80 protein-coding genes, 1 tRNA gene and 2 pseudogenes (1 of these 83 cut by a window edge) are annotated in these 115,343 nt (G+C 52.8%); 37 read left to right on the top strand and 46 right to left on the bottom strand.

Features of this window, described 5'->3' with window-relative positions:
* The 7 genes from SYN7336_RS32485 to SYN7336_RS32480 all read left to right on the top strand — a co-directional run.
* Positions 1-1,077, top strand: the 3' portion of a protein-coding gene (locus SYN7336_RS32485; protein ID WP_017327859.1) for a hypothetical protein. The gene continues 453 nt to the left of window position 1, outside the view; only the last 1,077 of its 1,530 coding nucleotides appear in the window; its start codon lies off the left edge, out of view; the stop codon is at positions 1,075-1,077.
* Between the two features lie 397 nt (positions 1,078-1,474).
* Positions 1,475-2,458, top strand: a complete 984-nt coding sequence (locus SYN7336_RS20720; protein ID WP_017327858.1) for a sigma-70 family RNA polymerase sigma factor — start codon at positions 1,475-1,477, stop codon at positions 2,456-2,458.
* Positions 2,459-2,719: 261 nt separating this feature from the next.
* The gene (locus tag SYN7336_RS20715; protein WP_017327857.1) at positions 2,720-4,543 is read left to right on the top strand and encodes an ABC transporter ATP-binding protein; all 1,824 of its coding nucleotides are present in this window, start codon (positions 2,720-2,722) and stop codon (positions 4,541-4,543) included.
* A gap of 178 nt (positions 4,544-4,721) precedes the next feature.
* Positions 4,722-5,360: a pentapeptide repeat-containing protein gene (locus SYN7336_RS28355; protein WP_017327856.1), complete on the top strand. Its 639-nt coding sequence runs from the start codon at positions 4,722-4,724 to the stop codon at positions 5,358-5,360.
* 188 nt (positions 5,361-5,548) lie between these two features.
* A complete protein-coding gene (gene deoC, locus SYN7336_RS20705; protein ID WP_026101192.1) occupies positions 5,549-6,235 on the top strand; it encodes a deoxyribose-phosphate aldolase in 687 nt (228 codons plus the stop codon).
* Between the two features lie 137 nt (positions 6,236-6,372).
* On the top strand, positions 6,373-6,780 hold the full coding sequence (locus tag SYN7336_RS20700; RefSeq protein WP_017327854.1) for a pentapeptide repeat-containing protein: 408 nt from the start codon (positions 6,373-6,375) through the stop codon (positions 6,778-6,780).
* A gap of 181 nt (positions 6,781-6,961) precedes the next feature.
* Positions 6,962-7,132: a hypothetical protein gene (locus SYN7336_RS32480; protein ID WP_017327853.1), complete on the top strand. Its 171-nt coding sequence runs from the start codon at positions 6,962-6,964 to the stop codon at positions 7,130-7,132.
* Here SYN7336_RS32480 and SYN7336_RS20690 read toward each other — a convergent pair.
* Together SYN7336_RS20690 and SYN7336_RS32785 are read right to left on the bottom strand one after the other, a co-directional pair.
* Complete coding sequence (locus SYN7336_RS20690) at positions 7,125-8,090, bottom strand: NAD(P)H-dependent glycerol-3-phosphate dehydrogenase (protein WP_227498552.1); 966 nt, start codon at positions 8,088-8,090, stop codon at positions 7,125-7,127. The two genes, SYN7336_RS32480 and SYN7336_RS20690, sit on opposite strands and share 8 nt — an antisense overlap.
* Positions 8,087-8,215, bottom strand: a complete 129-nt coding sequence (locus SYN7336_RS32785) for a hypothetical protein (protein ID WP_017327851.1) — start codon at positions 8,213-8,215, stop codon at positions 8,087-8,089. Before SYN7336_RS32785 ends, SYN7336_RS20690 begins: the two co-directional genes overlap by 4 nt.
* Positions 8,216-8,365: 150 nt before the next feature.
* Between SYN7336_RS32785 and SYN7336_RS20680 the strand changes: the two genes are divergently transcribed.
* Positions 8,366-9,442: an ABC transporter ATP-binding protein gene (locus SYN7336_RS20680; protein WP_017327850.1), complete on the top strand. Its 1,077-nt coding sequence runs from the start codon at positions 8,366-8,368 to the stop codon at positions 9,440-9,442.
* 249 nt (positions 9,443-9,691) lie between these two features.
* On the top strand, positions 9,692-10,843 hold the full coding sequence (locus tag SYN7336_RS20675; protein ID WP_017327849.1) for an alanine--glyoxylate aminotransferase family protein: 1,152 nt from the start codon (positions 9,692-9,694) through the stop codon (positions 10,841-10,843).
* Between the two features lie 95 nt (positions 10,844-10,938).
* Here the strand turns inward: SYN7336_RS20675 and SYN7336_RS20670 are convergent, their stop codons facing one another.
* The 3 genes from SYN7336_RS20670 to SYN7336_RS31290 form a co-directional block, all read right to left on the bottom strand.
* Complete coding sequence (locus SYN7336_RS20670; RefSeq protein WP_017327848.1) at positions 10,939-11,937, bottom strand: hypothetical protein; 999 nt, start codon at positions 11,935-11,937, stop codon at positions 10,939-10,941.
* A gap of 123 nt (positions 11,938-12,060) precedes the next feature.
* Positions 12,061-13,041, bottom strand: a complete 981-nt coding sequence (locus SYN7336_RS28350) for a FecR family protein (RefSeq protein ID WP_017327847.1) — start codon at positions 13,039-13,041, stop codon at positions 12,061-12,063.
* Between the two features lie 204 nt (positions 13,042-13,245).
* On the bottom strand, positions 13,246-13,416 hold the full coding sequence (locus SYN7336_RS31290) for a hypothetical protein (RefSeq protein ID WP_017327846.1): 171 nt from the start codon (positions 13,414-13,416) through the stop codon (positions 13,246-13,248).
* 164 nt (positions 13,417-13,580) lie between these two features.
* Between SYN7336_RS31290 and SYN7336_RS20655 the strand changes: the two genes are divergently transcribed.
* Positions 13,581-14,396 carry an SDR family oxidoreductase gene (locus SYN7336_RS20655; protein ID WP_017327845.1) on the top strand — a complete coding sequence of 272 codons (816 nt, stop codon included), beginning with the start codon at positions 13,581-13,583 and terminating at the stop codon, positions 14,394-14,396.
* 55 nt (positions 14,397-14,451) lie between these two features.
* Here SYN7336_RS20655 and SYN7336_RS20650 read toward each other — a convergent pair.
* Positions 14,452-14,536 (bottom strand) — tRNA-Leu (locus SYN7336_RS20650).
* 102 nt (positions 14,537-14,638) lie between these two features.
* Entirely contained in the window at positions 14,639-15,595 is a 957-nt protein-coding gene (locus tag SYN7336_RS20645; protein ID WP_017327844.1) for a M23 family metallopeptidase, read from the bottom strand.
* A 229-nt stretch (positions 15,596-15,824) separates the two neighbouring features.
* Between SYN7336_RS20645 and SYN7336_RS20640 the strand changes: the two genes are divergently transcribed.
* Both SYN7336_RS20640 and SYN7336_RS27065 read left to right on the top strand, forming a co-directional pair.
* Positions 15,825-16,946 (top strand): histidine kinase, encoded by a 1,122-nt coding sequence (locus tag SYN7336_RS20640; RefSeq protein WP_017327843.1) that lies wholly within the window; start codon positions 15,825-15,827, stop codon positions 16,944-16,946.
* A gap of 203 nt (positions 16,947-17,149) precedes the next feature.
* Positions 17,150-18,598 (top strand): BamA/TamA family outer membrane protein, encoded by a 1,449-nt coding sequence (locus SYN7336_RS27065; RefSeq protein ID WP_017327842.1) that lies wholly within the window; start codon positions 17,150-17,152, stop codon positions 18,596-18,598.
* Positions 18,599-18,643: 45 nt separating this feature from the next.
* On the opposite strand, the gene SYN7336_RS20630 is transcribed toward SYN7336_RS27065, so the two are convergent.
* Positions 18,644-19,300 carry a hypothetical protein gene (locus tag SYN7336_RS20630; protein WP_017327841.1) on the bottom strand — a complete coding sequence of 219 codons (657 nt, stop codon included), beginning with the start codon at positions 19,298-19,300 and terminating at the stop codon, positions 18,644-18,646.
* A gap of 44 nt (positions 19,301-19,344) precedes the next feature.
* On the opposite strand from SYN7336_RS20630, the gene SYN7336_RS20625 reads away from it, so the two are divergent.
* The 3 genes from SYN7336_RS20625 to SYN7336_RS20615 all read left to right on the top strand — a co-directional run bounded on the left by SYN7336_RS20625 (position 19,345) and on the right by SYN7336_RS20615 (position 24,303).
* Positions 19,345-19,869 (top strand): adenine phosphoribosyltransferase, encoded by a 525-nt coding sequence (locus SYN7336_RS20625; protein WP_017327840.1) that lies wholly within the window; start codon positions 19,345-19,347, stop codon positions 19,867-19,869.
* A gap of 778 nt (positions 19,870-20,647) precedes the next feature.
* Positions 20,648-21,022, top strand: coding sequence for a hypothetical protein (locus SYN7336_RS31285; protein WP_156820256.1), 375 nt, complete (start codon positions 20,648-20,650; stop codon positions 21,020-21,022).
* Between the two features lie 455 nt (positions 21,023-21,477).
* A complete protein-coding gene (locus tag SYN7336_RS20615) occupies positions 21,478-24,303 on the top strand; it encodes a filamentous hemagglutinin N-terminal domain-containing protein (RefSeq protein ID WP_162139130.1) in 2,826 nt (941 codons plus the stop codon).
* Here the strand turns inward: SYN7336_RS20615 and SYN7336_RS20610 are convergent.
* The 5 genes from SYN7336_RS20610 to SYN7336_RS27060 all read right to left on the bottom strand — a co-directional run bounded on the left by SYN7336_RS20610 (position 24,300) and on the right by SYN7336_RS27060 (position 32,375).
* Entirely contained in the window at positions 24,300-25,082 is a 783-nt protein-coding gene (locus tag SYN7336_RS20610) for a hypothetical protein (protein ID WP_017327837.1), read from the bottom strand. The two genes, SYN7336_RS20615 and SYN7336_RS20610, sit on opposite strands and share 4 nt — an antisense overlap.
* Positions 25,075-27,696 (bottom strand): CHASE2 domain-containing protein, encoded by a 2,622-nt coding sequence (locus tag SYN7336_RS20605; RefSeq protein ID WP_017327836.1) that lies wholly within the window; start codon positions 27,694-27,696, stop codon positions 25,075-25,077. The genes SYN7336_RS20610 and SYN7336_RS20605 overlap by 8 nt, the downstream gene beginning before the upstream one ends.
* Positions 27,693-29,102: a DUF1822 family protein gene (locus SYN7336_RS20600; RefSeq protein ID WP_038026146.1), complete on the bottom strand. Its 1,410-nt coding sequence runs from the start codon at positions 29,100-29,102 to the stop codon at positions 27,693-27,695. Before SYN7336_RS20600 ends, SYN7336_RS20605 begins: the two co-directional genes overlap by 4 nt.
* Positions 29,099-30,556 (bottom strand): hypothetical protein, encoded by a 1,458-nt coding sequence (locus SYN7336_RS20595; RefSeq protein WP_017327834.1) that lies wholly within the window; start codon positions 30,554-30,556, stop codon positions 29,099-29,101. The genes SYN7336_RS20600 and SYN7336_RS20595 overlap by 4 nt, the downstream gene beginning before the upstream one ends.
* A 406-nt stretch (positions 30,557-30,962) precedes the next feature.
* Positions 30,963-32,375: a cell wall metabolism sensor histidine kinase WalK gene (locus SYN7336_RS27060; protein WP_051039855.1), complete on the bottom strand. Its 1,413-nt coding sequence runs from the start codon at positions 32,373-32,375 to the stop codon at positions 30,963-30,965.
* A gap of 486 nt (positions 32,376-32,861) precedes the next feature.
* Between SYN7336_RS27060 and SYN7336_RS20580 the strand changes: the two genes are divergently transcribed.
* Complete coding sequence (locus SYN7336_RS20580; RefSeq protein WP_017327831.1) at positions 32,862-35,042, top strand: hypothetical protein; 2,181 nt, start codon at positions 32,862-32,864, stop codon at positions 35,040-35,042.
* Between the two features lie 10 nt (positions 35,043-35,052).
* On the opposite strand, the gene SYN7336_RS20575 is transcribed toward SYN7336_RS20580, so the two are convergent.
* Positions 35,053-35,460: a hypothetical protein gene (locus SYN7336_RS20575; protein WP_017327830.1), complete on the bottom strand. Its 408-nt coding sequence runs from the start codon at positions 35,458-35,460 to the stop codon at positions 35,053-35,055.
* A gap of 220 nt (positions 35,461-35,680) precedes the next feature.
* Here SYN7336_RS20575 and argJ point away from each other — a divergent pair, with 220 nt between their 5' ends.
* Entirely contained in the window at positions 35,681-36,910 is a 1,230-nt protein-coding gene (argJ, locus tag SYN7336_RS20570) for a bifunctional glutamate N-acetyltransferase/amino-acid acetyltransferase ArgJ (RefSeq protein WP_026101189.1), read from the top strand.
* Here the strand turns inward: argJ and SYN7336_RS20565 are convergent.
* Positions 36,888-37,199: a hypothetical protein gene (locus SYN7336_RS20565; RefSeq protein ID WP_017327828.1), complete on the bottom strand. Its 312-nt coding sequence runs from the start codon at positions 37,197-37,199 to the stop codon at positions 36,888-36,890. The two genes, argJ and SYN7336_RS20565, sit on opposite strands and share 23 nt — an antisense overlap.
* A gap of 78 nt (positions 37,200-37,277) precedes the next feature.
* Between SYN7336_RS20565 and SYN7336_RS20560 the strand changes: the two genes are divergently transcribed.
* A complete protein-coding gene (locus tag SYN7336_RS20560; protein ID WP_017327827.1) occupies positions 37,278-38,681 on the top strand; it encodes a TldD/PmbA family protein in 1,404 nt (467 codons plus the stop codon).
* 41 nt (positions 38,682-38,722) lie between these two features.
* Here SYN7336_RS20560 and SYN7336_RS20555 read toward each other — a convergent pair whose 3' ends face one another.
* Positions 38,723-38,908 carry a hypothetical protein gene (locus SYN7336_RS20555; RefSeq protein ID WP_017327826.1) on the bottom strand — a complete coding sequence of 62 codons (186 nt, stop codon included), beginning with the start codon at positions 38,906-38,908 and terminating at the stop codon, positions 38,723-38,725.
* A gap of 146 nt (positions 38,909-39,054) precedes the next feature.
* Here SYN7336_RS20555 and SYN7336_RS20550 point away from each other — a divergent pair, with 146 nt between their 5' ends.
* From SYN7336_RS20550 to SYN7336_RS27055, 3 genes are all read left to right on the top strand, one after another.
* Positions 39,055-39,354 carry a ferredoxin gene (locus SYN7336_RS20550; protein WP_017327825.1) on the top strand — a complete coding sequence of 100 codons (300 nt, stop codon included), beginning with the start codon at positions 39,055-39,057 and terminating at the stop codon, positions 39,352-39,354.
* 412 nt (positions 39,355-39,766) lie between these two features.
* A complete protein-coding gene (gene gltB, locus SYN7336_RS20545) occupies positions 39,767-44,350 on the top strand; it encodes a glutamate synthase large subunit (protein WP_017327824.1) in 4,584 nt (1,527 codons plus the stop codon).
* 175 nt (positions 44,351-44,525) lie between these two features.
* Positions 44,526-45,269 (top strand): hypothetical protein, encoded by a 744-nt coding sequence (locus tag SYN7336_RS27055; protein WP_038026145.1) that lies wholly within the window; start codon positions 44,526-44,528, stop codon positions 45,267-45,269.
* On the opposite strand, the gene SYN7336_RS20535 is transcribed toward SYN7336_RS27055, so the two are convergent.
* A complete protein-coding gene (locus tag SYN7336_RS20535) occupies positions 45,266-46,630 on the bottom strand; it encodes a histidine phosphatase family protein (protein ID WP_017327822.1) in 1,365 nt (454 codons plus the stop codon). The two genes, SYN7336_RS27055 and SYN7336_RS20535, sit on opposite strands and share 4 nt — an antisense overlap.
* Before the next feature lie 341 nt (positions 46,631-46,971).
* Here SYN7336_RS20535 and SYN7336_RS27050 point away from each other — a divergent pair, with 341 nt between their 5' ends.
* Positions 46,972-47,922 carry a calcium/sodium antiporter gene (locus tag SYN7336_RS27050; protein WP_017327819.1) on the top strand — a complete coding sequence of 317 codons (951 nt, stop codon included), beginning with the start codon at positions 46,972-46,974 and terminating at the stop codon, positions 47,920-47,922.
* Here the strand turns inward: SYN7336_RS27050 and panB are convergent.
* The 5 genes from panB to SYN7336_RS20495 all read right to left on the bottom strand — a co-directional run bounded on the left by panB (position 47,919) and on the right by SYN7336_RS20495 (position 53,127).
* A complete protein-coding gene (gene panB / locus SYN7336_RS20515) occupies positions 47,919-48,716 on the bottom strand; it encodes a 3-methyl-2-oxobutanoate hydroxymethyltransferase (RefSeq protein WP_017327818.1) in 798 nt (265 codons plus the stop codon). The two genes, SYN7336_RS27050 and panB, sit on opposite strands and share 4 nt — an antisense overlap.
* Before the next feature lie 145 nt (positions 48,717-48,861).
* Positions 48,862-50,691 carry a hypothetical protein gene (locus SYN7336_RS20510; protein ID WP_156820254.1) on the bottom strand — a complete coding sequence of 610 codons (1,830 nt, stop codon included), beginning with the start codon at positions 50,689-50,691 and terminating at the stop codon, positions 48,862-48,864.
* Positions 50,692-50,882: 191 nt separating this feature from the next.
* Positions 50,883-51,878, bottom strand: coding sequence for a prepilin-type N-terminal cleavage/methylation domain-containing protein (locus SYN7336_RS20505; RefSeq protein ID WP_017327816.1), 996 nt, complete (start codon positions 51,876-51,878; stop codon positions 50,883-50,885).
* Between the two features lie 60 nt (positions 51,879-51,938).
* Positions 51,939-52,424 carry a type II secretion system protein gene (locus tag SYN7336_RS20500; RefSeq protein ID WP_156820252.1) on the bottom strand — a complete coding sequence of 162 codons (486 nt, stop codon included), beginning with the start codon at positions 52,422-52,424 and terminating at the stop codon, positions 51,939-51,941.
* A gap of 184 nt (positions 52,425-52,608) precedes the next feature.
* Positions 52,609-53,127, bottom strand: coding sequence for a Tfp pilus assembly protein FimT/FimU (locus SYN7336_RS20495; protein WP_156820251.1), 519 nt, complete (start codon positions 53,125-53,127; stop codon positions 52,609-52,611).
* Between the two features lie 530 nt (positions 53,128-53,657).
* On the opposite strand from SYN7336_RS20495, the gene SYN7336_RS20490 reads away from it, so the two are divergent.
* On the top strand, positions 53,658-55,238 hold the full coding sequence (locus tag SYN7336_RS20490; RefSeq protein WP_227498551.1) for a SagB/ThcOx family dehydrogenase: 1,581 nt from the start codon (positions 53,658-53,660) through the stop codon (positions 55,236-55,238).
* Between the two features lie 12 nt (positions 55,239-55,250).
* Here the strand turns inward: SYN7336_RS20490 and SYN7336_RS20485 are convergent, their stop codons facing one another.
* Together SYN7336_RS20485 and SYN7336_RS20480 are read right to left on the bottom strand one after the other, a co-directional pair.
* Complete coding sequence (locus SYN7336_RS20485; protein ID WP_017327812.1) at positions 55,251-55,460, bottom strand: hypothetical protein; 210 nt, start codon at positions 55,458-55,460, stop codon at positions 55,251-55,253.
* Positions 55,461-55,691: 231 nt separating this feature from the next.
* Positions 55,692-56,900 (bottom strand): transaldolase, encoded by a 1,209-nt coding sequence (locus SYN7336_RS20480; RefSeq protein ID WP_017327811.1) that lies wholly within the window; start codon positions 56,898-56,900, stop codon positions 55,692-55,694.
* A 335-nt stretch (positions 56,901-57,235) separates the two neighbouring features.
* Here SYN7336_RS20480 and SYN7336_RS20475 point away from each other — a divergent pair, with 335 nt between their 5' ends.
* Entirely contained in the window at positions 57,236-58,672 is a 1,437-nt protein-coding gene (locus SYN7336_RS20475) for a hypothetical protein (RefSeq protein WP_017327810.1), read from the top strand.
* Positions 58,673-58,688: 16 nt separating this feature from the next.
* Here SYN7336_RS20475 and trpD read toward each other — a convergent pair whose 3' ends face one another.
* Positions 58,689-59,729: an anthranilate phosphoribosyltransferase gene (gene trpD / locus SYN7336_RS20470; protein WP_017327809.1), complete on the bottom strand. Its 1,041-nt coding sequence runs from the start codon at positions 59,727-59,729 to the stop codon at positions 58,689-58,691.
* A 232-nt stretch (positions 59,730-59,961) separates the two neighbouring features.
* Between trpD and psbD the strand changes: the two genes are divergently transcribed.
* Positions 59,962-61,020, top strand: coding sequence for a photosystem II D2 protein (photosystem q(a) protein) (gene psbD / locus SYN7336_RS20465; RefSeq protein ID WP_017326114.1), 1,059 nt, complete (start codon positions 59,962-59,964; stop codon positions 61,018-61,020).
* A gap of 345 nt (positions 61,021-61,365) precedes the next feature.
* On the opposite strand, the gene SYN7336_RS20460 is transcribed toward psbD, so the two are convergent.
* The 8 genes from SYN7336_RS20460 to SYN7336_RS20420 form a co-directional block, all read right to left on the bottom strand.
* Complete coding sequence (locus tag SYN7336_RS20460; RefSeq protein WP_017327808.1) at positions 61,366-62,064, bottom strand: MBL fold metallo-hydrolase; 699 nt, start codon at positions 62,062-62,064, stop codon at positions 61,366-61,368.
* A 75-nt stretch (positions 62,065-62,139) separates the two neighbouring features.
* Complete coding sequence (locus tag SYN7336_RS20455; protein ID WP_026101187.1) at positions 62,140-62,607, bottom strand: YeeE/YedE family protein; 468 nt, start codon at positions 62,605-62,607, stop codon at positions 62,140-62,142.
* Positions 62,608-62,636: 29 nt separating this feature from the next.
* Positions 62,637-63,059: a YeeE/YedE family protein gene (locus tag SYN7336_RS20450; protein ID WP_017327806.1), complete on the bottom strand. Its 423-nt coding sequence runs from the start codon at positions 63,057-63,059 to the stop codon at positions 62,637-62,639.
* A gap of 83 nt (positions 63,060-63,142) precedes the next feature.
* On the bottom strand, positions 63,143-64,279 hold the full coding sequence (locus SYN7336_RS20445) for a site-2 protease family protein (RefSeq protein ID WP_017327805.1): 1,137 nt from the start codon (positions 64,277-64,279) through the stop codon (positions 63,143-63,145).
* A gap of 787 nt (positions 64,280-65,066) precedes the next feature.
* Positions 65,067-66,581: a uroporphyrinogen-III C-methyltransferase gene (gene cobA, locus SYN7336_RS20435; RefSeq protein ID WP_017327803.1), complete on the bottom strand. Its 1,515-nt coding sequence runs from the start codon at positions 66,579-66,581 to the stop codon at positions 65,067-65,069.
* 3 nt (positions 66,582-66,584) lie between these two features.
* Entirely contained in the window at positions 66,585-66,863 is a 279-nt protein-coding gene (locus SYN7336_RS20430; protein WP_017327802.1) for a hypothetical protein, read from the bottom strand.
* Between the two features lie 70 nt (positions 66,864-66,933).
* Entirely contained in the window at positions 66,934-68,106 is a 1,173-nt protein-coding gene (locus SYN7336_RS20425) for an anhydro-N-acetylmuramic acid kinase (protein WP_202951209.1), read from the bottom strand.
* Between the two features lie 189 nt (positions 68,107-68,295).
* Positions 68,296-71,010, bottom strand: a complete 2,715-nt coding sequence (locus tag SYN7336_RS20420) for a calcium-binding protein (RefSeq protein ID WP_083885834.1) — start codon at positions 71,008-71,010, stop codon at positions 68,296-68,298.
* Positions 71,011-72,173: 1,163 nt separating this feature from the next.
* Here SYN7336_RS20420 and SYN7336_RS28345 point away from each other — a divergent pair.
* Positions 72,174-73,691: a calcium-binding protein gene (locus SYN7336_RS28345; RefSeq protein ID WP_017327799.1), complete on the top strand. Its 1,518-nt coding sequence runs from the start codon at positions 72,174-72,176 to the stop codon at positions 73,689-73,691.
* A gap of 827 nt (positions 73,692-74,518) precedes the next feature.
* A complete protein-coding gene (locus SYN7336_RS31275) occupies positions 74,519-77,032 on the top strand; it encodes a calcium-binding protein (RefSeq protein ID WP_017327798.1) in 2,514 nt (837 codons plus the stop codon).
* Between the two features lie 62 nt (positions 77,033-77,094).
* Here SYN7336_RS31275 and SYN7336_RS20405 read toward each other — a convergent pair whose 3' ends face one another.
* The 6 genes from SYN7336_RS20405 to SYN7336_RS29285 all read right to left on the bottom strand — a co-directional run bounded on the left by SYN7336_RS20405 (position 77,095) and on the right by SYN7336_RS29285 (position 88,189).
* Positions 77,095-77,646: a hypothetical protein gene (locus SYN7336_RS20405; protein WP_017327797.1), complete on the bottom strand. Its 552-nt coding sequence runs from the start codon at positions 77,644-77,646 to the stop codon at positions 77,095-77,097.
* 546 nt (positions 77,647-78,192) lie between these two features.
* On the bottom strand, positions 78,193-84,546 hold the full coding sequence (locus tag SYN7336_RS28340; protein WP_017327796.1) for an FkbM family methyltransferase: 6,354 nt from the start codon (positions 84,544-84,546) through the stop codon (positions 78,193-78,195).
* A gap of 508 nt (positions 84,547-85,054) precedes the next feature.
* Complete coding sequence (locus SYN7336_RS32475; RefSeq protein ID WP_017327795.1) at positions 85,055-86,023, bottom strand: hypothetical protein; 969 nt, start codon at positions 86,021-86,023, stop codon at positions 85,055-85,057.
* Positions 86,024-86,546: 523 nt separating this feature from the next.
* On the bottom strand, positions 86,547-86,894 hold the full coding sequence (locus SYN7336_RS20385; RefSeq protein ID WP_017327794.1) for a hypothetical protein: 348 nt from the start codon (positions 86,892-86,894) through the stop codon (positions 86,547-86,549).
* 231 nt (positions 86,895-87,125) lie between these two features.
* Complete coding sequence (locus SYN7336_RS20380) at positions 87,126-87,473, bottom strand: hypothetical protein (protein WP_017327793.1); 348 nt, start codon at positions 87,471-87,473, stop codon at positions 87,126-87,128.
* 461 nt (positions 87,474-87,934) lie between these two features.
* Entirely contained in the window at positions 87,935-88,189 is a 255-nt protein-coding gene (locus tag SYN7336_RS29285; RefSeq protein WP_156820250.1) for a HetP family heterocyst commitment protein, read from the bottom strand.
* Between the two features lie 794 nt (positions 88,190-88,983).
* On the opposite strand from SYN7336_RS29285, the gene SYN7336_RS20375 reads away from it, so the two are divergent.
* From SYN7336_RS20375 to SYN7336_RS20350, 6 genes are all read left to right on the top strand, one after another.
* Complete coding sequence (locus SYN7336_RS20375) at positions 88,984-89,763, top strand: peptidylprolyl isomerase (protein WP_017327792.1); 780 nt, start codon at positions 88,984-88,986, stop codon at positions 89,761-89,763.
* A gap of 36 nt (positions 89,764-89,799) precedes the next feature.
* Entirely contained in the window at positions 89,800-92,820 is a 3,021-nt protein-coding gene (locus SYN7336_RS20370; RefSeq protein ID WP_017327791.1) for a peptidase domain-containing ABC transporter, read from the top strand.
* Positions 92,821-92,932: 112 nt separating this feature from the next.
* Complete coding sequence (locus tag SYN7336_RS27030) at positions 92,933-94,693, top strand: HlyD family type I secretion periplasmic adaptor subunit (protein ID WP_017327790.1); 1,761 nt, start codon at positions 92,933-92,935, stop codon at positions 94,691-94,693.
* A gap of 863 nt (positions 94,694-95,556) precedes the next feature.
* A complete protein-coding gene (locus SYN7336_RS20360; RefSeq protein ID WP_202951124.1) occupies positions 95,557-98,685 on the top strand; it encodes an ABC transporter transmembrane domain-containing protein in 3,129 nt (1,042 codons plus the stop codon).
* Between the two features lie 637 nt (positions 98,686-99,322).
* The gene (locus SYN7336_RS20355; protein WP_017327788.1) at positions 99,323-100,735 is read left to right on the top strand and encodes an HlyD family type I secretion periplasmic adaptor subunit; all 1,413 of its coding nucleotides are present in this window, start codon (positions 99,323-99,325) and stop codon (positions 100,733-100,735) included.
* 213 nt (positions 100,736-100,948) lie between these two features.
* Entirely contained in the window at positions 100,949-101,347 is a 399-nt protein-coding gene (locus SYN7336_RS20350) for a HetP family heterocyst commitment protein (RefSeq protein WP_017327787.1), read from the top strand.
* A gap of 132 nt (positions 101,348-101,479) precedes the next feature.
* Here SYN7336_RS20350 and SYN7336_RS20345 read toward each other — a convergent pair whose 3' ends face one another.
* Together SYN7336_RS20345 and SYN7336_RS28335 are read right to left on the bottom strand one after the other, a co-directional pair.
* A complete protein-coding gene (locus SYN7336_RS20345) occupies positions 101,480-102,211 on the bottom strand; it encodes a peptidylprolyl isomerase (protein ID WP_017327786.1) in 732 nt (243 codons plus the stop codon).
* A gap of 478 nt (positions 102,212-102,689) precedes the next feature.
* Positions 102,690-103,628: a toll/interleukin-1 receptor domain-containing protein gene (locus SYN7336_RS28335; RefSeq protein ID WP_017327785.1), complete on the bottom strand. Its 939-nt coding sequence runs from the start codon at positions 103,626-103,628 to the stop codon at positions 102,690-102,692.
* Between the two features lie 605 nt (positions 103,629-104,233).
* Between SYN7336_RS28335 and istA (SYN7336_RS27020) the strand changes: the two are divergent.
* Both istA (SYN7336_RS27020) and SYN7336_RS31270 read left to right on the top strand, forming a co-directional pair.
* A pseudogene (gene istA / locus SYN7336_RS27020) lies at positions 104,234-105,304 on the top strand (IS21 family transposase); the annotation flags it as partial.
* Positions 105,305-105,312: 8 nt separating this feature from the next.
* Positions 105,313-105,471: pseudogene (locus SYN7336_RS31270) on the top strand (ATP-binding protein); the annotation flags it as partial.
* Positions 105,472-106,224: 753 nt separating this feature from the next.
* Here SYN7336_RS31270 and SYN7336_RS20320 read toward each other — a convergent pair.
* The 4 genes from SYN7336_RS20320 to SYN7336_RS33125 form a co-directional block, all read right to left on the bottom strand.
* Complete coding sequence (locus SYN7336_RS20320; RefSeq protein ID WP_017327782.1) at positions 106,225-107,835, bottom strand: glycosyltransferase family 39 protein; 1,611 nt, start codon at positions 107,833-107,835, stop codon at positions 106,225-106,227.
* Between the two features lie 133 nt (positions 107,836-107,968).
* Positions 107,969-108,997: a glycosyltransferase gene (locus SYN7336_RS27015; protein WP_051039853.1), complete on the bottom strand. Its 1,029-nt coding sequence runs from the start codon at positions 108,995-108,997 to the stop codon at positions 107,969-107,971.
* A gap of 629 nt (positions 108,998-109,626) precedes the next feature.
* A complete protein-coding gene (locus SYN7336_RS27010; protein WP_017327780.1) occupies positions 109,627-111,135 on the bottom strand; it encodes an arylsulfatase in 1,509 nt (502 codons plus the stop codon).
* 442 nt (positions 111,136-111,577) lie between these two features.
* Positions 111,578-112,015, bottom strand: a complete 438-nt coding sequence (locus SYN7336_RS33125; RefSeq protein WP_017327779.1) for a group II intron maturase-specific domain-containing protein — start codon at positions 112,013-112,015, stop codon at positions 111,578-111,580.
* 449 nt (positions 112,016-112,464) lie between these two features.
* On the opposite strand from SYN7336_RS33125, the gene istA (SYN7336_RS20300) reads away from it, so the two are divergent.
* Positions 112,465-113,895 (top strand): IS21 family transposase, encoded by a 1,431-nt coding sequence (gene istA, locus SYN7336_RS20300; protein ID WP_017326740.1) that lies wholly within the window; start codon positions 112,465-112,467, stop codon positions 113,893-113,895.
* A complete protein-coding gene (gene istB / locus SYN7336_RS20295; RefSeq protein ID WP_017326741.1) occupies positions 113,892-114,680 on the top strand; it encodes an IS21-like element helper ATPase IstB in 789 nt (262 codons plus the stop codon). The genes istA (SYN7336_RS20300) and istB overlap by 4 nt, the downstream gene beginning before the upstream one ends.
* Positions 114,681-114,775: 95 nt before the next feature.
* Here the strand turns inward: istB and SYN7336_RS20290 are convergent, their stop codons facing one another.
* Positions 114,776-115,264, bottom strand: coding sequence for an Ig-like domain-containing protein (locus SYN7336_RS20290; RefSeq protein ID WP_017327778.1), 489 nt, complete (start codon positions 115,262-115,264; stop codon positions 114,776-114,778).
* Between the last annotated feature and the right edge of the window lie 79 nt (positions 115,265-115,343).

The raw sequence follows: 115,343 nt of genomic DNA, 5'->3' as shown, positions 1-115,343 counted from the left end.
GAAAGTTTTAAAAACTCCGATGCCTACGCCCAAGTCACCTTTCACGTCTTGGCCAAAACCCCCGAATATGCTCCCCAGCCAGATTTGCCAGTCTTAACCTACAGTCGTCCCGTCAAAGCCTACGGAGCTGAACCGATCCTGTTGGATTTTTGGCTGGCCAATGCCCCTATTCGCGAATCACTCCTGCCCAATGCACCGAAAGACTGGCGCGTCCGCTACACCCTCAACGATGCCAGCGCGATATTGGCTGAATGGGAGCCGATTTACCTCGAAGGACTTAAGCCCGGTCAAAATGTCGTGGTGGTCGAGCTGGTGGATGGCCGAGGGCAGTCTATCCGCAATCTGTTCAACAGCGCAGCCCGTATTGTCACTTACCAGCCAGGGGGCTCAGATACCCTCTCCCGTCTGGTGCGGGGAGATCTAAAAGCCACAGATGCCCTAGCCATTGTCGGTGCCGTTCCCGAACCGACGCCGACTCCCACACCGACTCCCACACCGACACCGACACCGACTCCTACGCCGACTCCGACGCCGACTCCCACGCCGACCCCGACTCCCACGCCGACTCCCACGCCGACCCCCAGGCCAACCCCGACGCCGACGCCCAAGCCGACGCCCACACCGACCTCGACCCCCAAAACAACTCCTACCGTCCCGCCAACTCCCCCATCAACGCCAACACCAATCTCCACCCCTACCCCCGAAGCTGAATCCGTAGCCCCACCGATCGCCGAGCCTGAAGTTACACCCTTATCCAAAAGGATTAGCAGTTGGATCGAGCGCTTTCAAGGCGATCGGCAAGCAGTGACACCACCCGAACCCTCGCCAACCCCTAAAGCAGCGCCGACGCCAACGCCAACCCCCAGGCCCACTCCAACCCCGACACCCAGACCCACTCCAACGCCAACCTCCAGACCGACGCCAACCCCGACACCCAGACCCACTCCAACGCCAATGCCAGAACCGACCCCAGCCGCCGATCGCAGCATTGGGACTCAGACAACACCGGCCCCAGCGCCTCGCCGCCGTCTGGAGCCACTGCGCCTAGTGCCTCCTGGGGTGAGAGACGCCTCCTAAGAGCGATCGCCAGCGATGCGATCGCTCATCTGCACTTTTTCTCCCCAAACCGGGGAGAAAGTTTTGTTGCGAAGCTCGATCGGAGGGTCCCCCTCCGGCTAAAGAAGTTGTCTTTGGGACGATTTTACAAAGATTTTAGATTCTTAAGTTTCGCTGTAAACCATGCTCAGCATGAGTTTTCCAGAATGTTGCGAAGGTTCTCCAGAACCTCTATACAGGGGTGTAGATCGTTGTTTTTCGATGGTAGACACTACCTGTAGTAGGTGACCTCAACTGCGGATCTTAACTTTTATTACACAAAATTCTGAAAAAGTACTAGCAAAAAGCTTAGAAAAGGCTTTACGAAATAAACAAAGATTGTTATTAATAAGGTGCCATACCCACTTAGAGCAGTCTTATGGAAAGCACAGTCCAACACCAAGATGCTGTAGGCCGCTTCCTCAAAACCATTGGTCGCTATAGACTATTGGCTCCCGATGAAGAGCTGCTATTGGCCCATCAAGTCCAGCGGGCGATCGCGCTAGAAGAGCAGCGCAAACCCGGTGCGACTCACGAGCAGTGGGCCATTGATATGAATCTGGAGTTGGCCGATCTGCAACGGCAGTTGGAAGAGGGCAAGATTGCCAAACGGCGCATGGTGGAATGTAACCTGCGTTTGGTGGTGTCCATCGCTAAGCGGTATCGCAATCGCGGCCTCCCTTTCCTCGATCTGATCCAGGAAGGCACGATTGGTCTGACGCGGGCAGTGGAGAAATTTGACCCCACTCGCGGCTATAAGTTTTCCACCTATGCCACTTGGTGGATTCGCCAGAGCGTCAATCGCGGCATTCAGAATAAAGGGCGCATGATCCGCCTGCCCGCTCACATGTACGAGAAAGTCTCGAAAGTCAAGCGCAAGTACCGGGAACTCTCTGCCACATCCGGCATCCGTCCCCCCGTTAACGATGTCTTCGACTCCCTCGAAATTGGCGATAACTATCGCGATCTGATCACTCGCCACATGTCCGAAATGCGATCGCTCAATTTGGTCGTAGGAGATGAAGATGGGACCGAATTGCAGCATTTCATTCAAGATGAAGATAGCGATCCGGTGGACTACCTGAACCAGGTGGCCCATCGCGAGGAAGTTCACATGCTAGTGGAGCATCTGGGCGAGCGCGAGCGGGAGGTGATTGTGGCTCGCTACGGCTTAGATGGCAGTAACGGGCTGACCCTGCGCGAGATTGGCGAGCATATCGGTCTATCGCGAGAGCGGGTTCGGCAAATCGAGCGACGAGCGCTGCGCAAGCTGAAACGACTGCAAACAGAGCTCTCTAGCGTCAATCGCCAAGCCCTTTCGACTCCTGCCGTGAGTCTGCCCGCACCGACAAACGAGGACTGACAAGGCGATCGCCGCTTCGATGGGTCGAGACCCAACCGAGCTGAGGCTGTGCTCGATCCTTCACCCCTAGACTGCTTGAAATCTCGTCTCAGCAATCCAGACAGTGTGAATTTTAGAGGATTGAGCGTAAAGTCAGATAAGAATGGTATGACTAGACCGGGTTGACGTTCAGACTTAAATCTCTGCTGCTGTCTCGATAAGTTGTGGAGCCAGCCAATCGGCAGCAGCTTGCCCTCTCCACAATGTCGATCGAGCCACAGCATGAACTCCATCCAACGCGTGCTGTCCTTCTTTGCTCCCTATACGCTGGCAACCATTGCCATTTCATTGGGGGGCTTGTTATTCGCGTTCATCAATTTGCTCAGACCCTATCTATTAGGTCTGTTTGCCAACCTGCTCGCGCAGTCCGAGCCCATTCCAGGATATTTAGAACCCGGCATTCAGCTCCTATCTCCCCTCCTGGAGGGATGGGAGCCCCGACATCTGGCGATCGCCACGGTCTGCCTGCTATTTTTTAGTCTCAATTTAATCTCGCCGTTTGAGGATCTGTTTTCCCACTTACCCAAGCGAATGGTGGCCTTGCATATGGTTTCGCAACTGAACCAAGCCGCCTATCGCAAGGTGCTAACCCTCCCCCTGAGCTATTTCGAAAGCCATAACAGTGGCTTGTTGGTCTCGCGCTTGGAGCGGGCAATTTCTAAACTGCAATTGCTCTACATCAGCCTGGTGCAAAGTGGCATTTTAGTGGTCTCCACCCTCACTATTGCGATCGCCATGTTCTTTATTATCGACGTGCGATTGGGCTGGGTTTTCACCTTATCGATCGCGCTGTGTGCCACTATCATCTTCAAGCTATTTACCTTTTTACAGCCTTATGTGGCGTTTAGCGAACGCTTGCTCGACCGCAGTATGAGCCGTCTGGCCGAGGTGGTGCTGAATATCAAAACTGTGAAAGCATTTACTCAAGAGGTGCGGGAATACAAGCGGGGACAACACTGGCTCGATCGCTACGAGCGCTTTATGGCTCGCAAAACATTCGTGCGACTGTTTGCCACTGAAACCGTCATGTGGATGTTTCTCAATTTATCCTTGAGTGCGATCGTCGGCCTGAGTGCCTATCTGGCGATCCAAAACGAGATTTCTGTGGGAGGCATGATTACTGCCATTACCATTGCCCAAATTGTGCGGGCAGATGTGAGTCGCCTGCAAGAACCGACAGAACTCTTAACCACTAGCGTGAGCGCAATCGTCTGGTTGCACGAATTTCTCCACTTACCCCTCAAAGAACCCTCCAACCGCAGCCAAACTCGCCTCCCTAGAACTCCCGGACGCCTCTCCCTCCATCACATCTACTTTCGCTACCGACCCGAGCTTCCCCCCACCTTGATCGATCTCTCCCTCGACGTTCCCCCCTATGCCACTGTGGCTTTAGTGGGGCCGTCGGGCTCGGGCAAATCCACCTTGACCAAGCTGCTCTATCGATTTGCAGACCCTACCCGAGGAAGGATTCTATGGGATGGAAAAGATATTCGGCAGTTCCATTTGCAGCTCTATCGATCGCGCTTGGCCATGGTGCCGCAGGAAGTGGAGGTATTCAACGGGACAGTCATGCACAATCTCCTCTACGGTCGCCCCAAGTTCTCCCCAGAACAAGCGGTCGCAGCCGCTAAATTGGCCCGCGCCCACGACTTCATTGTGGAATTGCCTCGGGGCTATCACACCAATGTGGGTGAACGGGGAGTGCGTCTGTCGGGAGGACAGCGGCAGCGGTTAGGCATTGCTCGCGCCATTTTGATGCGACCGGCGGTGCTAATTTTGGATGAAGCCACCTCCAATCTCGATTCGGAATCGGAGCACCTGATTCAGCAGGCATTGCGCAATTTGCTAGGCACTTGCACCGTCATCGTCATTGCCCATCGCCTCTCTACCATCCGCGAAGCCGACATCATTGTGGTGATGGAAGGGGGGAGGATTGTGGAACGGGGTACCCACCAGGAACTGATGCGCTCGAATTTAGGGCTCTACCAACGCCTGCACAAATTGCAGATGGCCGAGAAGCGGTTAGCCAATCCGCAACACAGGTAACAATCGCACTACATTTACACTACATATTGAGTACAATCGAGATTTTACACTACATATTGAGTACAATCGAGATTGAAGGGTAGCCAATCCACTATATACGTGGTTTCAGACTCGGACTCTGCCGATCTGAATCCTGCGGGGTCACCCAGATGATTCTGCGTTTGCAGCAGGGGGTAATGTGTTTGTGCCATTGCGGTATGACTGGGGTGCAGCGATCGCAATCGCGGCGATCGCGACAGGGGCAGCCGTTCGTGCTGGAGAGTTCGATGCCATCCGTCAATTGCAGGTTACCGGCCAGTGCCAGACCTGTCAGCTCCAGCAAGCCAACTTTCAGGGGGCCGATTTGAGTTACGTCAAGTTAACCGGTGCCGATCTGCGCGGAGCCAAGTTTTATGGAGGCGGCCCGCTTCCAGCCAGTTTGGAGGGCAGCGATCTAGAAGGGGCCGATCTGAGGGATGCCGATTTGCGGTTGGTCAATTTGCGCGGCACCAATCTACAGGCTGCCAACTTGCGGAGGGCAAACTTGTTTGCGGCCGATCTGCGGGGTACCCAGTTGGCGGGAGCTGATTTGCGCGGAGCGAATTTATCGCAGGCGTTGGTGTTTGCCGAAGACTCTTCGGAGGTTGTATCGGAGATCGCGCCCTCTCGCCCGAGGGCGATCGTGGCGTCTAACGATGTGGGCGGCTGGCAACTGCAAACATCTCTGGAACGCGCTCCCACTTTACAGGTCTCGCTGCAAGGGGCAGTTTACAACGCATTCACTCAGTTTCCCGCAGGGTTCGATCCCGTCGCTGCAGGAATGCGCCTAGAACCTTAGTGGAGATCCTGCCAGAACTGTCACTTAGAGCATTTTCCAGGTTGGTGGTATACCTTCTGTACCGAAGGAAATTGGAGATTCTAGGTTTGAAAATTAGAGCGTACGTTGTCCACCTGAAAATTGCTCTATCCCAATACTCCGGTCGATCTTCGTTACAGTAATCGGTGTATCTGCGCTCCCTAACTGCCGTGCCCGATCGCCCCTCCGAGATCGATCTCGCCCCCTACATCGATCACTCTTTGCTCGATCCGATCGCCCCCCCCGAACGCATCGACGACCTCTGCCGACAGGCGGACCGATTTGGCTTTGCCAGCGTCTGCATTCTGCCCTGCCACGTCTCGCGAGCCGTCGAACTCCTGCACAACTGTCGACCTAAAGTCTCCACTGTGATTAGTTTTCCATTGGGGGCTTCCACCACCGCCGTTAAACTCTACGAAGCTCTAGAGGCTAAAGAGGCCGGGGCGCAGGAATTGGATGTGGTTCTGAACTTGGGCTGGCTCAAAGCGGGCAAGAGCGATCGCGTTCACGCTGAAATCGCTCGCATTGTCGAGGAGACGGGGCTGACCGTTAAAGCCATTTTGGAAATGACCGTGCTGACGGAGGCGGAAAAGCGCTTGGCAGCGGAGTTGTGTGCGGATGCTGGGGTGGCCTATTTAAAAACATCGACGGGCTGGCGCGGCGGAGCCACGCTGGCAGATGTAGCTCTGTTGCAGGAGGTGACGGGGGGGCAGGTGGGCATTAAGGCGTCGGGGGGCATTAAGACGGTGGAGGGGGCGATCGCATTGATTGAAGCTGGGGCCACGAGATTGGGCACGTCGCGAGGGGTGCAGTTAATGCAACAGTGGCGGGATCGAGCCTCGAAAGGGGCTGATTAGCCCGATCGAACAAATCCCATCTCCTCGTCAGCCCCAGAACTGGAGAAGGGACCGCTTGGTGATTTAATAAAGAGCAGTGCTGGGCCTTATCCAGCCGGTCTCTGACAATATATTAAATGCCTTTTGGGAGGGTCCGAATGGCCGCGGTTAGCAGCGTTGAAGAATTGCTCGAACAATATGCCTCAGGCGAACGAGACTTTCGCAACTCCAACTTGCGTGGAGCCAGTCTGTATAAGGCCAAGCTGTGGTTTGTGAACCTGCGCGGCTCCGATTTGACTGAAGCTGACCTGCGCGGTGCCGATCTGCGGCGGGCCAATATGATTGAAACCACCCTCCAGAATGCCGATCTGCGAGGCTCTAGCCTGCGCCGATCCAGTTTTGAACGGGCTGATTTAAGCGGGGCCAACCTAGAGCGGGCGGACTTGACCTCTGGGGCTAAGTTCATGGAAGCGAAGCTCGATGGCGCTAGCCTAGCCGGTGCAACCTACGACTCCTACACCAAATTCCCCGCTGGCTTCGATCCGCTAGCCGCTGGCTGCTGTTAGGTCTGAGTTCGATGACTCTGCATGGCCCTCACCCCCGGCCCCTCTCCCCTCGCGAAGCGTGGCGTCAGCCGTAAGTTTGGGAGAGGGGAGAAACAGCCGAAAATCCTTACGGGGCCTTGTTCCCCTGCCCCCAAAGTTGGGGGTAGGGGTTAGGGGAAGGGGGCCACAGGCATCTAGACAAATGGCCAATGTTTCGGAATATGAATTTCGCCAGCAGCATCAGAGTTGGTGGAAGGGGCTAGGGGATGGGGGCCAGACACTTGTCGAACTGATGTTGTTAGGCGATCGCCAGGACGCGATAGTGCGAGTCAGCTTGCGGGTCGATCGACAGGCAGCCGATCGGCTCAGCTAGAGACTTCCGATGTTAGTTCTCGGTCCATCAGTGCTTCGACTGCTGCAACTGGAGTATCGAGCCCCTGCAGCAGTCGGTTGACTTGACGGACAATCGGAACGGGAATGCCCTCGCGATGGGCAATTTCCAGCATTACCGGGGTCGTGTTGACCCCCTCCGCAGTCCCTGCTACGAGATCGAGAGCCTCTGCCAGCGATCGCCCCTCGGCCAAGTAATATCCCACCTGATAATTGCGACTGAGCAGCCCGCTGCAAGTGGCCAGTAAATCCCCTAACCCCGACAAACCGCTAAAGGTTTCTGCCCGAGCGCCAAAATGCAGGCCAATGCGCAGCATTTCGGCCAACCCTCGGGTAACCAGAGCTGCTTTGGCATTGGCCCCTAAGTCCAGACCGTCGCAGACACCGACGGCGATCGCCATAATATTTTTGAGGCTGCCCCCCAGTTCGGTGCCAATCGGATCGGTATTGGTGTAAATCCGAAAGCGATCGGAGGCCAAGGCCACCTGTACGGTAGCTGCCGCCAATTCGGAATCGCTCGCCACTACGGTAGCTGCAGGTAAACCGCGATCGATTTCTTGCGATAAATTCGGCCCCGACAATACGACGGCGGGATGTTCGGGAAATGCTTGCTGCCAGAGTTGCGAGGGCGTCTGCAACGTTGCTGCATCCAGCCCTTTGGTGGCACTGACCAGAATGCAGTCGGGGGCAAGCTGCCCCTGCTGTAGCTGTTCGATAACGCTGGAAACTCCCTGCATGGAGATCGCCGATAGGACAATCCCAGCCTCGCCCGCCACCTCAGCTAGGGATCGCTCCCCCCGCCGCGACCACAAGCGCACATCAGCCCCGTTAGAGCGAGCGAGTCCGGCCAAGGTCGTGCCCCAAGCTCCCGCTCCAAGAATGGCGATCGCCTGCGGGCGAACGGGCTTTCCCTCTCCTAGCACTTGTGGGCAGACGCTCAATCCCAACTCTCCTTGGCACTAGCACCCCAGTCTCTTTCAGTCACCCCCATCTCGCCCGCATGGAAGGCAATGGCGATGGTCATCACTTTACTCCAGCTCAGGTTACTCACCCAGATATCGGCCATTTTTCTCGGCTGCAATCGCCGTCGAACTGACGTTAGATCGGGCTCCCTACCTGCCAGAGTTATTGGTATTTGTTTGCAATTAGTGTGGGTATGCTTGAGAATGGATTGAGTATTCTTAACAGCTCGCTCGGTCGAGTCCAATTCCACTGCATGGCACCAGTTCTTATCATTGACGGCATTTGGAAGCACTATTTCCGAGGTCGGGATGTTTTACAGGATCTTTCGTTACAGCTAGAAGAAGGCGAGTTGTTGGGCTTGCTGGGTATCTCTGGCAGTGGCAAGACTACATTGTTGCGATTAATTGCTGGTTTTGAACGGCCCAATCGGGGACAGATTTTGATTCGCGATCGCGTTGTGGCCAGTCCCCACGATTGGGTTCCCCCCGAGCAGCGACAGGTGGGGGTGGTGTTTCAAGACTACGCCCTCTTTCCCCATCTAACCCTGAAGGAAAATGTCGCGTTTGGCCTGAAAAAATCTGCTGCGGCCAAATCGCTCTCAAAAGAGGTCGCTCGGCAGCAGGTGAAAGAGGCGATCGCGCTAGTGGGGTTGCAAGATTTTCAAGACCGATATCCAGCCGAGCTATCGGGGGGACAGCAGCAGCGGGTGGCTCTGGCGCGAGCCTTGGCCCCACAACCGCAACTTATTTTGTTAGATGAACCCTTTAGCAATCTAGATGCCGGTATTCGCTATCGCCTGAGACTGCAAGTGCGCGAGATTTTGTCTCGGGCCAATATTGCTGGGGTCTTTGTCACCCACGATCAGGAGGAGGCTCTCTCCATTTCCGATCGCGTAGCGGTGTTGCATAAAGGTCGGCTAGAACAATGCGATCGCCCCGAGACTATTTATCGCGCTCCCCGCACTCGCTTTGTGGCAGAGTTTGTGACCCAAGCCAATTTCCTCACAGCCAGTCGAACGGATGGGGGCTGGCAAACCGAGATTGGACTGTTGGGCGAGAACGAGGCTTCAGATCGCCCTGAGGATCGGGTTGAAGTGATGGTGCGGCAGGAGGACTGCAGCCTAGTGCCGGATGAGGCCAGCGAGGTCTACGTACGCGGGCGTCAGTTTCTGGGACACGAAGCGATTTACTGCTTGCAACTGCCGTCCGGTCGCGAGATGCACGTACGCCAACTGGACGAACTTCAGCCCATTCCCACAGGTGCCCGCATTCGTTTGGAGCTCAAGCCCGACTTTGCCCCCCAATGTTTTCCGGCCAACTCTGACATTTGAACCCACAATAATTACGATTGATTGAATTCGCCAGCGGCACCCATGCCAGTAGCAGGGGCAAAGGACAGGACTTTCTCGCAATGTAGAGCCATCGAACTCAGGTTCGATACAGGCTCTCGCGGTTCAGTGTGTATTGAATATTACAAAACCCAGCATTGCCGACATGAATGTGGGATAATTCAGCCTGGGTTTGTCTGGAGCAGCCTACCCCTCCAAACACCTCAACCTGCCGTATTTCTGCTGATTGAAATGACAGCCACCCTCGCCATCAACAACCGCCACCAGCTCTCTCTCGATCCCCTCAAAATGCCCGAGCGGCTGCTGTTGGGGCCGGGGCCGTCGAATGCCGATCCGGCGGTGTTGAATGCCATGACCACCCGGCAGGTCAGTCACCTAGATCCCGAGTTTTTAGCTCGAATGTCAGAAATTCAATCGCTGCTGCGCTACGTCTGGCAGACCGAAAATCAATTGACGATTCCGATTAGCGGCACCGGCAGTGCTGCGATGGAAGCCACCTTGGCTAATTCAGTCGAACCGGGCGATCGGGTGTTGGTAGGAGTCAACGGCTATTTCGGCCTGCGCTTGGTGGATATGGCGGGTCGCTACGGGGCAGAGGTGCAGACCATCCAACGCCCTTGGGGCGAAACGTTTACGCTGGCCGAGATTCGTCAGGGGCTGGAGCAACACCGTCCGGCGATTTTGGCGCTGGTGCATGCAGAAACCTCTACGGGGGCCTGTCAGTCGCTAGACGGGGTGGGGGACCTGTGTCGCGAGTTCGATTGTCTGTTACTGGTCGATACCGTCACCAGCATGGGGGGCGTGCCCCTTTACATTGACGATTGGGGCATCGATCTCGCCTATAGTTGCAGCCAAAAATGCCTCAGTTGCCCTCCCGGTATTTCCCCCTTTACGATGGGGCCCAGGGCGATCGAGAAGTTGAATCGGCGCTCTAGCCAAGTGGCCAACTGGTATTTGGATATGTCGCTGGTGAGCAAGTATTGGGGCAACGATCGCACCTACCACCACACCGCCCCCATTTCCATGACCTACGCACTGCGAGAAGGGTTGCGCCTGATTGCCGATGAAGGCTTGGCAGCCCGTTGGAAGCGCCACCGAGACACGGCAGAATATCTCTGGTCTGGTTTGACTGAGATTGGCTTGGATTGTTATGTCGAGCGTCAGGATCGGCTGCCCACCCTAACAACAGTTCGCATTCCCGACGGGGTGGATGGCAAGGCTGTTTTCCTCAAGCTGTTGAATGAGGACAATATCGAGATTGGCAATGGCTTGGGAGATTTGACCGGTCGTGTGTGGCGAATTGGTTTGATGGGCGCAAACAGCAGCCGCGAGAATGTGGATCGGGTGCTGGAGGCGTTGCCCAGGGCAATCGCCGCAGTTTAGCTCCCTTCGATTCCAATCGCTGTCATCCTTCTGCTGGCCGAGCTGACCTACAGCATTCGGGCCAGCTTGGCTTTGCAACTTGAAATGCCAGCCCCTTAACGCCTTCCCCCCACTGGCAGACTGGTGGTCAAGCCCAGTCCGTAGGAGAACTCGTCGTAATCGCGATCGTTGTCGGTGGAAAGGTTGTTGGTAAAGGACGCGAACCCGCGCACCGTCAGGGCGGAATTGATGGCGTATCTCACCTCGCCTCGCACTTGGTTATTGAGATCGGTGCGGGGGACATCCTCGAAGCTACTGAGCAGTATCCGGTAGTTGAAGCGTCCTTGCAGGCGGCTGGACAAGGGATACAACAGCGATACGTTCATGCTATTGCCGAGGCGATCGAGATCGTTCTCACTGGTCAGGCTGCCATCCAATTGGTAGAAATAGCGTATAAATAAGTCGTTATCGAAAAAGAAGCGAAAGCTGCCAATCTGAAATCGTGCCGTCAAGCTGCGAAAATCGTCATTGTCAAACGAGAAAAACTGTTGGCCGATCAGCTCCACGCGGGTAAACGCAAAGGGTGCAAAATCCCAGTTCACTCCAATCGAGCCGCTGATAAAGCCAAACTCCAGATCGTTGCGATCGGCATAAAAGCCATTGCCGCCGCTGAGGCTGGCGATCAACTGTGCGTTTTGCGCGATCGATGGCGAGGCGACAAACGTGACGCTAGGCAAGAATACTAGATCGGCATCGGGGTCTGGCTCGAAAGCAGCATTGGTGGAGCCGCGCACCTCCATATCCACAAACAATCGAAACGGACTCGGTCCAGACGGTTCCTCGGCTACGGGCTGCAGCGGGATTGGTCCCAGATCGGGCTCTTCTTCCAATGCCTCTAGCAACAGCTGCAGGCCGCGATCGCCCGTCGCGATCGCTTCCGACTCCCGCTCGCCATTCTCACTTTCTTCCTCTTCAGTCTCGATCGCTGTTGGAGGCGATTGAGCCCAGGCGATGGGGTGAATTCCCACAGTAAGGGCGAGTCCCCACCCCAGTCCAACCACCCAGGAGCGGATGAGCTGACTGGAGTGCATCTCGAACTGATTGAACTGGGGCATAGCGCACCTCGAACGAGCAAACGGTATTGAACGAATTGAGCAGGTGTGAGGAGGTGAGAAATCGTTAAGACTATCCCGAACAGTTCCAAGCGAGGCTGGCAGACGAGCACCCGCAATGACCACTTATGGTGCAGAAAGCCCATTCACTGAATCTAACTGCCCGTTATCGATTGGCCCGTTATCGATGGGTCCGTTATCGATGGGTCCGTTATCGATGGGTCCGTTATCGATAGGTCCGGGATCGATAGGTCCGGGATCGATAGGTCCGGGATCGATTGGCCCAGGATCGATGATTGGTGGAATAGAGGGTACGCTGTTGGTTTCGAAGAGGAACTCGTTTAACTGTTCTCGATTGTCGAAGGGGTCGGGACCGAGCGATCGGAAAAATTCTTCTCTAGCGTCCTCCGGCGCATTGACCGAGACCACCTGCTGACATTCCTGCTCTACTGCCGACGATGGAAACGCACCCGAGCACAGATCGGCTAAGAGCGGTGCATTGTCAATCACGAAGAGCGGATCGAATCGAGCCAAACTGACTAATTCTCCATCAATCACTAGGGCCACATGTCCTGGAGGCAGTCGGCCAATTTCTGCTCCGGCCAAGTTGAGCAGGATGAGGGGTCTGGCATTGAAGTTAAAAAACACATCGATGGTGCTGCCATCTCGATTGCGCGAAATCGTTAGGAAAAAGCTGCCTTGCACCGCAGCGACTGCTGCAGGCGTACTCAAGCGCCCTCCTCCCGCCCCTGGCGGCGTCACAACTGCCGCGACGCCCTCTTCTAATAAAAATTGCCGTCCGCCCGCTTGAAATTGAAACAGCGAATTTTGACCGACCCGCACCAATGAATCGTCATTAAAAATGAGTTGTGCCTGCGAAGCGACTCCTGTGGCTAGGCGATCGCGCTCCACCAACTGGTCGTCAATTTGAGCCTCTCTAGGAGAAGTCCCTTGCAATTCCACCGTGACCTGATTGGCAATCCGATCGACACGAGCTTGCGTTAGGGCTTCTTGGGCATTTGCAGAGATGGATACCAGAGGTAGGCAGGCAGCTAGCGCGATCGCCGCCCCTAAATTTATCCTCAAACCGTCGAGCCGCTTGTCCATGCCATCACTCCCACCAGCCCCCCAACACCCGGGAGTCTTGAGGGCAAGATTTTGTCGAGGTTCGATACGTACATTTGCTTACTGTGCTATCTGCAGACCTTATCCTGCGGAATCCACTGAAGTGCAAAGCGTACCAGAACATATTTAGTCACTATACCGAACGGGGAAGTGTCGTGACTCGAGCTCAATCTTTAGTAACGACCTTCAGTAACGGCGGCGGCGGATCGAAGTGGACTTTTTCCGCATGCGACGAATGCCGGACGCAATTTGGTCGTACCAGCGGCGTACCACAAAATTGACCTCCATGCGAATGGGGTCGCGGGTGAAGTAGAGATAGAGTGTAAAGCCGATGTAAAGCAGAAATAGAAAAGTCATCCAACCGCGTTCCCGATCGAGTGAAGGGTGTCTAGTGTGCCACGTATCTATAGTGTGTCACGAATCTTTAGACTGTCACGGATCTATCCCGCGCAGCCCCACCGACTGCTCTTCTAGCTCTCAATCCTGCAGAATGGTAAGAGATTGCATTGGCACGAGAGCTCATGTCCAAAGTTGTGATGGTTACGGGCGCGTCGGCTGGCATTGGACAAGCAACTGCTGCCGCATTTGCCCGGAGGGGATATCGACTGGCGATCGCCGCCCGCACTGCCGCCCCCCTCAAGGAAGTGGCGATCGCCCTCGAAAAAGACTTCAATGCCGAGGTGCTAGCCATCCCCACTGATGTCACCGACCCAGAACAAGTTCGGCAGCTCGTGGAGGCTACGCGCGATCGCTACGGGGCAATCGACATTTTGGTCAACAATGCCGGAATTTGCGCCAGCGGCCCGTTTGCAGAAATGTCGCTGGAGCAATTACAGCAGTTAATGGAGGTTAATTTCTGGGGCTACGTCCACACCATTCAAGCTGTCTTGCCCCACATGCTGCAGCAGAACAACGGTCAAATCGTCAACGTGGGCTCGTTCGGCGGCAAAATGCCTCTCCCTCGCATGGCAGCCTACTGCGCCAGTAAATATGCCGTAACGGGGCTGACAGAAACACTGCGATTGGAGCTCGAACCCCAAGGAATTCAAATCATCGGCGTGCATCCAGGGGTGGTGAATACGAGCTTCTTAGAGCGGGCCATCTTTGTCGGGGACGCGGCCAGCAGCAATGGCGGCAGTGCTCGCCAGCAAATGGAAGCGACGCTCGATAGCATGGTGGCCCAACAACCGGAAGAGATTGCCGAGGCGATCGTCCGTGCCAGTACGACCGGCCAAAAAGATGTGGTGGTCGGTCCCCTGCAGGTCGCCACCGCCGCCTATCAACTCTTGCCGGGAATTGTCGGTCCGTTAATGAGCCGCTTGCCGCGCAACCGATGACAGATCGGCGATCGCCAACCCGAACGATCGACTTGCAGCGAGATATCGATGGAGATGCGGAACCCGGGACTTGAACCCGGAAGTCCGAAAAGGACACTAGAACCTGAATCTAGCGCGTCTACCAATTCCGCCAGTTCCGCCCGACGCTTTTCAAACATGCCGGATTGCCCGTTCTGCTGTCAAGCCAATCGATAAATCGATCGCCGATCGGCGCTAAAACCGTTCCCCATCCCAGCGAGAGGTCATTCAATTTTTCCATAGCGCCAGGGCACCGGATCGACAGCCACGTTATGGACGTACAAGCCCCAGTGCAAGTGAGGGCCCGTACTCGCCCCAGTCGAACCCACCTGACCGATGGGCGTGCCAGCAGTCACCCTTTCCCCTTCGCTGACGCTGATGCGATTTAAGTGCAAAAAAATACTGACCACCCCCTGCCCGTGATCGATGCCCACGGTATTGCCGTGGATCGCAAACCCCTCTGCCTCGCGCCCAACTAGAGCAATGCGACCGGCCGCAGGCGCGTAGACCGGTGTCCCCGTGGCTGCTGCATAATCGACCCCGCGATGGTAATAGTCGCGGGCAAAGACGCCATTGTAGTAGCGCCGCACCCCGTAAATGCTGCTCACTGCCCCTTGGGTGGGTCGCAAAAACGACCCCTGCCAAAGCTGCTCGGGCGAGACAATCGCCTTAAAGGCACTGACCGCATCCCATTCCAATTGAGTGGCCTGCAAACCCCCTTCGCGCACGGTAATCGACTGGGTGGGAAACTGGCGATCGCGCAGGAGTGTCGATAGTTGCTGCTGCTGTCCCGCGACTGTCACTACAATGTTGCGGGCACCGGGCCGATCGAGGGGAGAAGTGGGAACGAGCGCTCGATAGGTCGTCAGTCCGCGCTCGTCTGCAGCCACAGCGACAAACACAGGAAACTGGCGATCGCCCATCGCCACTTGAGGAACCTCGCCGCCTGTAGGAATTTGAATGCGCACGGTCAGCGTATCGCCCAATTGAGGAGAAAGAGGAGTAACAGTAGCCGCGATCGAATTGGCCGCGATAGGCGTATTGGGAGTGGCAGCAATCTCGGCGGACAAGACAGCAGGATCGCGAGCCAGAACTGCTGGCTCTATCCCGAACGCCGCCCATCCTCCAGCACTCGCCAGACAGATAGAGACCCCCCACCCCAACCAGGCTTGACCATTCATGACTGCCACCTGCGATCGCCATCCACAAAGCTCTATGACGATACTGTAGCCGAGGAGGAGGCCGACGCCGAGGTGTTGCGAAACATGACAGCCACAGGAACCTTCGACCGACAGGTTTGTAAGCTTGTCGTAAACTGGAAGAAAATCTTAAGAAAACTTGAGATATCCAAGTAGAATGACTTGAGACCGATTGAGATGATTGCAAGTTTTTGAGCTTAAACCCAGCGTTATGGCGGTTTCGGAAGACTATTCGACAGCACTAACCCTGCGACTCTTGGTGTTTGTAGACCGCCGTGCCGGTGCCCGAGAGTTGATTCAGCGCATTCGGCAGCAACTGGAGCATTTGTCCGGTGACTATCCCACTCAGATTGAATTGGTGGAGGTAGGAGAGCGTCCCTATTTAGTCGAGCATTACAAGCTCGTGGCTACCCCCGCTCTGGTCAAAACCCATCCTACTCCTGCCCAGGTCTTGGCAGGCAAAGATTTAGCTTCGCAGTTAGAGGTTTGGTGGCCCCGCTGGCAAGGGCAACTGCAGCTTTTAGATGAAGATCGCGATGCCGAAGAGCGAGGGGAAGTTCTGGAGCAGACAGCGGAGTTGTTACAACTCTCTGAAGAAGTCTTCAAGTTGCGGCAGCAGCAAGTGGAATTAAAAGAGCAATTGCTGTTTAAAGATCGCATCTTGGCGATGTTGGCCCACGACCTGCGCAACCCACTGTCAGCCGCGTCAATGGCGATCGAAACTCTAGAACAGAACCAAGGCAAACTCACCCCCGAGTTGAGCGAGCAGTTATTCGGTCACGCCCGCACTCAAACTCGGGTGATGGAGAGCATGATTGCCGATCTTTTGGAGGCGGCGCGGGGGACATCCTCCGAATTGAGTTTGTCCACGGCTGAATTGCCATTTGCCGACCTCTGTCGAGAGGCGATCGAGGAAGTTGCCCAGCGAGCTGCAGCCAAGAAACTGACCCTCAAAACCGATATTCCAGATGTATTGCCCACCGTCCACGCCGATCGCGACAAAATTCGGCAAGTGTTGATGAATCTCTTGGACAACGCGATTAAATACACTCCCGAGAACGGCACCATCTGCTTGGCGGCCTTACACCGCACCAGCCAAAAAGTCGAAGTGAGTGTCACCGATACAGGACCGGGAATCCCGGCGGAGGCTCGAGAACGAGTCTTTAGCGATATGGTCCGTCTCGCGCGCGATCGCAACAGCGAAGGCTACGGCATCGGTCTTTTCCTCTGTCGCCGCATCATCCGCTCCCATTACGGTCGCATTTGGGTCAATTCGGAACCGGGGGAAGGCAGCAGCTTTCACTTCACCCTGCCGGTTTATCGAGTGCAGTAGGCGATCGCAGTCGTCGAGCACGATTGTATCGGGTCTTCCTCAAGCATCGAACGGAGCTTGCCCTCCCGCACGAGTGCGAGCCATCCCAGCCACATGCGTATAGGATGCTTCGTATGAATGCTGCTCGGAATTGTTCGGGCTGAGGGGATTGTGTGCCATTGGGCATGCTAGAGCCTAGGGTGAGGGTCACAAGGAGCAATCGCATGCAAATCGTGGATAAGTCAGTGTTGCTGGCGGGTTGGGGGGCAGCGATCGCGGCCCTGATGTTCGGCCCCGAACTGGCGGGAACAGCCGCTTGGGGACAACCCTCTACCGATTGGATTGGGAATTCTGGGCTTGGCAATTCTGGCGAGGCGATCGCCGACCCCCCTGCCATCTATGCCGAGCAGATGCCAGAAAATCACAGCAGCGTTCTACTGAGTGAAGCGGGCGGCGAGGGCGAAGGAACTGGCGCAGAGGTTTCGCCCCAGTCTGGCAATGGCTCGATCCCGCAGTCAGATCGCGGCGATCGCCTCCAATTTGGTTTTGGCAGCGACGATCCTCGGGGGTTTGGGTACGGCTTTGGCTCGCGTCTGGTGGAACCGACTGCTCTGTTTGGAGGAACCCGCATTCAGACCGTTTCAGCAGAAGCACTACGAGACCTGTTTTTCCCCGTTAGAGGATATGTCCAGCAGGGGTTGGGACCCAATCAAAGACTCTTGCTGGAGTTGCTAGGGGATCTCGATCTCAATGCTGTGGCTGCCGATTTGGTTTACTCCATTTCTCCAGCAGGCTTGCCAGGGACTTTTTCCCTCAATCTGCAAAGTCAGAGTAATTTAGCGGGGGCGTTTGAAAATGGGGATACGAATGTTTCCTTACCGAGCGGTGCCGACCCTCACGTCAATCAATGGGGGGGCGGACTGGAATATTTTCAAGCCCTGACACCGCAATTCGATATTGCCTCGGGCATTAACTACCGAGTGGTCTCGGTTCGCAACGGCGTGTTTTCCAATGATGTTTTCTCGGTGGACGAGCTGGGCAACCCAGTCACTGTGAGTGATGACGGTATCGATCCCCTTTTGTCGGTCAATCTTGCCGCCGTCTTAAATGCAGTGGACGATCGCACCTTTCCCACTCGCGGCACTCGGTTGAGATTTAGTCTCGAACAATCGATTCCAATTGGCGATGCCGATATCGAGATGACTCAGTTAGCCGCCAATGTCTCTCAATTTATTCCTCTGTTGGGGTCTGAAAATCCACACATCCTAATTCTCAATGCTCAGGGGGGCACGATTCTGAATGATGTGCCCCCTTATGCGGCCTTTTCTTTGGGCGGCAATAGCACGATACGGGGATTCGATACTGGCGATGCAGGGACGAGTAGCAGCTTCGTTCAGGCTACGGTTGAATACCGCTATCCGATTTCTTCTTTCACCGTGTTTGGTTCTGACATCAAGGTCAGGGGAGCGGTGTTTGTCGATTATGGCGATACTCTCGGCACCCAAGGTGAAGTCATTGGCCAACCGGGCGAAGCGAGAGACAAAGATGGCGAAGGGTTGGGGTACGGTTTGGGGTTTCACTTTCGCACCGCTTTCGGGCTGTTTCGATTGGAGCCTGCCTTGAGCGATAACGGTGACTTCAACTTTCATTTCTCGGTGGGCGATCGCTTCTGACCACTCGGCATGAGATCTCAGATCTGAAGTTCCCCTTGGGGTCAGTCAGCGATCGCGCGGCTGAAGGTCCTGAAAAATATCAACAAGTGATGACATTTCGATCGCCACTATTGGGACGGCTATGCCGATGGCGAGGACGAGTTTGTCGGCCAGTTTCAGGCCGAGTGGCTTCACCCAAGCCGCACTTTGCCAGAGGGGGATTGCCGAGCTGAGGGCAACGTATAGAAAGCTGTCGATCGCCAGACCGCTCGCCAGTGCGATCGCCATTGCTGCCCAACTGGGTCTGGCTGGGCTAGAGCTGGCGAGCACTTGATAGATCGATACAGTAGCGATCGCCGCGATTAGGATGGGGATGCCAGCATTGAAGGTTTCCTCAATGCCATATGTGTTGGGCGATCCCCAGGTTGTGGCTGCTGCTGCGATCGCGGCACCAGCGAGGAGAAAGGTGGCGATCGCCTGCCGCGCAAACTTGAGACCGAAGCGGGTGTAGCCCAATAAGATTCCCACTTGCAGGGCGGCGAGTAGGGCGGGTTCGAGGGTTGTGAAGAGCCAGGGAGTTTGCCAGAGGCCGTCGAGGAGGAGCCAGAGGGGGATGGAGATAGCGGCGATCGCGCCGACCTGAATCCATTGGCCTGCTGTGGCACAGAGCCGGATTGAACTGGCCAGCAGCGCCATCAGGCTGATTTGGATGAGGGCATTCATATTAGAATCGCTGTCGTTGGTATGGCTTGCGAGGACTGACTCTGATGGATCTCAAATCCTTGATTCGCAGTGTTCCCGATTTTCCCAAGCCGGGGATTGTGTTTCGGGATATTACCACGCTGCTTAGCGATCCCCAGGGGTTGCAGGTGACGATCGATCGGCTGTACGAGCGGTTTGCTGACAGTCGGGTGGATTATGTGGTGGGGGCCGAGTCGCGGGGGTTTATGTTTGGGACGCCGCTGGCGTATCGGTTGGGGGCGGGGTTTGTGCCGGTGCGCAAGCCGGGGAAGTTACCGGCGGATACTCTGAGTGAGGAATACAGTCTGGAGTACGGGACCGATTGTTTGGAGATTCATGTGGATGCGTTTGAGTCGGGGAGTCGAGTGGCGATCGTGGATGATTTGATTGCTACGGGGGGGACGGCGTTGGCAACGGCTAATCTGGTGCGGCAGGCGGGGGCTGAATTATGTGGGTTTGGTTTTGTGGTAGAGCTGAGTTTCTTGAATGGACGCGAGCTTTTGCCTAATGATGTGCCGATTCATAGTTTGATTTCTTATCCTAGCGAGTAATCAACTACTTCGATTTTCACCACTCTGGAAATGCTGATAGCTCAAAACAGTTATCGCCCAAGCAATAAGAGTGATAGTGCAAGTTAATACTCTGGAACCTTTTGTATGGCATTGGATATCGCGATAGCGGTGCTTATCTCAATTCAGCGTCTTAATATAATTTAAAGATTTTCACGATCTAGACAACCTACTTGTAGGTATGCTATCTCCATTGTCTGGCTGAAGGTCGAACACAATTGTTCTATTTGCTTTATGGTCTAATTAGAATATGAGTCTACTGCGACTTATCTGTGTTTATTGAACATGCTTGATGATGAGCATAAGATGCTCGGGAATATTTTGGATATGTTCTAAGAGTAATGTTCATTTGATGCTATTCATTACATGGCAGTCAAAGGTACTCTGAATGTCTACTTACTACTAAATCATCAACTCTCTCGCTTGACTTTAGTGACGGGGTGCTAAATGCTCTTAAGTTCCGACTTTTATTTATTCTATTATCCAGATATCTCACTACGAAGATGATTAATGGAACAACCAAGATTTTTCTGTTTCTAGACTAAGCAAGGTTTTCAGTGATAGAGTGTTCTTCTGGCTATAGAAAGGCAAGTTTCATCCCTCTGGCTTTCTATCCCTGCCTACGAAATAATCAAGAATTTCAGGCTCCATGCCAAAACTGTCCGAACCACTGCTCAACCTGCCAGCAGGGCAATAAAGTTTCGTCTTGCACTTGAGTTAAATAAATTCATTTGTTTCTGGCCATATAAGGAGATTTATTATGCAAACAACAACGCTAACAGTAAACTATTTAGACTTCACTCTTGGATTTAACTGCACTGCTGTGCCAGACACAATCTGCTTCTGCTGTCCAAACAAAGATACACTCGTGAGTGAAAACGCTGCTCAAGTACTTTCAACCAAAACAGGTAAGAATTCTTTCTCTAACCCGCCATGTAGTACGGATTTAGATCCTAATGATTTAGTGGATTTGCTTATAGTCGATCCTAGTAATGGTAATCGAATACTATTTACTATTGATAATATACACCTCGATAGTCCTGGAACATTGATCCGAGATGCAGTCGCAAGGTATTCAGGTATTGCCCTCTGCACACATGCAAAAGTAGAAATCACGGTTGCGTTGAATACATAAGCTTTATCTTGAAAATTTAACTATGACCTCGTCCACGTAGAAACCTGGATTTTTCTGGAGGCAGTTGCTGGAGACTGAAACCACTACTCCGCAAGTGCTTTGGCCCTATTTTTAACGCTACATTTTTCTGAATACACATAGTTTGTGTTACGTTTTATTAAAGTGAAAAAATTTCAAGAAATTAAATCTTAGTGTAGTATAATGACTTCAATATGTATTGAAGTCTGGACTAAATTTTAGCCTTCCTACAGAAAGCTCAACTAATTCCCTTTGGGTTAGCTGTATTTATCTGCTTGAGCTGAGCGTGTTAATAGGGAGGGTATTAAAACTCTTCTTGTGATTGAAGTTGCAGAGGCTACCTTGTTATGAGATTTTCTCTTTGGCGTGTGGTTACACGCAGTATTGGCTTAACCCTCACGATGATTTTCATAGCAAGGGTTTCTCAATCACAACCCGTGGCAGATGGTTCAACTTATACAAACGTTGATGATAATATGGCAGGCAATTGTGTCGGAGGTTGCTTAGTTACTGGCAATACGGTCATAGGTATCAATCAATTCCACAGCTTTACAGATTTTTCAGTGCCTACTGGAGAGGCAGTTGTATTTGACACGAGTCTTCCTGCTGGAATAATGAATAACATCCAAAATATTATTAGTCGTGTAACGGGCAACAGCGTCTCAAATATTGATGGATCTATCTCAACCATAGGTCCTCAACCAGCTAATCTATTTTTAATTAATCCAAACGGAATTTCATTTGGCCCTAATGCTTTGCTTAATGTTCAAGGGGCTTTTGTTGGTACTACAGCCTCAGCAATTGAGTTTGGCTCTCAAGGGGTCTTTAGTGCTTTGGACTCTAGCGAACCAGCACCAATGCTAGCAATTAATCCGACAGCACTAATATTTAATCAGCTACCTCAAGTAGGAAGTATGAGCCCTCAGCTAGGCTCGATCAATGTTGAAAATAATTTATTGATTGTAAATCCAGATTCCAGTTTGCTGCTAATTGGTGGAGAGGTTAATATAAACAATAATCTTTTGATAAGTCGTCTACCACTTAGTCCTTCTGCTTCTGAAGCTCCTGGACAAATTGCCTTTGGAGCAATAGGAACTGGAGGAGGAAGAGTAGAACTTCAAAGCCAGTTTGGCGATAACAACTATGGTACTGCTCCGTTTGCACAATTTGAAAATGTTCTCGATGGCGGAAATATCTCGTTGCTAAATTCTAATATTTCTGAGTTCTTCGGAGGAGATGTTGTGGTTTTTGGAGGTTCTATTGACGTAATGGATGTGCAAATCACACAAGGTGAAAGTAGTGAAGGTAATATCGACCTGAATGCACGCGACTCAATTTCAATAATTGATTCTCCTCAAGGACTTGAAACTAATATTTCATCAATAGCTAGTGATACGGATGATGCTGGAAGCATCTCCTTTTATGCTGGTAACGAGATTTTCTTGCAAGGTAACGTAATCATTTCTGCTGATAGCTCTGGAGGAGGTAATAGTGGTGAAATTTCTTTTGAAACATCTTTAGAAACAGGCTCTATTATCATTACAGATGGCGTGACAATATCTGCCAATGCCGCTGGAGTAGGTACAAGTGCTGGTGAAATCTCGATTCAAGCTAGAGAGGTTACTCTATCTGGCATTGATATTGATACCAGCTCCATCGGTAATGCTCAACAGGCTGGAGCTATTTCGATCTTTGGTAAAAGTTTGAACTTGACAGAAGGAGCGAGTATCTCTAGTCAAACAGCTGGCGATGCTATTACGCCAGGAAATATTGAAATTTCGGTAAATCATGTCAGCTTGAGCGGTGGCAGTGAAATTAGCACACAACGGACCTCTGGAACGGGCATTGGAGATGCTGGAGAAATATCCATTACTGGAAATGCTCTGTCTCTATCCGAAAATTCTGTTATTTCTAGTGAAACTCAGACTGGTACTGGAGAAGGTGGAAATATCTCACTAGCTGTAGACAGAATTGACTTAACGAATGGCACCATTACCGCAGAAACCACCGGGCCGGGAAACGCCGGAACAATTGACCTGCACGGCAACCTGCTGCGCTTGAACGATCGCTCCACCATCACCAGTTCGACATCAGAAAACGGCGGCTTGGGAGGAAGCATCGACATCGACGTTGCCAATACCCGCCTAACCGGAGACAGTACCGTCGCAGCCTCTACCGCAGGAGCAAGCAACGCAGGCGATATTAACCTCACCGGTAACAGACTGGCTCTCTTAGGAGGCAGCACCATTGAAACCAGCACATCGGCAGCAGGCGACGCAGGCGATATTAGCATTCACGTCAAAGAAGATCTGCTCGTCAGAGGCACAGACCCAGCAGGCAACCCCAGCGGCATCTTTGCCAATACCACCGCTGGTTCTACCGGTTCGGGAGGCAGTATATCTATCAAATCCGAAGACACCTCTCTATTCGAACAAGCCTCCATTGCGGTGGATAGTCTGGGCGATGGAGACGCAGGCGCACTGCATATCGTATCTGGCGACCTAACCCTAGATACCGGATCTTCGATCTCGGCAGCCACCGCCAGCGGAGAAGGAGGAGATCTGAGCTTCAACATTCACGACCTACTCCTGCTGCGCCGCAATAGCAACATTACGACTGAAGCTGGAAACGACGGTAACGGCGGCGATATCGACATCGAAGCAGACTTTATCGTCGGTATCCCCGGCGAAGATGTCAACATTATTGCCAATGCCTTTGAAGGGGATGGGGGCAACATTACCCTCACCGCCTTCTCAGTCTTGGGCTTTACCCTCGGTCCCGACCCCGCAGAAGCCAACAACATCAGTGCCAGTTCGGAACTTGGCGTCGATGGAGACATCATCATCGACGTGCTCGACACCGATCCCGCACGAGGTCTAGAAGAACGCCAAGTCCAATTCAGCGATCTCTCCAACTTGATTGGCTCCACCTGCAACTTTGGCAGTCCCGACGACGAACAAAGCCAATTCATCTTGGCAGGACGAGGCGGATTATCCCCCGATCCCAACGAACCCCTGACCGGCGAAGCCCTGATAGAACGTCAATGGGTTACCCGCCCCGACAACCTTGCCAGCACCTCGACCCTTTCAACACCACCGCCGAATCAATCCATCCGTCAAACCGAACCCAGACAGCGCATCGTCGAAGCTCAAGGATGGTACGTTAACGCGGCAGGGCAAGTGGTTCTGACCGCAAACCCGATTGAAGTCTCCAGTCAGGTGGTGACCAGCGCTGCCCCTTCTACCTGCCTCAGCCCTAGCTAGCTATTGTCCTCGGAATGGCCACCCTCGCCATCCGCCTGCAATCCCCCCGGATTGCAGAGATAATTCGCCATTTCTTCCGCCGCCGCCGCCACTTCCATGTCAGCATCGCCGATCGCGTGGAGTTCGCTCAGGGCATCCGACCAGAGCTGGCGCGCCCCAAAATAGTTAGCCCGCGCTACCGCAAGATCGCTATCATTCGCTCCCCCCCCAACCAGTTCCGCTTTCAATTGCTCTAACTCGATCGCAATGCGAGCGCGCTCTTCTGCAGGCAAAACCGCAAACGTACCTTCAAAATCCGCCGTATCGGGATGAGTTAACTTCCAGCGATAGATGCGACCGGGCTGCAGTCGATCGCCAGTGTAGTCAACGCGGCGATCGCCCTCCTCCACCCTCTGCTGCCACAGCAACTCATTCGTTTCGTAGTCGTACAGCATCACCTGCTGCACCGAGGCATACCACATAAAAACCGGTAAATCGCTCCAAATGCTGTCATCCTCCCCCAACAACCCCGGCGTATAAGGACAGGCCAAGGCGCGGGAGCCCAAAGGCCGTTCCTCCTGTCTCAATTTATTGCGCAAGGTGTTCAGAGCAGCAATCAACGGGGAAGTGCGAGCGCGGGTCGAGACATCGCCAGCACGGCCAGCAGCCTCTGTGGCTGTCGGCACTGATACAGCGGTATTGGTTTGAGCCCAGACGGCTCGATACAATCCTCCCCCAGTCAAAACAATCGAGGCGGCGATCGCCCAACCGATCGATCTCTGTCTGTGTAGATTAATCACGACTCGTTCTCCTCCAAGACAGCAATACATAGGTCCATAGCGTTGTCGCAGGCAAAACCACCGGCAGCAGCACAGTCGAAGAAATATAGAGTTGTACGCTAATCAGCGCGTACAGACCCGTCCCGATCGCCAGCAGCTTCACAGCCAGCCACCGCGTGGGGGATTGGCGTTGTTGCTTCTCCATCCAAACCGCGATCGTTTTACCCCCCACCGCCGATAGTGCTACCAACCATAAATCTGGTACCGGAGTGACTAAATGGCGGTTGAGAAAGTGATGAATATTGTAAGCGTGAACTTCGGCACCGGTATAAACAGCAGCGTTTTCGAGCCCTATCCCCTCAAACTCGATCTCTCCTGCAGCCCCCTTCTCCCGCCAGTAGCTCATGGCAGCAGGCAGGGGGAAATAGTCAGCCTTACCAATGCCTGCCTCTTCGTATCCGCCAGGAGCAACAATCGCAATTTGCTGGCGATCGGTTGCTCCATCGCCAGCAAGTTGGGCAGGCCCTTCTAAAAGTTGCCAAGCGGGCATGCGCTCGTAGACGCGATCGGGGGGAATCGAAAAATCAATAATGGGATGCAGCCAGCGCTGCCCGAAATAGGTAGACCCCTCGGTAATTGGGGAAGATCGCAATCGCTTGAGATGGCTGACGGGACTCTCGGGCGCGTCGATCGCCGATGCTGTCGATAGGAGCTGCACCTGCAACAGCATCTCACTGGTTAAATCTGGCTCTACCCGATCGGCTCCGAGGGGCTCCTCCTCGATCGCCCAAACCAACGCCAGCAGATAGCCAAATGGCAGGTTTTGCCCGTCATATCCCTGTAGTGGCGGCAATTTGAGATGCGTATGACTGCCATTGATATTCCCCCGCAACGTCCATTCCAAAGGGGCAATATCGGCAGCTTCCACAGCAGGGTATCGATCGCTGATGGAGGCTAAAACCATCCACATGCTGCACTTTTCTATCGCTGTTTCGACCGCTGCTGCAAACACGGGATCGGTATCGGGTTGCTGGCGATCGAGCAGGTAGTCAATCCCGACTGTTACAGCCGATCGCTCGCTTAAGGCACGCACCAACTTGGCTAAATACCCCCGATCCATTGGCGTGGGATCGGGGATGCCCTCGCGAAAGATCGACTCGCGATCGATTTGCACCAATAAAACCGGCGGCTCTCCAGTCTCGGGTAGCTGACCGGTGAGATCTCGATAAATCGCCTGCCCGAAGGTGCGACCTTCCAATAGAGCATTTTGCACCCCCGGCAAGAGACTGAGCAGGGATAATGCTCCTAAGGCGATCGCCTGAGCCCGATTGGGCAATACCTGCTGCAATCGCTGCCGCCAAGACCGCCGCTCGATGCGAAACAGCTCGGTATTGGGATGGCGAAAGATTGACGGAATTAGGTAGGAGGAAGGATAGGTCAGACTTTTTTCTGACTTTAAAAATTTGCTGGCCGAGCGCAGGGCATCGTGGGAATCTTGGCCGTCTGCCAGATTTTGCAATAACCGCACCAAAAACTCTTGAGCCACCTGATTGTGAATCGGCTCTCGCACGATCGCCACTTGACTCAAGCCCAAGTCGATCGAGGCATTGGCAATGCTGAGACCGCTGCAGGAATTGAACATGGCAAACTGGAGTCCCTGCTGGCGAGCCCGTTTCAGATGGGGAGTGAGTTCGCGAATGGAGAGGGCCGCCCCAGGCGCGATCGCCAGTTCTCCCCCCGTCACTTCCGTTTCGTTACTGTGTCCGGCAAAAAACAAGATGTCCCAGCCGCGATCGTCGTCCAAAGCCTCAGCAATCTGCTGCTTGAGCTCTGTCACCGACTGCTCCGGCTGGTAGCCAATAAATTCCACATCGGCAACCGGAGCGAGCCGCTCCACCGCTTCTCGATCGGCTTTGAAATCCAGTCCGGTATCGTCCCCCAAAATCGCCAGTACCCGCATGCGATTGTGTCGCCGTTGGGGGAGCTGAGTCGGTTCTTCCCGCACGTTCGCGGGGTAGCGAGCAATGCGGATATTATTTGCTGCCGCAAATTCTTCGCCAATTTCCCAAGCTTCCCAGGGCAAGCGTTCTAGTTCGAAGGGAGTACAGGTGAGAAACACATCGACTCTGGGTTCCTCGTCAGCAAAGGCAAAACCCCGATTGACACGCAAGGCGGCGCGAGCAATCTCCGAGCGAATTTCGTAGAGTTCCGAACTGCGCAACCAGCGATGAAATTGATGGAGTAGTGTGGCTTCAGCTTTGGCCAGTCGAGCGTGTAAATCGTTGGCAGCGGGGGTCATGCTGCCAGTTTCCACAACGCGGCCCCGCAGGGCATCGGGGGGTTCGGGCGGCGGATCGGGTGGAGGGGGAACTAGTGGCGGAGGGACGGGCAGCGAGTTCGGTGAAACGCCAGAGATTGGGGGTTTAGAGCTGGGCGGCGAGAGCGGCCTGTCGATCGCGGACTGACCGTAGAAATTGAGATAGGTCCGTCGCCAGTGCTCGTAGGCTTCTGCTAGCTTTGGAGGGTAAGGCAATGCCGCTGACAGTTGCTGGCTGACCCCCCAAGAGAGCTGAAAGAGACAGGCACGCTCCACCTGCTGCACTTTCAGTCGGTAAGCAACAAACGGGACGGTCATAATTGTGTGGAGCCGGGATGAAACTGAAAGGGCGGAAGATAGATGGAAGAACCGGGGGCACTGAGATCGAGATCGACGGTCACCCAGAATTTTTCTTCCCAAGTGCCGACAACGCGGGCGTAGAGATAGGTGTCTTTGCGATCGGGGGTGGTGGTTTGCTCCACCAACAATTGGGCGGAATCGCGCACCAACAGGCGGGCGGAGGGCGGCAGCGAACGACCCGTCTGAGGTCCGAGCACCACTAAGAGCGTCCACTCCGGTACATTTGCAGACGATAGATGGGGCCAAGTGATCGCGTACAGCCTCAAACAGGTATCGGCCCATTGCAGGTCGCGATAAGCGCCGCGAGCGTGGGGTGGAATTTCGAGCCCTTCCCGCTCTAATTCGCCAATGATGGTATCGACATCTTCTCCGGTGGTGCGCATCCCACTAGCCAGACGCATTTGGCTCTCCATCGGCGGCATCAATACCCAAGCGAATTCTCGGGCGACCGCATCCATCTTATCCTGCAGCCACAGCCCGACATTGATGGCTCGATCCGAGACCGCAGGTCGACTGGAGCTGGAGGTTTGTCCCTCTCTCTCTGTCGAGTCCTCTAGTTCTGCGATCGAGGCTGGTGTCTCCGGTTGTAATGCGCGATCGCGGGCCGCACTGAGGGTGCTGTACAGCCAGCTAGACCAATCGGCATTTGCCAGTACGGCAGCCATCTCGTCCCAGCTCAACACCTGCCAGAGGGGGGCCGATCCCAAAGAAGGCTGCAATTCAATTAGCCGATTGCGCAACTGCTGTGTAACCGACGGAGTAGCCACCTCAGGTAAATCGACAGCGCTGGAGGAAGCCGCTTGCAGCCACAATACTAAGTCTTCGGGCGTGCTATCGAACCATGCAACCGGACAGTCGTAGGTCCAATCCACCTGCGGTTGCAGTTGCTGCGCCTGTAAGCGTTCCAAGAGGCGATCGCGTGAAACGCAGCCTTTGACATTGACCCAGAGGTTTTCTTCTCGCACGTCAACCATGACGTAGAAATGAGCGGCAAACTCTGCTAACTCTACGGCTGCCCGCGACAGGCTCACCCACTCGTCCGTCAAACTACCGCTGGGAATCAAACAGAGCTTGAATTCACCCACCTGCACGTTGCAAGCCGTCGAGAGGAAACTGGCGTAGGACGGTTGCAGAGTGGTACAGCGATCGTAGCGAGCGATCGAACCGCGCTCGGCCAGCCACTCTTCTACCCCAAAAACAGCCAGTGCCTGAAGGTAGGCCGACCATTGCTGCGCATTCTGAAGGGCCGATTGGCCTAACTGACTCGCTTGCTGCAGGCGGAATTCCGAGAGGGATATCCCCCCGAGGGGCATGGTTTCAAAGTCGGGAATCAAGTTAGTCACAGTTGCGTCATAGATCATCATTCGGCACCCCGGGAGTCTAAGTACTGACAAAGCCTGCGGGCATAAAGGCTGCGGGCGGGAGAATGTTGGGCCACGCTGGCTTCAGCGGCTGCTTCTTGCAGCATCTCGTCGATTTGTTCCGACAGTGCTGCATCGAGCTTGCGATCCCACTCTTGAAGTTGCTCTAACTCCTTATAGCTCTCCAGTTTTTGGAGAATGCAGTTGCGTAACTCGAGCAGCAGCGCTTGGCGAATATCGGCTCGCAATTCTTTCAGCTTGAGTAAGCGCGACACTTGATATTGAGCTCGCAGTCCCACATGGGGGGCAATGTCTCCCATCGACATCCCCTGACAGTGAAACAGCGATAGACCGAGCAAGAAGGGTTGGTGCTTGGGGGTTTTCTTGCGCTGTAACTGGGTCACCCAGCGTTCGACCGTGTCGGAGATGGCACGATCCAAACACCGCGAGAACTGAGCCCGGTAGTAGGTCAGAAACTCATTCCGATCTTCTCGCTCCGGCAGGTCCTCATCTGGAGCAGCCACTTGTAACGCACTCCTGCCGCTGTGGCTGGAGTCGCGATCGAGCGATTCGACGGGGGCCGGTCCACCCCGCACGTAAATGCGGTACTGACGCAACCGCTCTGCCAGTCGTTGCAGTTGACTCAGCAGGCGCTCGGGATCGGTCTCGACCTTTGCAGGTAAGGCGATCGCTCGTTCGGGCTCGACAGCTCGACCGAGTGCTCCTGGCCCGATCGCGTAGCGGGCCATCTCTGCTAACTGAGCGTTGCTGGGCTGCTGGCAGCGTCCCGCCGAGCCAGTGCGTCGCTGTTCGAGGCGATCGCGTCGGTAGACGGCGTGATAGCTCTCCAAAAGCTGGCAGGCATCGCGAATCTCCACCGCTGTGAGGGTGTGAAACTCCGACAGAATGCGACGAGCCTGTGGCAGGCTGGTGTCGTTCAAGATGGCCCAGTCACTGATCAAATAAACGCCACATTCTAGTAGATAGGCGTTGAGAGAGCGATTGCGGCGCACCAGTCGCACCGTCCAGGTCGCTAGGCCCCCACGGCTGGGATCGAAGGTTTGCAAAATCTCGCCGATCGACGAGCGATAGGTTCCACTGCGGGACTGGCGCGATCGCTTCAGCGGGTTGCCTTCGTCTAGAACGAACGGGAACAGGTCGTAACGGGAAAATCCGTGCTTGGTGCCGAATTGCGATTCAAGCTGCACGCACACTTGCTCGATCACATTCGAGATAAAGCAGCGCAGGCAGATCTCGGCGAACTCGCGGCGACCGAGATCTGCCTCCGATAGCTCGCTACCCGAATCGGCAGAGCGCACCCACTCTACAAGCTGGTGCTGCACTTCTGCGTCGGCGACGTTGAGCTGGCGGGTAGGATCGGCAAATTGCTGCAGGAAGAAGGTCTTCGCGGGAGTGAGGGTTTCAACTTTACGCGCGCCAGCAGCATCAATCCGCACGAACCTCCAGTATCTCGATGATGAGCCCATAGAAGGTTTCAGTGGTCTTAAAGTTGGAGCAGCAGTAGTCGAACTTAATTGTCTCACTTGCCTACGAAGTCCAAGCAAACTTAACTATTCTCGTTAACCTATGCCTTGTCTGGCGAAACGTATGCGGTTTTAACGCTTGCAGTTTTTCCGAACGCTATTGACCAGCCAAGTTTTCCAAACTATTACTACTCTGTTGCGATCGGCAGTACCTTATCGAGAGAATTTATCTATTAAAGTGTGCCATTGCACTAGTTTGCCCGAGCGAGCAGCCAAATGGGTGCGGCGATAAAGATTCAAAAAAATTTAGCTTTAGAAAGATTTGGCTCGGCAAATGTCCGAAGTCTGTGACATTAGGTCGGCAGTTTTAGCGTTGAGATTAGCGGCTGCCGGACAGAACTGGTTGGGGTTTGCGGGTTGTGCCACCTGCGCTACTCGTGTCGGGGTGAAGCTTTGGGACGCTTAATGTCCTAGGGAGGTGCAAGGTAAAAATGCTGCCTTCATCCAGCTTCGAATCGACTGAGATCGAGCCACGCATCTGTTCCATTAAGGCACTGGCGATCGACAGGCCCAAGCCAACGCCACCTCGCTCGCGGCAGCGGGAATCATCGGCACGAAAGAATCGATCGAAGATGCGAGTTTGCTGCTCGGGGGCGATGCCAATGCCCCGATCCTGCACTTCGAGCAGAATCTCTGTAGAGCTTGCCTTGACTCGCAGCGTGATGGGACTGTCGCAGGCAGAATAGCGGCTAGCATTGGCGATCAAGTTGAACAGCACCTGCTTGAGTCGATCGCGATCGGCTTGCGCCCACACGGGCGCCTCGGGCACATCCAGCTCGAACGGATTGGAGACAATTTGATGGGCTAGCATTTCGACATCGCTGGCAAACTCGCCCATCTCAATTGCTTCCAGCCGCAGGTGAGCGCCACCCACCTCTACACGGGCTAAATCCATCATTTCTTTAAGTAGCCGCACCGTCCGCTGAATTTCTTCCACTGCTGTATCCAACGATTCCCGCTGAATGTCAGTGAGATTGTGGCCGCGCCTCAGCGTACTTTCCAGATAGCCCTGCACGATCGCCAGCGGGGTGCGCAGTTCGTGGGAGATATCCCCCAAGAGCTGCTGTTCCATTTCCCAAGAATCGGAGAGGCGATCGATCATGGTGTTAAAGGCCAAAACCAATTGCTCCACTTCAGCCGGAGCGCGATCCATGCTCAAACGGGCATCTTCTAACTGGTCGAGTGACACTTGTTCTGCCATTTGGCTGAGGGTATTGAGCGGCCTGAGCGATCGCCGAATCAGAGTCACCCCGATCGCCGTCACAATCGCAACCGCACCCCCTCCCGTCAGCGCCAGCGCCCGAATAAATCCCCAATAGGCGTGGTAGGACAGCGTCACGTCGTCGATCATACTAATCAACACGCGGGAGCCATCTTGCAAGTCCAGCCACTTGCTGCAGGCAATCCAATATTCTCCATCCATATGAATTAGGTGCGGCTCGCTGGGGCCGGTGTCGGCCATTGGCCCGTTTCCGGCGAGGGGGATGGATTGAAAGAGCACCTCTCCGCTTTCACTCTCGACCTGCAGCCAGGTATTACTGTCACTATATTTCTCAACCACTCGCTGCAAAGACTTCTCAGGAGGCATCATTTCTTGGTAAGTGTTGGCATCCTGGAAAGCTCGCGAGAGCTCGTTTTGCTGTTGTATTTTTGCGCCAGCAAAGATTTGGCGATGCATGGTCCAAGCGGTAATGCCACCTGCAGAGCCCATCACGGCCACGGTTGCCGCCATGGAGATACTCATGAGCTGACATTGTAAAGACGAGCAAAATTTTGGCAACTTCACCATTGCAACACTCAACTCAAAAGCCATCGCAGATGGCCGGCGGACAATTGTTCGGACAGAATTATGACTGTCACAGGCTTATTCTAGGCTGGCTGCCTGAGTAGCCTCGCGGGCTTTCCGAGAGTTATCTGGTTTGACGATAGGATTTCACTGAGAATCTTCTCAGTATCCTTCGAGCGCCTCTAACTTTGGAACCAGCCGTTTGTCCTTAGAAACACGGATACGGTCCTGAAAATTGAACAGGTATCCCGATGGAGATCGCATAGAATTCAGCCAAGAGGCCATTGGCTCAGCAATGACCCAGATCGATGCTCCGCGCTGCCGTGCTTGCCTGCCTGCCAGTCGCGATCGCATTGCACGCCAATACTCGACCTGTTTCAATCGACATATCTATCTGAAATCTGTCTAACCGCTAGCTTGCCTGCAATCCTTATGACTCATCCGCTATACGTCGCCTTGATTTGGCACCAACATCAGCCCTTTTATAAAAGTCCGGTGGCCGGTAAATATCGTTTGCCGTGGGTGCGGCTGCACGGCACCAAAGACTATTTAGATATGGTGTTGCGGATGGAGCGCTATCCTCAACTGCATCAAACGGTCAACTTAGTACCCTCCCTATTGCTGCAAATCCAAGACTATGTAGACGGGCAGGCGTTCGATCCCTATCTAGAACTGATGTTGATGCCGGTGGAGCATCTGTCCGGTCCCCAGCGAGAGTTTATTGTCGATCGCTTCTTCGACGCCAACTATCCCACCGAAATCGAGCCCTACGACCGCTATCGAGAACTGTTCCATCAGCGGGAGCAGCGGGGAAGAGAGTGGTGTTTGCGCCACTGGGAACTGCAGGACTTTAGCGATTTATTGGCTTGGCACAATCTGGCTTGGTTCGATCCGCTCTTCCACGACGAGCCCGAGATTGAGGGCTGGCTGAAGCAGCAGCGGGGATTTACGGCGGGCGATCGCCAGCGCATCTATACCAAACAGCGAGAACTGCTGGCTCGGATCGTGCCGCAACATGCCAAGATGCAGGCCAGCGGTCAATTAGAGTTGACCACCACCCCCTATACCCACCCGATCTTGCCGCTGTTGGCCAACGAACATGCTGCTCGGGTGGCCCGTCCGGGGTTGCCCCTGCCCCGCTATCCGTTTCGCTGGGAAAAGGATATTTCGCGGCACTTACAAAAGAGTAAGCAGATTCATCGCGAGCGCTTCGACTGCCACCCGCGCGGCTTGTGGCCCTCGGAACAGTCGGTCAGCCCTGCTGTCCTGCCTTACATCCGGGCGGAAGGGTTTGAGTGGATTGCCTCGGATGAAGGGGTGTTGGGCTGGAGTTTGGGCACCCACTGGCATCGGGATGAGGCCGGTCACGTATACGAAGCCGATCGCCTCTATCAGCCCTATCGCCTGCAGGGGGATTGGGGGGAGTTAGCGATTGTGTTTCGCGATCGCCGCTTATCCGATCTGATTGGCTTTAGTTACAGTTCGATGCCAGCTCGCGAGGCTGTGGCGGATTTTGTCGGTCACCTAGAGTCGGTGCGGGAGCGCTTGGGGGGCGATCGCCCTTGGCTGGTGACCGTTGCTCTGGATGGCGAAAATTGTTGGAGCCATTATCCTGGCGATGGCGCTGAGTTTTTAGAAACCCTCTATTCCCGCTTGAGTGGCAGCGATCGCATTCAGCTGGTCACGGTGTCGGAATATCTCGATCGATTCTCTCCCACTAAGACGTTACCTGCGGAGCAATTGCACAGCGGCTCCTGGATCGAGTCAGATTTCACCACTTGGATTGGCGATCCGGTTAAGAACCGGGCCTGGGAGTTGCTCGCTCAGGCCCGCGAAACGATCGAGGATCACCCCCGCGCCGACGATCGCGCTTGGGAGGCTTTACTGGCGGCAGAAGGCTCGGACTGGTTCTGGTGGTTTGGGGCCGGTCACTCTTCGCTGCACGATGCCTACTTTGACGAACTGTTTCGGGAGCATCTGGCATCGCTGTATCGTGCCTTGGGGGAACCAGCCCCCACCGCCTTGAGTTTCCCCCTCGAAGACCATGCCGCAGGGGGCGATCGCCTGCCGGAAGGCTTTGTTCATCCCACCATTAACGGTCAGCCGGAGGAACGGGAATGGGACTGTGCCGGACGGCTGGAAATCAGCGGTGCCAGCGGCACCATGAACCGCAGCACCCTCGTCCGCCAGTTCTGGTACGGTTACGATCACTTTCAGCTCTACCTGCGGTTTGATTTCAGCTCGGTCTTACAGCCGCCAGAGCAGTTGCAGGTGTATTGGTATTACCCCAATCAAACGACTCTGAACAGTCCCATCCCCTTAGACAATCTGCCCGAGCACCCCCCCCTCAACTACCACTTCCGCCACGGTTTAAGGGTGCATCTGCCCGAGCGTCGGGTGCAACTGCAGCAGGCGGGGGAGCACTCCAGTTGGCACGACATTGCTCACAAGGTGCAGATGGGGCTAGATCGGTGTTTGGAGCTAGCCATTCCCTGGCACGACCTCGCCCTCGACCCCGGTCAAACTGCTGAATTTGTCGCGATCGCCGCTGCGGATCGTGCTTTTCGAGAAGCCGTGCCGGAGCAATCGGCGATCGCCGTTGTTGTACCTTAAATGCCTGTGGTCACTCAATATCTCTGACAGAGTTGAGTCTGGGGGTGAGGTTCATCCGGCAAGTTTTCCCATTCCCTCTGCGGCTGCAACCGTAGGTGGCGCGAATTGTGCCTTCCTCTTCCAGAACCAGCAAATATCCCTCCCGCGCCGCCACATCCCCCAACCCTTGAACCAACCGATAGCGATCGAGGTAAGGCAGGCGCTGCCAATCTTCAGACACCTGCACCCGCACCTGTCGCCCGCGAGGCGGAACCCTCCATTCCTCGACCACCCCTTGGCCGAACCGTTGGGAGGCCCAATAGAGGGAGGGCAAGTTTTCGGGAGACAATTCCTCCACAGATTGAGCCAGTACCGGCTGCGATCCGAGATTCGCCATCTGTAACAACATGACTAGCAACAGATAGGGCAAACAGTTCATCCTCCCGAGCGCTCCTCAATTTAAACATTTCGCTGGCTGTCAAGCGACGGTACGACTGCAACCCTCCCGCCAACCTCGCGCTGTCAGATTCGGCTGTTCCATTCACTCACATTGCGCGCATCCGCCTCCAGTGGGGCCTGTGGATCGATCGGTAAGCTCGAAGTCTGGGAACAGCCGCAGTTATGATGTTTTTATTTCAAGGGGTTGGGGGAGAAAGGCTGTGGGTCAGTCGTGGACGGAGATTCCAGGGGGAGTGACTGCGCCGAGGGGGTTTCGAGCGGCAGGGGCAGCAGTCGGACTGAAGCCTTCGGGGGGGCTGGATTTAGCCTTGGTGGTGTCGGAGGTGGAGGCGATCGCTGCCGGTACCTTGACTCGAAATGCAGTAAAAGCCGCTTGCGTTACCTACGATCGGGCGATTCTGGCTGCCGGCAAGCCCGTGCGGGCCATTCTTTGCAATGCGGGACAGGCCAATGCTTGCACGGGGGCAGAGGGCGATCGCGATAATGCCAAAATGGCCCAGTTGGCGGCACAAGCCCTCGGCGTTGAGCCTATGCAGGTATTTACCGCTTCCACTGGGGTGATTGGCCAGCGGATCGATCTGACTAAACTGGAGCACTCGATTCCAGCGCTAGCCGCCCGAGTAGCCTCGGATGCAGATCTGGACGGCGGAACGACCGCCGCCAAAGCGATTTTGACCACCGACTTAACCGACAAGACGGTTGCCCTCGAAGCCCAGCTCGGCGATCGCGTCATTCGCATGGGAGGCATGGCCAAAGGCTCGGGCATGATCCATCCCAATATGGCGACGATGTTGGCCTTTATCACCTGCGATGCGGCGGTAGACCCCATGACTTGGCAAACGATGGTCTCGGGGGCGGTGGATGCCAGCTTTAACCAAATCACTGTGGATTGCGATACCAGCACCAACGATATGGTCTTGGCGCTAGCCAACGGCCAGTCTGGAGGTCTGCCGATTGTTGCCGATGCACCAGAGGCTGAAGGTTTGGCAGGCATGTTGGAGGCGGTTTGCATTCACTTGGCTAAGGCGATCGCCCGCGATGGCGAAGGAGCCACAAAACTGCTGGAGGTCTGCGTGCGGGGGGCTGAGGATGTCGCCAGTGCTCGCCAGATCGCTCGCACGATCGCCAGTTCTCCCCTCGTCAAAGCCGCAGCCTATGGCAACGATCCCAATTGGGGTCGCATTGCGATGGCCGCAGGTCGAGCTGGCGTGCCTTTTGACGATCGCGCTCTCGATATCTTTCTGGGCAAGTTCCAACTGATGCAAGCGGGTAAACCCCTCCCCTTCGATCGCGCTGCGGCTTCCGACTATCTCAAAGGAGATCCAGTGGCGATCGGTGTCGATTTACATCGGGGGGAAGCGAGTGGTGTTGCTTGGGGCTGCGATCTCAGTTACGACTACGTGCGCATCAACGCGGAATACACCACTTGAGATCTGCTTTATCCTGCCGTGCTTCGTAAATGCTTTGTCCTACTTGCTTCATTTTTTCAGTCGAAGTATAGGATACAATCTCTGCCGAACTAGTGCCAACTAGAATCTCTCCCACTTTTCCCAGAGAGCCGATGAAGGGATAAGCCAGTATGACGGGCACAAGCCAGACATCCTTTGCATCACTCTGTCGAGCCAGATCGGCAGTAAAGCGATCTGGAAGGCGATCGCTCAAAAAATGATTGGCTACTGCCTGCGCCTGCTGGGCTGTTACCCGAGGTGTGGTTCTCATCTATTCTCGACTTGTCTGCAACTTTAGGCTCAGCGGTTCTATTGTAGGAAAAACTTCTGAGGATTGCCCCTTAAATCCATGAGATCCCTTACCACTTATCTCGACGGGCTCAATCGACTCGACGATCGGGTCAACCGCCATCGCGATCGCGTTGACTTCTTACTCATCCGGCTCGAAAGTGCCGACAGCACCGATATTGCCATCAAAGACGATCGCCTCGAAACCTTGTGCGAAACCCTTGTCGTCGGCGGTCACGTCCGTGCCTGCCACAAAGGGGGATGGGGCTTTGCCAGCTTCAATGACCTCGACGATCTCGATCGCCAGATCGATACTGCCATTTCTGCCGCCCGCTGGGTAGGAGACGAGACTTCTCAATTAGCGCCCATCCCCATCCACAAAACTACCCTTCCCCTCCACTTGAGTGGCACCGATCCCCGCCACGTCCCCCTAGTTCGCAAAAAACAGTTATGCGATCGCTACAACCGCCTGCTGCAACAAGGGGGAGAGGCGATCGCCTCCACCGGAGTGCGCTACAGCGACAGCACCCAGCAGGTGTGGATCGCCACCTCCGAAGGCAGCCGTATCGAACAGACCTGGACCGATCTGGAAATGCGGTTTTTCGCCACCGCCCGACAGGGGGATATCGTCCAAACGGGTCGGGAAACCACTGGCTCGCGCCAAGGGTTTGAAGATTTAGAAGGATTGGAACCACAGGTTGCAGGTGCCGCCGATCGGGCGATCGCCGCCCTAACTCTCCCCCCCGTCCGAGGGGACACCTACACTGTCGTCATCGACCCCATTCTCGCGGGTCTGTTCGTTCACGAAGCCTTCGGACATTTATCAGAAGCCGATGCTATCTACGAAAACCCCGACCTGCTCGAAGTCATGACCTTAGGTCGTCGCTTTGGCCCGGATAACCTGCAAATCTGGGATGGGGCGGCCCCCAGCGGCCATCGAGGTAGCTACGCTTACGACGACGAAGGCACCCCTGCCAGCGCCACTCAGCTGATCCGAGAGGGTTGCTTAGTCGGACGCCTGCATTCGCGCGAAACTGCCGGAGTCTTAGCAGAGACGCCCACGGGCAACAGCCGCTGTCTCGACTATCACTACGCCCCCATCGTCCGCATGACCAACACCTGGATCGATCGCGGCCAGACCCCTGTGGCCGAACTCTGGCGCGGCATCGATCGCGGCCTCTATGCTGCCAACTGGGTGGGAGGCAGTACGAATGGCGAGCTATTTACCTTCAGCGCGGGCGAAGCCCGCATGATTCGCAACGGTCAACTGGCCGAACCCGTCCGGGATGTCACGCTGTCGGGCAACGTGTTTCAAACGCTGGCGGATATCGAGGCGATTGGCGACGACTTTATCTGGGATGAATCGGGGGGCTGCGGCAAGGGGGGCCAAAATGGCTTGCCCGTGGGTGTGGGAGGTCCGAGCTTGCGCATCCGCAATGTCGCGGTGGGCGGGACCGCTCATTAATGCCCTCTCTCGATAATTTCCTCTCTCCCCAACCATTTTTTCTACTTATCCCAAAGCTTGAAGTGATAAGGCTGGGTAATCTGAAACAGGTTGATTTTCGGGAGATCGCAGGCGGCGATCGCCCTCCCCCCCTGCTTCTCACCATCCCCCGATCGCACGGGCAAAACCTTTGCCCGCAAGACATCCAGACAGAATTGAGGACCGTAGGCAATAACTCCTAGGCGCAAAGAGAGCGCTCCAGCAATCGAAAACCGGTTTTATCGCCAGCCCCGAGGTCTGAAGTGGCGAGGGCGAGGGGCTCGCAATCCGCAGGAATTCTTTAACTGAAAAGTGGCAGGATGGGTGTTGGAGTAATTTCTGGAGACTGCCATCAATGGCGACCTATAAAGTACAGCTCGTTAATGCAGCCGAAGGCATCGATGTCACGATCGATTGTCCCGACGACGAGTACATTCTCGATGTCGCTGAAGAGCAAGGCATTGACCTGCCCTTCTCCTGCCGTGCTGGCGCTTGCTCTACCTGTGCTGGCAAGCTGCAATCAGGCACCATTAACCAGGACGATCAATCCTTCTTAGACGACGACCAAATCGAAGCTGGCTACGTGCTGACCTGCGTCGCTTACGCTACCTCCGACTGCAAAATCGAAACCCACCAAGAAGAAGCTCTGTACTAAGTCTCAATATTGCAAAACTTTTAACTGCAGTTGTCTCAATGCCCCTTCCTACCCGGGAGAGGGCATTTTTGCTAGTTCTGCTGAACCTCGCTGCTCGACCGAGTACTCGCGCTGAAGCCCCCAGACCTCTCTTCTAGGGAAGCATGGCGTCTGGCTAGATCGCCAAGACGCTCGCGCATAGCTGTTTTCAACACATCGTTAAGAAATAGTTGAGTTCTTATGACTCGTTAGGTTAAGCTAATCACCCACCCTTTTTCGATCGAGCAGCATCCACTGCCTAAATGTTTTAGATTTCCTTAGCTTCTTCTCGATGGGGAACCGTCAGCCGCGCTTCAACGGCCCAACTGCTCGCCCCCATGCCGAATAGGACTTCTTAGAACGCTCTACTTTTCACTAGACACCGCGAACTACCATGAATGAATCCCCACTGCGCTGGCTTACGGAAGAACGAGATGCTTGCGGTGTTGGTTTTTTGGCAGATCGATTGGGGCGGGCAACGAATTTGCTAATCCAGCAAACGCTCAAAGCACTGACCTGCATGGAACACCGGGGTGGCTGCGGCAGTGACAGCGATAGCGGAGATGGCGCTGGTATTTTGACGGCCATCCCTTGGAACCTATTTCGAGAATGGGCTGCGATTGACAAGATCGATTTGCCTGCCCCAGAACGTACCGCAGTGGGCATGTTCTTTCTGCCCCGAGATGAGAGCCAGCGGGCTCGAGTCTGCGCCCGTATTGACGAGTCTGTAGAGCAGAGTGATTTTAACAAGATTGGCTGGCGGGATGTTCCCACTCGCCCCGATGTGCTGGGGGCTGTTGCCAAGGCCAATCAGCCGTTTATCGCTCAGCTCGTCCTCTCTCACCCCGATTTGACTGGCGATCGCTTGGAGCGCTCGCTGTATGTATTGCGCCGTCAACTGACAAAGCAGGTGGCAAGCCAGTTCGGTCCCGAAGCTTTTTACGCCGCGTCTCTATCCAGCCGCACCATTGTTTATAAAGGCATGGTGCGATCGGCTGTGTTGGGCCAGTTCTATCTCGACCTGCAGAACCCCCTATTCATCAGTCCCTTTGCCACCTTCCACCGCCGCTTCAGCACCAATACTTACCCCCGCTGGCCGCTGGCTCAGCCCATGCGCTACTTAGCCCACAACGGTGAAATTAATACCTTTTTGGGCAATGCGAACTGGTTGGCGGCTCGCGAAAGCAGCCTGAGCGCTCCACAGCTAGAGGGGATTGTCGAGGAAATCAAGCCCATTGTGGCTGAGGGATCTAGCGATTCTGGGGCGCTGGATAATGCTTTGGAGTTGATGGTCCGGGCCGGACACCCCACGACCCAAGCCATGATGGTGTTGGTGCCGGAAGCCTATTGCAACCAGCCCGAACTGAATGGCCATCCCGAAATTGCTGACTTCTACGAGTTTTTTGGCGGAATACAAGAGCCTTGGGACGGTCCTGCCCTGATTGTGTTTAGTGATGGGACGACAGTCGGGGCTGCGCTCGATCGCAACGGGCTGCGCCCCGCCCGCTATGTGATTACCTGCGACGGCCTGATTTTGGTGGGGTCGGAAGCAGGCGTTGTCGAGATTGCTGAAGATAGTATTGTCGAGAAAGGTCGCCTCGGCCCCGGTCAGATGTTGGCGGTGGATCTTTCCAGCAACCAAGTACTGAAAAATTGGGACATCAAACAGCAGGTGGCGGCGCAGCATCCCTACGGTCAGTGGCTGCAAGAGTATCGGGTCGAACTGCAGTCCGCAGGGTTTGCGCCTGCAGCCGAACTGTCCGAACGGGAGCTCGTGCAAATGCAGACGGCCTTTGGCTTCTCGCTAGAAGATGTGGAGATGATCGTCGAAGCGATGGCGGCCAAAGGCAAAGAGCCCATCTTCTGCATGGGTGACGATGCGCCTCTGGCGATTCTTTCCCAACGTCCGCACCCCCTCTACGACTATTTCAAACAGCGGTTTGCCCAAGTCACGAACCCCCCCATCGACCCCCTGCGGGAAAGTCTGGTGATGTCCCTCGATGTGTATTTGGGTCGGAAGGGCAATCTGCTCGATCCGCAACCCCAGGCTGCTCGCCTACTGCATCTCAAGAGCCCGGTCATTAACGAAGCAGAGTTGCAGTCGCTCTCCAGCAGGGGATTCGCCACTGCAAAGCTGCCGATGGTGTTTGCGATCGCCGATGGCCCGACAGGATTGGAAAGAGCGGTGAAATCCCTCTGCGAGCGGGCGGAGGCCGCCGTGCGAGCGGGGGTCGAGATCCTGCATTTGAGCGATCGCGATCTGGATGCCGAACATGCCTTTATTCCTCCACTGCTGGCGGTTGGAGCCATCCACCACCACTTAATTCGCGCTGGCTTGCGGCTGCAAGCCTCGATTGTGGTGGAAACTGCCCAGTGTTGGAGCACCCATCACTACGCCTGCCTAATTGGCTACGGTGCCAGTGCTGTCTGTCCCTATCTGGCCTTCGAGACGGTGCGTCAGTGGTGGGGCAAAACGAAAACCCAAACCCAAATGTCAGAAGGCAAGCTAGAGCCGCAAACGCTTGAAGAGGTGCAGTTGCAATATCGGGCGGCAGTGGATCTGGGTTTGCTGAAAATTTTGTCGAAAATGGGCATCTCCCTGCTGACTAGCTATCAAGGGGCACAAATCTTCGAGGCGATTGGGCTCGATCGCAAGCTGGTCGATTTGGCCTTCTGCGGCACGGTCTCCCGCGTGGGGGGGCTGACCTTGCAGGATTTGGCTCAGGAGGTGATTGATTTCCACCAGCGGGCCTTCCCCGAGTTGCGGGGCAGCAAGCTAGAAAACTACGGCTTTATTCAATCGCGGCCTCGGGGAGAGCATCATATCAATAGCCCCTTGATGGCCAAGAAACTGCACAAAGCATTGCAGTCCGGCGAACCCGATCTGTACGAGATCTACCGCGCCAGCATTGCCGAACGCCCCCCCACAGCCCTGCGAGACTTATTGGAGTTCGACAGCGATCGCGAGTCCATCTCCATCGACGAGGTGGAGCCAGTTGAAGAGATCTTCAAGCGGTTTGCCACGGGCGGTATGTCGTTGGGTGCCCTCAGTCGAGAGGCCCACGAAACCTTGGCGATCGCCATGAACCGGATTGGCGGCAAGTCGAACTCGGGCGAAGGGGGGGAAGATCCCAGCCGCTTTATCGCCATTACTGATGTCAGCGCCGATGGGCGATCGACCGGTTTTCCCCATCTGAAAGGATTGCAGTCGGGGGACAGTGTCAGCTCTGCCATCAAGCAGGTGGCCTCGGGACGCTTTGGCGTCACCCCCGAATATCTGCTCAGTGCCCGACAAATTGAGATTAAAGTGGCTCAAGGGGCAAAACCCGGCGAAGGCGGTCAACTTCCCGGCCACAAGGTCAGTCCTTATATTGCCGGTCTGCGCCGCTCTAAACCTGGCGTCCCGCTAATTTCTCCTCCTCCCCATCACGATATTTATTCGATTGAAGATTTGGCTCAGCTGATCTTCGACCTGCACCAAATCAATCCCACCGCCAAGGTTTCTGTCAAATTGGTGGCAGAAATTGGTATTGGCACTGTTGCTGCAGGGGTGGCGAAAGCGAATGCCGACATCATCCAAATTTCCGGCCACGACGGCGGCACTGGAGCCTCCCCCCTCAGCTCGATCAAACACGCTGGCGGTCCTTGGGAATTGGGCATTACAGAGGTTCACCGCGCTCTGATGGATAACGGTTTGCGCGATCGTTCGATCTTGCGGGTGGATGGCGGCATTCGCAGCGGCTGGGAAGTGGTCGTGGCAGCTATGTTAGGAGCCGAGGAATTTGGCTTCGGGACTGTCGCGATGATTGCGACCGGCTGCATTATGGCCCGCGTCTGCCACACCAACAATTGCCCGGTGGGCGTCACGACCCAGCAGGAACGGCTGCGCAAGCGCTTCTCTGGCGTCCCTGGCGATGTGGTGACCTTCTTCACGTTTGTGGCCGAAGAGGTGCGTCAGATTTTGGCCCGCCTGGGCTATCGCTCCCTCAAACAAGTCATTGGCCGCGCCGATCTATTGAGCGCCCGCCAACAGGTTCGGCTCTCTAAAGTGAATGCACTCGATCTCGGTTGTTTGCTGAATCTGCCCGATACTCGGGACGACCGCAGTTGGTTGGATCGGGAAGACGTACACAGTAATGGGGCGGTGCTCGATGACGAGCTCTTGGAAAACCCCGAACTCAAGGTGGCGATCGAGCGCGTTGGCACCGCTCGCATCTATTCTCCAATCGCCAACACCGATCGCACGGTGGGCGCGCGCATTGCCGGTCAAATTGCCAAGCGCTACGGCAACGATAACTTTGCAGCCAAAGGTGGCCGCATTCACCTCCATTTCAGTGGCAGTGCCGGTCAGAGTTTTGGTGCCTTCACTTTGCCCGGGATGAGTTTGACGCTGGAGGGGGAGGCCAACGATTATGTCGGCAAAGGCATGAACGGTGGCGAGATCGCCATCCGCCCTCCCGTTTCTGCCCATCGCCCCCCAGAAGGCAACGTCATTATCGGCAACACCTGTCTGTATGGTGCAACAGGCGGTATTTTGCTGGCTAGCGGGCGGGCGGGCGAGCGCTTTGCCGTACGTAACTCGCAAGGAACTGCCGCGATCGAAGGGGCAGGAGATCACTGCTGCGAGTACATGACCGGCGGTCGCGTGGTTGTACTGGGCAAGGTGGGTCGCAATGTCGGTGCCGGGATGACGGGCGGTTTGGCTTACTTCCTCGACGAGGAAGGCAATTTTCCTGCCAAGGTGAATGGGGAGATCGTGCGCATTCAGCGGGTGCAAACCCCTGCGGCTGAAGCTGAGTTGCGGGATTTGATTGCCCTGCACCGCGATCGCACTGGCAGTCCTAAGGCAGCGCGCATTCTAGAAAATTGGGATGAGTACCTGCCTCAATTCTGGCAAGTGATTCCTCCCTCGGAAGACAATACCGAACTCACCCATTTACCCGCAGTTGCAGAAACGGCAGCGGTTCCTCAAGCTTAGATTTCCAGCTGAGGCTGGGTTGGAGGAATTGATTGCCCAACAGGGCGATCGCACTGTCAGTCTTTAGAGCGAGTCATTTGTAATGCGCGAGTGATGCTTTGGGGACAAAACAGAGATGGATCTTTGTGCCAGATAGGGTAGCTTGGCAACAATAGCACTCTAGATTGGCACTGCCATGACGAGATTGACTCAAAAACTGACATGTCTCTGTGCCCTCTTCGCCATCTCCACTTGGACCTTCTCCGCAAGCGCAGGAGCAACCGAATCTGACCTGTTGGAGCGGCTTGAATGCACTCAGCCAGGATTAGCGGAGTGTGTTGCCGCCAGCTCCGCCCCAATTGTTTTACCGGTAGTGTTTCATCTCAGCGGTTCCCAACGCTGGCAATCTCCCCACAGTCTGGTGGAAGTGATAGCCGAAACTCAGCGAATTTTGGACCAAGCCAAGATCGAGATTCAGCCCATCTTTGCTCAGTCCGAGCGGGAAACCGAGCATATTGATGTATACCTGGTACCGTTCATTCGGCGTTGGGGTCGCAGCTTGAATGGGGTGAGTTTTCGCCGGGGCGCTAGAGAAGTATTTGTGCGCGATGATGTCGCTTTGCACAAAGTTGACGATCGCCGTCCGCCAGCCCCTCTCTCGCTGCCACGGTATTGGCCGGGGGAGGTTTCGCATGACAGGATTGCGATCGATCGCGATCGTGTCGAGCAAGCCCGCACGATCGCCCACGAAATCGGCCATCAATTGGGGCTGGTCCACGTCCGGGACCCCAACAACTTACAAGCCAGCGGGACAACGGGCTGGATTTTAACCGATCGACAAATACAAACGATGCGGCAGTTTGCTAGGCAGAGAGGTAGCACAATAGCGCTCTCAGCCAGTTCATCAGTCAGGACTGATGCATCCCCCCATCGCTTCTAGAGTGCTCCCGCTGCCGTACAATCCAGCACCCCACCAATGTGACTGGTGATGTTGACAGCCCGCAAAACAGGGGCCCCGTTAGGACCGTAAGGGTAGTCGATCGCGCTCACGGCACCGTTCCCCTGCTTAAAAAACCAAAACGCCTCTGGCCCCAACCCCATCAAGCCGGACAAAATTCCCTTATTCACCGCATCGTGAGCCACCACTAGTGCCGTTGCGGTCTCGCTGTGCGCTCTAACCTGCTCCACCAGCTGCTGCCAAGCTGAGAGCGAGCGATCCCAGACCTGCTGCAGGTTTTCCCCCTCCGGCATCTGTACCTTTGCGGGGGTGGTTTGCCAAATGGGCAACTGGCCGGGAAAGTTAGCCTCGATCTCCTGTTCGAGCAAACCTTCCCAGAGCCCGTGGCTAATTTCTTGCAGAGCCTCCACCGGCTGCAGTTCTAGGGGGGTCGTTTGGGCACTGAGGTTTTCTTCGAGAACGATCTCAGCCGTCCTCCAGGGCCGCTTCAGGGGGCTGGAGAACGCCAAGTCTAAGGGTTGTTCCCGCAAGAAAGCCGCCGCCTGACGAGCCTGCAATTCGCCATTGTCGTTGAGGGGAATATCCCGCTGGCCCTGGAAGCGCTTTTGCCGATTCCATTCCGTTTCGCCGTGGCGTACCAATAATAGCCGGATGCCTCCTTTCGTGGGGGGCAGACAGTCGCCTAGATGACCGGTGAGATTGAGAGATTCCACCTGCGCTGTCGAGCCTAGGCCGTTGGCGAAGTTGAGCACGCTGATGGAGCAGTTATTCATGCCCAATTGGGCATAGGCGGTTTCGTCAAGGCCCAAGGCGGTTGCAATGAGAGCGCGATTGATACCGCTGTGGCCAACGACCAAAAAACTCTTGGGTTCGTCGCTGCCGATCGCTGTAGAGAGCGTACTCCACTCCCTAGATTGCAACAGTTGCCAAAACTCTCGTGCCTGCTGCCACAGATCGCGCAGGGGATAGCGATCGCCCAGGCGCAAGTCTTGGGGACGGCTGCGCCACAGTTGATAATCTGCGGGAAAGCGATCGCGAACGTCGTCAAACCTCAGTCCTTCCCAGTCATACAGCGCGATCTCGCGCAATAAAGGAGTGTCTTCAATCTGTAGGGGGGCAGATAGCGCAGTGGCAATGACATCGGTTGTCTGGCGAGCCCGCTGCAAAGGACTGGAAAAACAAGCTGAAAACGGAATCTCCCGCAGTGCCCGACCGACGCAATCGGCTTGCTCGCGGCCCCGCTGCGTCAGGACAGATCGATCGAGTCGCCCCTGAAAGCGTTGCTCGAGGTTGTACGTACTCTCCCCATGCCTCACAATGACGACGCGAATGGATTCCCCCATTGTTGCTCAACCCCAAAAACCAAGCAGATTGTATCCTGTCACCTGGACCAGCCGCTGTCGCGATTGCAGAAAAATCGCAGATCGAGGGGAGCGAGGGCGAGTGATGGGGTTGAATGTGAGCCTTTTCTCATTGCACTTGGCGATCGCTCGGGCTGAAATAGAGCTGAGAGCAATCAGCTATCTCGACTGGCGGCAGCGAGCGTATCAGAATCTCCAAAACAAATTTTGGGGGAAGCTGCGGTGCGGGACTATTGTTGTCGATCGCAAATAAGTGCTTGTGAGTTGTATCCGTTACCAATCAAGATAGAGATCGTTGGCACAAAAGTCTGGATGAAATTGCAGTGAGCATTCTGTGGGTGGCGATTGGCTTTGCTCTCTTGGTGGCGGGAGGGGAAGGGGTCGTGCGGGGTGCTGCTAGTTTGGCGCGCAAACTCTCGATTTCGCCCCTGATCATTGGGTTGACGGTGGTGGCCTTTGGCACTTCTTCGCCCGAACTAGGGGTCAGTATTTTGGCAGGACTGCAGGGGAAAGACGAGTTGGCGATCGCCAATGTCGTGGGCAGCAATATTTTTAATGTGCTCGTGGCGATCGGTGTCCCCGCTGCCATTACATCCATCAAAACCTCCATGAGTTTGCTATCGCGAGAATTACCAATTCTATTTACCGTGACCATCGTGGCGACGGCTCTGGCACGGATCGGCAACCAACTCAATCGCCCCGAAGCCGCTGTCTTGTGTTTGGGACTGATCTCGTTTATTAGCTATAGCTACTGGGCCGCCCGCGCCGAACCCGACCAAATTGTCGAGGAATACGACGAAGGCATTGGCCCCGAAACCCCCACGGGGCGATCGCTATTCATGGTGGCAGGAGGAATAGTTCTCTTAATGCTGGGGGCTCGTTTGGTGGTATTGGGAGCTTCGACGATCGCCGCCGCCTTGGGGGTGTCCCAAACCATTATTGGCTTGACCGTGGTGGCGACAGGAACCTCCTTGCCGGAGTTGATGACTTCAACGGTAGCAGCGATCAAAGGGGAGGGCGATATTGCGATCGGCAATGCTCTGGGCAGTAATATTTTTAATCTCTTGGGGATTTTGGGCATCGCCGGACTGATTCACCCCCTACAGGTGGCCCCCGATCTGGCCCGGTTTGATTTGCCCTGGATGGTGCTCACCACATTGCTGTTATTCCCTCTGGTCATGACCAACAAGCAAATTTCCCGCCTGGAAGGAACGGTCATGATTTTGCTGTATGTGGGATATGCCCTGTGGCTGATCGTGCGGGCTTTCGCTTAAGACTCGCGATCCCCTAGCGGAAACTGGCCCGTTCTGACCTCATCGCAAAATTGGGCGATCGCCTCAGCGACGATCTCTCGCAGGTTGACATAGGATTTGGCAAAGGGGGGCATGCGTTCGGTTAAGCCCAAGAGGTCGTGAGTTACTAAAATTTGGCCGTCACACCCCTCACCAGCACCGATACCGAAGGTCGGCACCACCAGTTGTTCGGAGATCGATCGGGCTAGATCTGCCGGGATATGTTCCAGAACGAGAGCAAAGATGCCGGCTTGCTGCAAGTCTTTAGCTTCGTGCAGGAGGCGATCGGCCGCCTCGCGAGTGGTGCCTTGTTGCCGAAAGCCACCCATTTGATGCACCGCCTGTGGCGTCAAGCCAATATGGCCCATGACCGGGATTCCCGCCTCTACTAACGCCGCCACAGTCTCCGCCATTGCCGGATAGCCCCCTTCCAGCTTGACGGCGGCAGCCCCTGCTTCTTTGAGCAATCGTCCTGCTGAATATAGGGCCTGTTCGCGGCTGACTTGGTAGGTCAAAAATGGCAGATCGGCCACTAAAAAGGCCCGCTCGACCGCCCGCTCGACTGCAGCACAGTGGTGGATTAATTCATCTAGTGTCAGCGGCAGAGTATTGGCATATCCCAATGCCGTCATGGCCAGACTGTCTCCCACCAACACGAGATCGATCTCGCTCCGATCGAGGAGCTGGGCGATCGTGTAGTCGGCTGCTGTCAAAGCAACTAGCCGCCGCCGAGCCTGTTTGGACTGCACAAAATGGTGAATCTGAATTTTGGCCATTGCACTGTTGCATCACCGTCTCGATCCTACTCGCATCGCACGCTCTTAAAAGATTGGGGTCAGCCAAAGCGTGTGATGCCTTGCATTGTGTAACGTCGGGATCGTCAAGCTCTTTGTAGGGATACTCGCACAAAAGCTCTCCTGACTAGCGATCGAAATCTCGTACAAAAAGCTCCTGCCTCAAGTAAGCTACCGACGGAGTCATCGGGGGCAGTTGAGTGGGATCTCTAAATCTAGTATCGAACGACCAGTTCCGAATCGGTTGCTGATAATACCAGAGAGAACCTTGTGTTTGCCGCCACGTACCATCAACGTGGTCGGGCTGTTTCAAACTGACGAAGGAAGTGAGAAGGGTCAGAGTCGCATCTGTCTCTATGGTATTGGAATTGCTATCCCAAACTTCGTGGAACCGGGGTAGGTTGTGCATGCCGCCGTTATAAGTTCCAGTATTCAATCCTCCTTCACCCCCGCCCGTACTCGTTGTGCCCGTGAGAATCGCTGTATGGATGGTTGTACTGGTTGCCAAGCGCTCTTCCCATGGACAGTTAGCATCGTTAGATGCCGTACAGGCCAAGCCAGTACCTGAATCATTAAAACCGTCTCCATCATTATCAAAATCACTCCAAGCATTGGACAGAACGTTGAGGGAGTCGGAGATGACGGCAGCAGGAATCCAATCGTTGGCTAATGCTGGAGAGTTGTAGTCTCCCTGGATGTAGACAGCTTGATCGGTAACCACCGTTAGCCCCTCAGGGGTAGGAGCACCAGCATTCGTACTGAGTAAAGTATCTCCGTTTAAGAGTCTCGTGCCGTAGTTATTAGCAGTATCGGAGTCGGGGCCGAGTACTGACAGGTAGAAAACTAACCCGTTCTGCGTATTGTCATCGAGGGAAAATCCAAAACTGCCAGTATTGTCGTCTATGCAGTTCAGTAACTCCACCATATCGATGTCGAGCATCTCAATCGCTGTATTTTCGCGCAGATTGAAGAAAGTTTCGTCGGCATGCATTGCCGCTGCATCGCACGCACCGCCATCGAGCAAGTTTGATAGAACAGTGTTAACCGTTCCACTCGGGTTTCTAACTTCAATTGTGGGAGTCGCGCCATTCAGATCCAACACCAGTCTTAAATCCGCTAAATCCCAATAAGGATTGCCCGCACCAACTTCAAATGTCTCGGCATCGGGAATATCTAATTCCTCCAATCCGAGCTGAATGCGATCGCCCCAAGCTTCGAGATCGGTCTGAGTGAATGGTGTATGGCTGTTACACGCGAGGGTGGCAGTTGTAGTGCCACTGGAGTTAGTGGCAATTGCAACCGAATTGTTATTGCAATTAAAGTTGTGCTTTCGACCTCTATAGAAATTTGATGCAGCCCCGTTATAATGTCCGATTGTTAGCTGACCTAAAAGTGTCAGTGTATCGCCCCCTTGGGCATTGAGAAATACATTACCATTCGAATGGATTGGGCCATTCAAGGTCATATCGGATCCAGGCGTAATCTCGAGATCTTTATCGTAGAACGCCATAAACTGAAACATCGGAACCCTTCGACTCCGAAAAATCATGCCCAGGATTGCTTGGGGCCGATTCGCATCCAAACGATACGATGTCGCTGACGACATATAGCGAAACTCTTGTGCGTCCAAACCTTCAAAGGGATCGCCATCGGGAATCGTTACATTTGTAAATTCAATAAAGGCAAGACCGGTATCCACCGAATAGTCTTGAAAGGAGTAAGTATCGCATTGAAAATCTCCAGTACCAGTATTGCCGTTGCGACAGGGATACGAACCATCACTGATATCTGGGGACGTCCCGCTCGGGGTATTGAAATCATCAAATAGAGCGCGAATATTGCTAGCTCGCAAGTTCAATCCCGCTTCAGCGGCAAAGAAACCTGAGCTGCCCTCTTCTGCACTTCCTGCGGTGAGTGCTTCGTATTTTGTAATCGTGGCATATGCAGCAAGAATCATCGATAGAACAACCGCAACACTCATCGCTAGCATCAGTGCATAGCCACGATCGCGCCGCCTGGGTCGGCTCAAAATTGATAGTAAATACTTGGCTATGGAAACTGACTGTTGTTGGGATTTCATATTTTTTCCTATTACTTCATAGCGCGGAGAGTACCGAAGAAAGGGCAAGTTTCACTTGCAGTCAATGGTTAATTTAAGATAAAAGATAGGACGTTCCTTGGCAAGAAACTTGACGTCAATGTCTGCTCGATAGATTCAGTGGCAGAATAAGAAGTTTCGCCAGAAAGCGTGACATCGACTGAGGCAATTTTCGACCAATTATCCCCCGGACTGAACTGATTCACGACAGTACCGTCTTGCATCGTGACTGTAACCTGAAAGTCAGTAACGTTACCAGCCACGGGCTGAACGCCGCTAGTCTCCTCTGTATCAGTTATTTCGAGGACTAAATTGTTGCCATCGAGATAAAATTTTCGCTCTTCTAACAAAGCTAAAGAAGGTAGTTCGGTACCGCCAGTCGAATAGCTATTCGTCCAACCACTGGTGGTGCTGGTAATGGAGTAAGTCGATGGAGTGTCTGGATTTGCCGGAGTAGATTCAGGATTTCTGACCTCACCGGAATAAATAAAATACTCCCCATCGATAGGGCTATTATCGACATCAAAAATGAATGCTCTTGCTTGGTTTCCAGACAGGCTCGAACGCAGGTTTTGCCAGGCATAGATGTTATCCGGCCAAATTTCTGTCGGGTCTGCATCGCGAGCGACACGACTGCACTCATCTTGGACTGGGTTGGGAATTGCGATCGCAATATTGCTCGTGCCATTCGAAACATTAATGCATACGGGTAGAATCGTGTCTTCTAGACCGCGACGAAGTGTTAGTGTATCTCCATTCATCGGATCGTTTTGCACGATTAACACGGGAAAGTTGCGATCGGTGATATACTCACCCGCTTGTCGAATGTCGGAACCAATGATGTCTAGCGATGTTCTGAGATTTTGATTGGTATTGATTCTGGCATTGTCTTTCACGTAGAGATTTCGATTGAAAAAGACAACTGTAAATGCAAGACCCAGGGTAGTTGAAGCGACAACCAAACCCACTAACAATTCCACCAGAGTGTAGCCACTTTGCAGCAGAGTTTGCTTTGCAATCGGAGCTAATTTAGAGAGCGACTTCATATTCTTCAAACTCAAAGTACAACCAAGCATTCTTAAAAGTGAGTCGTGAGCTGAAGTGGTTTACAAATCTCGCAGATCGGAAAACACTGTTTCAGTCGAGAAAACAACATCGAGCCCGCCATTACCATTGTTATCCAAAACATCTATCAAGATGTGGCGAGTTTTAGGTTCGCTAGCACTGCAATAACTGGGATTGACATTAGGGCAATAAGTAACAATGACAGACCCCTGCTGTTGTAAATTCGCGTTGAAGTCTACGCATACGTAGTTATTATCTGGGTTGCAGATTTGGCGATCGCCGCCATTGGGTAAGTTTTCAACTGTTGCGAGACGCAGTCTATCCAAAACTTGCCGCGCAGATGCAACGGCATCGCCACTCAGTTCAGACTTTCGATTTTGCAGGGAAAATACCATAAATCCATTCGATACTCCAGTTAATGCGAGTAGCAGAATGACTGTGGCAACCATCACTTCTACCAAGCTAGAACCGCGTCTAGCTCGCTGGCTCTGTAGATATAACTGGTTGAATTTAGCTTTAGAAAACACGGTTGATTACCTTTTTATCCTCGAGGAACGATCGCTCCAAGTGAGACCGATCTCTATTTTCGTACTAATCATTTGAAATTTCACCGAACTGTTATTCGGCATTGAAAAACATGTACTTGAAGAAACGTGCATATGCTCCTAGGTTTATTGCAGGATGAATGTCAACTTCATTGCGCGAACAACCTCAATCTGAGTACACGGCTTCAACCGAGCCCCCCAAAAAGACAATAATCTCTGCTGTTCCTCCTCCTGATTCAGAATTAGTCAGAACAATCGGACTATCTCCCGCAGGCAGAGTACTCACAGTTCCTCTGCTGTTGAAGCAAAGTGTCCAACCTGTCGTGACACTGACAGGGTTGCTCAAGTCGATCGTTAGCTGATTGTCATTGGTCCAATCAGCTGAGTCAGCATCGCAAGAGATCGCATATTGAGCGGAAATTTGCGTTCCCGAAGTGGGTAAGAGGCGGTAAGCCGAGGTTGAAGACATCGCGCGGGCGCGAGCCAGCTTAAACTGGCTCGTCATTTCGCGGGCAGAAGCCTCCAGCGGGTTCCGCAGGTTATACATGCTGAAGCCCGCGATAGCGGTCGTAATACTGACGATTGCTGCAACTGCCATCAGTTCCAACATCGTTACTCCCCTACCTTCGCTAGATTTCCAGCGACAAGCGGAAGGCAACTTACACCGTTTGAAAACAGTTAACATGAGAAACTCTCAGTCCCTAAGTTCGTGGGCGAGCCATTTGAGATGGCGGATGGCGATAACAAAGCTCTAGGGGAGAGACGGTGCATCATATTTAACTTTTTGGCCATTGAGCTATTCCACCCCTGAGGCATGGATGAGATTATTCTGAGCTTACCCAGTTAGATGTATTTTTTTACTGAAATTGCACGTTTTTAGATCTGTCCTAAGAGGATATACTCAGGTACCTACACAAAGCCATGTAGAGTGTCATTTTATTTGCAATAAATTTTACTTTAATTGTGGCGATGCTCGCGGCTTAGAGCTGCTGGTCGAGTACGAGGAAAATTAGACATAGTGAAAATACTGAGCTGAAGGACGGCGTTACAGATGGCGCCCAGATATCTCGCATGCTTGTTTGATAAAGGGTTGAAACCCTGGAGTGTTGCCAAAAATGGAACTCTGGCTCGAGCCATTCTCCGTTCCCGATTGTGTTGACAGAACAGGAACGTCTCTCGACAATTCGCTTATGGACTTACTCAGGCCCGCCCATCGTGTTTGCCATTAGCCCGCACTATCACGAATTCACCAAGTACGCACCTGAAACATTGGCGCAGCAGAGTCGCCAGTTAGATTGGGATAACCAGCCCGAGCCGTTCAAAACCTATCCCATCGGCCAGCGATTGGAACTCAAGCCCCATCTCGCCCTCAATCCAGAGGTTGGCGAGCGGGGGCGAAGACTGTTACAGCGTATCTCTCGACTGCTGCTAATGAGCTATGGGGTGACGGCTCGAATTCCTCAAGCCGATCGCCAGCTCTATCTCAGAACGGCACCGTCAGCAGGGGGTCTCTATCCTGCCGAACTGTATCTCCTGTCTCGCGGTCTGGAGCAGTTACCTGCCGGTATCTATAACTATCAAGTGCGAGATCATTCCCTGTGGCGCTTTTGGGATGAGTGTAATTGGGTGCAACTGCAGCGCGCCTGTTTCTACCATCCGATGGTGGAGTACAGCCAAATTGTGCTAGTTGCCACGGCCATCTTTTTTCGCTCTGCATGGCGATACGAAGATCGCGCCTACCGTCGCGTCTGTTTGGATACGGGTCACCTGCTCGGCAATATTGAGTTGGCGGCCAACATGACGGGCTTTCGCATCGCCACCATCGGGGAATATCGCGATCGCGATATCGAACGACTGCTTTCCCTCGAAGGGCGCGAAGAAGCGCCCCTGTTGGTACTGCCCCTTCAGGATCTGCTGCAGGCTCCGATGGTGACTCGCTATCGCCTCCAGTGGGAGGGGGAGCGCCCCAAACCCGCTCCGACCCCCCCCGATATCCAGCGGGGAGAATGGCTGTCGTACCTGCACGAACACACCCGCATTGAAGCATCCGATCTGAACCCACGCATCTGGAGCCCCCTCCCCCCGCTGCCCCACGAGCAAGTGGAGCCCAGTCACGGGGATGACAGGCCCGACCTCAAACCCAACGGCGACAAATACAATTTTCCCTTTTGCGATCGCATCGAGACTGAAACAGACAGCATTCAGTGGGGGGAGATGCTGCAGGCTCTGGCGGAAATTATGTTGACGAGGCGATCGACTCGACAGTTCACAGGAGAAGGTATCTCTCAGCAAGAACTCTTGCAATTACTGGACTTCAGCTACCATTGCGAACACTATCGCCCGCAGGGTCTCGATCCGCTGCCAGACTCTTTAGACCTCTCGCTGGTGGAAACATTTGTGGCGATCGATCGCGTCTCGGGACTCGATCCGGGGTGCTACTACTATGCCCCTCAAGCTCAGGAACTGCGTCAAATTCGCTTCAAATCCTTTCGCCAAGAATTGCACTATCTCTGTTTGGGGCAAGACTTGGGTCGAGATGCAGCGGCGATCGTGTTCCACACTGCCGATCTCGATCGCGCCATTGCTCGGTACGGCGATCGCAGCTATCGCTATCTCCATCTCGATGCTGGGCGGCTGGGGCAACGGCTCAACTTAGCTGCCGTCCAGTTAGGCTTGGGGGTCAGTGGAATTGCAGGATTTTTCGACAACCTCGTCAACGAGGTTCTGGGGATACCGGCTGAAGAAGCGGTTCTCTATCTAACTGCCATCGGCCAGCCGCGATCGCCCGATGCTTAGCCCCGCCAATCTCTAGAAAGATGAAGCAATTTCGCGAATGAGGGGTAACCGGTTGGTGATGTAGGAATTGAGCGCAGAGGGCTCTAACTGGTCGAGATCGGGTTGACGCTTGCAGGCGTCAAGCAGAATGGGAACGAGTTGGTCGTCATCCTGGCGCGGCAATCCGCTCCAGTCGAGACTGTCGATCGTCCTCCAAAACTGGCGGATAGCAACAGGAGTCATACACTTCTCACCTTTAGGATCTTTTAACGTTTACACTATAATGCCCTGTGCCGCCAGCAACCGTGTCGGATGTAGCGAGTGTGATAACTCGACATAATCCGTAAGCTTTAGGGGTTTTTCGACAAATTAGGACTGTGGCAAGCTGACTTTGGGGAAAGGGCGAGGTGGCAGTAGCAGTGCAAGCGGGCTCCTGCGACTGCCAGTCGATAGCGGTGCTGGGAGCGTTGAGATTCAATGCACGGGAGTGGCACTTGCCGATTGCTCGAACAGGTTGAGAGGTAGAGCAGCTCCCAAGCCCGCTGCGATTTCTGCAGGAGCCACTTTCCCGTCGCCATCCACATCGAAGGCGTCAAACACGGCATCGGTCCCGCCCCATTCTTCGCGGGTAATAAACCCATCTTCGTCCATGTCATAAACCAGAAAGAGATCCTGTGCGGCATGGCTGACCGCGTCTCGTTCCTCTTCTAAACGAGTTAGCCGCACCTTCAAGAGCTCTTCCAAAACTTCCAGTGCTTTAGAAAACCCTTTAATCCCTTCAGCCAATTTCTCTGACGCCATTCGATTGTCAGCGTGCATGCGGTCGAAGTTCGCTTTATCCATCGGGATCTTCTCGATCTCGGCCTCTGCGGCTAACGCCGGGTCCAGTTTGCGGGGCAACTCCGCTTGCGTCGATCGCAATTGCTCCAACAACTTCGGCGAAATGGTCAGCAGGTCGCATCCGGCCAGTTCGCAAATCTCGCCAATATTCCTAAAGCTCGCCCCCATCACTTCAGTGGCATAGCCAAATTTCTTGTAATAGTTGTAGATCTCGGTTACCGACAGTACGCCAGGATCTTCTGTGGAGGGATAGCTGTCTCGCCCTGTATCCTTCTTATGCCAATCTAAAATGCGGCCCACAAATGGCGAAATTAGCGTTACCCCTGCTTCGGCGCAAGCCACCGCCTGATGGAGGCCAAACAGGAGAGTTAAGTTGCAATGGATGCCTTCTGTTTCCAAAATTTCGGCGGCGCGGATGCCCTCCCAGGTGGAGGCTATCTTAATTAAGATGCGATCGCGGGAGACTCCTGCTGCTTCGTAGGCAGAAATCAAAAACCGAGCTTTCTCGAGGGTGGCTTCTGTGTCGTAAGACAGCCGCGCATCCACTTCTGTCGAGACGCGCCCCGGCACAATCTGCAAAATTTTGAGGCCGAATGCCACCGCAAGGCGATCGAACGCGAGGGCAACCACATCGGCGGGCGAGGCATCGGCCCCCAGTTCGGCGCTGGCCTGTTTGAGGGTGTCGTCCACAATCTCGCGATACTCGGGCATCTGAGCCGCTGCACCAATCAGAGACGGGTTAGTGGTGGCATCCCGTGGCGTGAACTGTTCGATCGCCTGTATGTCGCCCGTATCGGCGACAACGACGGTGACCTCTTTGAGTCGATCCAGTAACGTAGGCATCTGTTTGGGCTCCTCAAATAGTGCCGGGAGAATCTATTACAGTTCTATCGATGAAATCGCCGATTGCGACCATCGATCGGGATAGTTTTAGTGTTGCGGCAATATTGAAGCCGCGAGATCGCCCGCGACCGTGATTGCCAGCAGCCTAACAAGGCTCTGAAGGGGCCGTCATGATTCCAGTCTGTATTTGCACAGGTTTCATTTGAGTGGGGTAAATTCGCTTGCTTCAGCTATGATGCCAGCACGACAGACTTCCGGCCTCGCTTGTGTTGCTCCAACGCCTCTCCAGATCTCTGCGCTCCAGATATTGCTTTCGCTCGCTCGCGTTCGTCGGAATGCTCTGGGGGTTGCTGCTCATCCCTCCATTGCCCTCCCCCAATCCACCCGGTCAACCGGAGACATTCTCCCCCGAGCGCAGCGAGCGGCTCTATCCGGCCTGGGCCGTAGATGTGGGCAGGCGTATGCGCACCTTACGATTGGGGGTGCCAACCGTCGATCGAGTCGTTCTGGTACCCGATACGGCCACATTCTTAGAGGCAATCGAACAGTGGAGTCTCGCGGGGCGATGGCCCATCTTAATCGAGGACGATCGCTATACCCCCTTATTCCTACAGCGGTTTCAACCCGCCGAAATCATTCGCTTGCCTGCCGCCGAAACCCCTGTACCCAGCGGGTCCGCATTGCCAGCTCGCCTCCGACAAGCCGCCGCCACCGCCTGGAATGCAGCCGATACCGACAGTCTGTATCGGCAGTGGGGAAGCCTGCACTGGAGGCCACCAGGGGCGGTAGTGGCGATCGCAGGCGATCCCGCTTGGCCGGCAGCCCTTGCCTTGGCTGCCGATCGGGGACAGCCACTGCTGTTTTTGGAGGGGAATTATCGCAGACATGGCGATCGCCTGTTAGCTCGCCAGTGGCAAGCCTTAACTGCTGAAGTGGAAGCCAAAGTAGCGGCAACGGGGTTTTCGTATGGAGACTTGGGCGATGCAATCGAGACGGTCACTCTGGTGGGGGATGTGCCCGTGAAGTATGCGCCGGATGTGGGAGCCGAGCCCAGGTCGGTGACCGATGGGTTGGCTCGCTTCCCAACAGGACAGAGATGGGCGGTGGCAAGCGCGATTGCCGGTGGGAGCGAGCGGTCGCTGTATCAAGCAATGGCCGCTATTTTTTTGGCTCGGGAGACAGCACTGCTGTACGACAGCTATGGGGCGGGGGAACCTTGGCAGGTTTACGAGCTAGAAACCTCAGCTCGCCAATTAGCTCGAGCGGGGATAGAGACTCAATTGGTGCAGCGACCTGAAGCCACGCGATCGGGGTGGTTGGAGTTGGGGGCAGAGCCTTTGGGGTTCGATCTGATGTGGATGAATTCCCTGGGTGGCCCCCACAGTTTCGATGTGGGGGGCGAGCGAGCGGCGGTGCAAGATATTCCCAGTTTAGAAGTGCCGCTGGCCATTTATTTGATTCACAGTTTCTCGGCTGCCGATCCCGAGGATGGCAATACTGTGGCAGGGCGGTGGCTGGAGAATGGAGCTTATTTCTATGTCGGTAGCGTCCACGAACCGTTTTTGTCCGCATTTGTACCCCCGAAGATCGCGATCGATCGCCTTCTGAGGGGAATTCCTCTGGCGATCGCCTCTCGCTGGCTCGATTCTCGACCCTGGAGAGTGACCGCGATTGGCGATCCGTTGATGGGGTTGGTGTCGAGGCGAGCGCGCCTAGCCCCCGCTCACTCGCCCTATCCCGCGATCGAGGCAAGCACACAAGGCCAGTCCTAAATCCAAACCAGATTGTCTAGCCCTTCAAAAAGTCCACCAGCACCGTTAACTTCTGCCAAGCTGCGCCACTGGCCAAGATCGCCTGCGCTCGCTCGATCCCTTCCCCCCAATTTTCCACTACGCCCGCCACCCATAGGGCTAGAGCTGTATTGAGAGCAACTACCTGGGTCTGTGGGGCCGTTGCCTTGCCCTGCAAGACCGCCCGCAGAATGGCCGCATTGTGCTCCACCTCGCCCCCCTTCAAGTCGGCAAGCGTTGCTGGCGTCAATCCCAGCGCCTGCGGATCGATCGCGGCAGTCGTAACCGCACCGCCTGCGAGCAGAGCTAAATCGGTGGGTGCGCCCAAGCCCGCTTCGTCCAAGCCCTCGCGACCGTGGAGGGCGATCGCCCGCTGGCAGCCCAGCAACTGTAATGCTTCGGCGATCGTCATCACCAACTTGGGGCTGTATACCCCCACCACCTGACCGGTGGGTCCCAACGGATTCACCAGCGGTCCTAACAAATTGAAGATGGTGCGCACCTTCAGGGTTTTGCGGTAGGGCACCACTGCCTTCATGGCCGGGTGCCAGCCTGGAGCAAACAGAAAGGTAATGCCGACCGCTTCTACTGCCGCCCGAATGCGATCGCCGGGAGCCTGCAAATTCACCCCCAATGCTTCTAGGACATCGGCAGAGCCCACTTTGCTAGAGGCCGAACGGTTGCCGTGCTTGGCCACTGGGATGCCAGCCGCTGCGACCGCAAACGCCACCGCTGTCGAGATATTAAACGTCCCGGCTCCATCGCCACCCGTGCCGCAGGTATCGACTAAGACTGGCAAATCGAGTGGATCGCCCTTAGAGGCCCGCTGCAACACCCGCGCCATGCCCGCCAATTCCGCGGCAGTAACCCCTTTAGCTTGCAGTGCCGCCAATAACGCCCCCGACATCGCGTCAGCCACTTGGCCGGCCAGCCAGCCATTCATTAACTGCTCCGCCTGCCTCTCGGATAGCGACTCGCCATCTAACAACTGCTGCAGCACTTGAGGCCAAAGATCGGCGGTTGGGGCAGTGGCGGTCATGGCTCAGTCCGAGGGGTCGCACTTATTTTAGTCGGGCAGCGACCTCGTGGGACCACTATGTGAGCGGTTCTGCAGGTCGAGGGGATAGACCTTTCCGCCAATTACCAGAACGTGACCTATAATGAGAAGGTTCGCAAACTATCTTTACAGTCTTCATTGTGACAAGCAAGTTCGATCGTCAGTAGTTTGCGCGTTTTTATCTGTATATTTTCCCTGTTTGGAGGTTGATTCCATGACCATTGCAATGGGTCGCGGTCAAGTCAGCCGGGGCTGGTTCGACATCATGGACGACTGGCTCAAGCGGGACCGCTTCGTTTTCGTAGGCTGGTCCGGCTTGCTGCTTTTTCCCTGTGCGTTCCTGTCCATCGGCGGTTGGCTGACCGGTACAACGTTTGTAACTTCTTGGTACACCCACGGATTGGCGAGCTCCTATCTCGAAGGGGCGAACTTCCTGACGGTGGCCGTCTCCACCCCGGCTGAAAGCATGGGTCACTCCCTGCTGCTGCTGTGGGGCCCCGAAGCCCAAGGGGACTTCACCCGCTGGTGCCAAATCGGCGGTCTGTGGACCTTCGTCGCCTTGCACGGTGCTTTTGCCCTGATCGGCTTCATGCTGCGTCAGTTCGAGGTGGCTCGTTTGGTGGGGATTCGTCCCTATAACGCGATCGCCTTCTCCGCGCCGATTGCGGTGTTTGTGTCGGTGTTTTTGATGTACCCCTTGGGGCAAGCGGGCTGGTTTTTTGCCCCCAGCTTTGGGGTGGCGGCAATTTTCCGCTTCTTGCTGTTTTTGCAAGGGTTCCACAACTGGACGCTCAATCCCTTCCACATGATGGGGGTGGCCGGCGTGCTGGGGGGTGCGCTGCTGTGTGCCATTCACGGCGCGACGGTGGAGAACACCTTGTACGAAGATGAAGATTCGGCCAACACCTTCCGCGCCTTCGAGCCCACGCAGGCGGAAGAGACCTACTCGATGGTGACGGCGAACCGATTCTGGAGTCAGATTTTCGGGATTGCCTTTTCCAACAAGCGCTGGCTGCACTTTTTCATGCTGTTTGTGCCGGTGATGGGGTTGTGGATGGCGTCGATTGGCATTGTGGGTGTGGCCTTGAATCTGCGGGCATACGACTTTGTCAGCCAGGAGATTCGGGCGGCGGAAGACCCCGAGTTCGAGACGTTCTACACCAAGAACATCCTGCTCAATGAAGGGATTCGCGCTTGGATGGCTCCTCAGGACCAGCCTCAGCGCAACTATGTTTTCCCCGAAGAGGTTCTGCCTCGCGGTAACGCTCTGTAAGCTGAGAGAAAACTTAACCTTTGACGGTCGGGAGTCTTGCCTAGTGCGGGACTCCTGCTTTTTTTTTAAGCCAGACGACCGAGTTTTATCCCTCTAGGGATTGAGACTGTACCGAGAAGGAATGGCAGCGTGTTTCTAATGAGACGCCTAAGTTGGGGGACTGGCTTCTAGCCAATATGAAAGGTTTGGGGGAGATTGAGCTCCCCGACCGCGCCGACCTTCCCCGAGCAGTTCCTTTTGAAGAGGATGCACGATCGTAAACTGATAGTTTTGGGTAACACCTCTTGAGTATGGTGCAGGTCTTAGCCCAAGAGGCAGCAATTGAGAGAGGGGGACTGTGAGCCTTTACGCCGTGACAGCCAAATTTCCACACAGTTCGTTTGCCGGGACTGCCTCCATCATCTTTTTGGGGTGAGGTAAGTCGAGCTGCCCCATGAAGTCGATGAAGCCCGAGCGCGTGCGTCCGGCAAAGCGGGGGTTCCAGCGTTTTTCTTCGCCGATCGTGGAGCAAGTGTGGCCGCGATAGTCGTGGCCCGGATAAACGACGGTCTCCTCGGGCAATGCAAACAGCCGCTGCGTCACCGAATCGTAGAGAATGCCCGCATCGCCACTTTGGAAATCGGTGCGACCGCATCCCCGCACAAACAACGCATCTCCGGTCAGCAGGCGCTCTCCATTCACCCGATAAGCTAAATGGCTGTCGGTGTGGCCGGGAGTCGAGATCGCCTCAATCGCGATCGCTCCCACAGTTAACACTTCGCCATCTGAAATGTGGCGATCGGCGCAAGCGGCACTGGCTCCTGCAGGCACGCACCCCTGGCAACCTGTGGTTTGGCGCAGGCGATCGGTGCCGGTGATGTGATCGGCGTGAATGTGAGTTTCCAGACAGTAAAGCAGTGTTAGTGCCAGCTCTTTTAAGAGTTGGAGATCCCGCTCCACCTGCTCTAACACCGGATCGACCAACACCGCAGTTTTAGCATTGGGGTCGGCAATTAGATAAGTATAGGTACAGGTTTCGCGATCGAACATTTGACGAAATAACATGCTGTGGCCCTCCAGTTAGGCAGCAACAATAGAGCGGCGAACTTTGGCTGTACGGGATAGGTCAGGAGATTGAAACTAGCGCGAAGCAGAGGTTGACGATTGGCTGGGTGGGGGTTGAGTGGGCGAATGGGGACGAGTGGATATCCATCGATAGGTGAGAGAACCGGCGATCGCCGATAGCACGAAGATGGCCGGATTCCACATCCCCAATGTTAGAGCGGTAATGCCGGGGCCGGGGCAATAGCCTGCGATGCCCCAGCCAATGCCAAACAGTGCCGCCCCGACGAGCAAGGGGCGATCGATCGCAGTTTTAGTCGGCAAGAAAAAGCGATCGCCAAACCACGGCTGGGGCAGGCGAAGGACGAAGCGAAAGGCAACAAGCGTGACTCCCACCGCTCCACCCAGCACGAACAGGAGAGTTGGGTCCCACACTCCGGCAATGTCTAGAAAGCCCAGCACCCGCTCGCGGTCAATCATCTGAGACAGACCCAGTCCGAAGCCGAACAAGAGGCCGGATATCAATGCGATCGCTTTCTGTTTCACGAGTTTTCTCCTCCAGGGATGAGTGCTGCTTAAAGTCCAAACAGGTGCCGAATCGCAAATACTGTCATAAAACCCGTTGCCAAAAACGTGAGAACTGCAGCAAAGGAACGACTGGATAAACGCCCCAATCCGCAAACGCCGTGACCGCTGGTGCAGCCACTACCCATGCGGGTGCCCCAACCCACTAAAAAGCCCCCTAGCACCATGCTGGCGGGCACAAAACTCGATCGCGGCGTGGGTAGAGGGGCGATCGCATATTCGTATAGGGCTCCCCCCAGCAACATGCCGAGCAAGAAAATCCACCGCCAACTCTCGGCGGCTGAAAATTGAATTGCGCCGTTGAGAATACCGCTAATGCCAGCAATCCGTCCGTTAAAGGCAAACAGCACAGTAGCACTGATACCGATCGCAACTCCCCCCAGCAAAGCAGTGAACCAGTTAAACTCTGCCATCGATTACTCCACTACAGCCCTAAGTTCATTTTGGCGTTTTCGCCGGGGAGCGAGCCAATCGCCGCTTCGCTAAACTTTGGGCGTCAGAACCGGTGCTGTAAATCGGATAAATCTCCAGTCTGCCGCAACCAATCGGCAATGTCCCGAGCGGAAATGATGCCCTCTAAAGCCCCGTCAAGAATGACTAATACCCTCCCCACCTGCGACTCGTCCATTCTCTTCAACGTGTCGAGTATTTTTTCTTCGGGACGAACGACGACGGTGCGATCGAGGGGCTTCATGATGTCCCCCACTGTCAGCCGCTGCCACTGCTCTCGCGGCACCTGCTTCACCTGATTCAGCGTGACAATGCCGCAGGGATGGCCGCCTCGGAGGACGGGAAAAGAGTGATGGCGTCGGTGCAGAAAATACTCGTCCACCAATTGCTGGAGCGACAGATCGTGGGGGACGGTCTCTGGATGGCGCGTCATCACTTCCCAGGCTTGCACTCCAGCCAAACCCACTTGTAAGAGCTGCTGCTGGTAGCCTGCTTCAGCGGAGTTCTGCAAAAACATACCCATTAAGACAAACCACAGACCGTTGAAAATCAAGCCGCGCAACAGCAGTAATACCCCCAGAAAAACGATTGCGAATCCCAAAGCTTTACCGCTCGACGATGCAATTTGAGTCGCCCGAGTCTGGTTCCCCGTCCATTTCCAAACAATCGCGCGAAACAGGCGACCGCCATCTAAGGGGAAGCCGGGTAGGAGGTTAAAAATGCCGAGGGCTAGATTGATATAGGCCAGGTAGTTGGCGACCCCAGTCACGGCAATGCTCCAGCCAGCCATTCCCCCCACCCATGCAGTTAGGCCGGAGCAGAGGGCGATCGCAAAACTAGCGAGGGGACCGACCACCGCAATTTGAAACTCGTCTCCGGGGGTTTTCGCCTCGCGACTAATGCGGGCCACTCCGCCAAAAATGAATAGAGTAATTCCTTCAATGGGAATCCCTTTCGAGCGGGCGACCAGCGAATGAGACAGCTCGTGGAGCACCAAAGAAACAAAAAAGAGCAGGGTTCCTGCGAGCCCCATGGCTAAGTGAGTCCCGGCGGAGAGCTCTGGAAACTGCGTGGGGAACGCACCTGCGCTTAAGGTCCACAGGATTAGAAAGAAGATAACAAACCAAGAGGCGTCAATTCGAACCTCAAAGCCCCAAATAGAACCGAGTCGAAACCCCTGCACGATTACCTCGTTTGCGATATTGCGCGATCGCGGATTTAGAATGTGTCTATGAACAGTTGAGCCAAGCGCAATGACTAGATTTCTCCAATCGCTAGCCAGAGATTCAGGTTTCTGGCGGGATGAGCATCTCACAAATAGCTTTACTATTATAGTGCAGCACTTGCTAAGCCACCTGTCTTTTAGTTCAGTCGGATATAAATCGAAAGATTGAGATTATACTGACTTGAAATATTTCACAGCAACTTTCATCAAATAAGCCAGTGCAGTCATCATATAGATTCAGTTTGACTCATCTGATTATTAACGCTGTTGTTGGCTGCATTCGCCCCCTAAATCCCCCATTCTGGGGGACTTGAGCACAGTTCCAGTTGAGGGTTGGGAGGCGGGGAAGGCGATGGAGATCGGGATGATTAAAGTTGTAGAACGAAGCCAATAGACTCTCGCAAGTCCCCCACTGGTGGGGGATTTAGGGGGCCGATCGCAATAGTTCTCTCATGCCGATCGAATAGCCGTTCAAACTCTCTTCGAATCCTATAGAAAATTAAATTCTATTTTTGCTACAAGAGTGCAGCGCTTAAATCTTAGCTTTATTTTTGTGTCGCAATCCCTCTGTTGGCAGATCGTAATTCATAAGATCGGCATGTAGGAGTGCAACGCTAGCAGAGAATTGCTGCCGATTGAACTAACTTAACTATACCTTTATGGAGGTGGTTGAGTTGCTAACTGGGCAAACGATTCGACAACGGCGATCGGGGTCTGCGGCGATCGGAGCACAGTTGACCGATCGCTAGCGGTAAAACTGTACGACAGCTTCGACTAAGCCATTGAGGGTGTATTCGCTCGCGCAAATGTCGGTGCGGCCTAACAGATCGTCGCAAGTTTCAGCAGTTTTGGGACCAATGGCGGCAATTTTGGCGCGATCGAGCAGGTTGAAATCAAACTCCTCATTCGTCAACAATTGGTGGAAGTGAAGAACAGTTTTGGAGCTGGCGAAGGTGAGCACGTCCACTTGCTGGTGTTGCAGGAGGGCGAGGACCGCCGGATCGATGCGATCGGGACAGCGGGATTGGTAAGCAGCGACTTCGGCGACTTGCGCGCCGCGAGCGGCGAGATCGCGGATGAGGGTGGCCCGCCCGCCCGATTCGACGCGGGGGAAGAGAATGCGATCGCCGCCAGACAGAGGCAGTGTCTCCGCAAGCGCATCGGCGACAAACTCTGGGGGAATAAAATCGGGGCGAATGCCATATTCCTGCAAAACCTCAGCAGTTTTTCGACCCACAACGGCGACTTTGACTGAGTGCAGGGCGCGACTGTCCAACTCTGTTGCTTGCAATCGCTCGAAGAACGCACGCACCCCATTTCCAGACGCCAGCACCAGCCAGCCAAACGCGGACAACTGGGCGATCGCCTCATCTAATGGTCCGAGATCGGACGGAGGCACAATTTCTAAAGTGGGCATGTCTGCCACCACTGCCCCCAAATCCTGCAGTTGCCGGACAAGTGCGCCCGATTGAGCATTAGCCCGCGTGACAACAACAGTTTTGCCTGCCAGAGGGGTTTTGCCTGTCATGTGGATGTCATCCCTCAATCGAACAGTTTCTCCCACCACTATCACAGCAGGGGACAGTGGAGCCGCTAGCGATGCCATTTGGCGGGCAAACGAAGCCAATTCCCCCGTCCAAACCTGTTGCTCGGGGCGTCCGGCGTGGCGGACTAAGGCGATCGCCGTGGCGGGATCTTTACCGGCAGCCACGAGGCGATCGCACAGTTGAGCTAAACCCCGCGTCCCCATCAAAAACACCACAGTGTCCAATTGGGCGAGTGCTCCCCAAGGGAGGGCATCCAGATCGTGGGCAGTCGCGACGGTCACCGATCGACTCAAAGTTTTTTCAGTCAGAGGAATACCCGCCATCAGCGACCCAGAGATCGCCGCAGAAATCCCCGGCACAATCTCGCAAGCACATCCCGCCGCTCGCAGCGCCCGCACTTCCTCCACCAACCGTCCAAACATGCCCGGATCGCCCGATTTCAGCCGCACGACCCGCAGACCTGCCCGCGCCCGACTGACGGCGAGGCGATCGATCTCCGCCTGTTTCGTGCTGGGCCGACCGCCCCGCTTGCCCGCTCGAATCAGTTCGCAATGGTCGGGCAACGCCGCCAAAACTTGCGGTCCCACCAGATCGTCCGCGATCGCCACCTCAGCCCGTTGCAGGATCTCCCAAGCCCGCAGCGTCAGGGTATCCAATCCCCCCAAGCCAGTACCGACCAGATAGACTTTGCCTGCGCTAGCGCGATTGCCCATCCTTTACCCAGAGATCCACAACAACAGTCCAATCGCCACCGTCACCGCCGCAAATAAGCCATAACTCAGGGGTCGTCGCTCGGCAATGTGCAGTTGGTGCAGGGGTTTGAGCCAGCTCATGCCGAATGTGTCGACAAACCGATCGAGGGCTGTGCGCATGGGATAGGCATAGAGCGATCCCGTATCTTCGAGCAGCACCCAAAACACCAATAACGTGGTGTAGGCCCACAGTGCAGCGGAAACAATGAGCGAAATTGCAACGAGCAAGTGAGAAATCAGCATAGGCGGAGATCGGGCGGCAGGAGATGACTGGGTCTTGGCAAGATATTCTCGTTCCCTCGTTCTCGGTACCCTAACAAAGCGCGAGTAACTGTGGAACATTATGCCGATTTTTGTCCCCATGCAGCTCTCCGAGCAAACATCCATGGCTGGCTCCGGTGACGGAGGGGAGGTTGCCGGGGATTTGGTGCAGTCGCAGGTAGGCGAGGACGGCAAAGGCGATCGCCTCTTTGAGATCGGGGTCGAGGCCCAGCTCGGCGGTGGTGACGACAGGGATGGGGTCGAGATGGTCTTGCAACCGCTGCACGAGATAGGGATTGCGGATACCGCCACCGCATAAGGCAACCCGATCGGGAGGGGCGGGTAAAAAGCGGCGGTAGCTATCGGCGATCGAAACGGCGGTGAGTTCGGTCAGGGTAGCCATGATGTCGCAGTCCGAGAGTCCTGCTGCGGCGCAGTCTGCCAAGCAGCGTTCCAGATAAGCGGCGGAAAACAGTTCGCGGCCTGTGGATTTGGGGGGACGTTGCTGGAAGAATTCCCCTTCGAGCCATTCGTCGACCAAGGGGTGATGGGGGGTGCCGCTGGCGGCCCAACGACCGTCTTTGTCGTAGCTCAGCTTGCCGCCACTGAGTCGGCAAGCGGCAAGATCGATTGGCAGGTTGCCGGGGCCGGTATCCCAACCGACAACTGCCTCTGAGGATGAGAGGGGGGGCAGCAGGGTAACGTTGCCAATGCCGCCAATATTTTGAATGCAGCGACGTTCGCGCTCGTGCCGCAGCAGCAGGGCATCGATGCGGGGTACGAGGGGAGCCCCGTGACCGCCGAGGGCAATATCAGCAGCCCGGAAATTACTGACGGTGGGAATGCCGGTGAGGGCGGCGATCGCCTCGCCGCGACCCAATTGCAAGCTGTAGCCGAGGCGATCGCCCGAGGGCGGACGGTGAAATACGGTTTGACCGTGGGAGCCAATCGCGTCAATAGGACGGCCAGCCGCCACATCCGCGATCGCCGCTGCAAATGCTGCCGCAATGGCATCGTCCACCCGATTCAACTCCGGTAGAGTCAGAGCTTCTCCTCCAGCAATCTCTAAAATGCGCTGGCGCAGTTGAGGCGGGTAGGCGCGAGTTTTAGCCCCGAGCAACTGCACCTGCAAGGGTGCCCCTGCCTGCAGCGAAGGTTGAATCTCGACGCAGACCGCATCGATCGCATCCACCGAAGTGCCGCTCATCACCCCCACAATCCGCAGGGGACGGCAGTTGGCCCAGGTTCGGGGATGGCTCATATCAGACGGATCGGGGTTGAGGATTAACAATCCAGTTTATGTCCGATCGGGTTGGAATTCCCTCAGTCCTAAAATTGCACCCAGATTGAGAGAAACCATTGCGGTATTGCCAAGTGGCAAAACTTGGCAACATCCCCTCGCGATCGATCGCTATCACACAAAGATAAAATTGGCCCCAGTTAAGGCGGTTACCCCCACAACCTGACCAATAATTTCATTGCCGCTAGCGAGAATGAAGGTGTCTCCAGTCCCTAGGGTGCTAATACCTGCAAACGTTGCCCCATTGACCTGGATTTGGTCGGCAGTTTCAAAGCCTTGGATAATGGCTCGATCGCCGAAGCCCAATCCAACACCACCCGGATCGCCACCGGTATAGAAGGCTCCACTGGCATCGCCCAGAACATAGACATCTGGGCTGGGGGGAGCTCCAACCGCCGGTTCAGCCAAAACGGTCTCTGGAACGCCGTCAGCCGGAGAAAAATCGAGGAATAGGCCGCCAATTAAGGTGTCTACCTCGCCGACCTGGGTGCCACCCCCATTGAGGGTGTCGCTGCCAAAGCCGCCCACCAGGGTGTCATTGCCCGTGCCGCCAGAGATACTGTCATTGCCTGAGGGAAAATCGGTCTGAGATAGAGCGAAATCGCTGTCGCTACCATCGAGGAAATCGTTACCGCTCCCTCCTGCAATCGTGTCGGAACCGCCGCGACCGAAAACCGTATCGTTGCCGTTGCCCGCCACGATGTCGTTGTTTTGGCCATCGCCAACGATCGTGTCTCCAAAGGCCGAGCCGATTACGTTCTCGACGTTGGTAATGGTATCAATATCGCCAAAGCCGTCAATGGCGGCATTGTTGGTTAAGTCTACAAAGACGCCAGACGGGTCATTGTCATAGCGAACGGTATCGGTGCCATCGCCCCCATCAATGGTGTCAGCTCCCGATCCCCCTTCCAAGAGATCGCCACCCCCCAAGCCACTGAGAGAATCGTTACCGGCACCGCCATCGAGGGTATCCGACCCTTCGCCCCCCGTGAGGGTATCGTCTCCATCGGTGCCGACTTGGTTGCTGATAAACCCACTGGCATCGAAACCGGTGATTCCCACTAACTGAGCAATGATTTCAATGTCGCCGCCGCCGAGATTGATAAATAGGAAGGTATCTCCACTATCTTCGAAAGACCCCACAGCACTGGGCTGAGTCAGTTGAATGCTATCCACACCTGGCTGGTAGTCGAAAATAATGGCGCGATCGCCAATCCCCAAGTCACCCGCCCCAGCAGCATAGCGGAAACCCGTTTCGGTACCGAGGACAAATGTATCTGCATCTGCAGCCAGCCCGAGGCCGAGTTCATCTTCACTCAAGACAAATATGGGGGCGATCGCCGTTACGGCATCATCCGTGTCTGGATCCCCGTCTGGGTCCGGATCTACACCTCGAAAATAGACCAGTTGTCCGCCATAGAGGCTATCGATCTCTCCAGGCTGGGTGCCCCCTCCATCGAGCAGGTCGTTACCAAAGCCGCCAGTAATCGTATCATTGCCTTCATTGCCAAACAGCTCGTCATCGCCCCCCGAGAAAGAGGCGCTCAAGCTGGGGTCGAGTTCCCTGAGGGCGAAGCCAATGTCGTTCAGGTCGTCAAATGCACCAGTGCCATTACTATCGATGAACTCGCCGTCGCCCCCATCGATAATGTCATCGGCTAAGCCACCCCGAATCGTATCGGAACCACCGCCACCGGCAACATAGTCACTGCCCGATCCCGAAATGACTTCATCGTTGCCATCGACAACGGCCTCGTCCCGGTCTCCGAAAATCTCGTCATTGCCGCCACTGCCGAGAAAGAAATCATTGTCAGCTCCCCCCTCGATGACATCGCGATCGAGACCGCCAGAAATCTCGTCGTCGCCAGCCCCGCCATCGATCGAGTTTTGACCGAACGACTCAATAATTTGGTCGTTGCCATCCCCCCCATCGAGAACATCGTTGCCAAAACCACCCGTAATCAAATCTTCTCCAGCCCCCCCTGCGAGGCTATCCCCACCAATCACCTCTCGGGTGACAGGATCGCGACTATTGTTACCCCCAATCAGGGTATCGTTACCATCGCCGCCAATCAGCAAATCGTCGCCGTTGCCGCCATTCAGGATGTTATCTCCGCCACCCTCTGTCGCCGCCAGCGTATCGTCACCATCATTGCCAAATAGCTGGTTGCTACCCGGCCCGCTAATCAGCAGGTCATTGCCATCGTCACCTCTGAGTAAATCATCGCCATCGCCACTAGTGATTTCGTCATCGCCATCGCCACCTCTGAGCACGTCATCGCTATCGCCACCATCGAGGGTGTCATTGCCTTCATCGCCACCTAAGATGTCTTCTCCAGCCCCGCCAGTGATGCTATCGTCACCCTCGTCGCCAAACAGCAGATCGTCGCCGCCCAAGCCATCAATGGTGTCGTTATCCGGGCCACCTCTAAAAAAGTCACCCGCCTCAGTTCCGATGAATGTTTCTCCAGCTACTAATGCCTGAACGGCCGCAGTTTGCACAAAGTTTTGTGAAAGGTTAGACGTAGGGCTTGCGTCCTCTTCTTCCTCAGAGGAAGAGGGCTCAATGGTATTCTCGGCACTCTCTAGCGGGTCACGACTCGTTTGTGTCGTTGAGGTCTGCGTTGTTGTGGAGTCAGCTCCATTCTCAGCAGTGGGCTCAATACTGCCTTCCAACTCGTCGGTGGTTTCATTCGTGGTTTCGATGAGACTTGCTGCAATGGTGTCTCCAGCAACAGTCGTCTGCGTACTCGTTCTGCCTGTTCTAGTCCGACTCGTCCGCGTGCTCGTTCTGGGACTCGAACCCGAAATCCTAATCCTAGTGGCCATGACTATTATCTCCTAGCGCTTTTGCTAAACACTGAGTTCGATGCTGCGTTCTACCTCGATACCAATCTTTTCTAGTCAGCGATTGAGCGCCTAAACTCGCTTCGATCTCAGATTCTCAAAACATCAGTTTTATGTCTCGCCTTCAAGTCAGCAACACCTCTGACAGATATCCTTGAAGAAAAGTACTGGCTTCAAAAAATTTGTATTTTCCCTGCAGCGATGGTGGCTAGAGCTGACAGCTTCATCATCCGAACATGTGACTACCCCCTCACAGAAGAAACAGGTTACCGGGGCCAGACTCGGTGGGTCTAGCCAGAAGAGCATCCCTTTGAGGTCGAGTGCTTTTTACTCAACCACTCTGAAAATTTTTAGGTTTTTCAGAAGATTCATGTTGCCAAAATGGCAAGGCTTAACTTGTTTGCGATGGAGCTGATTCTTCACGCGCTCGCCCATCTGTGTCGCGTCGCTATACTGTAGGAACAGAGTACGGCAGCAAAATTGAGATGCGGTTGAACGCAACCGAGGAAAATCGAGATTCTCTAATGTTTTCAGAGGCAAGCCAGTATTATGCGATCGCATATCTGTGCAATGTCTACCTCGCTTCGAGGAGATTATCCCCAGATATAAGCGAGCCTGTAGTGTAGACATTTATGAAGTAAAAGCCCTCGAAGGCGCGATCGAAAATCGCATCTAATGATTAACAATTATGACCACATTGAATACAGCTATTGAGGAATGTGGTATGTTCTAGACGGTATGCTAATTTTGGGAGATGCATTGTACCAAAATAGCATGAGCGATCGTAGATCGCTGTAGTTTCAGTATCTAACAGACCTAAAATTGTTTGCCTTGCAGTTCGAGCATCCCAAGATAAAGTATAATAAATGCCTCTTTGGAGGCATCTCTAGTTAGTGCTTGTGGTGGCAGCGTAGATACTGAAATGCCTTTTGTCGAGCTAACTCTTGCTAGATTTTGAAAATACAATAGGTGCCTCAGGCAAGTGTATATGCTCTCGCATTGAGGATATGTGCTCGGCAAATCTCATCCCTTTGAATAGCACCTATCGAAAGTCAATGACATATATAGAGAAGTCGATCTGGCCGATGCTGGCTAAATTTTATATCTAACAGTTTCGGTCTCAGTCTGGGAAGGGAAAATCAGCTATGTTATCTGAAACTTTTTTTCTAGAACCTGTCCAACCCACAGCCCTTTTACCGCCGGTTTCTGTGGAGGCATTTGGCAGCCTCAACCTGTTCGACTTCAGTCAAGAAACGAGCGGGGGATGGGTTCCGGCTGAAGTCGATATGTTAGTCGAGGGCAGTGAAGCCATAACGGTCGGCAACTTCGATACCGTCTTAACAGAAGGGGCAACATTTACGAGTCTGGCGACCGAGCATTATTCAGCGGGCATCGAGGGAACATTTCTGGTTGACAGCGAACTCGATACCAGGACGATCGCCAATTTTGGAATTGCCTCGGGAGATACATTCTCGTTTGATTTCGATGCAGAGATCGATCTATTCGCCCAAGGGATGGATAACCCCGATGCCTTCTTCAGTCAGACGGAAGTCACCACAGCCTTTTTTCTGTTTGACACCACGGATAGTGCTAACCCTAACGTCCTCGATTACTTCATTCTGGATGCCTTTCTCGTCTCTCCGCTAGAGATTAGCGAGATCTCGCTCGATTTCAGCGAAAACATTAGCTTGATTAATGCTGGCGGTACCGCCTATGCCGACGGCACTACGAACATCGCTATGGGGTCTGCACTCGGGAGCTACGAGCGCAGCTTCAGCTCGAACACTCAGCTTTCGCTCGTTTCAATGAATTTGAGTAGCAATTATCTGTTTGGAGATGGCCTAATTGGCACATTGGGAGCAGATGTCATCTATGGCAGCATCTTTGGCGATTTCGCCTTGAGAGGGACCCAGGGTGACGATCGGATATATGCCAGTTTGGGTGACGATTATGTGAATGGCCTGCGCGGCAGCGACACGATTGAAGGGGGGGGAGGCAATGACGAACTCCACGGCAGCCTGGGCGATGATGCCATTCACGGCGGGCGAGGGGATGACGATATCTATGGTGGAGCCGGTAGCGACACGTTGGTTGGAGGCGACGGCGCAGACTACTTCATCTTTCCAGATAATAGCCTGCAGGAAGAAGATATAGATCGCATTAAAGATTTTGAGGTCGATCTCGATCGCATTGGCATCAGCACCACCGAACTGGAGGCCGCGTTTGGCGGGGCAGCTCCGCCTCAGATTTCTGAAGCAGAGTTGGTCGCAGCATGGTTCGCACAGTTGAACGCCGATGGCCGCATTGAGGATACAGCGGAAGGCGTCCAGATCGATCTGTTTGAAGGCGGATCGATCTTTCTGCAAGATGTGACCCTCGCTCAGCTCGATGCGAATGACTTTTTTGCCGCCACCGCAGACAATCTCGATCGCCTCGATTTGCCCAGACGCACCCCTCTAGAAATAGAGCGGCGCAACAATATTGACGAGATCGTTGCGGCGATCGACTTTAGCAACAATGTCTCCCAACTCGACATCGCCGTGGATGCGATTGGAGAGGAAACTCTAATCGATACATCGAATGCAGTGCTAACGGTGGCAGATTCATTCATCAGTGTCACTGGCGCGATCGTGGTTGCTGTCGATACTAAGGAAGAGGCTTGAAATAAGCAGAAACAGGAAAGCCATTCAGTGTAAAAACAGTAGCAGCTTGTTTGAGCTGAATGCACGAACTAAAGTTAAAATTTAGATCGATTGCCAAGATTTTTAAGCATCGATTGGATAGTCTATATTGCCTGGTCCGCGATAATGGTTGAGCTCAAATAATTAAAAATTATGACCGTGTCGAAGGTGGGAATTTAACTACAAACTTTCCATTATAGATTGCTGCAAAATGCGCATTAGCTTTATATATAATTTGTCAAAAATATTCAATTTTCTTTAGCTTTGACGCCATACAATCCACGCGCAATGTATGAATAGTCATTGCACTTTTTAAAAGCCAACCCTAAATCCCAGACTCCCCGTTGTAAAACGTTCGCCCAAAGATTCGCACTGCTAAGCCAAGAATAGCCCTGCTATTGAGATTTGTGACACCACCTAAACAACCCTCTATGCTTTGGATCTATATTATACCTTAAATATATATTGGGAGCCAAAAAAATGTCTTTATAGTATCTGACAGAACCAGTCTTGTTTCTATTACTGTACAAGATTCCCCAAAAGTGTAATAATTAGTCTAATAGAGGGGTTATCTTGTCGACATCCATAGCCACCGACGTAGGTACTGAAAACATATTTTGTTGCAGTCCAATCTTGCCGGACTGTAACAGCCAATAGGCTCTCCGGTCGAGCTTTTTTGCTTTCGTATTGGGGATGTTTGGCAAGCTAAATGCACGCCTTTGGATGGCACATACAGACAAGCTAATCCAGTTAATATTGGCCAAGTTTTATACTAAATATAATTTCGGTCTGGAGAGGGAAAATCAATCATGTCATCTGAAACTTTTTTTTTGTCCCCTGTCTTACCTGTCAGTTCGGAATCGAGTTCTGACGAGGTATTTGGAGGTCTCAGTCTGTTTGACTTCAGCCAAGAAGCGACAGGAGGATGGGTGCCAACCGAAGTCAATATGTTGGTCGCGGGGACTGAAGCCTTAGCTATTGGCAGTCTCGATACTTTCTTAACAGAAGGGCCAACATTTGCCAGTCTGGTGACCGATCGCTTTTCAGCCGGTATAGAGGGGACGTTTCTGGTCGATAGCGAACTCGATACCAGAACGATCTCTAATTTTGAGATTGCCCCCGGCATGACATTCTCATTTGATTTCGACGCAGAAATCGATCTGTTCGCGCAGGGAGCTGAGAACCCCGATGCCTACTTCAGCCAGACGGAACTAACCACTGCCTTTTTTGTAGTGGATACCGCAGATAGCGCCAATCCTAACGTCCTCGATTACTTCATTTTGGATAGCTTTCTCGTCTCTCCTCTGGAGATTAGCGAGATCGAGATCGAGTTCAGCGATAACATCAGCTTGATTGCCCTCGATGGCGGCGCAGATGCCGAGGGCAGCACCAATGCTGCAACGGGGTTCGCATTCGGGACCTACGAGCGTACCTTCGATTCGGGCGCAGAGATTTCGCTCGTTTCAGTTAACTTGAGTAGCAATTATCTGCTGGGAGACGCTCTGATTGGCGCATTGGGCGATGACGTTATCTATGGCAGTATTTTTGGCGATTTTGCCCTCAGAGGCACCCAGGGCGATGACAAGATATATGCCAGCCTGGGGGACGATTTTGTGAATGGCCTGCGCGGCAATGACACGATTGAGGGAGGAGGGGGCAATGACGAGCTCTACGGCAGCCTGGGCAATGATGCCATCCACGGCGGCTGGGGAGACGACAATCTTGACGGCGGTGCTGGCAGAGACTTTTTAGTGGGGGGAGACGGCAGCGACTATTTTATTTTTGCGGATGACAGCTTGCAGGAAGAGGACGTTGATTTCGTTGGAGACTTTGAGGTCGGCCTCGATCGCATTGGCATCAGCGCTACCGAATTGCTGAGTGCGTTTGGCGATGATGTCCTGACTCAATTCTCTGACGATAGCGAGCTGGTTGCAGCCTGGTTCGAACAGTTGAACATTGATGGCCGCATCGATGATACGGCGGATGGCGTTCGGATCGACCTCTATGCGGGCGGCTATATTATTCTGCTCGGCTTAACCGTCAGTCAGTTGGATGCGGGCGACTTTTTTGCCGCCACTGCAGAAAACCTCGATCGCCTCGACCTGCCCAGACGCACCCCTCTAGAAATAGAGCGGCGCAACAATATTGACGAGATCGTCGCGACGACGGACTTTAACAGCAATGTCTCTCAGCTCGACATCCAGGCGGACGCGGTTGGAGAGGACACGTTTGTGGATTCGGAAAACGCAGTCCTGACGGTTGCAGATTCGTTTACCCTCGTGAATGGCTCGATCGAGGTTGCCACTGACACTGACGATATACCCGATCCCGAGCCAGAGTTGCCAAACATTGTTGACGGCACCAATGGGCCAGACGACATTAGCGGTACTCTCGGCATCGATATTATCGAAGCTCTCAATGGCAGTGACGTTGTGGATGGACGGGCTAGCCTCGATGTACAAGACGGCGGCAGAGGAAACGACACTATTCGGGGCCGTAGCGGTAACGATTTCATTTTCGGTGCCTCGGGCAATGACGACCTGAACGGCAACAGGGGCGACGATGTTATTAGCGGCGGTGCCGGCCGGGACACGATCGTAGGGGCATTTGGCAACGATACCCTCGCGGGGGGTGAGGGAGATGACGAGCTGAAGGGCAAAGCTGGCAACGACGATCTCAGTGGCGATCGCGGTAGAGACACGCTCTTCGGCGGTGGGGGCAACGACACCCTCGATGGCGGCGAGGGCCGTGACTTACTGAAAGGCAGAACTGATAGCGATCTGCTCTACGGCGGTGGCGATCGAGATAGTCTCTTGGGCGGTCAGGGGGATGACACCCTCGATGGCGGCGAGGGCAATGACTTGCTAGAAGGCAATGGCGGTAACGATCTGCTGCACGGCGGCGACGATCGAGATAGCCTCTTTGGCCATAGGGGAGATGACACCCTCGATGGCGGCGATGACAATGACTTGCTGCAAGGCAATAGCGGCAACGACACCCTGATTGGCGGCGATGGCAATGACACCTTAGTGGGGGGAATCGGCGATGACTTCCTGCGGGGTGGCTTCGGTAACGACAGCTTGAGCGGCAATGCTGGTTTTAATACCTTTGTGCTAGCAGAGGGAGAAGGACTCGATACTGTGACTGACTTTGAAGTTGGGATGGATAAGTTGGGTCTTGTAGACTTGGGCATCGGCGATGTGAGGGCGATCGGTGCTGGCGGGTTCGCTCTGATTCAGGTTATTGCCACGGGTGAAGATTTGGCGATTCTCTCTGGTGTGGCGGCCTCGAACATCACCGTGGCAGACTTTATGGTGTTGTAGCTCGTCTACTGGACAACCGCCCGACATCGGCCTTGCGCTACCAGCAGTGTTGGGATGCGCCCTCAAAGCCCGGTCGGTAACGTGTCTGCCACATTGACAATTTCCAGAGCAGCAGTTGATAGGTGACCTTCGATCGCAAAGGCCGAACCATCAATGGTTGAGACCCCATAGGGACCGAGGGTATTCACATCTGCAGTCAGCAGTGCCTGATTGCCCTCAATATCGGATGTTTCGGTAGTAGTATCGCTGGTAAATACAGGTTTTTCGAAGACAAGGTCGGGGTTGAAAGGACTCACTGGGTCAATAGAGGCATCTGCTTCAGCCTGAGTTTCCATGCCAACTCCCTCTGAACCTAAAGAGGAGTCTGAGGGAATGGCGGTATCGACTGGCCCCCCCTCTGTCTGAGTATGGTCGATCGCCGTCTCGTCGAATAAAGGATCGTCGATCGGTTCTTCGCTGAAGAGTGGATCGCTCGCTATGTCCTCCTCCCCAGCCAGAGTAGTATTTTCACTGTCCCCAATGTATTCACTAGTGTCTCGGGCATCTTCGCGAGTATCAAAAGCTGAAGACCTGATACTGCTAAGTCTGGTGACAGGTTCGAGATTATCAGCCATTTCTACCTCCAATTGATAACTTTTAAATAGCTGCTAGGCTGCGATTAGATCCTCCATCCGCAGAATATAAGGGCATTCATTCGAACATCAAAGTTAGGTGAAGAAATATAAGCCTAATACTGGTAATTTCTACTTTCCCTTAGAAGGAGAATTCTCGATTAAACAGGACAAGCTTTTGAAATAGCCCAAACACTTCTCCAAAAGCAGGGCTAAATCATCACCACAGACTTCTTGGCAGTCCACTCGTGTCTTGAAGTGAGTTGATAGCGACTTCTAAGCTATTTAAATCAATTAAAGCAATAATTTGGCGAGATCCACCACTCACTTAAACATACAAAACAATCAGCTTAAATGTCAAGTAGAAGCTCCTATAAATTCAAGTCACTGCAACGCTCTCCAAACCCAAATTCATGGCATCGATCGCGAACCCTAATCGATCGCGAACCCTAGCTGATGCAGGCAAGGGATGGGGGTCAGCTTTTTGGACTTTCCGATCCTTGGCATATCAGCACAGAATCCACATAGAAAACAGATCGCGTTAGCCTCCTACGCTTGGCTCACTGGAACCGGCTGACGATTGCGAGCGAGCTGCAGTCGGCGTTCTGACTGAGAGCTATGAAAGGATTTCCGAACAACCTGGCTGAGTAAGGATACGGTTTCTCGAACTGAGAAGTAAGAGGAGAACGCACGACTGTTCTCGTAGGTTTCAAAAATACTGACGAACAACCAGTCTTGTAAATTGTCACCAAATCGTTGAGTATCATATTGTGGATGAACAGGTAAAAATGGCTCTCCGATCGCGATCGACTTCCCCGATCCTAGGGTTCTCACCAAGGATTGAAGGATCTGGACGGCAATCTGTCGCTGTCCTAAATCCATTGCGACCCGAGCTAAGCTGCAACATCTTGCAAAAGTTGCTTTAGCAAGGACAGCTTGCTGAAGACATGCAAAAGCATGTTGTAAGGCTGCCAGTTTTTCGCCAGGGCCGATCTGCTCCGATCTGGCGAGAAGATAGCCATTGAGTCCCTCTAAGTAAACTTGACGGTCGGAATTAGAATTCGTAGAAAAATGCTGCCACTGACTGAGAAAAGGTTTTGCATAAGCCAATTCTGCGATCGCCTTCAACCAGTAGGACGGCTGCGGTGGCCTTGGCGGTTTTCGGAGTTCTCTAACCAGCAGCCCTCGTTCGGCTAACTGCTGCGCTCGATCCTCCTTGCAAGCAAATAGGTTCAGTTGGTAGCCGTCGACGGGCTGAGTCGAATCAAAAGGAGCTAAGAGTGTCAAGCCCGGAACGAAGGAGTAGGGTTCATAACCCAAGTTCTGAAACTGCTGAATGAGAGACAAATTGATGTGTCGGCCATGTTTGAGTTCAAACATGACTAGCGGAGAGTGCTTTGCAAAAAATTCTTGCCCACCTGCAAGTATCTTCGATTCTTCCCCCTCTGCATCGAGCTTGAGAAAATCGATTGCCCACCAGTCTTTGCGACCCAATTCTCCATCCAGGGTCAATAATTGAATTGTTTCTCGCTCTGTGTGGGTACTGCTTTGTTGTAAAGAATTCAGCTCGCTGTTGGCGGAAAGGAATAGGGTGGCTTCACCCTCGCGATCGGATAGACCTGCATTGACAACTTCTACTGTCGATAAAGAATTGGCTTTCACACCTTGCTGCAAGCGTTTGCACACCGAATGGGCGGGCTCATATGCGGTGACTTGCCCTTGTCCTTGTAGTAACTTAGCCATCGTTAAGGTGTAAACCCCATGATTGGCCCCAATGTCTACAACCTGCATCCCTGGCACAATCAGTCTGCGGATAAACGCCATCTCTGCTTCAAACCAATCCCCCTGTTCGAGCAAGACATAGGTCGTCAAGCTATTGAGATTGTCTTCAACGCAAACCTTGACGCCTCCCTCAATCTCAACGAAGCGTTGACCTGGCTCAACTGGTCCAATCGGCGATGTTGTCTCCAGAACAGCTCGAACTGTCTCTGTTGACGGAGTGACAGCAAACGCCCTCGGCTGTTCTCCCCGCTGCCAAATCGATCGCATTTGCGTATAGGCTGCTTCGATATTGCGCCTTATTCGATCGCGATCGAATAAGGGCTCGCTTAAACGATTCTGGGCCAGCTTTCGTTTAATTTCCCACAGCACATCGGGTTGAGTTGCCAGCTTCAGCGCCAGCGCCTCGTAATCTTCCAGGGTGTACGTCACGAGCTCTGACAGGCCAATTGTCTGAAGCAAACTCCCAGCTACCCGCGAGGCAAAGCTCCGCCCAGCACAAGTCAGCACGGGCAAGCCCGCCCACAACGCATCGCTGGCGGTCGAGTGGGCATTGTAGGGGAAGCAATCTAAAAACAAATCTGCTAATTGATGGCGGGCTAAGTGGTCCGACAACTGGTCTAGACGCGGCGCAAACACCAATCGGTCAGGGACGATGCCCCGACCCTCGGCCTCCTTCCGCAAGTTTGCTTTGGCCCCTGACTGGCCCTGTTTCAACCACAACACACTGCCGGGAACTGCACCGAGCAGGCGCATCCAGACATCGAACAATGCTGGTGAAATCTTATATGAGTTATTAAAGCTGCAGAACACGAAACCATCATCGGGCAGGCCAAACTCAGTCCGCGACAACATGCGTTCGGCGATCGCCTGCGTACTGTCATGGCCCAGATAGCAGTCGGGTAAATGCACCAGCTTTTCGGTGAAGTAGGGCTGTTGCTCTGCAGGTACAACGAACGGATCGACCAGAATATAGTCAATGAAGTCTGTTCCCATTGTGGCGGGATAGCCGAGATAGTTAACCTGAATGGGAGCAGGGCGATAGGAGAGGATCTGTGCCCGACAATTTCCGGTATAGCCAGTAAGGTCGACGGCAATATCGATCTCCAGATCCCGGATCGATTGTGCTGCCTCGCGGTAAGACATCTGAGAGACATCTATGAAACGATCGAATGCTCGAACCAATCGCTGGCGCATTGGGCTGGCATCTTCGGGACCGAAAGAGATTGCCACCAGTTCGAACCGAGACCGGTCGTGCCGCTCGAATAACTCCACGATCGCGCGAGCCACGGGATGCTCGCGGTAGTCCCCCGATAAATAGGCAAGACGGATTTTGTCATGCGCGTACCGCTCGCCATTCCACAAGGGCGAACGAGAAATGCCGATGCTGTTGGCGCAGAATTGTTGGGCTGCGCTCAAGTGCACTGCTGGGTCATCGCTGACTGCCAACATTGCGAAGGGAGACGCTGCTGCCCATTGCTCTAATTGGGATGCTGCGACAAGGGATTGTTCCTGCACTGATAGTCCATCCCAACCGAACATCCCCCGCCGCGCCAAGACGTATTCGATTAGAACTTCTGCACAATCGGGCTGGAGTTGGAGAGCTCGTTGGTAACAGACAATCGCTGCTTCAAACTTTCCTTGCTGTCTGAAGGTATTACCCAGGCTGGCGTGAGCTTGGTAAAAGTCCGGTTGGAGCTGGATGACTCGCCGATAGGACGCGATCGCTGCTTCAAACTTCCCTTGCGCTTGATAGGCGGTGCCGAGGTTGTTGTAGGCTTGGTGGAATTCGGGCTGGAGCTGGAGAGTTCGTTGGTAACAGACAATCGCTGCTTCAAACTTCCCTTGCTGTTTCAAAGCATTACCCAAGTTGTAATGGGTTCGATCGCAGTCGGGCCGGAGCTGGATCGCTCGTCGATAACAAGTAATAGCCTCGTCTAATTCCCCTTGCTGTTTATAGGCGTGACCCAGGCTGGCGTAGGCTTCATAAAAGTTGGGCTGGATCTGAAGAGCTCGTTGGCAGGAGGCGATGGCCTCCGCTGAGTTGCGTTGCGCGAGAAAGGCAGCACCCAGTTTGTAGTGGGTATCGGCATTATTAGGTTGAAGGTCACTCGCTTTTTGATAACACTCGATTGCTTCAGCCCACCTCTGTTGCTGCGCGTAGACTGCACCGAGGTTGAGGTAATAATTAGGAACTTTTGGATTTAGCTCAATGGCACGGCTAATCTTTTCAATCGCAATGGGATATTGCTTCTGTTGGCCGGCAATGGCCCCCAGCAGATTCCAGGCATGAGAACGATCGGGTTGCCATTGCAGCACCTGCTGCAAACAAGCTTCCGCTTCTGATAACTTTCCGGCATGACAGTGCCGCACGCCTAATTCGAGCTGCTCTTTGATGCGATCGGACGCTATCTGCTCGGATGCTCTAGCTCCTTTAGCAGGCTCGGGTTGATGCTGGGGGGCGGACCCGTTTGGGGAGGGATTTGACTGGGTTTTCTCTGGAACAGCTTGACTTGTTTCTGTTGGCGGGGTGACGGCAAATGCTCTTGGCTGTTCTCCCTCTTGCCAGAGCGATCGCATTTGCTGGTAGGCCGCCTCGATATTGCGCCGGAAGCGATCGCGATCGAATAATGGCGAGTTCGAGCGATTCCGGGCCAGCTTCTGCTGAATCTCCCCCAGCACATTTGGCTGCATTGCCAGCTTCAGTGCCAGCGCTTCGTAATCTTTCAGGCTATACGTCACGAGCTCGGGCAGGCCGATGGTCTGGAGCAAGCTACCGGCCACCCGCGAGGCAAAGCTCCGCCCAGCACAAGTCAGCACGGGCAAGCCCGCCCACAACGCATCGCTGGCTGTTGAGTGGGCGTTGTAGGGGAAACAATCCAAAAATAAATCTGCCAATCTTTGGCGAGCTAAGTGATCTGACAGCTTGTCCAGACGCGGCGCAAATACCAATCGGCTGGGGTCGACCCCCCGGAGCTCAGCCTCCTTACGCAGATTCTCTTCCGCTCCAGGCTTTCCTTGTTTCAACCACAGCACGCTGTCGGGAACCGCATCCAGCAGGCGCATCCAGATATCGAACAAGGTAGGTGTGATTTTATATAAGCCATTAAAGCTACAGAACACGAATCCATGCTCGGGCAGGCCACATTCTGCCCGCGACGGCGTACTATCGGCGATCGCCTGCGTACTGTCATGGCCCAGATAGCAGTCGGGCAAATGCACCAACTTTTCGGTGAAGTAGGGCTGCTGCTCTGCTGGCACAACAAACGGATCGACCAAAATATAGTCGATGAAGTCTGCTCCCATAGTGGTGGGATAGCCGAGATAGTTGACCTGAACGGGCGCGGGACGATGGGCTAGAATTTGCGCCCGACAGTTTCCGGTATACCCGGTGAGATCGATGGCAATGTCGATCTCCAGGTCCCGGATCGATTGCGCTGCTTCCAGGTAAGACATCTCGCGAACATCGATAAAGCGATCGAACGCTCGGATCAACCGCTGGCGCATTGGGCTGGCATCTTCGGGACCGAAAGAGATGGCCACAACCTCGAACCGAGACCGGTCGTGCCGCTCGAATAGTTCTGCCATCACATTGGCCACGGGATGCTCGTGGTAATCGGCTGACAGGTAGGCAAGGCGGATCTTGTCATGCGCGTACTGCTCGCCATTCCACAAGGGTGAAAACGAACTACCGATATAGTTGGCACAGAAGCTTTGGGCCGCAGTCAAATGGATGGCTGGATCGTCGTCGATTGCCAGTAAGGGAAAGGGAGGTTCTGCCCAATCTTCCGATTGGGAAGCGACAACAAACGATTGTTCCTTCGGTGCAAGTTCATCCCAACTACAGATATTCCACTTTGCGCAGATGTATTCACCGAGGACTGCAGGGCAATCGGGCTGGAGCTGCAGAGCTCGATGGTAACAGGCAATGGCTTCTTCTAACTTCCCTTGCTTCTTTAAGGCACCACCTAAACTGACATGGGCACGATGATAGTCCGGCTGGAGCTGGAGAGCCCGATGGTGGCAGGCAATGGCTTCTTCTAACTTCCCTTGCTTTTGATAGGTTGCGCCTAGATTGTTGTGGGCAGGGTAGAAATTTGGCTGGAGCTGGATGGCTTGTTGGTAGCAGGCAATGGCTTTTTCTAACTTCCCTTGCTGTTGATAGGCAGTCCCTAAGCTGTTATGGGCTTGGTAGTAGTCGGGCTGGAGCTGGATGGCGCGTTGGCATGAGGCGATTGCTTCTTCTAGTTTCCCTTGTTTTTTTAAAGCATTGCCTAGGTTGTTGTGGGCGTGGTGGTAGTTGGGTTGAAGCTGGATAGATCGTTGGTAACAGGCGATCGCTTCTTCTACCTTCCCTCGGTCTTGGTAGACATTGCCCAAATTGCTGTGGACTGGGTATGAGTCTGGCTGGAGCTGGAGGGCTTGTTGGTAGCAGTCAATAGCCTCGTCTAACTTTCCTTGACTGTGATAGATATGGCCGAGATTGTTATGGGCATCGAGGTGTTCGGGTTGAAGCTGGAGAGTTTGCTGAAAGTAGGGGATAGCTTCGTCTAATTTCCCTTGCTCTTTTAAGATGGCACCCAGGCTGGCCTGGACTCGATATAAGTCCGGCTGGAGCTGGAGAGCTCTTTGGTAATTGGCGACGGCCTCGTCTAATCTGCCTTGCAGTTTTGAAGCGTTACCCAGGTTAGCGTGGGCTAACGCTTCATTAGGTTGAAGGTGAATTGTTTTTTGATAGCACTCGATCGCTTCATTCCACTTTTGTTGCTGTACGTATATCGCACCGAGGGCACTGTGGAAGCTTGGTTCTTGTGGATTTAAATCAATGGCACGGTTAATCTGTTCAATCGCGGTTGAGTATTGTTTTTGCTGGGCCGCGATCGCACCTAGCTGGTACCATAAAACGGGGTTTTCAGGTTGCCACTGCAGGACCTGTTGGAAGCAAGCTTCTGCTTCTGATAACTTGCCAGATTGGTAGTACGCGGTACCTAATTTATACTGTCGCTTGATGCGATCGCCAGATACCTGTTTGGCTGCTCGAGCTCCTGCGGTTGATTTGGGCTGGTGCTTTGGTCCAAATCCCTTTGTAGGAGTCCCGTTCGCTCTCTTACCAGACTTACCCATGGCAGCTTAACTCCTCAGCTATTGCGATCGCATCTACTCCCACTTCCAGTCGAGATCGGAGAATATAAGCAGATCGGAAGTCGAGCTTTAAGCGCCGATTTTTCCCTAGGAATCGCTTACAGCCCATCGTCTTCGTTACGTTTTTTCTGATTCCAGCTTCACTTTTTTGCCACAACCATGATAGAACCAGCAACTCTTGCCGAACAGATTTCTTAGAGAATCTAAACATAAACATAATCACTACACTCTGTTCTTAAGACAGCGAGGAGGCATAGTATCTAGAACTCAATGACCAAGCTCAAATTCTCATAGAATTGAGGTTATGGAGAACTCATTGAGATCGACATAGGTGCCTGAGATAAATGCCTACTGCATCAAAAAAGAAGAGGCATCACAAAGAGTTTCAATCACTCCAAACAGGATGCCTCTTCATAATTTTCAGCTAACTGATACTCACATAAGTTACCTATGTGAATGGCCAGCATATACCGATCGTGGCGGTTGAAGATTAAGCAAATTCATGGAAGATTTCAGGTATGTCGAATGAGAATCCATAAGTACCTGAACCCACGGTCGCAATAATATCTTCTGCAGCAAAGTCCTTCGCGATGGTATATGTTGCTGCGCCGATTCGCAAGAATGCGTCTTCGTCGACCAATGTATTCGGATTATCTCCTCCTTCAACTAGAACGACACTCTTATCGCCGGTAACTCCATCGACTTCCACTTCGAAGATTGCCCCATCTGGAATGACTAGCTCCAATGCCAGACCACTAGCATCAAACTTAGAGGCTTCATCGCCAGGAATGGCTGCGACCTCGACACCCGCTCCAAATACTCCTAATTCAAATGCAGCTTCTTCACCCGATCCACCTGCTAGAGGAGCGTCGTTAAAGCCCGTATCGAGTTCGTAATTGAATGAGTTGCCGCCGGGGGTAACATCTGATACTCCCAGGGGATCCAAATCTAGATTGTCAAAATCTAGTCCTAGGGCTGGAAGAATGAGATCGGGAACCCCACCAGGGCCAGCTGCGATTGGCAGCGGATCGGGGTCTAAAAGACCGACTAAACCACCGAAAGTATTGCGGTCGTCGACATCCTCAAACTCGATGGTGAATGTAACGGTAGTGCTTGTGCCAGCAAAGTCTAACGTATTACCAACAACATCGAGGGCGCCACCTACAAACAATTTCTCATCGTCTTTAGGGGCGACCGCAGAGATAACCGAGAGGCTTACGCTGGAAAGCTCCCCATGAATCGACAGAACCGAAGAATCAACCTCAACTAGTGTATCGGTACCGATAGCTTCAGCATCGAGGGTTAGAGTGCTGATATTGCCATCAATATCGGCAAAAGCATCGATATCGATATCTGCATTGAAGTCTTTCTCAAATAGGATATCAGTATCAAAGGTGATTTCGTTGTTTACCGTGGAGTTAACAGTTTTGTCCACGAGGAAAGGGTTTTCGAAAGCCATGACTTTCTCCTTAAGTTTAAACTTTAACATCTACTGAAGAGCGAATTGAGAACCTGCGTGGAGGATATGTTCTGAGTACTGTTCAAATTTCCTCAACAGGGCACGAGATAGGGCCTATCTGCCAGCCTCAAACAGATCGCCCTAAATAACGATCCACGCAAAACTTCTTCAATTGAGTTCGGCGTTCACCTCTACCTCACTCCTGCAATAGCCCTAACGGCTAAAAAGCTTAACGTCAGGACTTGTCTTTTTCTGGATTCCAGAGAGTGCAGGCAATCGCTTTTTGTCTGTAGCCTCTAGCGATCGAGGAGCCAGTTGTACTGCAAAATTGAGATGTTTCTATTCAAGAGAGAACTAACCAAATCGACCCATCGAGCAAGGGTTCCTTGGGTATCGATGCCAGGAGATGTCTGGAAGGTAAAGTCACTGAGAAAAGTCCGAGCCCCACAGGACTTCATCCAAACCGATAAAGACTTCAGATTATCCTCCAACCTTCCAGACAGCCTGAATTTAGCCGATAAGCTTAAGGAGTGGGAGTCGTCGCAGCAGAGATCACGGACAGACTCAAGCTGGAGAGTTCTCCATGAATCGACAAGACGGAAGAATCAACTTCTACCAACGTATCCGAGCCAATGGCTTCAGCATCGAGGGTTAGAGTGGTGATATTGCCATCAATATCGGCATCAGCCACCACTAAAACATCAGTCGTAGAAATCTTGTCGAAGGTGATATCGGTGTCAAAGGTAATGACGTTGTTGACTGTCGAGTTGACTGTCTTATCTACTATGAATGGGCTTTCAAATAGACCGCCCTTCGCGTGAGAGGCATCGGCAGTCAATTCTTCCAGATAGTTTAGGTCTACGAGTTTCATGGTTCAATTCCTAATTCATCTAAGTACAATGCAACCTAAGTGCATATAGCTGTTGGCTGAGATCTCTCAGACTGTGCTTGAAAAGTCTTAGAGAAAATAGCTACCCCCACAGGCGACAGAAAAACAGATGAGAGAATGAAACCCTTGAGGGCTTCTACCCTTACTTACAGAGTTGGGGGTAGCAGGCAAACTTTTCAAATACACTCGCTAGATCTCGCTGATGTCAGTCAATTAAGGAGCGGGAGTTGTAGCAGCAGAGATCACGGACAGACTCAAGCTAGAGAGTTCTCCATGAATCGATAAGACGGAAGAATCAACCTCTACCAACGTATCCGAGCCAATGGCTTCAGCATCGAGGGTTAGAGTGGTAATATTGCCGTCAATATCGGCATTTGCTACCACAAGGACATCTGTCGTGGAGAACTTGTCGAAGGTGATATCGGTGTCAAAGGTGATAGTGTTGTTGACCGTCGAGTTAACAGTCTTGTCTACTTCGAACGGGTTCGTAAATAGACCGCCTTTCGCACGAGATGCATCTGAGGTCAAGACTTCCATGTAGTTCAGATCTGCGATTTTCATGATTAAATCCTTAACAATCTTGGGACATTAGCTCTTGTGTTATAGCTCTCAGTGAGCCACTGCTTAAAGATAGAGCTATAGACAAAGAACGTGTTGCCATTTTGGCACGAACTATTTTGTTAAAAAATATGTAAATCAGCATGAAAATTTATCAAAGATCTGCCAGTAAATTTCCCTCGGATACGATCGAAAGCATTGACATCAGTAGCCCTAGACCTGACAACATAGGTCTATCAGCCTGACTAGATACTCTTTTTGCAGTGTAATCGCAGATGATTGATACTTAGGCATAGTTAGCTGCTTTAAAGTGCTAGCCATACCTATATTTGTCAATTGCAGAGGAGCTTTTGTCTGACAAGAGATGGTATCGTCAAGAGATGGTATCGTCAAGAGATGGTATCGTCAAGAGATGGTATCGTAAGTCAAAGAGAATATATTCTTAGCATCTGACAAAGCAGATCTCACACTCTCTCGATCGCATCTTCTAAGATTTTCTTATATTTATGGGTGATGTATATATTCTTGCTAGAGCGATTCTGCTTTATTAAGCGATTATAGGTACGATAAGGAATATAGTGAAGCGGATTATAGCCACCAGACCTGAGCAGTAATACACAGGCCCATGAATATTTGCCTTCAGCGATCGCCCCGACAATCCGATCGAACTGTTCGGCTGTTATAGCATCACGAATATTATTGGGTGACGGACAATTCATTCTACTCACATCCCCTACGAGGAACCTAAGCATATCTCTGCAAAGTGACTGTCCTAAGCTACTACCGCCTTTCTCCCGATCCACTACCTCTGGTCCGTTACGTACGAAATCACACGATTCCAGTGTCACTCGCAGATAGCCTGAGTTGAAGAGTCAGCTACTGTAAACTCCAGGAAAATCAGCAGCACATCCTAACAACCTCCGCTATTTAGCTTATTTCGTTTATTGATATATCCTTGCCAATTTGGCAATGTCTTGCAAAGTTTTGTTAATACCTCATTCTAGCTTTAAGGCAAGCCTCAATTGAGGGTACAGCCTCCGACCCGTCTCGTATATAGAGAGGGAGCTGAGAATTAAATCTCGGCTTAGACTGCCATCTAATGCATTCCCTAGGCGATCGCCTGACAAACTCGTTGCAACGGGACTGATATCAATCCTCTACGAAACTGCGCTTAATACTTCGTCACTAGACACTGTTAGAAAGCTTGTCGCAGTAGACTAGGCAGAGTAAGTCCTAGAAGATTTAAGTTTAAGGTTTAGAGAGAGTCATGGGAGCAGCGGCGAAGGCAGTCAGCTGGAGGAAAACATCGTTATGCGATCGGAGATTCGGACAAACCGTATAGACTGACAGCGTCGGCCTCTCTGCTGTGGTTGGGGGGGTAAGGGGTAATCTCTTATAGCACCGCTTCCCAAGAAACATATGTGTTCCTACTTACGTAGCTCAGCTTCTGTGTATTGATTATGGTTGACCAACTGAACCTGTAGACTTAAACCCGAGTGGCGGTGTATTTCGAATGCTTGTATCGACAGATGCCAAACCAGTGGCGTTTTCACTTTCTATTGGGTCTCGCACGATTACAGCAGCAGATCTGCCAGAACTGCTGGAGCGCTATCAACTCATGCCGCAACTGCTGCGGGAGCTGATCGTTGACGAGGCGATCGCCGATATCCCCTGCGAAGCCGCAGAAATGGATGCCGCCTTTCAACAGCTTTGTCAGCGCCATCAGATCGGCAACGACGAAGAGGCTATCCAAGCCTGGCTACAGAAGCAGCATATTACCCTAGAACTTTTCAAAGCTCGTCTGGCCCGCTCGCTACGCATTGATAAATACAAAGAGGCCACTTGGGGGCCCAAGCTCAAAAGCATTTTCTTAGAGCGTAAAGCCCAATTCGACAAAGCCATTTACTCTCTCATCCGCACCCCAGACCCCTACGTCGCTCAAGAACTGTATTTTCGCCTGCAGGAAGACGAGCAATCTTTCGCTGCTCTGGCTGGGGAATACAGTCAGGGGCCAGAGGCTAAAACTGGCGGTATGGTGGGGCCGGTGCCGCTGGGCAACCTGCACCCAGCTTTAGTGCAAGTCCTCGCATCCAGCCAGCCGGGACAACTGATGTCCCCCCTCCATTTAGACAAATGGTATATTATTGTCCGACTGGAGCAGTTTTTGCCCGCCAAACTAGACGATGTGATGCAAAAAACCTTGCTCAAACAACTTTTCGACGACTGGCTTAAAGAACGAGTTGCTCTGGCGACTGTCCAGTCCAACGGGACATCTCCAGAGCCGCAAACCTAGATACTCAGATAAAAATAGCAATTAGACACTCTATCGATGACTACTACATTTACCACCGAAAGTTGGCTCGCTCAATTGGCCCCCTTCAATACCTTGCCTGCCGATGCCCTCGCCAAGTTGGGTCAGCAGGTGAAGTGGGTGCGCTATCGCATGGGTCAGCCCTTAGTTCCTAAAGATCGGCTGCCCGCTCAACTGTGCATCCTCTCGGAAGGACAAGCCCGCTGCATTGGCTACGAACCCGATACTGGCAAGCCCGTCTCTTTAGAGTCGACGAGCAGCGGCGAATTGCTCGGCTGGGTGGGGGTAGTGCGCGATCGCCCTTGCGAAACCGCGATCGCCTCCACTGAATGCACTGCAGCAGTATTCCCTGCCACGGCCTTCATCGACCTCGTCGAGCAATTTCCCACCATCGCCGCTTGGACTAACCGCCCGACTTTGGCAGAAGTCTTCGATGTGTTGGGTCAATACCTGCATTCGCGCCCCGACAGTACCGCGATTTTAGATGCTCAGTCGGCAGCCAACTTGCGGGAGCTGGCGCTGCAGGTTTGGCCCCAAACCCAAATGCACTTTTTAGAGACTGCCGCCGAAGTGCAGGATCTCGACGAAGATTATTTTTGGTTTGCCAGTAATGGCACTGCCGCTGGCACCCTGCTCGAAACTGAAGCAGATGTGGCCCGAGTGCTGGGGGCGTCTCCCGATCGGCTGCGGGCGATTGGTTTTCCAGCCTCCCTCTTTTTGACCGAAGCCACGCTCGCTCAAGCGGTGGCAAACTTTACCCCCTCTTCAACGGCGATCGCCCCAACGATCTCTTCTGCGACAATCCCGACAGTCGCCGACGATATCCCCTATGCTTCCACCTCCTTCGAAGCACTTCCGCAGGGCGATCGCCGTCGCCGTCAGCAGCAGCGCGAACAATTTCCCTTCGCGCGCGGGCGAGGCCCCATTGAAGGGCCGCTGGCCTGTTTTCGCATGTTGAGCCAGTATTTCAACCTGCCCTTCCGGCGAGACGTGGTGAAACGGGTCCTGGTCAACCAGCAGCAGCGCACGGGCAGCATTTCCTTGCAAGCCTGCGGCGCAATTGCCGAATTGGTCGGTCTCAAGGCCCAGCTTTTTGCCGCACCTCCGGCTGCCGTCGGCCAGCTCCCCACCCCTGCCTTGCTGCAGTGGCGCGAGCAGTTGGTGGTGCTGTTTGAGGCCAACCCTAAAGAACTCACCATTGCCATCCCCGAGCGGGGTATCCAATACATTACCCTCGATGACTTCGCGCAGTCTGTCGAGGGCGACATCGAAGTGGTGGCTCTGAAACAGACAGAGCATACACCCCAACAGCGCTTCGGCCTGCAGTGGTTCTGGCCCTCGATTGTCAAACACCGTCGGGTGCTGATCGAGGTGCTGATTGCCTCCTTCTTCGTGCAGTTATTTGCACTGGCCAACCCCCTGATGGTGCAGGTGATCATCGATAAGGTGCTGGTGCAAAACAGCGTGGCCACTCTGAATGTATTGGGCAGCCTGCTGATTGTCATGGCCCTGTTCGAAAGCTTTCTCACCGCTATTCGCACGAACCTGTTTGCCGATACCACCAACCGCATCGATATGACCTTGGGGGCACAGGTGATCGACCACCTGCTGCACCTGCCCATGCGATATTTTGGCAGGCGTCCGGTGGGGGAATTGTCCACCCGCGTCAACGAACTGGAAAATATTCGCCAGTTTTTGACCGGTACGGCCCTGACCGTGGTGCTCGACGCGGTCTTCTCGGTCATCTACATTGCCGTCATGTTCCTCTATAGCTGGATCATGGCACTAGTGGCCCTATCGACCGTGCCACTGTTTGCGTTGCTTACCTTCATCGTGGCTCCCGTCATCCGGCAACAGGTGCGAGAAAAGGCGGAGCGCAACGCCCAGACCCAATCCTACTTAGTCGAGTCGGTGTCGGGGATCGAGACGGTCAAGGCTCAAAATATTGAACTGTCAGCCCGCTGGCAGTGGCAGCAGAAATATGCCCGCTATGTCAGTGCGGGCTTTAAAAAGACGATCACCTCCAGTGCTGCCAGCTCGATTCAGAATTTCCTCAACAAGCTGTCCGGCCTGATGCTGCTGTGGGTGGGGGCCTATCTAGTTTTGCAAGGGCAACTGACCCTCGGTCAACTGATTGCCTTTCGCATCATTGCCGGATATGTGACGCAACCCTTACTGCGGCTGCTCTCGCTGTGGCAAAACTTCCAAGAAACGGCCCTATCACTGGAACGACTGAGCGACATTCTCGACACCCCTCAAGAGGTGGAAGGGGACGATCGCAATCACATTCCCATGCCGCCGATCGCGGGCCGGGTCACCTACGAAAACATCAGTTTCCGCTTTAAAGACAACGGTCCGTTACAGCTCAAGGCGGTCAATCTCTCCTTTGAAGCCGGTCAGTTTGTGGGCATTGTGGGACAAAGCGGTTCGGGTAAAAGTACACTCATGAAGCTGCTCATGCGGCTATATCGGCCGTTAGAAGGGCGCATCACCATCGATCGCTACGATATCCACAAGGTGGAGCTGTACTCCTTGCGTCGACAGATCGGCATGGTGCTGCAAGATTCGCTACTGTTTGACGGTACGGTGCAGGAAAACATTGCCCTCACCAATCCCGATGCCCCCGTCGAAGAGATTATTGGGGCGGCCAAGGTGGCCGTTGCCCACGAGTTCATTATGGAGTTACCTCAGGGCTACAACACCCGCGTCGGGGAACGGGGATCGTCTCTATCGGGGGGGCAGCGACAGCGGATCGCGATCGCCCGCGTAATTTTGCAAAACCCCAATCTGCTGATTTTGGACGAAGCCACCAGCGCTCTCGACTACGATTCCGAGCGGAAAGTGTGTACCAATCTGCAGAGGACTTTCCGCGATCGCACCGTCTTCTTTATCACCCACCGCCTCAGCACGATTCGCCAAGCGGACATCATTATCATGATGGATAGCGGGATGGTCGCAGAGCAGGGCACCCACGATGAGTTGATGGAACTCCAGGGCCGCTACTATGCCCTCTACCAACAGCAAGAGGTGATGGAATAAGTTTTGCCCCAGACTACTCAATCTCAAACCCCACAGGAGAAGTATAATAAGTTTCGCATCTTGACGGGATATTCAGTGACTCAATGACCGATCGCATGAAAGGACAAGAGCGATGATTCGGGTACTAATTGCAGACGATCAGAAAACAGTGCGGCAGATGCTGCGGCTGTTTCTAGAGCGCGAACCAGATATCGAAGTCGTGGCCGTGGCTGCGGACGGACGGGATGCTCTGGACAAAATTGAAACCCTCCGGCCAGATGTGGCACTCGTGGATTTGGATATGCCGGAAATCTCCGGTCTAGAAGCGATCCGCACTGTCAAGCAAAGCTTCCCCGCCACCAATGTGCTGGCGATCTCCACCCACGATCGCGAGGATTATATCTCTCAAGTGCTGCAAGCTGGGGCGAAGGGCTACCTGCTCAAAACCACGCCAGCCGAAGAATTTACCAACGCCGTTCGTTCCGCCTATAAAGGCTACGTCCAACTCGGCCCCGGCTTGCTCGAAAAACTAGCGGCGGGCGATTCTCTCGCCCCCATGGGCGATTCCAGCGCCCTCGCTGTTGTCGATGCAGCAGCACTGGCGGCCAAGGCCCCCAGCACCAGCCTGGATCGATTCGACCAGCCAGTGGTGTTGCGCCAGTCTCCCGTCTGGTCCCGCTGGATTTTGCGGGCGATCGTGGGGATTGCCGCTGGAGGCATTCTCTGGGCCAGCTTCGCCAAAATTGAGTCGGCGGTTCCCGCTGCGGGCAAATTGGAACCCAGCGGCACCGTTCAAAATATTCAAGTGCCCGTGCCCGGAGTAGTAGAGCGGGTGTATGTGGAAGAAGGACAGACGGTCAAAGCGGGGGATCTGCTGGTGCGGTTGGATGCCACCGTGTCTACTTCCCAGCAAGAGTCTTTTTCTGAGGTCATGCACGGGCTAGAGCAAACCAACCAGGTCCTACAAGCATTATTAGCGGACACAACTGCCCAGCCCGATTGGACGTTCGAACAGCGATCGATGCTGATTGCCAGTCGGACGGAATTTCAGTCGAGGGTGTCGGCGGCCGAGTTGCAGGTCTTGCAACTGGAACAGCAGTTGGCTCAAAATGCCGTCCAACAGAAGAGCACCCGAGATATTCTGGCGATCCAAGAGCAGATTCTAAATGACATCAAACCCCTGTTCGAAGCAGGGGGGCTCTCTCGCATTCAGTATTTGCGCCAGCAGCAAGACGTACAGACCAACCAGGCAGAATTGGCCCGCCTGAATGAGGCCCAGGCAGAATTGCAATTTGCTATCGCCCAAGCTCGCCAGCAAGTGACCAATGCTCGATCCGAATTCCAGCGTGCTTGGCTGGAGCGCATGCGCGACAACGATCGTCAACTAACCGAACTCAGCAGCCAGCTCACGCAGGCCGAACAGAATATGGAATATGAAGAGGTGCGCGCCCCCATCGATGGTGCCGTCTTCGATTTGCAGGTGATCCGTCCCGGCGCGGTGGTCAACGCCAGCGAGCCGATTATGCAAATTGTCCCTAGCGATCGCTATGTTGCCCGCGTTTTCATCACAAACAGCGATATCGGGTTTGTCCATACAGGGATGCCGGTGGACGTTCGGGTCGATTCATTCCCCTTTAGCGAATTTGGCGATATCAAGGGCCAGCTCGTCCATATCGGCTCGGACGCCCTTCCCCCCGATGAAATTCGGCCCTTTTTCTCATTCCCAGCTGAAGTGGAACTGAACGAACAGGTACTGCAAGCCAACGGCAACCAGTTCGAATTGCAGTCGGGTATGTCTGTTACCGCCAACATCCGCCTGCGCAAGCGCACTGTTATGAGCATCTTCACCGATCTATTTTCCCGTCAGGTGGACAGTCTGCGAACTGTCCGATAAGCGCGATCGCCTCGACTCCGCCGACAGTATTGTCGAGAGAATGCCGGAGCATTCCATTTCAGTGTGTCAAGATTGAGCCCAATCTAAAAAATCTCATGATTCAGCCTTTTGATTGCAGTACCAGGAAGCATGAAGTAACAAAGTTTCTATATATCTCCCAGTAAAGAGCTTAATAATATATAAATAATCGAGATTATTGCCTTGGCTCGCTTGAATCGTTAATTTTATTAATTTTGCATTGATCGAATATTAGAAGGCTCTTATTATATAAGCGAACGCATGCCTATACGTAAGTAGAAAGATAGACCTGATTTCAAGGTATAGCCTTTCAGGGCAAGGCATAGTTGGCCAAATACCTTCTGCGATGGAGGTAGCTTTTGAACTTTAGGTGTCCCGAGCTAAAGAAATGTTCAACCTACAGGAAGCAACCTTCTTCCTGAGGGAGTGGTTCTCGCGATCGAGGCATTGAAAGTTCAGACAAAATGGCTTTTTCGAGCATGCTCTAGTCGTCGAGCGTTCAATTTTTTAGAGCGTTGAATTTATGAGTGACATAATGAGTTTTCCACCCTAGACATTTGCGATCGCTAGCTCGAATAGAGCTATTCGATCGCAGGTTATTACAGCAAAAAAATCGGATTTATCTTTCGATCCATCAGCTTACCTAAGACGTTAAATGGTAGCGAGATCGGAGATAAGACAGTTGTCTCGCGCTTAAATTGTGGCGAGAAGTACAGCAGTTTACTGAGTGATGAGCATAGGTATTGCAGTCTTATCTTCTTAAAAGAGAGAAGTGATACTCGATGTGCATTCCTGATTGCTGGCCGTACATCTAAACATTGTTAGAAAAATTGGGAAATACTGTGGTGAACCCAGGCACTCACTTAAAACCAGTCATTTTCTTTGAGAAATTTGACTCCCTCACAATCTCTAAAATCAGCGCACGCCTCGACACTCAGGACTTCGAGTTAGGGGAGCAAATCTTTGCATCGAGTTCGTCACCAGGGGATGAAGGGGAATTGTCTTCCGATCGCCCTCCTGACAGTCTCTACTTAGTTTGCGAAGGGCGGGTCAGGCTACTTTGCCAACAGAGCGATCGCCAAAGAGAAGCCACAGCAGCCGTTTTAGAAAGCGGCACGACATTTGGAGGCGATCGCCTCTTTTGTGCGACACTGATTCCCCACCGGGCGATCGCGGCGAGCAAGTGTCGAGTGGTTCGCATTCCGATGGCACAGCTCGATCGCCTGCAAGAACAGTTTCCGCAGTTGCAGAAAGGATTGCCCTATCAAGCAAAGCAGTTAGAGCGGTTACTGTTTCTAAAAAGCCTTTCCAACCTGCAGTCGATCCCCAGTAAAAAACTGCAAGCTCTTGCGAACTTATTAGCAGAAGGGCAGATCGAGGCTGGTCGAACTTTGGCCGAGGTCGCTCCCGCCAGTGAGGGCCGTTATTGGTTGAGGAAGGGACAGCTCGGCAGTCTGTCCCCCAATTCCCCATCAGAGCTACCGAGTGTGGGAGAGAGCTGGGGCTTTCCCAATACAGCTCCTGCCGATTGGATTGCCCGCACTGACCTGTTTATTTACAAGCTATCCAAAGAACACTGGGGGGCCTTAACTACTGCGATCCCAGCCCTAGCCAATGTCAGCTCGAAACCCGTGGGAGAGCTGCGCCAGCGCAACGGCAGTTCGTCCTCCCCCTCTGGAGCCCTAGCCGTCAGCAAATCATCTAGCTCGAGCTCCACCGCGATCGCGCGAACTCACAGTCAGGAGATCGCGACCGAGCCGACTCCCCCTTCCCATCAGCCCGAGCCGATTATCTTTCCCAAACCAGCCAACCGCCGCGTGTTGGACTTTTTGGAACGCTTTCCGTTTATCCAGCAACAGAGTTCTTCCGACTGTGGCGTCGCTTGCTTGGCCATGGTGTCCCTCTACTGGGGCAAGCGGTTTCCCCTCTACGTGCTGCGAGAGCGGGCCAATGTGGGCTTGGCCGGGGCCTCCTTGAGCAGTCTCGCTAAAGCTGCAGAAGGCATTGGATTTAACGCGCGACCCATCCGAGCGAGCCTGAACCGCCTCGTCGATCTCGAAAACCCCTGGATCGCCCACTGGGAGGGAAACCATTTCGTCGTTGTCTATCGCATCAGAGGCAATTCCGTCACGATCGCCGATCCCGCTCTCGGTCGCAAGGTCTTGTCTTTACAAGAATTCGAAGCGGGCTGGACGGGATACGCCCTGCTGCTCGATCCCACCAACCGCTTAAAAGACACTGAAATCAAGCAATCTTCACTGTGGAAATTTGCTAGCTCGCTCGCCCCCTTCCGCAACGTCATCGCCCAAGTGCTCGTCGCCTCTATCCTGATTCAAATATTTGCCCTGTGTACGCCGCTGTTCACGCAGGTCATTCTGGACAAGGTGGTGGTGCAAAAGAGTCAGGTCACCCTGAATGTTTTCGTGCTTGGCTTATTTATCTTCGGGCTGACGAACATTGCGCTGACAGCGTCCCGCAAGTACTTGATGAGCTATTTTTCCAACCATCTCAACCTGACGTTAATCGGCGCCTTCATCAACCATACGCTGCGGTTGCCGTTAAAGTTTTTCGAGTCGCGTCGGGTGGGGGATATCCTCACGCGGGTGTCCGAGAATAATAAAATCCAGCGATTTTTAATCCAGCAGGTAGTTCTGGCTTGGTTGGGCTTTCTGACTGGATTTGTCTATATGGGGTTGATGCTCTACTACAACACGCAGCTCACCCTATTGGTCATGGCAATGATCCCGATCATTGCGATCGTGACGCTCGCGGCGACCCCCTTCCTGCGCAGAATTTCGCGAGAGATTTTTAAAGAAGCCGCCGATCAGAATTCTGCCTTGGTAGAAATGATGACAGGAGTGTCCACCATCAAGGCAGCGGCTGCCGAGCGGGAAATGCGCTGGCGTTGGGAAGATCGCTTCACCCGCCTGCTGAATGCCCGCTTTAAAGGACAGAAATTCGGCATCGCTCTATCGACCATCGGCGGCACCATTAACTCGATTGGGAGTACGGCGCTGTTGTGGTACGGTGCCACTCTCGTGATTCAGGATCAACTCACCATCGGTCAATTTGTCGCCTTTAACATGATGATCGGTCGCGTCATCAGTCCGGCGCTGGCTCTGTCCAGCTTGTGGGACGAACTGCAGGAAGTCACGATCTCGGTGGAACGGCTGAACGATGTGTTCGAGACAGAGCCCGAAGAGAAGCCCCAGCATCAGATGCAGGTCATGCCGCAGATTAAAGGGGATGTTCGGTTTGAAGATATCACCTTTCGCTATGGCGAGGATGAAGAGCGTAACACGCTGCAAAATATTTCTTTTTCCGCTCAGACGGGACAAACCATCGCAATTGTGGGTCGCAGCGGTTCTGGCAAGACCACTCTAGTCAAGCTTTTACAGAGGATGTACCAGCCCAACACCGGGCGGATTTTAATTGACGACCACGATATCCGCCACGTTTCCCCTTACTCGCTGCGATCGCAGTTTGGCGTAGTACCGCAAGACTGTTTCTTATTTTCCGGCACAATTTCAGAAAACATCACATTGTTCCGCCCCGAATTTTCCTTAGAACAAGTGGTGGAAGTCGCAAAGTTAGCTGAGGCTCATGCCTTCATTCAAGCATTGCCATTGGGCTACAACACTAAAGTGGGAGAACGGGGGGCGACTCTCTCGGGCGGACAGCGGCAGCGAATCGCGATCGCCAGAGCGCTTTTGGGCGATCCCCGCATTCTCGTTCTCGATGAAGCGACCAGTTCTTTAGATACAGAATCGGAGCGCAGGTTTCAAGAAAATCTGTCACATATCAGTCGCGATCGGACAACCTTTATTATTGCCCACCGCCTTTCAACCGTTCGCAATGCCGATTGTATTCTCGTCATCGATCGAGGCATCTTGGTCGAACGAGGAAATCACGACGAACTCATTGCCCAAAAGGGACTTTACTATCAATTAGCTCAACAACAGCTCGATCTTTAATCGAGCCATTTTAAATTGAGTTTCAACAAAAATTCAGACACGCCAACCCATCATAAGTTCTACAGGAGAGGGTCATAAGGCCAAAAATCTTAAGATTTTTCAATGACGATCTGTAACTTTATGCGGATCCAACTCAGATCGTATTTTGCTCGCGATACCTAATTCCAAGAGGGCTTTCACTGAGGTAATTGAGTGGAAACAAACAAATAATCGTAGCGATCGTCCTTCAGATTTTGCCATTTCAGCAATAATTTTTATTGCACCGATCTACGTCAATATAATGAGGTTTACAGGTTTTACATGAATGATTATTGCCATCTCGTAAACTACTGTTTCGATATTGCCAAATTGGCACATACGAGATCTGTATGCTTGTAGAACTAAATATAGTGTGAGATTGTCAAAACCATTAATTAGAGGACAAATATTAATTAGAGAGCAAAGAGATAGCTTGCTTTGTTTGTCTTAAAAAGTATTGATGTAACGGTTCAATCTGCCTCTCATTTTAATAACTTCAGTCGATTGCTCGTCGTACCAGTAACTCTCTGATTCTGTTTCTGGGTCGTCGCTACTCATTGCTAGCTTTGCAAGAATACCTCACTGCTTACCATTTTGTATCGATCTCTAGAGTATGACTATGCAACAGCAAACTACACAGGTGTCTAATGAATGGGATGCTGACACCCGAGACAGCGAAGCATTAACAGTCCGAAACAATGAAGCGATCGCCGTTGCTACCCCCTCGACTGCCCTAGCAATACCCGATCCTTCTGCAGATATTCAATGGTGGAGTGAGTCACTCCAAACAGTGCTCGATCGCCCTCCGAGCGCGCTGCCGTTCCGCCTGATTGCGGGCGGAGTTGCCTTCTTCTGCATCTTTGGCATTTGGGCGGGCTTCGGGCGCATTGAAGAAGTTGGGCAGGCCCAAGGGACGTTAGTCCCAGAAGGGGAGGTGTTTAAAGTTCAACCCGCTGAAGCGGGCACAGTGGTCAATATTGCGGTTGAGGAAGGGGAGGAGGTCGATCGAGGCCAGTTGATTGCAGAGTTAGATAGCCTCGTGGCGACGACAGAGGTGGAACGATTGGAGGAAATGCTGGCCTCCTATCGACAGCAATTCGGCCAAAACCAGATCGCAATGGCAGAACTGGCCCGAGACACCCAGTCGCGGTTAGCGATCGCCAACGCAACCTTAGAGGCCCAGCAAGTGGTCATTGCCCAAAATCAGCGCGACATTGCGGCTAAGCAAGAGCTTCTCTCCTTACTAGACATCGAAATTGTCGCCCACACAGATCGGCTGGAAAATTTGCGCCCCTACGCTGAAGACGGGGTGATTTCCCGCGAGTACTTGTTCAATGCCGAGCAATCGCTGCGCGATCGCATGAGCGCGATCGCCCAAGCCCGAGGCGATCGCGATCGGGTTATTGCCGAAACACTCAAGCTGCGGGCAGAGTTAGAGCAAAGGCAAGCGGAGGTGTATCGGACAGAATCTGAGGCACGCCAGCGACTGCAAGAGCTGGAGATGAAAGAAACTCAATTGCAAGCAGATATCGACGAAACGGAAAAGCAGTTGGAAGCGGCACAGGCGAAGCTCGATCGCCTCTTCCTCTACGCCCCTGTCGATGGAGTGGTCTCCTCCCTCAACATCCGCAATACCGGCGAAGTCACTCAGCAAGGAGACACCATCGCCGAGATTGCCCCCGAGGATGCACCTCTCGTGTTGTTAGCTGCCCTGCCCGACCGGGAAGCTGGCTTTATTGAGGTGGGAATGCTAGCCCAGGTCAAGCTGGACGCATTTCCCTATCAAGATTTCGGCATCATTAAGGGGACGGTCAACTCCATCTCCCCCGATGCAGAGGCGAACGAGCAAATGGGAGCCGTTTATCAAGTAGAAATTTCCCTCGAACGTACGTATATTTCTAGCGATGGTCGCGATATCGAACTCAAGGCTGGCCAGACCGGCCAAGCCGAGATTGTCATCCGCCAGCAGCGGATTATCGACGTTCTGCTCGATCCGATTCAGCGCTTGCGAGGCGATGGGCTCAGTTTATAGACTCAATTCGCTCGACTTGCCAGTATTTGCGGCCCGAGAGCCCACTAGAGATATAGAGATTGTTAGAATGTTTTAAAATGGTTTATCCACGGGGTCCAACACAAATCGCTTTGAGAAAGACTTGTGCTGTTTGCAATGAGATAGTTGATTACTCACTAGATTGATTACCCATCACTAGATTGATTACCCATTAGATTGCTGAGGTAGGCCGACATGAACACTTATACTGACTCGAAAATTGATAAGGCAATGGAGCCCGAGCAGTTTAACCAGATTGTAGATGCCATTCTGGATGGAAAATACTCTTGGGCCTGCGTACTTATATTGCGCTTCGCTGGCTATAACCCAGTACATTACATCCCCTATCGGACTTACTATCGTCTAATGAAAGAACACCGTTTGGCGAACAAAAAGAAAATTGTTGATGTGGCAATTGGCTCTAACAATCAAAGAATTCACTCGCCTGCCGCGAAAAAGAAAGCCCGTCAAGGTCAACAGCGGCTTGCGGACCTCAGTTACTTAGAGTCTGCTAGAGAGTCACTCTCAGTCACTGGAGGTTGTGGGCATCTCATGTGGGGCGATGCAGAGTTAGACTGTTTTGCTTTTAATTAACACGAAAAACTGCTTTCAATCCTCGTCTACATGGAGATCTGGATTTTTAAATATTGCACTCGGCCCCCTAAATCCCTCGGAATAGCGGATTTAGGGGGTAAATGCAGCGCTAGCGAGATCGATCTCTGCTTTCTATCGATCGAAAATATATTGAAGCTCTCGCTCTAGCCATTCCTTAAAGAGTTTATCGATAATTGCTTGATGAATTTCGGGCTTTAACTCCGCCGGAATAAATTCTTCAATTAAAAATAGATGGTATTGCTCTTCTATCTGGAGGGGGCCAATAATTTCTCCTACGTTGGCGCTCCATAAAGCTGGAGCAATATCTGGACTTAAGCTCCACCGATAAACTTTGCCTTCAAAACCACAGCAATATCTGCGTTTTTCATTGATATCGTAAAGATGTGCAGCCTCGTAAAAACTGATTTCTTCCTCTTCAATCTGATAGAAGATTTCTTGAGCCAGTGTTTCATAAGGGACGACAATTCTATAAAGTATTAGGCGATCGTAGTTAAGCTTGTTTTGGGCAAAGTATGACTTTACCTCACTTTCAAACAAATCTTCAGCTAATGCTTTCGATAGCAAGCGATCGCTAATCCCAGCTTCCCAGTCTTCCACCGAGATCGTGCGATCGCTCAGCCACTTGAGTGTATCTGCAGCTTTTTCTAGTCGATTTTCCAGGCGTATCCGTTCTGCTTCAGCCTGAATTGCATCGGGATCGACCGAAATACCTCTCTCGCGCGCAGCTCTGTCGATCGCCTGTTGAGCCGCGATCTTTCGAACAATCGTATGGTAGGCCAAATTTCTTTTCAAGCGGTCAACAACATCGTCCGCGCTAATAGTAGTTGCACTGCGATCGATCATTAGTCCTTCCATTATTATTGCCAATAATATCCTTCAGAAAATAAACTTGATTTAGAACCAGCTTGTTAAGAGACGATTGGGGAAAATTATAACTAGGACTGTAATTTTTTGAACGATCTTGCTGATTGAGAGAGGGGTAAGATTTGATATCTCAGTATCCTTCCCCAATCGTGCTACAGGGTTCTCAAAGCTGATTTGTTCATCACCACTTACTTTCAGTTCTAAGAGTAGCAAAAATTTGTTACTACTTACCTACAGTCCTAAGAGTAGCAAAAATTCCTTTCATATATTCTAAATCCTTTGAAGATTTATCTGCGTGCCATTTTGGCTGACCTCGAAATGTCTTAACATTTAGGAAACTTCGAAAAATTGCTTTCGAAAAACGTAGAGCCTGCGATCGCCGAAAACCTGTTAAATATTCACAATAAATGAGGCTTTTCCTTGACAAACTTGAATTAATTGAGTGGCTCTAGCGTTGTTAGCGAACACTCAATTCCAAGCGGTTAATCCGAACATAACCATCTTGGTCGCCTATATGGCCTTGGAAAGGTGAACTCGTTCCATCGCGCGGTGCAGAAATTCTAAAACTACTCCGATCCTCTAAGTCATCATTGGGACAAGCTGTGCCCTCATAGTAGAAAATTGTACCTTTCCCTGTCGCTGATAAATCTTGATTGAGTAGGATGTCGATCTCCAGTACACCCTCAACTTCATTGCCAACACATTCTGCAAAACGAATGGTCTGCTCTTGGCCAGCTTGAAGTCGTACCTCTTTTTCAAAGTCATGTGTTTCTTCTTCATCACTGCCAAAGATCTCATCATCATTGATTGTCCAATTTCCTGAAATATAAACGGTTCGCGTTGACGTCGGCGTTGGCGGGGTGTTCGTTACCCAGGAGAGCCGCAGGTAGATAGCCAGGATAACGACACTCGCAGCTGCGATCGTAAGAAAGAGAAGAGTTCTTCTCTGGCCGCCCCTAACTTTTATCGGAGGGTTGGAAACGCCATGCGGCTGTGCTTGACTTGCGTTGTCGAGCAGGGCCTGGATATTGCTCACCAGTCTCTTGAAAGCCATGTCGTCAGCCTCGCCCTTCCAGTCAGAGAGGTCAGCGGCTTGAATACGCCGGAAGGCCAAGGGCATTTCGACCTTTTCTAGCAGAACAGGCACAAGGATGCCTCGATTCACGCCTTCCGCCGCCTCGGTGCGCACCCAGCGACTGGCAACTGACTCCTTCGACCAAAGCACTAAAACGCATCTCGTGAAGCCGATCGCCTCTTCGATCGCATCGTCGAAGGTCTGACCGGCTGGGATCGATCGGTCCCACCAGACAGATAAACCTCGGTCTTCGAGGGCACGGGCCAGTCGTTCGGCTTTGGGGCGATCGTTGCGCGTGTAACTGATGAAGATATCGCTCACCTAACTTTCTCCTCAAAAATAAGCAACTCATACTTGAGAAAATATCCGATCTGAGGCAGCAACACTCCGTACAGTAGCCATCAGCCCAACGAACAAATGCCAGGACAATCGCACTTATGTCGTAGCTTCTGATACGGAAGATATCATGAGAATCTGGCTTAGAAGCTCCATTTGCTGGAGATGGCTATGCAAATAGAAACCCGTTAACGAATTTCGATGATGTCTGCCTTCACCGAAAGGTGAAAAGTATCATTTTTGCTATTCTGTGGCAAAGAAGCATCGATCGGCAATCAGATTCTTGGGATTCAGGTCCAGCTCTAGAGGCTAAAAATAGAGGCTCTTAAAAAGTCCGTAGTATTCTATACGGAGTAAAGCGTATCTATCTTGGCTGCCGCTAAAATGAATAGAGTGATATCTGTTTTGTCAAGTACAACTGATGCAGAACCCTAGTCTCTGACCAGGGTAATTGCCTATCTGGCGACAATGATCTTGGCCGCCAAGTGTCAATCATCTTGGCCGGTGAAAGCGGAAACTAAGCAGCAACCCATATCCCCATCTGCATAGTGCCCGGTCAACGAATCAATCAACGACAGGTCAAGATCTATATGAATGCAAGAGAGGGAGGTTGCGAGCAGGAAGCTGCGGCAGCCAAAGCTGGAATATCAACCCGAAGCAGTCGACGAATTGAGAGGGGGGAGCATCAACCGGGAAAGGCGCGTCAGCGCTGGCGCAGTCGCCCAGATCCGCTAGAGGCTGTATGGGAAAGTGAGCTGGAACCGTTGCTGCGTCGGGAACCGAAGCTCAAACCGATGACCCTGTTGCTCTATCTACAGAGGAAGCACCCTGGCGAGTATTCCCGTTCCATCTTGAGAACGCTGCAAAGGCGAGTGCAGCAATGGCGAGCCCAGCATGGCCCAGCCAAAGAAGTGATGTTTCCCCAGGAGCATCGTCCAGGCGAGCAAGGTCTGTCGGATTACACGCAACTGAAACGGGTGAAGGTCACCATCGGGGGAGAAGCCTTTGCCCACCTGCTCTATCACTACCGTCTGGCCTACAGCGGTTGGCAATATGTGGAGATTGTGGAAGGGGGGGAAAGTTTCATCAGTCTCTCCGAATGCCTGCAAAATGCCCTGCATGAATGTGGCGGAGTGCCCAAAGCACATCGCACCGATAGCCTCAGTGCTGCCTATCGCAACCTGGGAGGACGAGTGGAAAAAGACTTGAGTTTCAGCTACCAAAAGCTGTGCGAACACTACCGCATGCGGCCCAGTCGGAATAACCGGGGTCAGGGTCACGAGAACGGTTCCATCGAATCCCCGCACGGTCACTTCAAACAGCGATTACGCCAAGCCCTGCTGCTGCGGGGAAGCACGGACTTCGACTCGAAAGCCGACTATCAGGCTTGTATTGCCGAAGTGGTGGCCTCTCTCAATCAGAGCTGCGAGGCAGAGTTCGGCATCGAACGAGAATTTCTGGGAGCTCTGCCGACTCATCGTCACCCGGATTGCGAAGTGCTCTCGGTTAAGGTGACTCGCAACAGTACCATCAGCGTGCGCTGTATCCTCTACACCGTCCCCTCTCGATTGATTGGCCAGCGACTGACGATCCACTTACACCACGACCGCTTGGTGGGGTTTGTGGGTCTGCAACCAGTGGTGGAGTTGAAGCGATTGCACTCACCACCATGACGGTTGCGGCGGTCGATCGCCTCGTGCATCACGCCACCATTATCGAGATTCAAACTGAAAGTTTCCGGCGACAGAAGGCCGTTGAGACTCACTCTCTTGGCGAGCGCAACCCGGCAGGATGCTTGACGCCACTGCTTTCACCGATCGCTGTTTGAATAGCGCGACAAACACTGCGATTCCAACTGAGAGTTCCCAGCCACAGCAGGCCATCGAGGTTTGCATTTTTGGCGATCGCAACTCGACAGGATGGCTGACGCCACTGCTCTCACCGAGCACTTCTTGGCTGATGCGACCATCATCCGCTTACTGCGCGTTACAGTAACCGGTCAGAATGATTGACGCCGACCGGCCAGGATGGTTGATATTTAATAGATAGCAGGATAGACTTCGTGGACGCCACGGTGATGGCGATTGCAGAAAGGATTCAGAGTGAGACGATCCTGACTCTTGACCGGCGAGACTTTACCTTGTTTCGCCCTCGCCACTGCAACAGTTTCAAACTATTACCTTGATCTGGGCAAGTCCATTTTACTGAGCTATATCAATCACCCGCAACATAAACAAGCCACACCTCACAGCATAATATTTAACTACTCCCTCTAAACTTCACCTCCCGCTACTCCCCAGCGACCCCCCCTCCAAACGATTAGCCATACTTATCACTGAAGCTCCGAAAACCTGCCGAGAGACCCCCCAAACCCCAAAAATCCGATCGCGCCAACCCCTCCGCGCAGCCAGTGCCAGGGAATAGTGCAGATAATTGATCGTTTTTGGGAGTATCAGGAAAAGTAGCAGGTTATGTGAGTCGATGAGACTAAAGAGAGCGTATAAACTGATGGGTTTACGAACCGTTTACGTACGATTGCGTGAGGGCATAGGAGTGAAATTATCTAGCACTACTCGAAAATCTACTCTTCCTTATTTCCTCGCGACTCGCTTGGAGCGATAACAAATATTTTTTTATGGTACCAGTTCCAGTTCCTGTCCCAAGCCTTTTGATGAATAACCTCATACCCAGGTGCTTGAAACTCTTCGCTGGTAAGAATAACTGCATCTTTTTCATTAATTACTTGCTGAATTCTTTCTGACTCATCAGTATATTCATCAGCTAAAGTAGGCAAATAAATCGAACTAAGTTGAACTTTTCTCAAATCATTCATAAGCATGATAACAGGATCTTGTGTGAAATTAATTATGTAATGCAAAGAGCTAAGCTCTGATATACTTTCAAATATTTCATGATGGAAGTTATAGTAATTACTCCGAAAAATCTTTCCTTGAAAAATACTAATTTCAGATGTAGAAATACCTCCTCGAACAATATATCTAGTTAATTTCGCATGATCAAATGAAGTCTTTAAGATCCCATAACTAGCCCAGACGAAACAAACAGAAATAAGAGGCAATAAAATCATCATTTTAATATTTCTCTTAACACCTTGAGATATTGTCATGAGATAATAAGCAATGACTCCAAAGCCAATTGATGAACCATTGACTAATCTCCATACATCAAAAATATGGATTGAATTTAAGTATCCAAAGAGACTAGTTAAGCAAAGCAAAAAGAAGATATTTTCATTTCTGCTCAATCTTTTTTTGCGAGACCAAGAATCAAACAAAAGATAAGAGGTAATCAATAGAGTCGACAAAAAATTAACAACAAAGAAAAGATATTTATCTTTATCTGCATGCCCACTCAATAGTGACAAAAATATCGAACGGTCTTTTTCTAATCTTTCAAAACCCCACAAAACTGCTAAAACTTTATTTTGAATGAGAAAATCGCCAAATGCATTATTATCAAACAAGAATCCAAAAAATAAGATAATTGGAGTTATGAACCCTAAACCAAAAACTGCAATTGTCTTTAAAACAATTTTCCTTGAGTTTTTTTGAACTAGCAGCTCATATCCAAGTACAATCAAGAAAGGAGGTAAAATAGCTGGGGCAGATGTGTATCTAGCCAAGAAAGACAAACCTAAGAAAAATCCAGAAGCAGTAATATATATGATATTTTTCCTGCCTCTAATAAATAGAAAAATTGATAGTAATTGAAAAGTATAGCAGTAGTAGTTTGGCCAAGGATCAAAGATAAACACATGCAATGAGAAGATCAAAAATGTACAGAAAGTGGAGAGATATTTTGGAAGAAATATTAGAAAAATGCGGTAGGACAGAAAAAGATTCAATGAATAAAATAAGCCAGTTACTATTCCTATTGAAACAATTTTTTTCCCAAGAATAGTTAGGGAAATGCTCTGAATCCAAGTTGTCATGTATCCATAAGATAACAAGAATTCTTTATGTGGAATTAATCCCCTTTTCATATCAAGAGCTTGTGAAAACATGAAGCCCCAATGATGATTATCAGTAGTAATAATTGACTCAACCCAACTATGTCCAAAACTATAGATACATATAAGAATAATTAAAAGATCAAAAATAATACCTTCCTTGGAATCAATCAAGTCAAATATTGTCTTAGCTTTCCCAAAAATAGCTTTACATAAAATCATTATTAACCCCTACAAGCGATGGTATAAGATTATGAGTGGAATTTGGTTTTTTTCATTCCAATAATCATTAAAGATATTGGCAGAAAGAGTAAAAAAACAAAAAAACTGAATTGAGCTCCTATAATTTTTGTGCTTATGCAGTATACAGCAGACCCAGCATTTGAAGTGCTACCCTTGCAGCTTTAATCTTATTAGAGCCAACACCTTTAGACTCACCTGAACGAGCTCGAAATACTACAGGAATTTCGATTACACGCATCTGCAATTTCAACGCTTCAATGAACATGTGTGGTGAGAAATAATTGCCATGAACCATTAAATAACTCCTTAGACAGCGATAGGAACCTACACGGATTGCTCTATAGGTGCATCCACAATCGGTAAGACGTGTTCCCCAGAAACGAGTCTGTATCATCTTGGCAACAATTTGATTTCCTGGATTAATCAGCCAGTCCATTTGAGTATGAGTCTCGCGAAGCTCTTGCGTTGCCCGAGTACCTAACACTAAATCAGCGTTCTCCAAATAAGCCAAAAATTTATTTACATCATGACCACTGAATGTAAGGTCGCCTTCGCAGAGGATAATGACGTCGTCATCCTCTAAACCAACTGCACTCTCTGCTAGTGCCCGTTGGCAGCAAGAACCGTATCCTGATATAGGTTCCGTTACAACCAAATCAGCACCACTCTCAAGGGAAACCTGGTAAGTATTATCTATAGAGTTATTGTCAATGACAATGACCTTGTCTACTTGAGGATTACTTTTGAAATCCCGGACTGCGTTACCAATACAAACCTCATCATTATAGGCGGTCAAGCCAACATGAACCTTAGCATTAGCAAGACTGCTATAATAGAAATTTCGCTTTGGGGCTAAGAATCGGTGAAATATAAATAGACTTATAAATAGTACAAAGCCAGAACAAAGTGTGAATGCAACTGACAAGCGATAAAGCTGCAAAAACCAACTGTACTTAGCTAACGGACCTAAGAGCCAAAGTATGGCAGCAAAGAAGTTCAAGGGAAAAGCAATCATAAAGGCGGTCAGACTATACAGTGCTAGACGGGAGTTCAAATTGGCTATCCATATGGCTGCTGTCACCTTCGGAGTCATATTTAATGAATCTTGCTTGATTTCATATGAGAGCTTTGGGGAGGTCATAGGATTCTTCTTAAACTATAGAAAACTGGACAGTGCGAACTTCTCTTTGGCATTGCTACATCTAAGCCAGGAAAAAAGACCTCTACCAATCACCAAAACAACAAGAATTTTCCAGACTGGCTAAAGCAAATTTAGCCATTTAGGTTACAGACTCTATCGCCGAGTTTAGTAAATTCTAGCAGAACCATATGGAAATGTAACGAAACAAGCTGACTGATTTCACTCATTGATTGATGACACTTCGCCATCAACGGTTCACTCACGTTAACCCGGCTAAATTTCCCCTTACTCGCTCTCGACCTAGGCTGAAAAGTTAAAGACTTTCTTGGTCTACTCTCTATTAGATTCATTACTTACTGCCAATGTGAACGGAGTCAAAGACTCTTTTATGTGAGGACAGTGGGACAGATTCCGTTGGGAGATATTTCTTCATTCAACTGGTGAGATTTTATTTCCTCCTTCACTCAAATTTTTCAGTGCACTACTAAATAAACTCAAGCAGCGCTGATCGCTGCTTACCATATACGGCAGATTCCTTCTCTCATCCCTAAAATCAGACCTGAATCCTTACCTCAAGGTTTTGGGATCCACTTAAAATTTACATTACCAGAGCAAGTATAAGAACATATTTAATCTCTCAGATTAGCGATAAGCCTGAAGGCAAAGGAGAAGCTTATCCCCAAGAAAATTCCGATAGAAATTCCCAGCACAAGGAGCTTCTTCCAAGACAACCACCTTACTTTCTCAGTCCATAAGAATGGATTTCCCCAACTAGGCCATGTATTTAATCGCTGTAGTTTCGTTGGGTTAATGACTTTTGGAGCCATAAAGCCATTTGGAATTCCCCAAGTGCTTGGAATCTTAGAGAGCGGTACTAGAATAGAAGGAGCAATATCTTGACGATGACTTGCTAAGTGATCGCGCATTAGTTGAGCGAGTTCGACTTCTGAATCGATCAAATTGTTAACTTCTCCAGGATCTATTACCAAATTGTAGAGCTCCTCCGTTTCAAACCAAGAATTTTTTGGATGCCAAATATATTTATACGGCGGACGAATTAAAGCCGAGGCCTCTTCCCTCGAGTCGATTTGAACAATCATCTCATCTCTATCAAAGACTGCTTCATTTGTTATCGATGACAGAATAGACTGCCCATCAAACTCCATTAATTTGAAGTCACCTGAATCTACGCCGGCAGCCTCCAGAAAAGTTGGAAATAGATCAACAACGGAATAGAAGTGACTGTCTATCTCATTTGAAAAAGTCTTATTTGGAAATCTAAAAAGTGTAGGAACTCTAACTCCACCGTCATAAACTGACCCTTTATCATTATTTAATGGCCGGTTGTCTCCTGCAGCACCCCTGTTGTACCCACCGCCATTATCACTCGTGAATACTACAAGGGTGTTGTCCCAAACAGTACTTTTTTTGAGAGCAGATACGATAGTGCCCACGCCCTCATCAAGAGACTGTACCATTGCTCCATAGGTTCTACGATTAACATTCGAAATGCTTCTGTAGTTTTCAATATATCCTTCTTTTGCTTGCAGCGGGGTATGAGGAGCGTTGAATGAAACATACAGAAAAAGAGGGGTCTTATTGTAGTCGTGAGTCTCAATCAAACTACTAGCTTCAGCCGCCAATAAATCAGTTGAGTAACCCTCTTCTTCTATAGGAGTTCTATTCCTATGCCAGTCTAAACTGCCACCCTTTGGATTAGTATGGCTAAAGTAATCTAAATCACTGCAGTAATTCCCGTAGTGATAATCGAATCCACGGCTTGTGGGCAAAAATGCTTCATTCCAGTGGCCAAGGTGCCACTTGCCCACAATTGCCGTTCTATATCCATATTCTTTAAGGACTTCAGCAATAGTGGGGCGATCAATAGGGAGTCCAACTCTATCCCAGGGTTGAATGACATTGCTTGACATGCCATAGCGAAATGGATGAACACCTGTCATCAAGGCTGCCCGATAAGGAGTGCAGGAATTTTTAGCGTAAAATCTATCTAATTGAACAGATGTTCCGGCTAGGTGATCGATGTTTGGAGTTTGAATCTCAGATCCGTGGTAGCCAACGTCGTTCCAACCGAGATCGTCAGCAACTATGATAACGATATTGGGGCGATCTCGATCCATTACTGATGCAGAAATTATATTGGAAGAGGAATGTGATGTAAGGAAGATCGAGCATCCAATAATCCCAAAAAGTAAAGCTATGCCAGAACCTGCCTGGAAAATTCTGACTCTGCACCGTGAGAAAGAGCCTTTCAAATAACACGCGCTTATCAATGCTTTTATATATTTTTGCAAAATGTGCATAAGCCCTTAGATAATTCAGATTTAGTCCATATTCATCAGGGTCGGCTAGCGCAAAAATATTTTCTGATACTTAGCTGAAACCCATACGCAAAAGGAGATTCAGGTATTGGGCTTCAATTGGAACTCCACGAATCCTCCGATATCTATACCTTGAAATCTAATCCAAAATCCAATCAATATCTACAGTTAAAGTCCTCTAGATTGCTCCTCCTAGCACTCCGTCTGCCCTAGAATCCATCTGTCCGCTTCTAACTCTTTCTCACTTACCTAAATGATCGGGTAGGAGGGAGAGTCGCCCCTCCCGTCCTCCCACACCACCGTGCGTACGGTTCCGTACACGGCGGTTCAAGTAGATCACTGCCAACCGCGAATCAACTCGGCGACACTGAGAAGTCCCCATACTGAGAAGTCCCCATTGAGCTAATAACCGATTGGTGATAGCCGCGTGCATATGAGAGGCCCCCGCATTCCACCAGGCCGCGCGGCCTGTGGCAGTTGCCTTACGCGCACGCTCTGTTTTAACCCCCAGTGCAATCAGCTTTCGGCAGCGGGTTTTCGGGGTACGCCATTGCTCCCATAAGATCTTACGAAGCCGACGGCGCAGCCATTGATCCAACTGCTCGAACACGAGTTTGACTGTGGCTAGCCGAAAGTAGCCAGCCCATCCCCAGATAAACTGATTGACCTGCTCGATCACCTTCCTCTAGTCACTTCCCGGTTGGCTTTCGCCTTCCGGTTGACAGCGCCAGGGCAAGGCGCTGCGCGCCATGCCCTGGCGCACGTCGGGTAGCGGAGCCATATTGCTACGGCTCCGCCCCCTCAGAACTGGGTACGACCGCATTCCTATCTGTCCAAGGCCGCCACCTCAGCCATAGACCTAGCCATGTATTCATTCAAAGATGCTCCTTTACTGCTTGTTGAGGATCTTTAACACCGTAAATTTTACATGGTATCTCACCTCAAAAGTGTGTATACCGTAATGATACTGATACGTATATCATAATATTGTGAATTCTGGAAACTATGGCCGGAAAAATTCCGGAAATTATGGCCGGTCGAATGAGCTGTAGTGGAGCGAGCTAATTCCAAAATGGAAAAAAGCTCAACCCAAGACAGGGCAAGATGTTCACCCGACTGGAGCGATACATGGCACAAAAACTCAGACAAACGGGGGCGACTCAGAAAGCGACCCGTGACTTGACCGGAATCAGCGAGCGAACGATTCGCCGCATCGAGCAAGAACCAGCCGTCAGCGATACTGAGGAGAAGAATTTCCGGAAATCGAGAAAGGTGGGCCGTCCCAGCCGAATGGAGCCTTACGAAAACTTGATTAGAGAGTGGTTGAAGGAACCCAGATACCCCGAAGACGGCCCTCTCAAGAGCATTGAAGTGTACACCCGCTTGAAGGCCAAAGGCTACAGCGGCGGCAAAAGCGCCGTGTACGATGCGGTACGGCGTCTGCGCCCCAGTGAGCCACCCACCCCCATCGTGCGATTCGAAGGACTGCCGGGAGAGTTTTCTCAACACGACTTCGGACAGCGTCGAGTCACCTTTGAGGATGGCAGCCGCCATGTCATCCGATTTTTTGCCTCTCGCCTGAAATACTCTCGCACCATTGACGTGCAACTGGCGGACAACGAGCAGCAGGAAACGGTGGTGCGCTGCTTGCTGGGAGCCTTCGAGCGCTTTGGTGGCGTGCCGCTCAAGTGCGTGTTTGACAACCTCAGTGCCGCCGTCAATGGCCGCATCAAACAAGCGGAGGGGGAGGTGGAAGTCATCTGGACACAACGGTTTAGCCAGTTGGTGATGGACTGTGGGTTTATCCCGGTGGCCTGCTGGCCCTATCGCCCGCAACAGAAAGGCTCGGTGGAAAATCTGGTGGGCTTCGTCAAAGGCAATTTCTTCTGCGGACGAAAGTTGCGTGACTGGGCGGATGTAGCCGAGCAACTGAGTGGCTGGCTGGACTATGTCAACCACGAGCGGGTCTGCGATGCCACCCAAGAGATTCCCGCCCAGCGCTTGCTAAGAGAGTCTCTGAGGCCCTGTGCCCACAAGGCTGAAACCTATGCCTTTAAAGTCACGGCAGTGGTGCGACCAACGGCTCGGGTCCATTACCGGGGCTTGGAGTACTCCGTGCCTGCACAAGCGATCGGGCAATCAGTCACCCTGCATCTGCAGCAGCAGAGGGTGCAGGTGTACTTGGGCGAGCGCTTACTGGCGACTCATCCTCGCTTTCCGGAAAATGGTCGCTCCAGCGTTCTGGGGGAGCATGCCGAGCAACTGTTTGGCTTTCGACGGGGGAAGCCTTACGCGCAGCGACAGCTATTGCTGGATTTGGACCCCTTGGTGGAGCCCTATCTCACGGAGCTAGTCCACCGACGACCCAACGCTTGGGAAGCTGATATCGACAAAATCTACCAACTCTACCGTCAACTGGGTCAGGCGGAACTGTTGGCAGCGATCGCCTTGGCCAGCGAGGAGCGCTGCTTCGGTAGCGAGTACCTCGTCGAGATCGCTCAGACTGCCGCTCCAGCAGACCTGCTGCCCATCGCTCAAGCCTCTGGGGGGACAAAATGACTGACGCTACCACTACATTGCCGCTGTTGCTCAAACGCTTGAAGCTCACCCGCCTCGAACGGCTGTTGCCCGAGCTGGTGCCGTTGGCCGAGCAAGAGGGATGGTCTTATCCCACTTTCTTAGAGCGCTTGCTCTCCGAGGAGGTGGCTCAGCGCAGCGAAGCCCGCATTGCTCAGCAGGTGGCGCGGGCTAAGTTCCCCTTCCAGGCCACGATTGAGACGTTTGACTTCACGTTCCGCAGCGAGCTCAAACGTCAAATGCTCGGGCGCTTTCTGGGGCCCGAGTTAGTCAGCGACAACCGCAGCCTCATCTTGGAGGGGCCTCCCGGCACTGGAAAGACACATCTGTGTATTTCGATGGCCTATAAAGCGAGCCAGAACGGCTTTGTGGCTCGCTTTACCACGGCAGCCGCTCTGATTAACGAGCTGCGCATTGCCAGCGACCTCAACGAGACTCTTAAAAGCTACGTCAACCCTCATGTGCTCGTGATTGATGAGATGGGCTATCTCGGCTATGGGCCAGGGGCGGCCGATATTCTCTTCCAGGTAGTGGATCGGCGCTACCACAAGGGAAAGCCGATTCTGTTTACCACCAACAAGCCTCTACGTCAGTGGGGGCGGGTCTTGCACGACCCCGAGTTGGCTCGGGCCATCATCGATCGCACCCTGCATCAGGGGGAGTACATCAAGTTGTCCGGCTCCTCTTATCGCTTGCGCGGTCGCAAGCTCGATCTCGACCAGACTGCTCACCCTGAGCCGACCCAGACGACTCAGTCGTTGGCTTGAGGGGGAGGTGTAATGCTTGACTTTTGCAAGGAGGTTAGACGATGTTAAAAAGCGGCCATAATTTCCGGAATTTTTCCGGCCATAGTTTCCGGAATTCACAACCCCTCCAGGCGCAGTTGTTCCCCCGTCACCGGATCGGCTTCAGTGCTGGCCACCGTGCCAGAAAAGTGGGTAGTCGTCACCGGGTCGGCCACCACATCGAGCGTCACTTGCTGACGAACCTCAGCGCCGCCATCGGTGGCCACCAACGTGAAGCTGTAACTGCCAATCTCATCCAGTTGAGGCCGGAACACCAGACGGCCATTGCCCTCCAACGTGCCCGCAGGCAGAGGACCATCCGCCTGAATTCGGAAGGTGACCGTATCCCCATCCGCATCCGTTGCCGTCAGCGGCAGCGATAGCGTGTCCCCCGGCATCACCTCCAGAGGCGGTAGGGGTTCGAAGACCGGCGTTCGGTTAGCTCCCCCCGACAGCACGGTGGCATTGAGGTCGAACTGCAGCAGGTCGGGATTGCTGAAGGTCAGCGTCACCACATCGGAGAACTGGCCGATATCTAAACCGCCCGAGAAGATGGCATTGCCCAAAAGGACAAGATCGCCCTAGAGTTTATCCATATTCCGTCCTACTCTCCTGAGTTCAATTTAGCCGAATATCTCATTCATC

The organism is Synechococcus sp. PCC 7336 (assembly GCF_000332275.1).
Lineage (GTDB): Bacteria > Cyanobacteriota > Cyanobacteriia > Thermostichales > PCC-7336 > PCC-7336.
The sequence above is the reverse complement of the archived record's forward strand: the minus strand, read 5'-3'. Positions and strand labels throughout refer to the sequence as shown.

Coding starts and splice junctions, on each gene's coding strand:
- SYN7336_RS20720 (WP_017327858.1), top strand. CDS start 1,475: ATGGAAAGCACAGTCCAACACCAAGATGCTGTAGGCCGCTTCCTCAAA.
- SYN7336_RS20715 (WP_017327857.1), top strand. CDS start 2,720: ATGAACTCCATCCAACGCGTGCTGTCCTTCTTTGCTCCCTATACGCTG.
- SYN7336_RS20700 (WP_017327854.1), top strand. CDS start 6,373: ATGGCCGCGGTTAGCAGCGTTGAAGAATTGCTCGAACAATATGCCTCA.
- SYN7336_RS32480 (WP_017327853.1), top strand. CDS start 6,962: ATGGCCAATGTTTCGGAATATGAATTTCGCCAGCAGCATCAGAGTTGG.
- SYN7336_RS32785 (WP_017327851.1), bottom strand. CDS start 8,215: ATGGCCGATATCTGGGTGAGTAACCTGAGCTGGAGTAAAGTGATGACC.
- SYN7336_RS20680 (WP_017327850.1), top strand. CDS start 8,366: ATGGCACCAGTTCTTATCATTGACGGCATTTGGAAGCACTATTTCCGA.
- SYN7336_RS20675 (WP_017327849.1), top strand. CDS start 9,692: ATGACAGCCACCCTCGCCATCAACAACCGCCACCAGCTCTCTCTCGAT.
- SYN7336_RS20670 (WP_017327848.1), bottom strand. CDS start 11,937: ATGCCCCAGTTCAATCAGTTCGAGATGCACTCCAGTCAGCTCATCCGC.
- SYN7336_RS28350 (WP_017327847.1), bottom strand. CDS start 13,041: ATGGACAAGCGGCTCGACGGTTTGAGGATAAATTTAGGGGCGGCGATC.
- SYN7336_RS31290 (WP_017327846.1), bottom strand. CDS start 13,416: ATGACTTTTCTATTTCTGCTTTACATCGGCTTTACACTCTATCTCTAC.
- SYN7336_RS20655 (WP_017327845.1), top strand. CDS start 13,581: ATGTCCAAAGTTGTGATGGTTACGGGCGCGTCGGCTGGCATTGGACAA.
- SYN7336_RS20645 (WP_017327844.1), bottom strand. CDS start 15,595: ATGAATGGTCAAGCCTGGTTGGGGTGGGGGGTCTCTATCTGTCTGGCG.
- SYN7336_RS20640 (WP_017327843.1), top strand. CDS start 15,825: ATGGCGGTTTCGGAAGACTATTCGACAGCACTAACCCTGCGACTCTTG.
- SYN7336_RS27065 (WP_017327842.1), top strand. CDS start 17,150: ATGCAAATCGTGGATAAGTCAGTGTTGCTGGCGGGTTGGGGGGCAGCG.
- SYN7336_RS20630 (WP_017327841.1), bottom strand. CDS start 19,300: ATGAATGCCCTCATCCAAATCAGCCTGATGGCGCTGCTGGCCAGTTCA.
- SYN7336_RS20625 (WP_017327840.1), top strand. CDS start 19,345: ATGGATCTCAAATCCTTGATTCGCAGTGTTCCCGATTTTCCCAAGCCG.
- SYN7336_RS31285 (WP_156820256.1), top strand. CDS start 20,648: ATGCAAACAACAACGCTAACAGTAAACTATTTAGACTTCACTCTTGGA.
- SYN7336_RS20605 (WP_017327836.1), bottom strand. CDS start 27,696: ATGACCGTCCCGTTTGTTGCTTACCGACTGAAAGTGCAGCAGGTGGAG.
- SYN7336_RS20600 (WP_038026146.1), bottom strand. CDS start 29,102: ATGATGATCTATGACGCAACTGTGACTAACTTGATTCCCGACTTTGAA.
- SYN7336_RS27060 (WP_051039855.1), bottom strand. CDS start 32,375: ATGGCGGCAACCGTGGCCGTGATGGGCTCTGCAGGTGGCATTACCGCT.
- SYN7336_RS20580 (WP_017327831.1), top strand. CDS start 32,862: ATGACTCATCCGCTATACGTCGCCTTGATTTGGCACCAACATCAGCCC.
- SYN7336_RS20575 (WP_017327830.1), bottom strand. CDS start 35,460: ATGAACTGTTTGCCCTATCTGTTGCTAGTCATGTTGTTACAGATGGCG.
- SYN7336_RS20565 (WP_017327828.1), bottom strand. CDS start 37,199: ATGAGAACCACACCTCGGGTAACAGCCCAGCAGGCGCAGGCAGTAGCC.
- SYN7336_RS20560 (WP_017327827.1), top strand. CDS start 37,278: ATGAGATCCCTTACCACTTATCTCGACGGGCTCAATCGACTCGACGAT.
- SYN7336_RS20550 (WP_017327825.1), top strand. CDS start 39,055: ATGGCGACCTATAAAGTACAGCTCGTTAATGCAGCCGAAGGCATCGAT.
- gltB (WP_017327824.1), top strand. CDS start 39,767: ATGAATGAATCCCCACTGCGCTGGCTTACGGAAGAACGAGATGCTTGC.
- SYN7336_RS27055 (WP_038026145.1), top strand. CDS start 44,526: ATGACGAGATTGACTCAAAAACTGACATGTCTCTGTGCCCTCTTCGCC.
- SYN7336_RS20535 (WP_017327822.1), bottom strand. CDS start 46,630: ATGGGGGAATCCATTCGCGTCGTCATTGTGAGGCATGGGGAGAGTACG.
- panB (WP_017327818.1), bottom strand. CDS start 48,716: ATGGCCAAAATTCAGATTCACCATTTTGTGCAGTCCAAACAGGCTCGG.
- SYN7336_RS20510 (WP_156820254.1), bottom strand. CDS start 50,691: ATGATTCTTGCTGCATATGCCACGATTACAAAATACGAAGCACTCACC.
- SYN7336_RS20505 (WP_017327816.1), bottom strand. CDS start 51,878: ATGAAGTCGCTCTCTAAATTAGCTCCGATTGCAAAGCAAACTCTGCTG.
- SYN7336_RS20495 (WP_156820251.1), bottom strand. CDS start 53,127: ATGTTAACTGTTTTCAAACGGTGTAAGTTGCCTTCCGCTTGTCGCTGG.
- SYN7336_RS20485 (WP_017327812.1), bottom strand. CDS start 55,460: ATGACTCCTGTTGCTATCCGCCAGTTTTGGAGGACGATCGACAGTCTC.
- SYN7336_RS20480 (WP_017327811.1), bottom strand. CDS start 56,900: ATGCCTACGTTACTGGATCGACTCAAAGAGGTCACCGTCGTTGTCGCC.
- SYN7336_RS20475 (WP_017327810.1), top strand. CDS start 57,236: ATGCTCTGGGGGTTGCTGCTCATCCCTCCATTGCCCTCCCCCAATCCA.
- trpD (WP_017327809.1), bottom strand. CDS start 59,729: ATGACCGCCACTGCCCCAACCGCCGATCTTTGGCCTCAAGTGCTGCAG.
- psbD (WP_017326114.1), top strand. CDS start 59,962: ATGACCATTGCAATGGGTCGCGGTCAAGTCAGCCGGGGCTGGTTCGAC.
- SYN7336_RS20460 (WP_017327808.1), bottom strand. CDS start 62,064: ATGTTATTTCGTCAAATGTTCGATCGCGAAACCTGTACCTATACTTAT.
- SYN7336_RS20450 (WP_017327806.1), bottom strand. CDS start 63,059: ATGGCAGAGTTTAACTGGTTCACTGCTTTGCTGGGGGGAGTTGCGATC.
- cobA (WP_017327803.1), bottom strand. CDS start 66,581: ATGGGCAATCGCGCTAGCGCAGGCAAAGTCTATCTGGTCGGTACTGGC.
- SYN7336_RS20430 (WP_017327802.1), bottom strand. CDS start 66,863: ATGCTGATTTCTCACTTGCTCGTTGCAATTTCGCTCATTGTTTCCGCT.
- SYN7336_RS20420 (WP_083885834.1), bottom strand. CDS start 71,010: ATGGCCACTAGGATTAGGATTTCGGGTTCGAGTCCCAGAACGAGCACG.
- SYN7336_RS28345 (WP_017327799.1), top strand. CDS start 72,174: ATGTTATCTGAAACTTTTTTTCTAGAACCTGTCCAACCCACAGCCCTT.
- SYN7336_RS31275 (WP_017327798.1), top strand. CDS start 74,519: ATGTCATCTGAAACTTTTTTTTTGTCCCCTGTCTTACCTGTCAGTTCG.
- SYN7336_RS20405 (WP_017327797.1), bottom strand. CDS start 77,646: ATGGCTGATAATCTCGAACCTGTCACCAGACTTAGCAGTATCAGGTCT.
- SYN7336_RS28340 (WP_017327796.1), bottom strand. CDS start 84,546: ATGGGTAAGTCTGGTAAGAGAGCGAACGGGACTCCTACAAAGGGATTT.
- SYN7336_RS32475 (WP_017327795.1), bottom strand. CDS start 86,023: ATGGCTTTCGAAAACCCTTTCCTCGTGGACAAAACTGTTAACTCCACG.
- SYN7336_RS20385 (WP_017327794.1), bottom strand. CDS start 86,894: ATGAAACTCGTAGACCTAAACTATCTGGAAGAATTGACTGCCGATGCC.
- SYN7336_RS20380 (WP_017327793.1), bottom strand. CDS start 87,473: ATGAAAATCGCAGATCTGAACTACATGGAAGTCTTGACCTCAGATGCA.
- SYN7336_RS29285 (WP_156820250.1), bottom strand. CDS start 88,189: ATGAATTGTCCGTCACCCAATAATATTCGTGATGCTATAACAGCCGAA.
- SYN7336_RS20375 (WP_017327792.1), top strand. CDS start 88,984: ATGCTTGTATCGACAGATGCCAAACCAGTGGCGTTTTCACTTTCTATT.
- SYN7336_RS20370 (WP_017327791.1), top strand. CDS start 89,800: ATGACTACTACATTTACCACCGAAAGTTGGCTCGCTCAATTGGCCCCC.
- SYN7336_RS27030 (WP_017327790.1), top strand. CDS start 92,933: ATGATTCGGGTACTAATTGCAGACGATCAGAAAACAGTGCGGCAGATG.
- SYN7336_RS20355 (WP_017327788.1), top strand. CDS start 99,323: ATGCAACAGCAAACTACACAGGTGTCTAATGAATGGGATGCTGACACC.
- SYN7336_RS20350 (WP_017327787.1), top strand. CDS start 100,949: ATGAACACTTATACTGACTCGAAAATTGATAAGGCAATGGAGCCCGAG.
- SYN7336_RS20345 (WP_017327786.1), bottom strand. CDS start 102,211: ATGATCGATCGCAGTGCAACTACTATTAGCGCGGACGATGTTGTTGAC.
- SYN7336_RS20320 (WP_017327782.1), bottom strand. CDS start 107,835: ATGATTTTATGTAAAGCTATTTTTGGGAAAGCTAAGACAATATTTGAC.
- SYN7336_RS27015 (WP_051039853.1), bottom strand. CDS start 108,997: ATGACCTCCCCAAAGCTCTCATATGAAATCAAGCAAGATTCATTAAAT.
- SYN7336_RS27010 (WP_017327780.1), bottom strand. CDS start 111,135: ATGGATCGAGATCGCCCCAATATCGTTATCATAGTTGCTGACGATCTC.
- istA (WP_017326740.1), top strand. CDS start 112,465: ATGGCACAAAAACTCAGACAAACGGGGGCGACTCAGAAAGCGACCCGT.
- istB (WP_017326741.1), top strand. CDS start 113,892: ATGACTGACGCTACCACTACATTGCCGCTGTTGCTCAAACGCTTGAAG.